This is a genomic window from Streptomyces uncialis (assembly GCF_001905345.1).
GTDB classification, from domain to species: domain Bacteria; phylum Actinomycetota; class Actinomycetes; order Streptomycetales; family Streptomycetaceae; genus Streptomyces; species Streptomyces uncialis.
In genome coordinates, this window is sequence record NZ_LFBV01000001.1 from 57672 (window position 1) to 173014 (window position 115343).

The window sequence follows — 115343 nt, forward strand, 5'->3', positions numbered from 1 at the left end:
ACCGCCGTCGCCGCGTCCCTCGCCTTCCTGTTCACCCTGTCGGGCACCGCCGCCGCGGCGACCGGGCAGTTCGCGTACAAGTACCACGGGCTGGACGGGCAGTTGCGGACGGCCGTGCTCCAGGACCCGCCGAGCGGGGAGTGTGTGACGCTGCCCGAGGTCGCCGACCCGGACGCCTCCTCGCCCGCCGTCGCCCCGTGGAACGACACGGACGCCTGGGCGACCGTCTACAGCGAGGCCGACTGCACAGGACGCGAGTGGAACCTCCGTCCCCACGGCCGCCCGGCCACGGAGCGGCTGGAGCTGCGTTCGGTGCTGCTCTGGCAGTTCTGACCCGGCACCCCGGACGGGGGCGGCGGCCCGGCAGCGGGCCGCCGCCCCCGTCCGCGTGAGCGCCCGCGCCAGGTTGACGGGGTCCGGGCGATCTCCGCGTGTCGGGGCGGGGGCCGACTCGTTGGTGCAAGTGCGGTGGCCGGGTCCGTCCGGCCGGTCGTGACCAGTACGGCACCGGGACAGGGTCCCGGACGAAGGAGGCGGCGTGATGGGCGTGGAGACACGAGGTACGCGCGGTGGCGCGGGACGTGTGGGTGTGCGGACGGCGGTGCTGGGAGCGGTGGCCGGGGTGGCACTGGTTCCGGCGGGCGCCGCTCACGCGAGCATCATCGGGATCGGCAACGCGGTCTTCGGCAACGCTTGTGTCACCCAGGGCGATTCCCGTGCCGTGGGCGTCACCGCGGCCGGGAGCGGGCTGGGGGGCGGCAACCAGACCGGTCTGCCGCTGGACCTCCGGCGCAACCAGTGCGGCAACAGCGGCGTCGTCTGCTTCGTCGACCTCCGACCGAGTGTGTGAACGGTCCGGTGAGCGGCCGGTGACCGGCGCGACGGCGGTCAGCGGGGAAGCGGAGACCGCGGCGCTGGGCGAGCGGGCGGTGGAGGCACTGCTGTCCCTCAGCGGGCGGACGCTTCCGCTGCTGCGCCAGTGGGTCGGCTCGGAGCCGGACCACGGGGTGGCGCGGGCGCTGCTGGCGCTGGTGACCGGTGACCGGTGGGACGAAGCGGTGCTCAAGGAGCAGCTGGTGATCGCCCACCGGGACGCGCGGGCCGCCGGTGAGCGGGAGGCGAGCCTGGTGTACGGGGTGTTCCTCCACACCCACCGGCAGTACCGGCTGACGGCCGATCATCTGGTGGGACATTTCGGCCGCTGGCCCGCCGACGAGCTCGCCGGTCTCATGCTGGGCGCGTTCTCCTCGTGCGGGGACGACGCCTACCGTGCGCACGGCGATGCCCTTGTGGAGGAGCACGCGGCGCTGGCCGGTCCGGAGAGCTGGTCGTGGACGGGCCGGCTGGCGGCGGCCCGGGCGGAGCAGGGCCGGGTACGGGAGGCGCACGGACTGGCCGGGCGGGCCCTGGCCCTCCACCCCCGCTCGGGCGTGGCAGCGCACGCCCTCGCGCACGCCGAGCACGAGCTGGGGGCGGGTCCCGACGGCGCCGGTTTCCTGGACGAGTGGCTGCGTGCCGACCCGCACGCGGCGCAGTCACGGCATCTCAACTGGCATGCCGCACTCCAGTCCCTCGCCTGCGGCGACTTCCCGGACGCGCGCCGGCGCGCGGACACGGCACTGGCCCGCACGGACGTCGGTATGAGAGCCGCGACGAACTGGCGCCTGCTCCTGGCCGGACAGGCACCGGCGGGCCGGAGCGACCTGGACCATGTGCGGGAGCTGCTCGCCGCGCCGGGCGGGACGGCCGAGGTCTTCCATACCTTCAATCTCGCCCTGGCCCTGGCCGTGGAGGCCGCCACCGACGATCTGCACGTCCTGGCCCGCCGGGCCGCCGCCGACGAGCGCGCCGACTACCGCGAGGTCCTCGCCCCCGTCGTACGGGCGCTGGCGGAGATCACCGCCGGGCGCCCCCGGGCGGCGGTGGAGCTGCTGAGCGGTCTGGGTGAGGGGGTGAAGCGTATCGGCGGGGTGCGGGTCGAGCGCGAGATCGTCCAGGACACCCTCGCCCGCGCCCTCGTCGACACGGGGGACCACACGCGCGCCGCCGAGCTGCTGCACCACCGAACCACCACCCGCCCCCATCACACCTACGAGGACCTTCTTCTCGCCGCGCGCGCTCCGGCCGCCACGGTCGGTGTCTGATCCCTCACCGGGGCGGGAGGTACGGGGATGTCCGGAATCAGCTCACCCGAACGGTGTGCGCGGGGCGTCATCCGGACGGCTGTGCCCGGTGGCCCTGCGTGTCGCCGCGCGTTCTAGTGAGGCCGACGGCCCCGTGCCCGGGGCGCGCACGCCGCCGAGGACGCGGCCGGACCCCGGAGCCCGTATGAATGCCAGGTCACCGCGCCACCGGCCGACCCGCCGGTCCCGGGCCCGCGCCGCCGTGGCCGTGCTCGCCGTGCTGTGCCTGCCGCTGGCCGCGTGCTCGGGCGGCGGGGGCGGCGGAAGTACCCCGTCGTCCGCGACGCCCTCGGCCACCGGGCCGTCCGGCTCCACGCGGGCCACCCTGGTGATCCGGGACTTCGCGTTCGTCCCCGCCGATCTTCCCGTGGCCCCGGGCGGGCGCGTCACCGTGACCAACGAGGACTCGGTGACCCATACGGTCACCGCCGCCGGGGGCGACGCCTTCGACACCGGTGACATCGCGCCGGGCGCCACCGCCACGTTCACCGCGCCCGGCGAACGCGGCGGCTATCCGTACACCTGCACGATCCATCCGTCCATGCTGGGCACGCTCGTCGTCGGCTGACCGCCGCCGGTCACCGGCCGCGTCCCTCCGCTCCGGCGGCGGGCGGCGGGCCGTGGTGGAACACTCGGTGGGGAAGGACGACCGGGGGCCCCGTGGCCCGTGCCCGGGGCCCGGCACCCAGTACCCGGGACCGGGACGGAGCGGCGGTCCGCGACCGGCCGGGGTCCCAGGAGGAGGGCATCATGCTCACCATCCCCTACGTCCACGGCGCTCCGAACTGGCTCGACCTCGGCACCCCCGACCTCGACGGCGCCCTCGGTTTCTACGGGGCGCTGTTCGGCTGGACGTTCCGCTCGGCGGGTCCGGAGGCCGGCGGGTACGGCATGTTCCAGCTCGACGGCGGGACCGTCGCGGGCGGGATGACCGTCACGGCGGACCAGGGGGCACCGAGCTGGACGGTCTACTTCCGCAGCGACGACGCCGACGCGACGGCCGCGGCGGCCTCGGAGCACGGCGGCTCGGCCGAGTTCGCCCCGATGGACGTCATGGAGCAGGGCCGGATGGCGCTCCTCCGTGACGCCGAGGGTGTCCGCTTCGGCATCTGGCAGCCCGGTACCAACAAGGGCCTCGACCTGGTCGACGTGCCGGGCTCGCTGTGCTGGACGGAGCTGTACACCCCGGACGTGGCCTCGGCCAAGGCGTTCTACGGCGGGGTCTTCGGCTGGCACACCTCCGACATCCCCTTCGGCGGCGGCACGTACACGACCGTGGGCCCCGCCGGGGCCGACGAGAGCGGCACCTTCGGCGGTCTCCTGCCCGTCGACGCGGACCCGGCGGAGACCGCGGCGGGTCCCTACTGGACGCCGTACATCGAGGTCACCGACACCGACGCGGTCGCGGCGCGGGTCCAGGAGCTCGGCGGTGAGGTACGGATGCCGCCCACCGATCTGCCCGACGTCGGCCGGATCGCCAAGGTCGCGGACCCCTACGGAGCGAGGTTCGCGGTGATCCGCAGCGCGGCCCGCCAGGACTGAACCCGCGCCGGCACCGCACCCCGTCGCGCCCCGGCCGGGCCGGTCAGGCGGCGGCCTCCCGGCGCAGGTCCAGCCGCTCCTTCTCGGAGAGCCCGCCCCACACACCGAAGCGTTCGTCGTTGGCGAGCGCGTACCTCAGGCACGCCTCGCGCATGTCGCACATCCGGCAGATGCGCTTGGCCTCGCGTACGGAGCTGCCGGGCTCCGGGAAGAAGAATTCGGAGCCGGTCTGCGCGCACAGCGCCCGCTCCTGCCAGTCGGAAGCCTGCTCCAGGTCACTGTCGATCTGCATGCCACCGATCGTGCACGGTGGCGAAAAACAAACGATCAACGCGCTGTTCATCCGGGGGTCCGGCGGGGTCGACAGCGGGAACGACGGTGGGGGGCACCGGCCCGCGGCCCGTGCCCCCCACCGTCGTACGGTCAGCCCTTGCGGGCGGCCATCCGCGCCTTGCGGGCGGCCAGCCGCTCGTCGAACTTGCTCGCCTCCGCGTCGAGACCGCCCATGTAGAGCCCGAGCTCCTCCTGGGCCTTCAGACCGTCGGGGCCCAGCCCGTCGATCTCCATGACCTTCAGGAAGCGGAGCACCGGCTGGAGCACGTCGTCATGGTGGATGCGCATGTTGTAGACCTCGCCGATCGCCATCTGCGCAGCGGCCCGCTCGAAGCCGGGGATGCCGTGACCGGGCATCCGGAAGTCGACGACCACGTCGCGCACGGCCTGCATCGTCAGATCGGGCGCCAGCTCGAACGCGGCCTTCAGCAGGTTCCGGTAGAAGACCATGTGCAGGTTCTCGTCGGTCGCGATCCGCGCCAGCATCCGGTCGCACACCGGGTCACCGGACTGGTGGCCGGTGTTGCGGTGGGAGATCCGGGTCGCCAGCTCCTGGAAGGCCACGTACGCGACGGAGTGCAGCATCGAGTGGCGGTTGTCCGACTCGAAGCCCTCCGACATGTGCGACATGCGGAACGCCTCCAGCTTGTCGGGGTCCACCGCCCGCGACGCCAGCAGATAGTCCCGCATCACGATGCCGTGGCGGCCCTCCTCGGCGGTCCAGCGGTGCACCCAGGTGCCCCACGCGCCGTCGCGGCCGAACAGGGAAGCTATTTCGTGGTGGTAGCTGGGGAGGTTGTCCTCGGTGAGGAGGTTGACGACGAGCGCGATCCGGCCGATCTCGGTGACCTTGGACTGCTCCTTGCCCCAGGCCTCGCCGTCCTCGAAGATGCCGGGGAAGTTACGGCCGTCCGACCACGGCACGTACTCGTGCGGCATCCAGTCCTTGGCGACCTTCAGATGACGGTTCAGCTCCTGCTCGACCACTTCCTCCAGCGCATGGAGGAGCCGGGCATCCGTCCAGGTGGACGAGGTGCCGAGGTGGGGAGAGGTGAGCGTCACTGGGGCTCCTGGGGAGGGGAGTACGTGCTGGGGACGACAACCTACGGCAACGTAGGCTACGAACCCGTAGGTTACGAACCCGTAGGTTAAACCCGCCGTAAAGGCACCTCGCAGCCGGGGTGGTGGAAAACATCCGAATCCGGCCATTCACCAGCGGGTCCATGCGGGTCAGCTGTACAGCTCCCGCAACCGCACTGAGAGGCATGTCACACAGCCTTCCAGCTTCTCGAACTCGCTGATGTCCACCAGGACGGGCTCGAAGCCCAGCCCGGCGAGCAGCCCGGCGGACCGGGGCGCGCTCGCCGCCATCAGCAGCCGGGCCCCGCCGAGCAGCACCACATGCGCCCCGGACTCCTCCGGCACCGGCAGAAAACCCGGGAACAGGCTCGGCGTGTCGACCAGCGGTCCGTACCCGATCACCGTGCCGTCCGGCAGCGCGGTCACCGCCGACTTCAGATGCAGCACCCGGTCCACCGGCACCGCGACGACCCGGGCCCCCAGCGGCTCGAACGCCGCCCGCAACTGCTGGACCCCCGCCGCGTTGGTCCGCCCGCCCCGCCCGGCGTACAGGGTCTCCCCGATCTTCAGCACATCGCCGCCGTCCAGCGTGCCCGGCTCCCACACCCAGTTCACCGAGGCACCCAGCCGCCCCACGGCCTCCTCCACCCCGGCGGTCTCCGCCCGCCGGGACTCGGCGCCGGGCCGCGCGATCAGGGCGACATTGCGGAACACCACGACGGTGTCCTCCACGAACACCGCGTCCGGACAGTCGTCGGCGGGCGCCACCTCCAGCGTCTCCCACCCATGGGCCTCCAGCGCCGCCGCGTACTCCTCCCACTGCCGGACCGCGAGATCCACGTCGACGGGTTCCCGCGTGCCATGGGTCACGATCCCCTCGGCGAGCCGGGGACCGGGACGGCGGATCAGGGCCTTCTTGCTGGGCACAGGCGGCTCTCCGTCTCGACGGGCACGGGCGCGGAGGGGGCCGGTACGGCCCCCTCGCGTACGGCGGCCATCATGCAACCGGCCACCTGACGGGAAACAGCCCCCGGGCACAACCGACGGCCGATTCGCGTGGTACCCCTGCCCGCGGACGCGCCCCGCACACCCGGCCCGCGCCCCCGCCGCGCCCCTTCCCCCTCCGGTCCCCCTTCCCGGTCCCCCTTCCTGGACGGGCACCGTTCGCCGGGACGCGGACTAGCCGAGCCCCGCCACGTCGCGCGGTGTCACCTCCCGCAGTTCGCCGTCCAGCTCCAGCCAGCGGGTGATGCCCAGCGACTCCAGGAACGGCAGATCGTGACTCGCCACGATCAGCGCCCCCTCGTACGACTCCAGCGCGCTGGTGAGCTGCCGGACGCTGGCCATGTCCAGATTGTTCGTCGGCTCGTCCAGCATCAGCAGCTGCGGCGCGGGCTCCGCCAGCATCAGCGAGGCCAGTGCCGCCCGGAACCGTTCGCCGCCCGACAGGGTCGACACCCGCTGGTCGGCACGGGCACCCCGGAACAGGAAGCGGGCCAGCCGGTTCCTGATCAGCGCGTTGGTGGCCTGCGGGGCGAACCGCCCGACGTTCTCGGCGACCGTCGCCTCCTCGTCCAGCAGATCCACCCGCTGCGGCAGGTACCGCAGCGGCACATGCGCCACCGCCTCACCCGCCTCGGGCGACAGCTCACCGGCGATCGTCCGCAGCAACGTCGACTTCCCGGCCCCGTTCCTGCCGACCAGCGCGATCCGCTCCGGGCCGCGCACCCACAGCTCACCGTCCACCCGGGAGCCGTACCGGAGTTCCAGCTCCCGCAGGGTCAGCACGGTGCGACCCGGCGGCACCGACGTGTACGGCAGATCGACATGGATCTCGTCGTCCGACCGTACGGCTCCGGCGGCCTCGTCGAGACGCTCCTTCGCCCCGGCGAGCCTGTCCTCGTGCATGACGCGGTGCTTGCCGGCCGACACCTGGGCGGTGCGCTTGCGGTCGTTCATCACGATCTTCGGCTCACGCTTGGTGTCGTACATCTTCTGCCCGTACCGCTTGCGCCGGGCCAGCTTGACCTGGGCGTCGGCCAGTTCGCGCTGCTGGCGGCGCAGATCGGTCCGGGCGACACGGACCATCCGCTCCGCCGCCTCCTGTTCCACTGCCAGCGCCTCCTCGTACGCGGTGAAGTTGCCGCCGTACCAGGTGATCGCGCCGCCGCGCAGATCGGCGACCTGATCGACCAGGTCCAGCAGTTCACGGTCGTGGCTGACCACGACCAGCACCCCCGTCCAGGCCCGCACGGCCGCGTACAGCCGCCGCCGGGCGTCCAGGTCGAGATTGTTCGTCGGCTCGTCCAGCAGCAGCACGGCGGGCCGTTCCAGCAGCAGCGCGGCCAGCCGCAGCAGCACCGACTCACCACCGGACACCTCGCCGATGGTCCGGTCGAGACCGATGTGCCCCAGCCCCAGACCGGCGAGCGTGGCGAGCGCCCGCTCCTCCACGTCCCAGTCGTCACCGACGGCCGCGAAGTGCTCCTCGGCGGCGTCACCCCCCTCGATGGCGAGCAGCGCGGCTCTGGTCGCGGCGATCCCCAGCACCTCGTCCACCCGCAGCGCGGTGTCGAGCGTGACGTCCTGGGGCAGATACCCGATGTCACCCGCGGTGAGCACGGAGCCCTCGACGGGCGTGAGTTCACCGGCGATCAGTCGGAGCAGGGTGGACTTCCCCGAGCCGTTCAGCCCGATCAGGCCGGTCCGTCCCGGACCGAAGGCGGTGTGCAGGTCGTCGAAGACCGGCGTGCCGTCGGGCCAGGCGAAGGACAGCGAGGTCAGGGTGAGGGAAGCGCTGCGGGAAGGATTCGGAGTAGACATGCGGCCTCCTGGTCGCTCGTCATGGTCAGGGCGACGAGTGGAGACACCGGGAAGCGGGGACCGGACGGCCGGAGGCGGGGCGCGCCGTGACGGGGGCGTTCAGCGGGGAACGCGGGAGGCCGCCGCCGGAAAGGCGGACCGGACTGCCCCGTACGGGCGGACGGCTCGTGCACCGAGGTCGCACACTTCGCACACAGCGGATCGGACCGGACTGTGTGACGCGGTGTCCCGGGACCTCAGTAGAGCAACGTCCTTCTCCCATCAACGGTGGCAATGCCTCTACACCGTAGAAATCGGCCCGGGGGAAGTCAAGCGTTTATCGTGGCGCTGGGCGGCCCCTCCCTCTCCACGCCGCCCTGGAGGAACTCCGTGCCGTTCGGCCCGCTCTCATTGCCTGCCCGGCTCTATCTGCTGTCGTGGGACACCACCCGGCTCAAGATCACCGGTGCCAGTCAGCTGCACTACCTGGTCAGAGCGGGAGCCCTCACGGAGCTGGCGCAGCGCGGGCTGCTGGTCGACGACGAGGGGGTCGTCCGGCCGGTCGACCCGGACGCCCGCGCCGGGGACACCGTCCTCGACGGGCTGCTGGAACTGATCGGCGAGTCGGCGCCCCGCAAGTGGAAGTCCTGGGTCGGCTCGCGCGCCCGCGTCACCCTCGACGCCGTCCGTGAACAGCTTGTCGCCGAAGGTCATCTGGGGGTCGACCGCAAACGCGTCCTCGGGGTCTTCCCCTCGGTCGACCACACCCTGGAACGGCCCGCCGTCGTGGACGCCCTGCGGGACGATGCCCGCTGTGTGCTCGTCGGCACGGCACCCGTCGAGGACGTTCCCGCCCGTGACGCCGCACTGGTCGCCCTCGCCGTCGCGGGCGAGGTCCGCACCCTCGCCTCCGCCAAGGAGTACCGCGCCCACAAGGCCCGCGCCGAGGCCCTCACGGCCCGCAGCGGCGCGGCGGCCCCGGCGCTGCGCAAGGTGATCCAGGAGCTGCGCACGGCGCTCATCGTCACGACGACGACGGTGGTCGCGGGCGGTGCCGCGACCAGCGGCTGAGCCGGTCGACGCGCCCGCGACCCCCCGCGTGCTTGAGTGGTCGCCATGACGTACGAGACGAAGCCGCCCGTGGACGCCGTGGACGCCGTCGACCCGGTGGCGCAGGCCCGCGCCTTGCGCGCCCTGCATGTGCCGGGCCGCCCGCTGGTGCTGCCCAACGCCTGGGACCCCGCGAGCGCCCGGCTCGTCGTGGCCGCCGGCGCCCTGGCGGTCGCCACCACCAGCGCGGGGATCGCCTGGGAACTGGGTCTCCCCGACGGTGAGCGGCTCGACCGGGACCGCGCGCTCGACGCGGTGGCACGGATCGCGGCGGCCGTCGACGTACCGGTCACCGCCGACATCGAGGCGGGCTACGCCGACGAGACCCCGGACATCGCCGCCACGGTCCAGATCGTGCTCGCCGCCGGTGCGGTCGGCGTCAACATCGAGGACGCCCTGTACGGGGACCCGGAGCGGGACGCGGCCACCCCGCTGCGTCCGGCGGGCGACCAGGCCGCCCGGCTGCGCGTCGCCCGTGGCGCGGCCGACGCGCAGGGCGTGCCGCTGTTCGTCAACGCCCGGGTGGACACGTACTGGAAGTCGGTCGGCGACCCGGCCACCCGGCTCGCCCGCACCCTGGAGCGGGCCGCCGCGTACCTCGCGGCGGGCGCGGACGGGATCTTCGTCCCCGGGGTCCGCGACCCCGACGAGATCCGGGCCCTGGCCGACGGTGTGGACGGCCCCCTCAACATCCTGGCCGGACCGGGCCTGCCGACCGTCCCGGAACTGGCCGCACTCGGCGTGGCCCGTGTCACCCTGGGCTCCGGACTGGCCCGCGCGGCCCACTCGTTCGTCCGGTCAGCAGCCCGAGAGGCCCTCACCACCGGCACCTACGAAGCCCTCACCGGGGCCATGCCCTACAAAGAGGCCAACACCCTCTTCCCCCACCCCTGACCAGCCCCACAGAAGAGCCCCCAGCCGGTCAGCGCCCCCAAAGGGGCGCGGGGCACCCGAGAAGGGAGCGGTACCGGGCAGCGCCCCCAAAGGGGCGCGGGGAACTGCGCAAAAACGAGAACCGACCCGCACCCGAGAACCGAGCGGTACCAGGCAGCGCCCCGCCAGGGGGCGCGGGGAACTGCGCAAAAGACGAGGACAACCCGCACCCGAAAGGCGAGCGGTACCGGGCAGCGCCCCGCCAGGGGGCGCGGGGAACTGCGCAAAAGACGAGGACAACCCGCACCCGAGGAGCAAGCCCCAGCAAGGCAGCGCCCCCGAAGGGGCGCGGGGAACTGCGCAAAAGCGAGAACGACCCGCACCCGGCGGACAACAGCAGGAGGCAGCACCGGGAGGCGCAAGCGAAGGCGCCCCGCGGGGAACTGCGCAGAAACGAGGACCGACCCGCACCCGGCGGACAACAGCAGGAGGCAGCACCCGGAGGCGCAAGCGAAGGCGTCAGGCCAGCCGCACGGCCACCGCCCCGTCACTCCGAGGATCGGTCCCCGCGTCGAACCCGCCGTCCTCCCGCCGCCGCACCACCTGCCCGTGTCCCACCTGCTCGTCCAACTCGGCCAGGACCTCCGCCCGGTACCCCGCCCCGACCAGCGCGGAAAGCGCCTCCGCGGGCACCGATCCCTCCACCGAGGCCACCCCGGCGGGCTCGTCCACCCCGAGCCCGCCGATCACCCACCGGGGCCGGCCCAGCGCCCGCACCGGATCGTCCCCCGCCGTGAGCCGCAGCGCGAGATGCGTATGGATCTGCGGCTGCGCCTTGCCGCCCATCGTGCCGTGGGCGCCGCTGATCACCCCGTCCCGCCGGGTCAGTACCGGCATCAGGGTGTGCGCCGGACGCCGCCCCCCGGCGAGCCGGTTGGGGGCGCCGGGCGCCAGGTCGAAGAACGACCCCCGGTTGTGCAGCACGATTCCGCTCCCCGGGTCGAGGATGCCGGACCCGAAGCTGTGGAAGAGGCTCTGGATCAGCGACACCGCGTACCCCTCGGCGTCGGCCGCGACCACCGCGACGGTGTCCCCGCTGGGCCGCGCGGCCTGGGCCCGCCGGGCGGCACCGGGCACGGACGCGGTCCGCTCACCGCCCAGCGCCCGCTCGCCGCCGAGAACCCGTTCGGCGACCGTGTCGAGATGGGCCGCCCCGAGCAACTCTGCGACGGGGACGTCCACCTGGCGGGGGTCCGCGAGATGGCTGTCCCGGTCCTGGGTGACCGCGTCGAAGATCCGCGCCAACAACGACGCCTCCGAGCCGAGCAGTTCGGCGTCGCGCGGCATACGTTCCACCAGGGCGAGGGCCTGGAGCAGGTGCAGGCCCTGCGAGTTGGGCGGGGCGGTGAGGTATTCCTCGCCCCGGAACACCGTGGCCAGCGGCTCCGTGACCTCGGTGGTGTGCCGGGCCAGATCGTCCCTGGTGAGCGGTGACCCCAGGGATCGCAGCAGTTCCACCAGACCCGCGCTCAACTCCCCGTCGTACAGTGCCTTCGGGCCCCGCTCGGCGAGCAGAGCCAGGGAACGGGCGAGGGCCGGCTGACGGAGCACCGCACCGGTGGCGAGCGGGACGCCGTCCGGGAAGAACACCTCGCGCATCCCCGGGTCCCCGAGCAGCAGCGGCGCCTCCTGGCGCAGTGCGGTGGCGACCCCGGGCGCGGTCGGCACACCGTCCCGGGCGTAGGTGACGGCCGCGTCGAACAGCCGCTCCCACGGGAGCCGTCCGGCGAGCTCGTGCAGGGTCGCCCAGCCCGCGACGACGCCCGGGACGGTCACGGTCCGCGCGCCGGTGACCGGCATCAGGGGGCCGCTGAAGGCCCCGGGGTCGGCTCCGGCCGCGGCGGCTCCGCTGCCGTTGACGGTGAGGGTCCGTCCGTCGGGCAGCGCGACCAGGGCGATCAGGTCGCCGCCGACCGCGCACTGGTGCGGATAGACGACCGTGAGCGCGATGGCAGCGGCGAGCGCGGCGTCGACGGCGTTGCCGCCCGCCGCCCGGACGGCGTCCCCGGCCCCGGTGGCCAGGGCGTGCGGGGCGGCCAAGGCGAAGGGCGCGGCGGCGGAGGCGGGCTGGGCGGGCGGTACGGCGTTCATGACGGCGGCCTTCCTTGCTGCGGCGGCACCGGCACGGGACGGCGTTCGCGCGGGGGAGAAGAGGGTGGGCTGAGGTGCGGCGAGGTCAGGGTCGCGGTTCCGCGGTGTCGTGGGTGCCCCGCCCCAGACTGTCGATGATCATGCCCTGGACCTCGCTGAGGTGGTCGGCCATCGCCTCGGCCGCCGCCTCGCTGTCGTGGCTGATCAGCGCGGCGAGGATACGGCGGTGCCCGCGCAGTGAGGCGACCAGGCGTTCCGTGGACTGGTACTGCGGGTCACGGGAGGGTCCGACCCACTCGTTGGTGGCTTCGAGGAGCCGGGTCAGCATCGGGTTGTGGGTGGCCCGGGCGACGGCGACGTGAAAGGCGCCGTCGAGTTCGATGAGGGCGGCCAGATTGTCGCGTCCGCGCTCCAGCTCGGCCTGCGACAGCAGTCCGGCGAGGTGCTGGAGATCGCTCTCGGTGGCACGCAGCGCGGCCCGCGCGGCGACGGGCGGTTCGACGGCGGAGCGCAGATCCATGACCTCGTGCACCAGCCGTGCCGCCTCGTCCATGTCCCCGAGCTGACGGGCGTGCAGATCGGGCCGGGTGGTGCCGGTGACGATCGTGCCCCGGCCCGGCTTGCGGTCGACGAGTCCGCGCAGCTCCAGTTCGCGCAGTGCCTCGCGGACGGAGGCCCGGGAGATCCGCAGCTGCTCGGCGAGTTCGCGCTCGGCGGGGATACGGGTGCCGGCGGGCAGCCGACCCTCCTCGATGAGCCCTTGGAGGCGTCCGGCGAGCCGGTCGGGTCCGAGGGCTGCCTCGGGGGCGATCAGGGTCCAGTCGACGGTCACCGATGGGCCTTTCGGGCGGGGCGGCGGTCCGGGTGGGCCCGGCCGCCGGGCGGTGGACGGGTGCCGTGCGGCACGGCCGCGCGCGCCGGCCGGGCGGTGCGCGCGACCGCCGTCCCGGGTGGGTCAGCCGTCGATCTCGACGGTGAGCCAGTTCTCGAAGCAGCTCCGGCGGGCGAGGCTCATCACCCCGATGGTGGCGCGTCCGCCGAGCCCCGCTTCGGGGCCGAACACGTCCCGGAAGAGGTCCGTCGCGCCCGAGGACACCTTGTGCACGTCCTCGAACTCCGGGGTGCTGACGACGAAGCACAGCGAGCGTACTAGGGAGTGCACCCGGTTGAGCGAGCCGAGGGCGAGCCGGATGCCGCCGAGGCAGTTCAGGGCGGTCAGCCGGGCGGCCTCGTAACCCTGCTCGACGGTCACATCGGCGCCGAGGCGGCCCGGGTTGCGGACGTTGCCGTCCGCGTCGTCGGCGGTGTGGCCGCCCAGGAAGAGCAGGTTTCCGGTGATGTGGTGGGGCTTCATCGACCCGTAGTCCGTGCCGTAGTACGGCCGGGCGGCGAAGTCGGGGATGACGAGACCCAGTTCACGGACGCGGGTCTCGGGATCGGTGTGCGCCATGGAGTGCGTGCCTTCGGGTGCGGGTGGCCCTGCCGGTGGGCCGAGATAGTCAGATGGTCCGACCAAGTGGGCTTATTGTTTGGGCACCTTTTCCCGTATGTCAACCCCTTCGGCCGCCAGCGCGCCGGGGGTACGGGCCCCGAAACCCGAGGAACGGCATGATGCGAAACCAGCCGAGCGGTCCCCCCGACGACCTCCCCGGCCCCCAGGACCACGCCGACACCGCCGGTCCCAGGAACCCCGAAAACCCCACGGGCCCCACGGGATCTGCCGGGGTCGACAGCCGCGACGATTCCTCGGGGTCCGGCCCCGAGGGCTCCGGACCGGACGCAGCGCCGGACGCAGCGCCGGACGCGGGACCGGCCGCAGCGCCGGACGCGGGACCGGCCGCAGCGCCGGACGCAGGGCCGGACGCAGCGCAGGGAACGGCGCCGGACACCGTCCCGGACACCGCGTCCGTACTGCCCGCCACCGCCGGACGGCAGCGGCTCGCCGACGCGCTCGCGCTGCTGCTCACCGTGGCGGCGGGGGCCACCGACGCCCTGGCCTACCTCGGTCTCGGCGGAGTCTTCACCGCGAACATGACCGGCAATCTCGTCCTGCTCGGGATCGCGGGTTCGCACGGCGCCGATCTGCATGTGGCCCGCGCGGCGGCGGCCACCCTCGCCTTCGCCGCCGGGCTGGTGCTGGCGTTCCGGGTGACCCGCGACCTTCCGGCGGGCGCCCTGTGGCCCCGGCGGATCACCCTGACCCTGACGGTCGGTCTGCTCTGCCAGGTGGCGTTCCTCGCGGGCTGGGCCGCCGTGGACGCCGAGCCGTCCGAGGAGTGGGACGTGGCGCTCGTCGCCCTGTCGGCGCTCGCCATGGGGGTGCAGACCGCGTGCGCGCGGCGGGTCGCGCTCGCCGGGATCACCACCACCTTCGTCACGGGCACCCTCACATCGATCGCCGAGTCCGCCGCGCACGGGTCCGCCCGGCACGTCCCGCGCCGGCTGGCGGTGCTGCTCGCCCTGGTGGTCGGCGCACTCGCCGGAGCGCTCCTGCTGCGGTACGCGCCGATCACCGCCGCCGTGCTGCCCGCCGCCCTGGTCGCGCTGACCCTCGTACTGGGCACACGGCTGCATCAGGTGCGACGAAATCCGTAGTAACTTGACCGATTGACCCATGTTTTTCGTTGCGTGAGCTCACTTCTTCGGTCGAACCGTTGACAAGGCGGGGTGGCGGCGCACACCTTGACCGGACGAGGTCATCCCGCCGGAAGCCTCGGGGCCGACCAAGCAGCCCCCGCGTCGTCACCCGTCCGCAGCCCGCACCACCGGGCCCGCCCCGCGCTTCCCGTTCCGCGCGGTGTCCGCCCCGGTGCGGGGACGCGTCGTACGGCGCCCCCCCGCCCCGCTCTCCCCCCAGGCGGCCGTTCCCTAGGACTTCCCGTGACCGCTCCACGCCCGGATGTCTCCGCCCCCGTACCACTGGACGTCTCCTTCACCGATGACCCCCGCGTCGTCAAGGAGGCCGCCAACGAGGACTACTCCACGCATATCGTCCCGCTGACCTGGCGCAGCGGCCGGCTCTCGCTGACCATGGCCTGGTACGCGCTCGTCAGTGGCATGTTCTACCTGGTCACCGCCGCGACCCTGGCCGTGACCGTGGGGACCGTCGACACCCTGATCGGCATCCTGCTCGCGGTCGCCGTGTTCGGCACGGTCAACTACGTCTTCTCGCGATACGCGGCCCGCACCGGGCTGACCGTGGCCCTGCTCTCGCAGCGCGTCTTCGGGTACATCGGTTCGGTGCTCGCGCCGCTCGTGCTCGCCGCGACCGCGATCTACTACGCCGTCTTCGAGGGCTCGGTGATCGCGCACGCCCTGCACGCGTACACCGGGGCGCTGAGCATCGAGTTCTGGTACGCGGTCTCGATCCTCACCAATGTGCCCATGGCCGTCGGCGGGGTACGCCGCTGGCTCGACAAGTTCAACGGGGCGCTGCTGCCGCTGTACTGGACCGGCCTCATCATCGCCGTGATCCTCGCCGCGCGGGAGTACAAGCCGTCCGGCTGGTTCACCCACACCCCGGACCTCGTCCCGGACCTCGGTGCCCCGGGCTGGCTGTACGCCTTCTTCGTCTACATGGGCGTCTTCGTCTTCATGATGTACACCGTCGACTTCGGCCGGTTCGGCAAGCCGAAGGACGCGGGCTTCCACAGTGTCGTCACCTTCGGCCCGGTGTTCTACTTCTTCGTGTACTTCGTCAACGGCCTGATCGGGATCTTCCTGGTCCTCGCGGCGGGCGCCGCCGGGATGCCGACCGAGACGGCCATCGGTGACACCATCGTCGCGCTGATGGGTGTGTGGGGACTCGGGGTCGTCTGGCTGACCCAGTCCCGTATCAACACCGCCAACTACTACGTGGCGTCCACCAATGTGGAGGCTGTGGTCGCCCGGCTCTTCCACATCCGGGTGCCACGGGTGGCGGCTCTCGCGGTGGCGAGCGTCGTGACGTACCTGATCATGCTCACCGACGTACTGAGCTATGTGCTCACCGCGCTGGCCTGGCAGGGCGCGTTCGTCGTCGCCTGGGTCGGCATCATGCTGACGCATCTGGCGCTGCACCGTGACGGCGACCGGGACGGGCTGCCGGAGTTCCGGCCGGGGCGGGTCGCCACGTTCGCGCCGGGCGCGGTGGTGTGGATGATCTCGTCCCTGACGGGCATCCTCGTCCTGGAGTTCACGGGGACCTTCGGCACGACCTGGTCGTCTCCGGTGACCCTGGTCCTGAGCGTCGGCCTCTACTGGCTCGCCACCCGCACCACCCGCTCCCCGGTGCTCCGCCGGGCCCACGACCCGCGCGACGAGGTCGACGACATCTGGCAGGCCCGGGTCCGCTGCCACCGCTGCGACCACTCGTACATCGCGGCGGAGATGGACCGTGATCCGTCCGCGGAGGGCGCTCCGGCGATCTGCGCGGACTGCGCGGGCCGCAGCAGAACCTTCCGCAGAGCCGCACTGGCGGAGGCGGCCACCCTCTCCGGCGGCCCGGTCTCCGGCCCCCGACTCCGCGAGCCGACCCCCCAACGCTGACCGAACGAGACCCGGGCCGCGCTCAACCAGAGCCCGGCCCGTTCTCGTCACCAGCGACCCGCACGGGAACAACTACGCCCAGAACCGAGTACCCAGGGGCGCGAGGAACCGCGCACCCCCGAGCGACCTGAGCAGGAACAAGTACGCCCAGCACAGGGAACCTCAGGGGCGCGAGCAACCGCGCACCCACGAGCGACCCGCACGGGAACAAGTACGCCCAGAACCGAGTACCCAGGGGCGCGGGGAACTGCGCACCCCCGAGCGACCTCAGCAGGAACAAGTAGGCCCAGCACAGGGAACCTCAGGGGCGCGAGGAACCGCGCAAAACCACCGAACGACCCGCACGGGAACAAGTACGCCCAGAACCGAGTACCCAGGGGCGCGAGGAACTGCGCACCCCCGAGCGACCGCACAGGAACAAGTACGCCCAGCACAGGGAACCTCAGGGGCGCGAGGAACCGCGCAAAACCACCGAACGACCCGCACGGGAACAATCGCGCCCAGCACAGGGGACCCTGGGGGCGCCCGACAAGGCCCACACAGGAACAGTGGGCCAAGGAGGAGCACCCCCAGCCCCGCCCGCCCCCGGGCTCATGCGTCGCGCATCAGATCCGCGAGGTCCTGGTCCAGATCGAGGTACAGCGACTCGCGCCCCGTGGGCACCGCCGCGTCGGTCCGCTCCAGGAACCGGCGCAGCTCACCACTGCGGACATGCACGATCGCGGTGCCCTCGGGCGCGTGGAACTCCATCACCGTACGGTCGAACCCGTACGGCCGGACCCGTACATCGCCCTGGCCGACGGCCTCCTCCATCCCGGCGGCGAGCAGCTCCCGCGCGAACGTCCAGCACACATCGACGCCTTCCAGCGTCGAGGGCGCGGGGAAGGTCATACGGACCGCGAAGGGGTCGTCCTGCTCGTACCGCAGAACGGCCGGGATGGTGGCCATGCGCGGCGCGGCGGCGACCAAGCGCGCCTCCACGGCTTGCTCGATGACGATGGACAACGCCTGCTCCCTCGTGACGGCGACGGCTGTCGGCCCAGTGGCACGGTCGGCCCCACTGAATCCCCGGACATCAGAAGAGACGCCGGAGCGCCCCGATCCGTGACCCGAACGGTGAGTGACCTCTGTCACGGCTGCCCGCTCGTGGGACTCCGGACACCTGCGGACCCCTTCTCCCGCCGCCCGGGGGGAGGTTCGGCCCGGCGCGGGCCCTCTGGACGGCCTCCGCCCCAGGCACTAGCTTCGCCCGCCATGAGGCGCTTGGGGAACAAGAGGCGTACGGTCCCGACGACCCGGAAGCACGACACCGGTACCGACACCGTCCACAGCCACAGCGACGGCCACGGCCACGGCCACGGCCACGTCATCTCCACCGGCCCCGGCACAGACCCGGCGGGCCGCCGCCCCAGCGCCGCCCGCCGCACCGCCCGGCTGCTCGCGGTGGCCCTCACCGCTCTGGCGTCGGCCGTCCCCGCGCACGCCTCGGAAGCCCCCGCTCCCCGGACCCCGGCCCCGGTCCCCACCGTGTCCGAGTCCGAGGCCGCCGACACCCTGGGCACCGGTCAGCCGCGTCCGCCCGGCTGGCGCTCCCAGGACAGCGGTGTCACCGTCCGGCTGCGGGGGCTCGCGGCCGTGGACCGGCGCACCGCGTGGGCGGCGGGCTCCCGGGGCACCGTGCTGCGCACCACCGACGGCGGTGCGCACTGGCGGACGGTGTCCCCGCCCGGGACGGCCGACCTGGAGTTCCGTGACATCGAGGCGTTCGACGCCCGTCGGGCGGTGGTCCTCGCGATCGGTGAGGGCGAGGCGTCCCGGATGCTGCGCACCGATGACGGCGGCGCCACCTGGACGGAGGTCTTCCGCAACACCGACCCCCGAGCCTTCTACGACTGCGTGGCGTTCTTCGACGACCGCCGCGGACTGGCGATGAGCGACCCGGTCGACGGCAAGTACCGCATCGTGTCCACCCGGGACGGCGGACGCTCCTGGCGGGTGCTGCCCGACGCGGGCATGCCGCCCGCCCTGCCCGGGGAGGCGGGGTTCGCGGCCAGTGGCCAGTGCCTGGTCACCTCCGGCTCCCGGGACGTGTGGCTGGCGACGGGCGGCGGCGCACGCGCGCGGGTGCTGCGTTCCACGGACCGTGGCCACACCTGGCGGGCCACGGAACTGTCCCTCCCGGCGGGCGATCCCGCGCGCGGGGTGTTCGCGCTCGCCTTCCGAGACAGCGACAGCGACAGCAGCGACAGGGAGCGCGACCGCGACCGTGACCGCGGCAGGGACCGTGACCGCGACCGCGCCCAAGGCATCGCCGTCGGCGGCGACTACCGCACCGGTCAGCCCTCCCCGGACGCCGCGGCGACGACCCGGGACGGCGGACGTTCCTGGCGTTCGGCGGACCGTCCCCCGCCCGCGTACCGCTCGGGCGCCGTCTGGCTGCCCGCCCCGTGGGCGCACCGCGTCGGCTCCCGGCACGCCGCGCTCGCGGTCGGCCCGACCGGCACCGACCTCACCACGGACGGCGGCCGGACCTGGCGGCCGATGGGCACCGGCTCCTACGACACCGTCGACTGCGCCCCGGACGGCGGCTGCTGGGCCTCCGGCGAGAAGGGCCGGGTGGCCCGGCTCACCCGCTGACCGGTCGTGGCCCGGCGCACGTCAGGGCCGCTGGGGCTCCCGATAGGCGGCCAGCTCGGGCACGGTCTTCGTCATCGCGAACTCCGTGATCCGGTACGCGCAGAACCCGGCCGTCACATACGGGTCGGCCGCGACGACCGTCTCGATCCGCGCGCGGTCGTCACCGACCGCCAGGATCACCCCGCCGTCCCGGGGATTCTTCCGCCCGGACGCGAGGAACACGCCTGCCGCGTACTGCTCGTCCAGCCAGCGGATATGGGCGTCCAGCGCCACGTCCACAGCGTCGACGGGCACGGTATAGGTCAACTCCAGCACGAACACACCCCGACCCTACCCATCCCCGCGGTCCCGAACGGCCGAGGGGTTCCCGGCGCGGGGGACCCGGCAGGAGGTATGGCAGGACTTGCGGACCCACACGGCGCCGGTGCCGTGTGGGTCCGGGACGGCACGGCGAATCCGGGTGACGCGAGCCGCGCGGAGGCGCCCCGCACTACCCTCGGCGTCACCATGAAGCCCGCACCGCACCCCGTACCGGACCCCACCCCCGTACCGGCCCCGCCGCCGCCCGACGACTGGCCCGTCACCGAGGACCGGGCGCGCGCCGTCCAGGACGAACTGCGCGCCCGCGTCGTCCTGGACGAACCCGGACCGCCTCCCGGCACCGGACACGCCACCGGCGTGGACGTGGCGTACGACGACAGCCGCGACCTCGTCGTCGCCGCGGCGGTCGTCCTCGACCGCGTCACCCTGGAGGTGGTCGAAGAGGCCACCGCCGTCGGCACGGTGTCCTTCCCGTACGTTCCCGGACTCCTCGCGTTCCGTGAGATCCCGACCGTGCTCGCCGCCCTGGAGGCACTGAGCGTCGACCCGGGGATCGTCGTCTGTGACGGTTACGGGCTCGCCCATCCCCGCCGCTTCGGGCTCGCCAGCCATCTCGGTGTCCTCACCGGGCTCCCCACGATCGGTGTCGCGAAGAACCCGTTCACGTTCACGTACGAGGAACCGCCTCCCACGCGCGGGGCGTGGTCCCCGCTGCTCGCGGACTCGGAACAGGTCGGCGCCGCGCTGCGCACCCGGCCCGGGGTCAAACCCGTGTACGTGTCGGTCGGCCACCGGGTCACCCTGCCCAACGCGGTGGCCCACACCCTGGCCCTGACGCCCCGGTACCGCCTCCCGGAGACCACCCGGCACGCGGACTCCCTGTGCCGCAGGGCCCTGTCCGAGCTCACGGCCGGACGCCCCTGACCGGCCCCTCACCCGTCCAAGAGGCGCCGCGGCACACCGACCGGCGCGGAACCGGGCCCGGCCGTGCCTGCGGGAACCGGGCCCGGCCGGGCCTGTGGCGCGTGCGTGGCGCCCCCCCCGGTGACCGGGCCGGGCTACCGGGTGTCGGCCACCCGGAAGGTGATCCCGGCCGCGCGCAGCCGTTTCGTCAGCGCGTCGCCCATCGCCACGGCCGTGGTCACCTGACCCGAGGTGTCGGGCAAGTCGTCCAGGGCGAGGCTCATCGCGGCCTCGGCGAGCATCTTCGAGGTCTCGCCGTAGCCCGGGTCCCCGCCCGAGACCTCGGTGAAGACCCGTCTGCCGCCGCCCTCCCCGACGAACCGCACCGAGAACCAGCTGCGCGCCCGGCGGGCCGCGTCCGGCCCCTCACCGGGGCGCACCAGCCTCGACAGCTGCCGTCGCACGGACGGCACCTGCGCCACGGTGAACAGGGCCGTCAGCGCGGCCACCCCGCCCACCGCCACGGGCAGATGACGGACCGCCGCGTACTCGCGGTAACGGAAGTCGGGACCGTACCGCTCCAGCGCCCGTGCCGACCGCTGCACCACCTGTGCGTCGATCGTGGGCAGGGGCAGCGCCCAGGCGCCGACCTCCTTGGCGAACCGGGGTCCGCCGATCGCCGAGTAGGCCCGCCTTCCCACGCTCCGCGGCTCATGCCGTCTGCGGTCCCGCGCGGCCGCCGCCATCCGCCGCCCGCGCGCCGACTGGCCGACGATCGACGCGAACGTGCCCCCGGAGAACATCCCGCGCGCGCTGACGTACCCGTCGACACGCAACGGGACGTCCGGCGGCAGCTGTCCGACGGTGAAGAGCACGCCCAGATCGTGCGGGACCGAGTCGAACCCGGCCGAGTGCACCAGACGCGCCCCCGTCTCCCGCGCGCGTGCGTCGTGCCGCACATACGTGAGGTCCACGAACTCGGGCTCCCCGGTGAGGTCCAGATAGTCGGTGCCCTCGTCGGCGCACGCGGCCACCAGTTCCTGCCCCAGTGTGAGATACGGCCCGACCGTGGTCGCCACCACGCGCGCGTGGCGGGCGAGTTCGCGCAGGGAGCCGGGATCGTCGGCGGACGCCTCGATCACCCCCGCCCCGGCGGCGGCCGGGAAGACGGCCGCCAGTTCCCCGTGCAACCGCCGCAGTCTGTCCGCGTCCCGGCCCGCGATGGCCCACCGCAGGCCCTCGGGCGCGTGCGCGGCGAGGTACTCCGCGGTCAGCGCGCCCACGAACCCGGTGGCGCCGAAGAGGACGATGTCGTAGGACCGGTCCGTGCGATCTGCCTTGCCCAGCCTGCTCATGGCAACCTCTCAGCCGTGACGCCCGCGCCGTTGTCGGTGGCTGAGGCTAGCGTGTGCGGGCCCGCGGGTGACCAGGGCGACCGCGGTGAGCACCTCGCGCAGGGCCGGGCCGGTGGTCCGCCCTGGGGTGCGCCCACGCGTCCGGACGGCCGGGCCGAGCGGGTGCACCGCAGGGCGGACGGCTCGTGTCACAGGCGGCGGGGCCCGCCGCCGGACCATCATGGAAGTGCTTCGCCGGGCACGTTTCCAAGCGCTTGCTCGTTCTTCTCTTGTGCGGCCCGCGACCCGTTCCTAGCATCACTTCTGTTCGCACCGGTCGTGTCGGAGCCAGTCACGCGGACCTGGTCATGCAAGCCATGCAGACCTGTCGCGCAGACCTGGTCACGCAGATCCAGTCATGTCGTAGATCCGGTCGGGTCATGGACAAGGGAGCTCGATGAGCGGGACACAGGAACCGCCCCGTACGCCCGCGCAGGGCGGCCCCCTCGCGGGGGTGCGGGTCGTGGAGCTGGCGGGTATCGGTCCGGGGCCGTTCGCCGGCATGCTGCTGGCCGATCTCGGCGCGGATGTCGTCCGGGTCGACCGCCCCGGCGGCCCGGGCCACTCCGTCGCCCCCGAGCACGATCCGACCAACCGCGGCAAGCGTTCCGTCCTGGTGGACCTCAAGGCCCCGGGCGGCCCGGAGCGGGTTCTCGGTCTGGCGGGCCGGGCGGACCTCCTCATCGAGGGCTACCGCCCCGGTGTCGCCGAGCGTCTCGGGGTCGGGCCCAAGGAGTGCCACGCGCGCAACCCCCGGCTGGTCTACGGGCGGATGACCGGCTGGGGCCAGAGCGGCCCGCTCGCCCCGCGCGCGGGCCACGACATCAGCTACATCGCCGTCACGGGCGCGCTCGGCATGATCGGCCGCCCCGACCAGCCGCCCACACCTCCGGCCAACCTCCTGGGGGACTACGCGGGCGGCTCGCTCTACCTGGTCGTCGGACTCCTCGCGGCCCTGCACCACGCGCGGACGACCGGCACCGGCCAGGTCGTGGACGCCGCGATCGTCGACGGCACCGCGCATCTCACCACCCTGATCCACGGCCTGGCCGCCGCCGGACACTGGCAGGACCGCCGGGGCGTCAACCTCCTCGACGGCGGCTCCCCCTTCTACGGCTGCTATCCGACCTCCGACGGCGGCCATATGGCCGTGGGCGCCCTGGAACAGCGCTTCTACGATGAGTTCCTGGCGCTCCTCGGCCTCACCGCGACCGCGCCCCCGCGCGAGGACCCGGCCCGCTGGGACGAGCTGCGGGCGGCCGTCGCGGCCCGCTTCGCGACCGGCACGCGCGCGTGGTGGACGCGGGTGTTCGCGGACTCCGACGCGTGCGTGGCGCCCGTGCTGTCGCTGCGTGAGGCTCCCGGGCATCCGCATCTCGCCGCCCGGGGCACCTTCACCGTCCACGAAGGGGTCACCCAGCCCGCGCCCGCGCCCCGCTTCTCGGCCACTCCCGGCGCCATCCGCCGGAGCCCCGCACGCCCCGGTGCCGACACCGCCGAGGTGGCCCGCGACTGGGACCTGCCCGACCTCACGACACCGCAGGACCCCCCGGGCCGCGCGACACCGCAGGACCCCCCGGGCCGCGCGACACCGCAGGACCCCCCGGGCCGCGCGACACCGCAGAACGCCCAGGGCTTCACGACACCCCAGGACGCCCCGGACCTCGCGGCACCTCCGGAGGATCTCGCCGCGGTACCCCCACGGGACCTCGCCGGGGACGGCCGGTGATGCCCGCGCACCCCGTGATCCGCCCGCTGATCCGCCCCGCCCCGCGCCTCGCGCGGCCCCCCGCCCGTTCGGCCGACCCTCACCGAAAGGTTCACGCGTGACCACCGAAGCATTCGTGTACGACGCGATCCGCACCCCGCGCGGTCGCGGCAAGGCGGACGGCGCCCTGCACGGCACCAAGCCCATCGACCTCGTGGTCGGCCTGATCCACGAGCTGCGCGCCCGTTTCCCCGGCCTCGACCCGGCCGCGATCGACGACATCGTGCTCGGTGTCGTCGGCCCGGTCGGTGACCAGGGCTCGGACATCGCGCGGATCTCCGCGATCGCCGCCGGACTGCCCGACACCGTCGCGGGCGTCCAGGAGAACCGCTTCTGTGCCTCCGGGCTGGAGGCGGTCAACCTCGCCGCGATGAAGGTCCGCTCGGGCTGGGAGGACCTGGTCCTCGCGGGCGGCGTCGAGTCGATGTCCCGGGTGCCGATGGCGTCGGACGGCGGCGCCTGGTTCGCGGACCCGATGACCAATCACGCCACCGGCTTCGTGCCCCAGGGCATCGGCGCCGACCTCATCGCCACGATCGAGGGATTCTCGCGCCGCGACGTGGACGAGTACGCGGCCCTCTCGCAGGAACGCGCGGCGGCGGCCCGCAAGGACGGGCGCTTCGACCGTTCCGTCGTCCCGGTGACCGACCGCGCGGGCCTCGTCGTCCTGGACCACGACGAGCATCCCCGGCCCGGTACGACCGCCGACTCCCTCGCCCGGCTGAAGCCGTCCTTCGCGGACATCGGGGACCTCGGCGGCTTCGACGCGGTGGCCCTCCAGAAGTACCACTGGGTCGAGCGGATCGACCATGTCCACCACGCGGGCAACTCCTCCGGCATCGTGGACGGCGCGGCCCTCGTCGCCGTCGGCTCCCGCGCGGTGGGGGAGCGGTACGGGCTGCGCCCGCGCGCGCGGATCGTGTCCGCCGCGGTCTCCGGCTCCGAGCCCACCATCATGCTCACCGGCCCCGCCCCCGCCACCCGCAAGGCCCTCGCCAAGGCCGGGCTGACCATGGACGACATCGACCTGGTCGAGATCAACGAGGCGTTCGCCGCCGTCGTGCTGCGGTTCGCCCGGGACATGGACCTGTCCCTCGACAAGGTCAACGTCAACGGCGGCGCCATCGCGCTCGGCCACCCGCTGGGCGCCACCGGCGCGATGATCCTCGGCACCCTCGTCGACGAACTGGAGCGCCAGGACAAGCGCTACGGCCTCGCCACCCTGTGCGTGGGCGGCGGCATGGGCATCGCGACCGTCGTCGAACGCGTCTGACGGCCCACCCGCCCCCCCCGTAGCGTCCCCGACCCCAGCCGCCGCCCCAACGGAGCAGTCACACCATGAGCGAGCCCACCGCCCCCGCGTCCACCGCCCCCGCGTCCACCGACTCCGCGTCCGCCGCCCCCGTATCGCCCGATCCGCACGAGCCGCGCACCGCGGTGGCCGCGGACACCATCCGCTGGGAACAGGACGACACCGGTGTCGTGACCCTCGTCCTGGACGACCCCCGCCACTCCGCCAACACCATGAACGCGGAGTTCCAGGCATCCCTGGCCGTCGTCGCCGACCGTCTGGAATCCCTCCGCGACACCGTGCGCGGCGTGATCGTCACCTCCGCCAAGAAGACCTTCTTCGCGGGCGGTGACCTCCGGGAGCTGATCCAGGCGGGCCCCGAGGACGCGCGGCGGATCTTCGACAGCTCCATGGCGGTCAAGCGCGATCTGCGCCGCGTCGAGACCCTGGGCGTGCCCGTGGTCGCCGCGGTCAACGGCGCCGCGCTGGGCGGCGGCTACGAGATCGCGCTCGCCTGCCACCACCGGATCGCCCTCGACGCCCCCGGTACGGTGGTCGGCCTGCCGGAGGTCACCCTGGGCCTGCTCCCCGGAGCCGGTGGGGTGACCCGTACGGTACGGCTCCTGGGCATCGCGGACGCCCTGCTGAAGGTCCTCCTCCAGGGCGCCCGGTACACCCCGCGCCGGGCGCTGGAAGCCGCGCTCGTCCATGAGACCGCCGACAGCCACGAGGAACTGCTGGCCAAGGCGCGCGCGTTCATCGACGCGCACCCCGAGTCCCGCCAGCCCTGGGACACCCCCGGGTACCGCATCCCGGGCGGGACCCCGGCCGACCCCCGCTTCGCCGCGAACCTGCCCGCCTTCCCCGCCACGCTCAGCAAGCAGACGGCCGGCGCCCCCTACCCGGCGCCCCGCGCCATCCTCGCGGCGGCCGTCGAGGGCGCGCAGGTCGACTTCGCGACCGCTCAGACCGTCGAGGCCCGCTACTTCACCTCCCTGGTCACCGGCCGCACCGCGAAGAACATGATCCAGGCGTTCTTCTTCGACCTCCAGGCGGTCAACTCCGGTACCGGCAGGCCCGGGGACATCCCCGCGCGCGAGGTACGCAAGGTCCTCGTCCTCGGCGCGGGCATGATGGGCGCGGGCATCGCCTACGCGTGTGCCCGCGCGGGCATCGACGTCGTCCTGAAGGACGTCACCGCCGAAGCCGCCGCCCGGGGCAAGGGCTACTCCGAGCGGCTGTGCGACAAGGCGGTGGACCGGGGGCGCACCACCCGCGAGAAGGCCGACGCCGTGCTCGCCCGGATCACCCCGACCGCCGACCCGGCCGACGCGGCGGGCTGCGACGCCGTCATCGAGGCGGTGTTCGAGGACACCGCCCTCAAGCAGAAGGTGTTCCAGGAGGTCCAGGACCTCGTCGCACCCGACGCCCTGCTCTGCTCCAACACCTCCACCCTCCCCATCACCGCCCTCGCCGAAGGCGTGGCACGCCCCGCCGACTTCATCGGGCTGCACTTCTTCTCGCCCGTCGACAAGATGCCCCTGGTCGAGATCATCAAGGGCGGACGGACCGGTGAGGAGACCCTGGCCCGCGCCTTCGACCTGGTACGGCAGATCAGCAAGACCCCGATCGTCGTCAACGACTCCCGTGGCTTCTTCACCTCCCGGGTCATCGGGAAGTTCATCAACGAGGGCGTCGCCATGGTCGCCGAGGGCGTCGAGCCCGCGTCGGTGGAACAGGCGGCGGCCCAGGCCGGATACCCGGCGAAGGTCCTCGCCCTGATGGACGAGCTCACGCTGACCCTGCCCCGGAGGATCCGTGACGAGTCCCGGAGGGCCGTCGAAGCGAACGGCGGCACCTGGCTCCCGCATCCCGCGGAGGCGGTCATCGACCGTATGGTCGAGGAGTTCGGCCGGACCGGCCGCGGCGGGGGAGCGGGCTTCTACGACTACACCGACGGCAAGCGGGACGGTCTGTGGCCCGGGCTGCGCGAGCACTTCACCCGGCCCGGTACGGAGGTGCCGTTCCTGGACCTCCAGGAGCGCATGCTCTTCGCCGAGTCCCTCGACACGGTCCGTCTGCTCGACGAGGGCGTCCTCACGTCCGTGGCCGAAGCCAACATCGGCTCCCTGCTCGGCATCGGCTTCCCCGGCTGGACCGGCGGCGCCCTCCAGTACATCAACGGCTACGAAGGCGGACTGCCCGGTTTCGTGGCCCGCGCGCGGGAGCTGGCCGAGCGCTACGGGGAGCGGTTCACCCCGCCCGCGTCCCTGGTGGAACGGGCCGGGCGGGGGGAGCCGTACCGGGACCGGTGAGCCGCCGCCCGTCCCGACCGGGTCACCCTCTCGGCCGAGTCACCGTCCGGGACCTCCCCCGTGGCCCTCAGGTGTTCGAACGTTCGATGTCAACTCGGCCTCGGACGCGCGTTGTTGCGCACGGATGAGCGGGTAGGACCGCTGCATGGATCTTCTGCCGACGCACCTGGGCCCCTTCCACCCGAGAGGCCCGATGCTCGACCTCGCACTGCTTCTCCTCCCGTTGGGCCTCGTCGCCATGGTGCGGCTGGTACCGAAGGCGTACCGCGTCGCGGCGGAGGGCGGGGACGGGGACGGCAGCGGTGACCATGGCGGCGGCGAGTACGGCGACGGTGGCCGCAGCATGGCGAGCATGGCCCGGCGCGCCGAGGAGATCCGGGCGCGCGCCGCTCGCGAGCGGGCGCAGACTGCGGCGCTCCTCGACGGCACCCGCGAGGACGACACCTTGGCGGACGGCACCTCCGCGGACGAAGCCTCCGAAGCCTCCGCAGGCGGCACCTTCGTGGGCGACGTTCGTCCCGCGCGGGCCGGAGCGGCCCGCGCTGCCGGGTCCGGGGGCGGCGGCGGGCCCGTCCCCGGGGGCGATGACCGTCGGCAGGCCCGTGCGTCCGACGGTCCGCGCGAGGAACGTGTGCCGACCTTCGGCGCCACCCGTCCCGGGACGGTCCCCGGCGGGACGGAGGCCCCGGCCGCGCCCGCCCAGTCCCGGGACGAGGCCGAACGGGCCGCCGCCGAGGCCGAACTGCGTGTCACCGTCGCGGAACTCGCCTCCGACCTGGCCGAACGCCTGGTCCGGCAGCGTGCACGTGTCATCGGCAAGAAGCACGGCTGACCACCCCCGCGGCCACCCCGACCCCCACCGCAGCCGTCCCACCCTCAGGGTCCCGGCCGGAGCCCCGGCCGCCGGGGAAGCCCGACCGGCTACCGACCGCTGACCGCCGACCTACCGACCGCTGACCGCCGACTACCGGCCGCCCGCCCGTCATCACGCCCCCGCAACCCGCCCCCGCATCCACCGCCTACGCACCGTGCGGGCAGCGCCACCGGGGCCGTCGTCAACGCGGCGCCGTGGAGATCACCCTCTCGGCCGAAGGGCGCGGGGGCCGGTAACCGCCTGACCAGCACAGGCGCCCGCGAGGTCACAGCAGCCCCTCCCGTCACTCTCATGCGCATACTGGACATATGTCATCCCGTGTCCAGTCTTTTCGTCCCGCCGCCACCGGAGCCGTCACCCACGGTGACGGACCGGTGCGCGGCCCCGACCCCGAGCCCCCTCCGCCCGGAGGGCTCCTGTGGAACGACATCGGTGACATCCGCACCCTGATCACCCTCGCCCCGGCCTTCATCCTCCAGGTCGCCCACCCCGCCGTGGGGGCCGGTGTCGACGACCATTCCGCGTTCCGGACGGACCCGTGGGGCCGCGGCGTCCGGTCCATGCGTTCCGTCCTGCTCTGGGTGTACGGCGGTGAGCAAGCCGTCGAGGAGGGCCGCCGGCTGCGCGCCCTGCACCGGTCGATCACCGGCGCCGACGCCCACGGCCGTCCCTACCACGCGCTGCACGCCCGCACCTACGCCTGGGTGCACGCCACCGGATTCCCCATCAGCCGTTATGCCCACCCCTATCTGTGGGGGCGCCCGTTCACCCCCGCCGAGGAACGGCGGCTGTACGCCGAGTGGCGCCAGGTCGGACAGATCCTCGGTATCCCCGAACGGGAACTCCCGCTCACCGTCGAGGAGTTCTGGCCGTACTACCACCGGGTACTCGCGGAGCTGGAGATGACACGGGTGGCCCGGGAACTGCTGGACCCGGACGCGCCGTTGCCCGTGTTCGACCTCGGCCCCCGGCTGCTGCGGGTACCGGTGCGCGCGCTGTGGCCGGTGCTGCGCCCGCTGTTCCTGCGGCTGCGCCGCTTCCTGTCGATCGGCCTCCTGCCGCCCGAGGCGCGTGCCGTGCTCGGACTGCCCTGGACCCCCCGCCAGGAGCGCGGGCTGAGCCTCCTGTGCAAGGTGGTGAGCACCGTGGTCCCCCGGCTCCCGTCCCGGCTGCGCTACTTCCCCTCCGCGCACGCGGCGCGCGTCCGCCACGGACTGGGCCGACCGCGGGGGAACGGCTAGCCGCCCCCACCCGCCCTGCCGCCCCCACAGGTCCCCTCACAAGGCCCCCAGGCACGCCCACCCGTCGTCCCGCTGGACCGCCGCCGGTCGAGCGGGACGACGGCGGCGTGAACCGCACTCTTTTGCGTGGGAGTTGACAGGAGTACCTTCCCGCGCATGCCGATACATGAGCGTCACCCACGCCTCAGTCATCAGCAACCCCACACCGGACCCCGTACCCCCACCCCACCGCACCTGACCCGAGGACGGCTCCGCGGCGTCCTCGCCACCCTCACGCTCACCGCGCTCGCCCTCACCGTGACCGCCACCCCGCCCCTCACGGGCACCGCCACGGCCGCCCCACCAAGCGCCCCGGCACCCGCGTCCGCCGCCCACCGGGAAACAGCCCCGGCCGTCCCGCGCGGCACCGTCCCGGACGTCCCCACCACGGACGGAGCGGCCTCCGACAGATTGCTCACGGACGGAGCGACCACGGACAGAGCGGCACCCGACAGATCGGTCACGGACAGACCGCCCAGCGACGGAGCCGCGTCCACCGCCCCGCCCAGCCGCCCGGTCCACTCCTACGAGAACGCGATCCGTGAGTCCGTCTGGGTCGACACCCGTCTCGACCTCGACGACGACGGACGCTCCGACCGGGTCGCCGTCGACATCGTGCGCCCCTCCGAACCGGCCCGCCAGGGCCGGGACGTCCCCGTCATCATGGACGCCAGCCCCTACTACGCCTGCTGCGGACGCGGCAACGAAGGCCAGCGCAAGGCGTACGACGCGGACGGCGACCCCGTCACCTTCCCGCTGTACTACGACAACTACTTCGTCCCCCGGGGCTACGCCTTCGCCGCGGTCGACCTCACCGGGACCAGCCGCTCCGACGGCTGCGTCGATGTCGGCGGACGCTCCGACATCACCTCCGCCAAGGCCGTGGTGGACTGGCTGAACGGCCGAGCCCGCGCCTACACCACCCGCGAAGGCGGCGTCCGCACCCACGCCGACTGGACCAACGGCCGCACCGGCATGATCGGCANNTCGGCAAGAGCTGGGACGGCACCATCGCCAACGGTGTCGCGGCCACCGGCGTCGAGGGCCTGGAGACGATCGTCCCGATCGCCGCGATCTCGTCCTGGTACGACTACTACTTCTCCCAGGGCGCCCCGCTCTACGACTCCGGCCCCGAATGGCTGTCCGACTACGTGGAGACCCCCCAGGCCCGCGCCCGCTGCGCCGCCGTGCAACGGCAACTCGTCGACGAGGCACCCCGCAACGGCGACTGGACCGGGCTGTGGGACGACCGCGACTACGTCCGTGACGCGGAACGGGTCCGGGCCAGTGTCTTCGTCGTCCACGGCCAGCAGGACCTCAACGTCCGCTCCCAGCACTTCGGCCAGTGGTGGGACGCCCTCGCGCGAGCGGGCGTCGACCGCAAGATATGGCTCAGCCAGACCGGGCACGTTGACCCCTTCGACTTCCGCCGCGCCGACTGGGTGGACACCCTGCACCGCTGGTTCGACCATGAACTCCTCGGCCTCGACAACGGCATCGACCGTGAACCCATGGCCGACATCGAACGCGCCCCCGACCGCTGGGCCACCAGCGGCCACTGGCCGCCCCGCCCCACGGAGCACGTGACCCTGCGCCCCACCGAGGGCGACGGCCAGGGCGCCGGCGGCCTCGGGCCGCGTCCCGGACGCGGCACCGCCACCTTCACCGACGACCCCGCACGCGGCGAGAGCGACTGGGCCGCCGCCATCGACACCGCGACCCCGGAGAAGGCGGGCTTCACCACCCGCCCGCTCAGCCGCGAGCTGCGGCTGTCCGGCTCCGCCTCGGTACGGGTCACCGTCACCCCGACCACGCCCACCGCGCATCTGACGGCCGTCCTGGTCGATCTCGGCCCGGCCACCATCCGCGACTACGGCGACCGCGGCGAGGGCATCACCACCCTCCCGCACCGCACCTGCTGGGGCGCGGCCACCCCGGCCGACAGCCCCTGCTACCGCGAGACCGCCGCCACCACGGCCGAGGTGTCGGCGACCGTCGTCAGCCGGGGCTGGGCCGACCTCGGCACCCACGCCTCCGCCCGCGAAGGACGGCCGCTGACCCCGGGCACCGCGTACCCCCTGACCGTCCGGCTCGCCGCGACCGACCATGTCGTGCCCGCCGGGCACCGGCTCGCCCTGATCGTCGCGGGCACCGACAAGGACCTCATCGACCCGCCCGCCGACCGGCCCACCCTCACCCTCGACCTCACCCGGACGAGCGCCCGCGTACCGGTCGTCGGCGGCGCCTCCGCGTTCGTCCGCGCCACCACGGGTACGCCCGCCGTGACGGTCCCGCACATCACGGACCCCGACCAGGTGGGCCCCCCGTCCCACGCCCGCCGCGTCCCGCTCCCCGGAGGCGAACAACGATGACCCCACCGCACCCCACCACTTCCTCCCTGCCGGGCTCCGCGAGTCCCGCGCCCCGCGCCGGACACCGGACGCGCGTCGCCCTGCTCATCGCCGCCGCCACCGCCCTCGCGGTGCCGCTGCTCGGCGCGCCCGCCCAGGCCCACGAAGACCCCGCACCGCCCCGGACCGGCTTCGAACGGTCCGACGGCGCCCGCTGGACCGGCCAGGACGAAGAAGAAACGTTCCTGGCGGCGGTCGACGAGCGGTCCGACCGGATCACCCGGTCCCGGATCGGGACCACCGCCGAAGGGCGTCCGCTGCGGCTCGTCCGGGTCGGCGCACCCCGTCCCGCACCCACCACCGTGCTGCTGGTGTGCAGCCAGCACGGCGACGAGCCCGCGGGCCGCGAAGCCTGTCTGAGCACCGTCCGGGACCTGGCCCTCGACGACGACCGGCGCACCCGCGCGTTCCTCTCCCGCACCAACCTCCTCGTCGTCCCCACCGCCAACCCCGACGGCCGGGCCGCCGACACCCGGGGCAACTCCCAAGGCGTCGACATCAACCGCGACCACCTCGCGCTGCGCACCGCCGAGGCCCGCGCCCTCGCCGCCGTGATCCGCGACCACCGGCCCGACATCGTCTACGACCTGCACGAGTACGGGGCCACCCCCCGCACCTACGATAAGGACCTGTTCGACCTCTGGCCCCGCAACCTCAACACCGACCGGGCGGTCCACCGCGAGGCACGGACCCTGTCCGGGGCGTACGTCCGCCCGGCCGCCCACCGCTCCGGCCACTCCACCGGTACGTACGGCATCTGGACCGACCCCGTCACCGGCGAGCCGATACGGCAGGTCGCGGGCGACGGCCAGGAACGCATCCTGCGCAACGCCTCCGGCATCAAGCACTCCGTCGGACTCCTCATCGAGAGCCGGGTCGACCCGCTGACCGAAGCCGAACAGACCGACGAGGCCGTCAACAACCGCCGCCGGGTCGGCTCCCAGCTCGCCGCGCTCGGCGGGCTGTACCGCTTCACCGGCGAACGGCGGGCCCGGATCGAGGCCGCGACCGGGACGGCCCGCGTGGCGGGTCACCTCGACCGGGGTCCGGTCTATCTGGGCGGAGCGGACAACGACCCCGCCGAACCGGCCGAGACCCTCGCCGATCCGCCGTGCGGCTACCGCCTCAGCACCGGCCAGTACGCCGAGTTCGGTGACGAACTGGCGCTGCACGGGGTCCGGGTGCGCGTCAACGGTGACGGCGTCCTCGTACCGCTGCGGCAGTCGCAGCGCGCCCTCGTCCCGCTGCTCCTGGACGCCAGGGCGACCTACCGGCTGACAGCCGCCGAACCGGTGAGCGACTGCGCCACCCCCTGACCCACCCGCACGGGTGCGCCGCCCCGCCCCGGGCGGCGCACCCCTCACGCCCACACCGCCGCCCCCATCCCTCGCGGCGGCGCACCCCTGACCGCCCACCCCGGCCCACGCCCGTCGACCGCCCCGCTCCACAGCCCACTCCGGCCCCCGCACCCGGGCCGTCTCACTCCACAGTCCGCACCGTCCGCCGCAACCCGGCCGCCGCACCCACAATCCGCATGGACCGCCGCTCCGACCGGCCGCCGCGTCCCGGAGCCCCTCCGCCTCGGTCCCTCCGCCTTGGTCCCCGCGCTCCCACCCGTCCAGCGCCGGGCCCCGGTGTACGCCCTAGACCATGCGTTCGCCCGTCCCGCCCCGCCCGTCGGACCACGGGCGGACGCGGTCCGGACGGCTTGCGCGCCCGCCGGGCCGCCCGAGCGGGCGGCCCGACCCGGCGGGGCACCCGGGCATCCCGCAACACACGAGGTGATCCGCCCGGCCGCCTCCGTCGTCCCCACCGCGATGGCCGGCTCCCGCGGCCCCCCGGCGCGCCGTCACCACCGGTCCGGCGGCGCCCGGTCGCGTCTCACCGACAGGGCGTCCGGGCCGCCGGGCTCCGGCCGGACCGCGCGGGAGCGGTGACGGTGTGCTCACCAAGCGTGTCCGCTGGGGATACTCAGGACATGTCTGCCGCGTACGCGACCTTCGGACTGGCACCCGCCACGCGGGCGGGTGGGGTGCTCGCCAACGGCGAGTTCCAGGCGCACCGGGACTTCGTGGACTTCATCGTCGACGGCCGTCCCCTCCTCTTCCGGCTCGCCGATCTGGACGCCGTCTCCCCGCTCGCCTCCGACGTGCCTCCCGCGATCTTCACCGCCCAGGTGCGCTGTCTGCTCCTGGAAGCACCGGCCCCGCTGCCCGCCGGGCGTTATGTGATCTACGGCTGTCCCGAGTGCCGGGCCATCGAGTGCGGAGCCGTCACGGCCGTCATCGAGAGGGACCCCGCCTCGCCCGACGACTACGTCTGGCGCGACTTCGCCTGGCAGACCTCCGCCCATGCCGACCTCGCCTTCAACGGCTACCACGGCACCGGGCCGTTCCGGTTCCGGGGAGCCGAGTACCGGGACGCGCTGGCCCGGATCGCCGACGCGGCGGGCGTCGCGCGGCGCCGTGTGCTGCTGGTCGGTGACCGGGTGGCCGTCCTCGCCCGGCTCGCCGCCGCCCTGCGCACCATCGGTATCGGCGCCGAGATCACCCGCGACGCGGCCGAGGTGTCCGCCGACGAACTGCGCACCTACGGCGCCGTCGCCTTCGGCCAGGGCATCGACACCACCGAACGCGCCCTGGTACGTGCCGCGTTCGAACGGGCAGCCGCGCCGGTGGCCTACGTGGACGGGCTCGCGCCGATCGTGCCGCTGCTCCTCGCGCAGATCGAGCACGCCCTCGACACCGCGCCCGCCGAACGCCGCCGCCTCACCCAACTGGTCACCACCGGTGGGGACGCGGGCGTCGACATCACGTCCACCTGCCGGGTCCGGCTGCTCTCGTACCGGCTCGACCGGCTCCGCCGCACCCGCACCCATGAACTCTTCGACGGGGTCCTCGGCCCCGGCCACCACCGAATCCCGCTTGACGGCCGGACATCACGCGGAAGATCCTTCCTCGTGGCACGTACGACGGACAGCGTGCTCGTCGCGTCCTCCGCGCGATGACCCCGGCAGCGGCCCGGGGCGTACCAGGGCCCGCCCGACGACGAAGAGTGACGCGTGACGCGATGAGCCAGGCCACGATGGAGCGGTGACCTCACCGGGACACCCCTGACGATGCCCGCCCGGACCGCCCGGACCGCCCGACCGCCCGACCGCCCGGATCACCGGGACCGCCCCACCCCGGGGCGCCCCGACCCCCGAGCACTTCCGCGACCCGGCCACTACTTCGGTATCCGGTTCCGGCCACGGCTCCGGCAACCGGCCCCGGCCACGGCTCCGATAGCCGGTTCCGGTCATGGCCCCGGTTCCGGCCAGGACCCCGGTCCGGCCGCCACCCCGGTCCGGCCGCCACCCCGGCGTGGTTCGCGCCGCTCCGGGGCGTACCGTGTCCGGGGCGCGTGGACCGAGCCACCGGGGCGGTCCACCGGTGCACCGCCCCGGAGCAGCGCCCCGGCCGGGCGCCGCACCACGGGTCACGGTCCGCCGGAACCCGCCGGCGCTCCCGGCCCAGGCACCGGCTCCCCGCGAGTACGTGCCACGGTTCCCGTACCGGCCACCGCGCCCGGTCCGGGCGGGGCCGCCGCCCCGGCCGCCCGGACCTCTCCACCGCCCCCAACGATCGGACCTCCATGACCGCCACGCTCGTCGCCAAGGACCTCGCCGCCGGACACGGCGGACGCTCCCTGTTCGCCGGACTCGAACTCGTCGTCGCCCCGGGTGAGGTGATCGGGCTCGTGGGCGCCAACGGCGCGGGCAAATCGACGCTGCTCCGCCTGCTCGCGGGCCTCGACACCCCCGAACAGGGCGAACTGCGGCTGTCCCCGCCGCACGCCACCGTCGGCCACCTCCCGCAGGAACCCGAGCGGCGCCCCGGTGAGTCGGTCCGCGCGTTCCTGGCCCGCCGCACCGGGGTCGCCGAGGCGCAGCGCGCCCTGGACGAGGCGACCCAGGCGCTGGTCGACGGGGCGCCCGGCGCCGACGACGCCTACTCCGTGGGGCTGGAGCGCTGGCTCGCCCTCGGCGGCGCCGACCTCGACGAACGCGCCGAGGAGGTCGCCGCGTCCCTCGGTCTCGGCGTCGGCCTCGACCAGCTGATGACCACCCTCTCCGGCGGCCAGGCCGCCCGCGCCGGCCTCGCGTCGCTGCTGCTGTCCCGCTACGACGTGTTCCTGCTGGACGAGCCCACCAACGACCTCGACCTCGCCGGACTGGAACAGCTCGAAGGCTTCGTCCGGGGGCTGCGCGCGGGCACCGTCCTCGTCAGCCACGACCGCGAGTTCCTGACCCGCACGGTCACCAAGGTCCTCGAACTCGACATCACCCAGCAGCAGGTCAGCATCTTCGGCGGTGGCTACGCCGCCTACCTGGAGGAGCGCGAGACGGCCCGCCGCCACGCCCGCGCCGAGTACGACGAGTACGCCGACAAGAAGTCCGCGCTGGAGTCCCGTGCCCGCGTCCAGCGGGGCTGGATGGACAAGGGCGTCAAGAACGCCCTGCGCAACTCCCCGGACAACGACAAGCTCCTGCGCCGCGCCCGCGCCGAGTCCAGCGAGAAGCAGGCCGCCAAGGCCCGGCAGACCGAACGCCTCATCGAGCGGCTGGACGAGGTCGAGGAGCCGCGCAAGGAATGGGAGCTGCGGATGGAGATCGCCGCCGCGCCCCGCTCCGGCACGATCGTCGCCACCCTGCGCGACGCGGAGGTACGGCGCGGGGACTTCCGTTTCGGGCCCGTCAACCTCCAGATCGACTGGGCGGACCGGGTCGCCGTCACCGGGGCCAACGGCTCGGGCAAGTCCACCCTGCTCGCGGCGCTCCTCGGCCGTCTCCCGCTGGACGCCGGGCACAGCGCGCTCGGCCCCGGGGTCGTCGTCGGCGAGGTCGACCAGGCCAGGGGACTCTTCCACGGCCCCGAGACGCTGCTCGACGCGTTCCGCGCGGCGGTCCCGGACACCGAACCGGCGGAGGTACGCACCCTGCTCGCCAAGTTCGGCCTGAAGTCCGACCATGTGCTGCGCCCGGCGGCGACCCTGTCACCGGGGGAGCGGACCCGGGCGGCCCTCGCCCTGCTCCAGGGCCGGGGCGTCAATCTGCTCGTCCTGGACGAGCCGACCAACCATCTGGATCTGCCCGCCATCGAACAGCTGGAATCCGCCCTCGACAACTACCAGGGCACCCTCCTGCTGGTCACCCATGACCGGCGGATGCTGGAGGCGGTCACCACGACCCGCCGTCTCGCCCTGGCCGACGGCACCCTCACCGAACACTGACCGCACCCGGGCCACCGCACCCGGGCCACCGCACCCGGGCCACCGCACCCGGGCCACCGCACCCGGGACACCGCCCCGGACGGGTCCGACCACCGGGCGACCGCTGAGGCGGCCCGCCCGGTGCGCACGGCGACGAGGCGCCCCCCGGCCCGGACCTCACCGGGGACGGTCCCTCGGCGGTGGAACGGCCCCGGCACGGACCTCACCGCACGCCCGCCCGCCCGACCGCCCGGCGGAAACGGCCGCAGCCGCCCCCGCCGGGCCCGGTCGTCCCCGCCGGACCGCGCCCCCTCACCTCACAGGGCGCTCACCTCACCGGGCGGACGGCCCCTTCCCCAGCCCCGCGCGGCGAAGCGCGTCGGCCATGGCGCTGTTGGCGGGCGGCGGCGCCTGCCGAGCGGACCCGCCACGCCCCTGTCCCTGCCCTTGACGCTGCCCTTGCGCCTGCCCCTGCCGCTGACCCTGGCTCGGTCCTTGTCCCTGCCGGGGCTGCGGCGCCCGCTTGCCGCCCCCGGCCCCGCGCGGCTCCCGGCCCCGGGGCTCACGCCCGGAGCCGTCCCCGGCATCCGCGGCGGGCTCGTCGTCCAGACGCAGCGTCAGCGAGATCCGCTTGCGCGGGATGTCGATCTCCATGACCTTCACCTTGACGACATCACCCGGCTTCACCACGTCGCGCGGGTCCTTCACGAACGTCTTCGACATCGCCGACACATGGACGAGCCCGTCCTGGTGCACCCCGATGTCCACGAACGCCCCGAACGCGGCCACATTCGTGACGACGCCCTCCAGGACCATCCCGGACTCCAGGTCGGACAGTTTCTCGACGCCCTCCTTGAAGGTGGCCGTCCGGAACGCGGGCCTCGGGTCCCGGCCCGGCTTCTCCAGCTCGCGCAGGATGTCCGTCACCGTGGGCAGACCGAACGTGTCGTCGACGAAGTCCACCGGCCGCAGGGACCGCAGGGTGCCGCCGTTGCCGATCAGCGCGGCCACCTCACCGCCGGACACCTTCGCCATCCGCCGGACCACCGGATACGACTCCGGGTGCACGCTGGAGGCGTCCAGCGGATCGTCACCGCCCTGGATGCGCAGGAAGCCCGCGCACTGCTCGTACGCCTTCGGGCCGAGCCGCGCCACGTCCTTCAGCGCCTTGCGCGACCGGAACGGGCCGTTCGCGTCGCGGTGGGCGACGATGTTGTCGGCGAGCCCGGAGCCGATACCCGACACCCGGGACAGCAGCGGCGCCGAGGCCGTGTTGACGTCCACGCCCACGCCGTTCACACAGTCCTCGACGACCGCGTCCAGCGAACGCGACAGCTTCACCTCGGACAGGTCGTGCTGGTACTGGCCTACCCCGATGGACTTCGGGTCGATCTTCACCAGCTCCGCCAGCGGGTCCTGGAGGCGCCGCGCGATGGACACCGCGCCACGCAGCGACACATCCATCCCCGGCAGTTCCTGCGAGGCGAACGCCGACGCCGAGTACACCGACGCGCCCGCCTCGGACACCATCACCTTCGTCAGCCCCAGCTCGGGATGGCGGGTGAGGAGGTCACCGGCGAGCTTGTCGGTCTCCCGGGACGCGGTGCCGTTGCCGATCGCGACCAGGTCGACCGCGTGCTCCTTCGCGAGGCGCGCCAGCTTGGCCAGCGACTCGTCCCAACGGTTCTGCGGGACATGCGGATGGATCACGTCCGTCGCGACGACCTTGCCCGTGGCGTCGACCACCGCGACCTTCACCCCGGTACGGAACCCGGGGTCGAGACCGAGGGTCGCACGGGTGCCCGCCGGGGCGGCCAGCAGCAGATCCCGCAGATTCGCCGCGAAGACCCGTACCGCCTCGTCCTCGGCGGCCGTCCGCAGCCGCAGCCGCAGATCGATCCCGAGATGGACGAGCACACGGGTGCGCCACGCCCACCGGACCGTGTCCGCCAGCCACTTGTCGCCCGGCCTGCCCCGGTCGCTCACCCCGAACCGCTGCGCGATGCTGCTCTCGTACGAGGTGGGGACCGGTGGCGCCGCCGGGTCCCGGGGCTCCTCCGGCTCCAGGACGAGATCGAGGATCTCCTCCTTCTCACCGCGCAGCATGGCGAGGACCCGATGCGAGGGAAGGGCGGTGAACGGCTCCGTGAAGTCGAAGTAGTCGGCGAACTTGGCGCCCGCCTCCTCCTTGCCCGTACGCACCTTCGCCGTGACGCGGCCCCGCGTCCACATCCGCTCGCGCAGCTCACCGATCAGGTCCGCGTCCTCCGAGAACCGCTCGGTCAGGATCGCGCGGGCCCCGTCGAGAGCGGCCTGCGGATCGGCGATACCCTTGTCGGCGTCCACGAACGCGGCGGCCGCGGCCAGCGGTTCGACCCCGGGGTCGGTGAGCAGGCCCTCCGCGAGCGGGGCGAGGCCCGCCTCGCGGGCGATCTGCGCCTTGGTCCGCCGCTTGGGCTTGTACGGGAGGTAGATGTCCTCCAGCCGCGCCTTGGTGTCGGCGGCCCGGATCGCCGCCGCCAGCCCGTCGCTCAGCTTGCCCTGCTCGCGCACCGATTCCAGGATCGCCGCGCGCCGGTCCTCCAGCTCGCGCAGATACCGCAGCCGCTCCTCGATCGTGCGCAACTGCGCGTCGTCGAGCGTCTCCGTCGCCTCCTTGCGGTACCGGGCGATGAAGGGCACGGTCGAACCGCCGTCGAGCAGTTCCACCGCGGCCCGCACCTGCCGCTCCCGCACGCCGAGCTCCTCGGCGATCCTGCCTTCGATGGACCCTACGAGGGGTGTCGTCACGATCCCGTACCGCCTTATCCCATGAGGTTGCGCGGCAATTGTGGCAGGTCATACCAACCACACCCCCGCCCCCCGGCCGCGTCTGCCTCGCGCGACGGGGCCGCCACCGGGGTCCCGGTCCGTCCACGGGCCGCACCGGGACCGGACCGGCCGACATCCGGCGGCCGTCGACAGGACGCCCGCCGGCGTCCTCAGTCCTTGCCGAAGGCCTCCGCGGGGAACGCGCCCGCCTCCAGCGCCGCCCCCGCGAACACCGTGGCGATCTCGGTGAGACGGGCCACCCCGGTCGCGCCCAGGTGCTCGTACGGGCTCAGGTCGAGCCGGTCGGTGCGTACCTCCAGCTCCCGTCGGGTCTCCCGGCCCGCGTCGGTCAGCTCGCCGTCGGCGGTCAGCAGGCCGCGGTCGCGCAGGCGCAGGGCCGCCGCGTCCCAGTCGGCGCGGGTCCAGCCCCGGGACGCCAGGACCCACGTCGGGGTCATGCCCCAGCCGGTCGCGGTATGGCTGACCAGGGCCTCCACCGGATCGAGACCCAGCTCCAGCAGCACCGCGAGATGACCGTCGCCGCGGTGCTCGCGCAGCAGCGTCGCCGCGTGCCAGAACGCGAGATGCGGCGCGTCCGGCACCGGCAGGTCGGCGTGGGCGGAGTACATCGGCCGCGCGGGCCGCGTACAGCCCTCGGCGGCCCGCAGCGCGAGTTCCGCCGCCTCCGCCATCTCCGGTGAGGCCAGCGCCTCCTCGCCGAGCTGCCGGCGCAGCACCGCGTCCACGGCACGCAGCCGTGCGGCGAGCACCTCCGGCGGCGCGGCCGTCCGCCACACCTCGGGGACGTGCCGGGCCACCATCGCGTGGCTGAAGTTGTAGAACGCCGCGCTCACGACGCCGGGACCGACCGGGCCCAGGGCCGCCGCGCGGACCGCGAGATACGCGGCGCCCGGGTCCTTGATCCCGAGGGCGGCCAGTTCGGCCGCCAGCTCCGGGGAGAAGTAGTGCGTCGAGTGCAGCGGGTTCAGGACATGGTGGCACCGGCGTCCGGCGCGCTCGGGCAGAGTGCTCATGCCCCGTACGTTACCGACTGGTTGGTACGTGGTGGAAGGGGCGCCGGGCCGGGCCGGATCATGACGGGGCGTGATGGCAGGAAAGGTGGGGAACCCGTCATTGCGGCCAGCCGTCCGCCGCCGAAGAATCGACGTCATGACGCAGCGAACCGTACTCGTCGTCCTCTTCGAGGGCGTGCAGAGCCTCGATGTCACCGGCCCCCTGGAGGTGTTCCACGGGGCGGCGCACGCCGTCGGTGACCCGGCGGCGGGCTACGACGTACGCACCGCCTCCCTCGACGGCGGCCCGGTACGGACGTCCAGCGGACTGCGTCTCGTCCCGGACACGGACCTCGCCTCGGCCCCCGTACCGCACACCCTGGTCGTCCCCGGCGGGGACGGCAACCATCACGAGGACGATCCGCTGACCCGCTGGCTGGCCGCGCACGGGCCACGCGCCGAGCGGCTGGTGTCCGTCTGCACCGGCGCCATGCTGCTGGCCCGCGCCGGACTCCTCGACGGCCGCCGGGTGACCACCCACTGGGCGTTCTGCGACCGGCTCGCCCGGGAGCACCCGGCCGTCACCGTCGACCCGGACCCCATCTTCGTCCGGGACGGGAACGTGGCCACGTCCGCCGGGGTCACCTCGGGCATCGATCTCGCGCTCGCGCTGGTCGAGGAGGACCACGGACGGGAGGCGGCGCTGACCATCGCCCGGTACCTCGTCGTCTTCCTGCGCCGCCCCGGCAACCAGGCCCAGTTCAGCGCACAGCTCGCCGCGCAGACGGCCAGCCGGTCCCCGCTGCGCGAGGTGCAGCGCTGGGTGTCCGAGCATCCGGGCGGCGATCTGTCGGTCGAGGCGCTGGCCGAGCGCGCCCGGCTGTCGCCCCGTCACTTCGCCCGCGCCTTCCGGGCGGAGACCGGTACGACCCCGGGACGGTACGTGGACCGGGTCCGCGTCGAGCACGCGCGGCGGCTGCTGGAGGAGACCCCCGACGGGATCGAGGAGATCTCCCGCAGCTGCGGCTACGGCACCCCGGAGGCCATGCGCCGCGCTTTCGTCCGCACCCTGGGCACCCCGCCGGCCGACTACCGCCGCCGTTTCCGCCCCACCCCCTGAACCACCCGGCCGTCGCACCGCTGCCGCCCGCCGCATCCATGCCACCGCGACCGCGTCACCACAAGCGCACCATCACCATCACCGCCACGACCATCCCGTCCCGTCACGCGAACGACCCGAGAGGTCCCACCATGCAGATCGCCGTAGTCCTCTTCGAGGGCTTCACCTCCCTCGACGCCATCGGCCCCTACGAGACGCTCCAGCACATCCCCGGCGCGGAGACCGTCTTCGTGGCGGCCCGTACCGGACCCGTCCGTAACGACAGCGGCAGTCTGGCGCTCGTCGCCGACCGGACCTTCGAGGAGGTGCCCCGTCCCGACATCTTCGTCGTGCCCGGCGGCCCGGACATGACACCGCAGACCACCGACCCGGTCCTGCTCGACTGGGTGCGGGCCGCCGACCGCGAGAGCACCTGGACCACCTCCGTGTGCACCGGTTCGCTGGTCCTGGCCGCCGCCGGACTCCTCACCGGCCGCCGTGCCACCTCGCACTGGCTCGCCCTGGAGCAGCTGCGCGAGGCGGGGGCCGAGCCGACCGGGGACCGTGTCGTCATGGACGGCAAGTACGTCACCGCCGCCGGGGTGTCCTCCGGGATCGACATGGGCCTCACCCTGGTCGGCCGGATCGCGGGCGACCGCCGCGCCCAGTCGGTCCAGCTGCTGCTGGAGTACGACCCCCAGCCGCCGTACGACGCGGGCTCCCCGGAGAAGGCTCCCGCCGACCTGGTCGCCGAGTGGCGGAGCGTCTCGGCGTAGGACCGTACGGGGGGGGCTCAGCCGACGGGCGGGGTCCACTCGAAGCGGGGCTCGCGGTGCTCCAGGAAGGCGGCGACACCCTCGGTGGTCTCGCCGCTGCCCCGGGCCTGCGCGGCCCAGTGCTCGATCCGGTCCGCCCGGCCGGCCGCGAACTCCTTGGCCGCGGCCTGGGTGAGCTGGGAGCGGGCCGTCAGGACCCGGGTGAACTCCGCCACCCGCTGGTCCAGCTCGGCCGCGGGCAGCACCTCGTCCACCAGCCCGGTCGCCAGGGCCCGCCGCGCGTCGATCAGCTCCCCCGAGAACAGCAGGTACTTGGCCGTGGCGGGCCCCACCAGCGACACCAGCCGCCGGGTCGACGAGTGCGCGTACACGATCCCGAGCTTCGCGGGGGTGATCCCGAACAGCGCGTCCTCGTCGGCGAACCGCAGATCGCACGCGGCGGCGAGCTGGCAGCCGCCGCCGACGCAGTGGCCGCGTACGACGGCCAGTGTCGGCTTGGGGAAGGCCGCGAGGGCGTCCTCCGCGGCCACCGCCAGCCCCTGGGCCGCCTCGGCGGTGCCCGGGGGGCCGCTCAGCGACGAGATGTCCGCGCCCGCGCAGAACGTCCCGCCGGCGCCGGTCAGCACCAGCGCCCGCACCGCGGGGTCGCCGGCGAGCGCGTCGAGGATGGGCGGCATCGCCCGCCACATCTCCTCCGTCATGGCGTTCCGCTTCGCGGGCTGGCAGATCACGATCGTGGCGACCCCGTCGGTCACGCCGTACGGCAGCTGAGGCTCCATGTGCCGGATGCTATCCGCACCGGCCGAACGTACGATCATCACTGGGGGTACCGCGGCCCTTGGGAGGCGCCCATGAGTACGCCCCGTGGCGAGGTCAGGAAGCTCCGGCGCGGTTTCACGGGCCTGGTGGTCCTCGGAACCCTGCTGGTCGTCGCCGGAGTGGTCGGCCTGGTCTATGTCGGTGTGGCCACGCTGACGACCATGCTCCTGTTCGGCTGGCTGCTCCTCATCGCCGGTGTCATCGGTCTGGTGCACGCCGTCCAGTCCCGGCAGCAGGACTACTTCTGGCCCGCGGTGCTCATCGCGGCCCTGTATCTGGCGGCCGGGGTCGTCATCCTGCGCAGACCGGACGTGGCCGCCGCCACGCTCACCATGTTCGCGGCGCTGCTGTTCCTGGCGGGCGGACTGTTCCGGCTGGTGGGCGCGCTGGTCGCACGGGGCGCGCAGTCCGGGTGGACGCTGGTCCAGGGCGCCCTCGGGGTGCTGCTGGGCGTGCTGGTCCTCGCGGGCTGGCCGAGCAGCAGTGTCTACGTCATCGGCTGCTTCTTCTCGCTGGCCGTGCTGTTCGACGGCCTGGGGCTGATCGCCACGGGTCTGGGCGGGCGGCACATCGTGGGGCTGGTCTCCGACACCCTGGCCGAACCGGACGGGACCGACGGCCCGGACGCACCCGGATCCCTGGACAAGGGGCGGGAAACGGACGATCCGCCCCCCAAACACGTACAACCTGAATAGGGCTTCAACCTGGCAAATCGGGTCATCGGCGGTCGCCCCGCCGACGCGCTCACACGGGATCGGTCAGAAGCCGTCGATACTCGCTGACTTCTGGTCAGTCGTCCGGTACGGACCAGGGCGTTCCCAACACTCGACGTGTGGAGACAATCGAGCGCGAAGGCGGCGACCGGACGATGGACAGTGGCGGGTGGGACTCGGGACCACCCCCGGGCACCGATCTCGGAGCACCGCCGGAGGCCGGCCCGGCCCCCCTGCCGTACGAGGGTGTGTGGCGATTCACGGCGCCCGCGGCGGATGCCTCCGTACCCCAGGCGCGGCACGCGGTCCGGGACCTGCTGGTACGCCAGCGGGTGCCCGTGTCCGACGATCTGGTGCAGGGGCTTCTGCTGATCGTCTCGGAGCTGGCGACCAACGCGGTCAAGCACGCGGCGGTGCTGTCGCCGCTGCTGACCGTGGAGGTCGCCGTCGGCGCCGAGTGGATCCGGGTGTCCGTGGAGGACAACCATCCGTACCGGCCGACGGTCCTGGAGACGGACCACGGGCAGACCGGGGGCCGGGGACTGCTGCTGGTCCGGGAGGTCACCCGCGAGGCGGGCGGCGTGTGCGACGTGGAGCAGACCGCGAACGGGGGCAAGGTCGTCTGGTCGGCCCTGCCCCTGAGACCCCCGAGGGTGCCCCGGCCCCAGGGCCCCCGCCGCTGACCCGTCCACACGCCGACCTGTCAGAAAAACGTGCGCGGGAGCGTGCCCGGCCGGACCCCCAGGGGCCGGGCGGCTCCCGTACCGGCCCCCCGAACCGGCGCGGTTCCCGCTGTACGCGCGGTTACCAGCCCGCGCCGGGGCCGGTCAGCTCCCTGATCGCGGGGCGCGCCGCGTCCAGCACGGTCAGGAACCAGGCGGAGAAGGGGTCCTTCTCGTGCCGGGACATCAGCTCCGCGTGGGTGACGAACGCGGTCTCCTCGACCTCCGTGCCGTCCGGGCGCAACGGGGACTGGACCATGCCGACGAACAGATGGTTGAACTCCTGCTCGACCAGACCGGACGCCGGGTCCGGGTGGTTGTACCGCACGGTCCCCGCCTCGGCGAGCAGCGAGGGCGAGACGCCCAGCTCCTCGAAGGTGCGCCGGGCCGCGGCGGCGAAGGGGGCCTCGCCGGGGTACGGGTGTCCGCAGCAGGTGTTCGACCACACACCGGGGGAGTGGTACTTGCCGAGCGCGCGGCGCTGGATCAGCAGACGGCCGTGCTCGTCGAACAGGAACACCGAGAACGCCCGGTGCAGTCTGCCCGGGGCCTGGTGGGCGGAGAGTTTCTCGGCCGTGCCGATCGTGGTGCCGTCCTCGTCCACCAGCTCCAGCATGATGGTTTCGGCGGCTGTGTTCGGCGCGGAGTGCTCCGCGGTCGCAGGTGTGATCGGCATGCCCATCCTTCGCTTCGGTCCTCGCACGTCAAGTCTGCCGTACATCACCGACACTTCCGGCATCGACGGCGGCCGCGCGTGCCGTTCGCCTGGTCGGCGGGGACACGCGGTAACTGTTCGGACGCCGGAAGCAACCGGATACCTGAGCGTTTCCCGGTCGGCCGGGCGAAAATTCCCCGCCTCGGGTTCGCGCATCCGTACGAGTCGCCTTCGCTTGCGCTTTTGAGGTCTTTCCCGGCTGGGCACACTTGTCCCTGTGCGGGGCGTCTTCGCTTGGGCCCCCGAGGTCTGTCCGGGTGGGCGCACTCGTCCCTGCGCCGTCGCTCGTGGGGTGCGCAGTTCCCCGCGCCCCTGGATGCTGCCCCCTAGCGGTCGCTCTTCGGGTGCGGGTCGCCCTCGTCTTTGCGCAGTTCCCCGCGCCCCTTCGGGGGCGCCCACCTGGGGTTGATTTTCACCCTCCTCCTCGCGGAGTCGCGCTGCTGCGGGAGGGGGTGGGCGGGAATCTCTGCCCGCAGACTCCGATGCTCTTCAGTAGGACCAGGGGGATGTCCGACCGAGCGCGTTGGAGCGAGGACGGAGAATCCCGACCGGCACCGACCCGAAGAGCAGACAGGATGCGCCCCAAAGGGGCGCGGGGAACTGCGCAAAGACGAGAACCGGCCCGCACCCGAAGGGCGACCGCAAGAGGCAGCATCCAGGGCGCGAGCAAAGGCGACCTGCGGGGAACTGCGCACCCCCGTCCGACCCGCACGAGGACAAGTGCGCCCACCCGGGAAGACCTCAAAAGCGCAAGCGAAGGCGACTAGTGGCAGACCTTCCCCTCATGCGCCGCGTGCCCCCCGGGCTCCAGCTGGAACGTGCAGTGCTCCACGTCGAAGTGGTCCCCCAGGCACTCCTGGAGATCGTGCAGCATCCGCTCGTTGCCCGCCCGGTCCAGCACCTCCCCGCTGACCACCACGTGCGCCGACAGCACCGGCATCCCGGAGGTGATCGTCCACGCGTGGAGGTCGTGGACCTCCTCGACCCCGTCCAGCGCCAGGATGTGCGCCCGCACCTCGTTCATCTCGACCCCCTTGGGCGCCGCCTCCAGCAGCACGTTCAGCGTCTCGCGCAGCAGCTTCACCGTCCTGGGCACGATCATCAGCCCGATGACGAGCGAGGCGACCGGGTCGGCGTACAGCCAGCCGGTGCCCAGGATGACCAGTGCCGAGATGACGACCGCGAGCGAGCCGAGCGCGTCGGAGAGGACCTCAAGGAAGGCGCCCCGGACATTGAGGCTGTCCTTCTGGCCGCGCATGAGCAGCCCCAGCGAGACGATGTTGGCGACCAGGCCGATCAGGCCGAAGACGACCGTCAGACCGCCCTCGATCTCGGTCGGGGTGATGAACCGCTGGATCGCCTCGTACAGCACATAGCCGCCGACACCGAGCAGCAGCAGACAGTTCGCGAGGGCCGCGAGGATCTCGGCGCGGGCCAGTCCGAAGGTCCGGTTCACGCTCGGTGGGCGGTTCGCGAAGTGAATGGCGAGCAAAGCCATACTGAGCCCGACCGCGTCGGTGGCCATATGGGCCGCGTCCGCGACGAGCGCCAGCGACCCGGTGACAAGGCCGCCGATGATCTCCATCACCAGCACACCGAGCGTGATGGCCAGCGCGATCCGCAACCGTCCGCGATAGGCGGACGCCGCCGTACCCGTGACGGGTGCGCCGTGCGAATGCCCGTGATCGTGCCCTGCCCCCATGAAAACCATCCTTCGCCGCAGTGGTGGATGCCCTCTACGGACCTCAGTGAACTACGGGTGGGGGGTATCCGGCAACACGGCAGTGAACACCGTTGTCATGTGCTCTGACCTGCGGAAACGAACCGCAGGTCAGAGCGCTGACAAGATCGGCTAGTACTGTTCGGCGGGCTGCGGGGACCGGTGCGCGAGCCAGCCCCGCCAGGCCGACCCGACCATCTCGCGGGCGTCCCGGCGGGCCGTCCAGCCGAGCTCCTCGGCGGCCCGCCGGGCGCACGCCACCGCCCTCGGCGCGTCCCCCGCGCGCCGGGGCTCCACGAGCGGCGCGCGGTCGTCCCCGGACACCTCCGCGATCAGCGTCAGCAGTTCGCGTACCGAAACGCCCTCTCCTCGTCCGATGTTCAGCGTGAGATCCCCCGCGGGCTTGCCGGACAGCCGCCGCACCGCCGCGAGGTGCGCGTCGGCGAGATCGGCGACATGCACGTAGTCGCGGACGCAGGTCCCGTCCGGCGTCGGATGGTCGTCGCCGAAGATCCGCGGTGCCTCGCCGCGGGTGAGCCGGTCGAACACCATCGGGATCACGTTGAACACCCCCGTGTCCGCCAGCTCCGGTGCCGCGCACCCCGCGACGTTGAAGTAGCGCAGACACGTCGTCGACATCCCGTGCGCCCGCCCCGCAGCCCGGACCAGCCACTCACCGGCGAGCTTGGTCTCGCCGTACGGGTTCACCGGGGCGCACGGGGTGTCCTCGGTGATCAGTTCGACGTCCGGGGTGCCGTACACCGCCGCCGACGAGGAGAACACGAACCGCTCGACCCCGGCCCCGGTCACCGCCTCCAGCAGCGTGCCGAGACCGCCCAGATTGTCCGCGTAGTAGCGCGACGGCCGGGCCATCGACTCCGCGACCTGCTTACGGGCCGCGAGATGCACCACGCCCGTCACCTGGTGTTCGGCCAGCGACCGGGCCAGCAGCTCCCCGTCCAGCGCCGAGCCCCGCACCACCGGCACCCCGGGGTCAAGCCGCCGCGCGGCTCCCGAAGACAGGTCGTCGAGGACGACCACCCGCTCCCCGGCCCCGGTCAGCGCCCGCATCACATGCGCCCCGATGTATCCGGCCCCACCTGTGATCATCCATGTCATGCCAAGGCAGCCTATGCCGGGCAAACCCGGCGGCCGGGCCCGGGGTGCGCGGGGACCGGCACACCCGGCGGTTTGTGATGCGGCCTCCGATCAACAATGATGATCGCGGCGGTGCGGGGGCGGCAGACCGCGCTGATCGGAGCGTGAACGGGCGATGAACACCCGTCGGTATCCATCCGATAGCCTCTGCCGACACGCCGCCCGGCCGTCCCCGGCCCCCGGGGCGCGCCCCATCCACGTACATGCCCGGCGCCGGCGCGTCGGGGCACCCAGGGAGTGAATTCCTCTGTCGACCGCCATCCTCACCGGCCGGCCGGTCCCGGGGTCGTCGCTCGACGGCGATCTGCGCGGCCTCGGCTTCGACGTGCGGGTCGCGGAGGACCCGGCCGACGTCCCCGCCCTGCTCGGCGCTGTCCCGTCCGGGCAGCGCGTGGCGGTCGTGGACAGCCGGTTCGTGGGCCATGTCCACGCGCTGCGGCTCGCTCTCACCGACCCCCGCTTCGACGCCGCCGCGATCCCCGGCGCCGTCACCGCGCGGCCCGCCGCCCGCGCCGCCCTGGAACAGGCCCTGCGTGAGAGCACGGTTCCCGTCGCGGCCGAACCGGCGGGTGGAGCCGCGCACGGCACCGCCGCCGTCACCGTCGACAGCCCCGCCGACCGCGCGGCCGCCCTCGCCGAGGCCGCCGGGACCGCCGTGCACCGACCGGAACTCGGCACCCTCGTCGCCGTCGTCCCCGTCGACCCCCAGACCCGTAACGAGGCCCGCCAGGCCGTCGCCGCCGTCGACGACGAGGCCGTCCGGCTGCGGACCTCGGTCAAGTCCCGCGACGGGTTCTTCACCACCTACGCCATCAGCCCCTACTCGCGCCACCTGGCCCGCTGGTGCGCCCGCCGGGGCTTCACGCCCAACCAGGTCACCACCGCGTCGCTGATCACCGCGCTGATCGCCGCGGGCTGCGCCGCGACCGGCACCCGTGCCGGTTTCGTCGCCGCCGGGGCCCTGCTGCTGTTCTCGTTCGTCCTCGACTGCGCCGACGGACAGCTCGCCCGCTACTCCCTCCAGTACTCCACGCTCGGCGCCTGGCTCGACGCCACCTTCGACCGCGCCAAGGAGTACGCCTACTACGCGGGCCTCGCCCTCGGCGCGGCCCGCGGCGGCGACGACGTCTGGGCGCTGGCGCTGGGCGCGATGGTCCTCCAGACCTGCCGCCATATCATCGACTTCGCCTTCATCGAGGCCAACCACGACGCCACCGCGAGCATCAGCCCCACCGCCGCCCTCTCCGACCGGCTCGACTCGGTCGGCTGGACGGTCTGGGTGCGCCGCATAATCGTGCTGCCGATCGGTGAACGCTGGGCGCTGATCGCCGTGCTCACGGCCGTGACCACCCCCCGGATCACCCTGGTCGTCCTGCTCGTGGGCTGCGCGTTCGCCGCCTGCTACACCACCGCCGGACGCGTCCTGCGCTCCCTGACCCGCAAGGCCGGACGCACCGACGGGGCCGCCCAGGCCCTGCTCGACCTCACCGACCGGGGCTACCCGGCCGAGGTGCTCGCGACCGCGTTCCAGGGTGTCGCCCGCCGGATGCCGGTCTTCGCGCCCCCGGCCTTCGCGCTGCTCGGCGGCGCGGCCGTGGTCGGCACCGCGGTGTTCACCGGCTTCGGTGGCTGGCTGACCGTCGCCGCCGCCTGCCTCTACACCGTGCTCTCCGCTCTCGCCGTCGCCCGGCCCCTCAAGGGCGCCCTCGACTGGCTGGTGCCGCCCTTCTTCCGCGCCGCCGAATACGGCACCGTGCTCGCCCTGGCCGCCCAGGCCGGGACGGACGGAGCGCTGCCCGCTGCCTTCGGGCTGGTGGCGGCGGTCGCCTACCATCACTACGACACGGTGTACCGCATACGCGGTGGCACCGGCGCGTCGCCGAGCTGGCTGGTCCGCGCGATCGGGGGGCAGGAGGGCAGGGTCCTGCTGATCACCCTCGCCGCGGCCCTGCTCGGCACCCAAGGTTTCACCGCGCTGCTCACGGCCCTGGCCGTGGCCGTGGCACTCGTGGTGCTCGCAGAGAGCATCCGCTTCTGGGTCTCCTCCGGAGCACCCGCCGTACACGATGAAGGAGAACCCGCATGATTGGCCTCGTGCTGGCTGCCGGCGCCGGACGGCGTCTTCGCCCCTACACCGACACCCTGCCCAAGGCACTGGTGCCGGTCGGTCCTGAGGGGGACGAGGAGAGCCTCACCGTTCTCGACCTCACCCTCGGCAACTTCGCCGAGATCGGCCTGACCGAGGTCGCGGTCATCGTCGGGTACCGCAAGGAAGCCGTCTACGACCGCAAGGCCGCCCTGGAGGCCAAGTACGGCCTCAAGATCACCCTGATCGACAACGACAAGGCCGAGGAGTGGAACAACGCCTACTCCCTGTGGTGCGGCCGTGACGCCATCAAGCACACCGTGATCCTCGCCAACGGCGACACCGTGCACCCCGTCTCCGTCGAGAAGACGCTGCTCGCGGCCCGTGGCGACGGCAAGAAGATCATCCTCGCCCTCGACACGGTGAAGCAGCTCGCCGACGAGGAGATGAAGGTCGTCGTGGACCCCGACAAGGGCGTCCAGCGCATCACCAAGCTGATGGACCCCGCCGACGCGACCGGCGAGTACATCGGTGTCACCCTCATCGAGGGCGAGGCCGCCGACGAGCTGGCCGACGCCCTGAAGACCACCTTCGAGCGGGACCCCGACCTCTACTACGAGGACGGCTACCAGGAGCTCGTCAACCGTGGCTTCAAGGTCGACGTCGCCCCCATCGGCGACATCAAGTGGGTCGAGATCGACAACCACGACGACCTCGCCAAGGGGCGTGAGATCGCGTGCCAGTACTGACACGCCTGATCCCCTCCCCGGTCGTCGTGGACATCCGCGCGGGTGCCCTCGACGACCTGGTGGGGGTCCTCGCCGACCAGCGGATCTCCTCGTCGGGCAAGCTCGCCGTCGCGATCAGCGGCGGCTCGGGTGCCCGGCTGCGTGAGCGGCTGGAGCCGGCGCTGCCCGGCGCCGAGTGGTTCCCGGTCGGCGGCGGCACCCTGGACGACGCGATCAAGCTCGCGGACGCCATCAAGAAGGGGCGCTACGACGCGGTCGTCGGTCTCGGCGGCGGCAAGATCATCGACTGCGCCAAGTTCGCCGCGGCGCGCGTCGGCCTGCCGCTGGTCGCCGTCGCGACGAACCTCGCCCACGACGGACTGTGCTCCCCGGTCGCCACCCTCGACAACGACGCGGGCCGCGGCTCCTACGGGGTGCCCAACCCGATCGCCGTCGTCATCGACCTCGACGTCGTCCGTGAGGCACCCCCCCGCTTCGTCCGCTCCGGCATCGGTGACGCCGTCTCCAACATCTCCTGCGTCGCCGACTGGGAGCTGGCCCACCGGCAGACCGGCGAGTCCATCGACGGTCTCGCCGCCGCCATGGCCCGCCAGGCGGGCGAGGCCGTACTGCGTCACCCCGGCTCGGTCGGCGACGACGCCTTCCTCCAGGTGCTCGCCGAAGGACTCGTCCTCACCGGGATCTCCATGTCGGTCGCGGGCGACTCCCGCCCCGCCTCCGGTGCCTGCCACGAGATCAACCACGCCTTCGACCTCCTCTTCCCCAAGCGGGCCGCCAGCCACGGCGAGCAGGTCGGACTCGGCGCCGCGTTCGCCATGCACCTGCGGGGCGCCCACGACGAGTCCCGGTACATGGCCGAGGTCCTGCGCCGCCACGAACTGCCCGTGCTGCCGGAGGAGATCGGCTTCAGCGTCGACGAGTTCGTGCAGGTCGTCGCGTTCGCCCCGCAGACCAGGCCAGGCCGCTTCACCATCCTCGAACACCTCGACCTGAACACCGACCAGATCAAGGACGCATACGCCGACTATGCCAAGGCCATCGGTAGCTGAACTCCGCCCGGTCGTGCACCCCGAAGGGGTCAAGGACCGGCGCAGCGGTGAGCACTGGGCGGGACGCCTGTACATGCGGGAGATCTCGCTGCGCTGCGACCCCTACCTGGTGAACACCAGGATCACGCCCAACCAGCTCACGTACCTGATGGTCGTGGCGGGCATCCTCGCGGGCGCCGCGCTCCTCGTACCGGGCCTGACCGGGGCCCTGGTCGCCGCGGTCCTCATCCAGCTCTACCTGCTGCTCGACTGTGTCGACGGCGAGGTCGCCCGCTGGCGCAAGCAGACCTCCATCACAGGCGTCTACCTGGACCGGGTCGGCCACTACCTCTGCGAGGCCGCGCTGCTCGTCGGCTTCGGTGTCCGCGGCGCCGACGCCTTCGGTGACGGCCGCCCCGAGTGGCTGTGGGCCTTCCTCGGCACCCTGGCCGCCCTCGGCGCGATCCTCATCAAGGCCGAGACCGACCTGGTCGACGTGGCGCGCTCCCGCAGCGGGCTGCCGGCCGTCAAGGACGAGGCGGCCACGCCCCGCTCCTCCGGTCTGGCCCTGGCCCGCCGCGCCGCCGCCGCGCTGAAGTTCCACCGGCTGGTCGGCGGGGTCGAGGCGAGCCTGTTCATCCTGTTCGTCGCCGTGCTCGACATGATCGGCGGCGATCTGTTCTGGACCCGGCTCGGTATCGCCGTCCTCGCGGGGATCGCGATCCTCCAGACCCTGCTGCACCTGGTGTCCATCCTGGCGTCCAGCAGGCTGAAGTGAGGCCGTCGGTGAGCAACCCCCTCAAGGTCGGCGCGGTCGTCATCACCATGGGCAACCGCCCCGAGGAACTGCGCGCCCTGCTCGACTCGGTCGCGAAGCAGGACGGCGAACCGGTCGAGGTCGTCGTCGTCGGGAACGGCTCGCCCGTACCCGAGGTCCCGGCCGGGGTGCGCACGGTGGAACTGCCCGAGAACCTGGGCATCCCCGGGGGCCGCAACGTCGGGATCGAGGCGTTCGGCCCGTCCGGCACCGATGTCGACGTCCTGCTGTTCCTGGACGACGACGGCTCGCTGCCCCTCACCGACACCGCCGAGCTGTGCCGTGCGGCGTTCGCCGGGGACCCGGAGCTGGGGATCATCAGCTTCCGGATCGCGGACCCGGAGACCGGGGTCACCCAGCGCCGCCACGTACCGCGGCTGCGTGCCTCCGACCCGATGCGGTCCTCCCGGGTGACCACGTTCCTGGGCGGCGCCAACGCCGTGCGGACGAAGGTCATCGCCCAGGTCGGCCCGCTGCCGGCGGAGTTCTTCTACGCCCATGAGGAGACCGATCTCGCCTGGCGCGCGCTCGACGCGGGCTGGCAGATCGACTACCGCTCCGACATGGTCCTGCACCACCCCACCACGGCGCCGTCCCGGCACGCGGTCTACCACCGCATGGTGGCCCGTAACCGGGTCTGGCTGGCCCGCCGCAATCTGCCCCTGCCCCTGGTGCCCGTGTACCTGGGTGTGTGGCTGCTGCTCACCCTGGCCCGGCGCCCCTCCGGACCCGCGCTCAAGGCGTGGTTCGGCGGGTTCCGGGAAGGATGGAGCGGTCCCTGCGGGCCCCGTCGCCCCATGAAGTGGCGTACGGTATGGCGGCTGACCCGACTGGGCCGCCCGCCCGTGATCTGACAAGCTCTGGTCTGAGAACATTCCGGCCTGGCTCTCACCCCGGAGGGCAACCGGCACCTGCTTGTGTCCGGCCAGGCAGCGCATCTCTTGAGGACGAAAGTTTCCTACTTGTGAGTGAGACAACGCATGACGGCGGTGTCGCGGTGAGTGCGCCCCCGTCGCCCGATGACGGACTCTCCCCGGCCGCCCTGGCCGCCAAGCACGGACTGACCGTGAGCGGCGCCCGGCCGGGAGTCCTCGACTACGTTCGTGAGCTGTGGGGCAGGCGCCACTTCATCCTGGCGTTCTCGCAGGCGAAACTCACGGCCCAGTACAGCCAGGCGAAGCTCGGCCAGCTCTGGCAGGTGGTCACCCCGCTGCTCAACGCGCTGGTCTACTTCCTGATCTTCGGGATAATCCTGAACGCCGACCGCGGTATGGAGAAGGAGGTGTACATCCCGTTCCTGGTGACCGGGGTGTTCGTCTTCACCTTCACCCAGAGCTCGGTGATGGCGGGGGTCCGGGCGATCTCCGGGAACCTGGGCCTGGTCCGGGCCCTGCACTTCCCCCGGGCCTCGCTGCCGATCTCCTTCGCGCTCCAGCAGCTCCAGCAGCTGCTGTTCTCGATGCTCGTGGTGTTCGCCGTCGCGATCGCGTGCGGCAGCTACCCGGGCCCGTCGTGGCTGCTGATCGTGCCCGCCCTGGTGCTCCAGTTCTTCTTCAACACCGGCCTCGCGCTGATCATGGCGCGGCTCGGCAGCAAGACCCCCGACCTCGCGCAGCTCATGCCGTTCGTGATGCGGACCTGGATGTACGCCTCGGGCGTCATGTTCTCCATCCCGATCATGTTGGAGGGCAGGCCCTCCTGGATCGCGGACGTCCTCCAGTGGAACCCGGCCGCGGTGTACATGGACCTGATGCGGTTCGCGATCATCGACGGCTACGGCAACGACCAGCTGCCCGATCATGTGTGGGCGCTGGCCCTGGGCTGGTCCGTCCTCGTGGCGGTCGGCGGATTCGTGTACTTCTGGAAGGCGGAGGAGAGGTACGGCCGTGGCTGAGCAGAGTACGGGCGACATGCGCCCCACCGTCATCTCGGACGAGCTCCATATCGTCTACCGGGTCAATGGCGCCAAGACCGGCAAGGGCAGCGCGACCACCGCGCTCAGCCGCATCCTGCGGCGCGGCGAGGAGCGCGGGGTGCGCAAGGTGCACGCCGTGCGCGGTGTGTCCTTCGTCGCCTACCGGGGCCAGGCCATCGGACTGATCGGCTCCAACGGTTCCGGCAAGTCGACCCTGCTGCGGGCCATCGCGGGACTCCTGCCCGCCGAGCGCGGCAAGGTCTACACCGACGGCCAGCCGTCGCTGCTCGGGGTGAACGCGGCCCTGATGAACGACCTCACGGGAGAGCGGAACGTCATATTGGGCGGTCTCGCTATGGGCATGACACGTGAGCAGATCAAGGAGCGCTACCAGCAGATCGTGGACTTCTCCGGCATCAACGAGAAGGGCGATTTCATCACCCTTCCGATGCGGACCTACTCGTCGGGAATGGCGGCCCGGCTGCGTTTCTCCATCGCGGCGGCCAAGGACCATGACGTCCTGATGATCGACGAGGCACTGGCCACCGGCGACCGCAGCTTCCAGCGGCGGTCCGAGGCCCGTATCCGCGAGCTGCGCAAGGAAGCCGGTACGGTCTTCCTGGTGAGCCACAACAACAAGTCCATCCGGGACACCTGTGACCGGGTGCTCTGGCTGGAGCACGGCGAACTCCGGATGGACGGTGCCACGGACGACGTGCTCAAGGAGTACGAGAAGTTCACCGGAAAGTAAAAGCTTTCCGTCCCGTAATCACCGTGGAAAACCTGGCACGACGAGTGAACCCCGCCGGAACCACCGCGCGGGGTTCCTTCGTGTCGGTGACCGGCCACCGGCATTGCGGTCCGGAATGCCGGCCGCCTTGCCGAAATCCCCGTACGCCAGGCAATCCACCCCCGGGTTGCGCACCGCCGGGCGGGCCGGGAACCCCGGGCCAACGGTTCGACGGCGTACAACGTAAGCTGTGACGGTCCTGATTCACGGCAAGTGCGGAGATAGCGGACTACCGCCTGTCGCACTCGGTGAATGACCCGGGCGGTGTGTCCGAAAGAGGATGCATTCGGTCGGTAGTGTAGAACGGAGATGTGACGGCAATGGCTACGGAAAGTCTCCAGCTCCGCGACGCTTCCGCAGTCCTCGCACCGGGCGGCGCCCGGTGACGGAAGCCCGGAACACACCCACGCGGAGCACCCCCCGCCCCGCGGGCGCGCCCGCCACCGGGACCACCCCGGGCGGCACCCCCGCCCACGGCACCCCCGCGGCCCTCGCCACCCTCGACAAGGCCGCGCACGAGAACTTCCCGGTGGCCCCCTTCTTCCTGCCCCGCGCCTGGCGCGACGACCTCATGGCCCTCTACGGCTTCGCCCGGCTCGTCGACGACATCGGCGACGGCGACCTCGCGCCCGGCGGCGCCGACGCCCGCCACCTCGGCGTCACCGGCGACGCCGCCGACGACCGGCTCCTCCTCCTCGACGCCTTCGAGGACGACCTCCGCCGCGCCTTCACCACCGGCGACCCGGGCCACCCGCTGCTCCGGCGGCTCGTCCCCACCCTCCGCCGCCACCGTCTCGACCCCGAACCGTTCCTCGCGCTGATCGCCGCCAACCGCCAGGACCAGCTCGTCACCCGCTACGCGACCTACGACGAGCTGCTGGCGTACTGCGAGTTCTCCGCGAACCCCGTCGGCCGTCTCGTCCTCGCCGTGACGGGCACCTCGACCCCCGAACGCGTCCGCCGCTCCGACGCCGTCTGCACGGCGCTCCAGATCGTGGAGCACCTCCAGGACATCAGCGAGGACCTCGCCCGCGACCGGATCTATCTGCCCGCCGAGGACATGCGCCGCTTCCATGTCCAGGAGAGCGACCTCGCGGCCCGCACCACCGGCGCCTCGGTGCGCGCGCTCGTCGCCTTCGAGACACAGCGCGCCCGGCACCTGCTCGACGAGGGCCTTCCGCTGGTGGGCAGCGTCCACGGCAGACTGCGGCTGCTCCTCGCGGGCTTCGTGGGCGGAGGGAGAGCGGCCGTCCACGCCATCACGGCCGTCTCCTACGACGTACTTCCCGGACCACCTGAGCCCACCAAGGTCCGGTTGCTGCGCGAGGTGGGCGCGACACTGCGAGGAGAGGGGTGAGCCGGGCCGTGGAGCCAGACCCATATGTGTCCGCACCGGTACTCGCCGCGTACAGCTACTGCGAGACCGTCACCGGGCAGCAGGCCCGCAACTTCGCCTACGGCATCAGACTGCTGCCGACGGCGAAGCGGCGAGCCATGTCCGCGCTGTACGCCTTCTCGCGGCGCGTGGACGACATCGGCGACGGCGAACTGCCCCCGGAGGTCAAGCGGACCCGGCTGGAGGAGACCCGTGAACTGCTGACCCGGGTACGGGACGGAGCCGTCGACGAGGACGACACCGACCCCGTCGCGGTCGCGCTGCGGCACACCGCCACGGTCTTCCCCGTACCGCTGGGCGGGCTCGACGAACTCATCGACGGCGTCCTCATGGACGTCCACGGCGAGAAGTACGAGACCTGGGACGACCTCAAGCGGTACTGCCGCTGTGTCGCCGGAGCCATCGGACGGCTCTCCCTCGGCGTCTTCGGCACCGAACCCGGCGCCCGCGGCACCGAACGCGCCCCCGAGTACGCGGACACCCTCGGCCTCGCGCTGCAACTCACCAACATCCTCCGCGACGTCCGCGAGGACGCCACCGGCGGCCGGGTCTACCTGCCCGCCGACGACCTCGCCAAGTTCGGCTGCTCCGCCGGGTTCGACGGACCGCAGCCGCCCCCCGGCTCCGACTTCGCCGGTCTCGTCCACTACGAGGTCCGCCGGGCCCGCGCCCTGTTCGCCGAGGGCTACCGGCTGCTGCCGATGCTCGACCGGCGCAGCGGCGCCTGCGTCGCCGCCATGGCCGGGATCTACCGCCGTCTCCTCGACCGCATCGAACGCGAGCCGGAGGCCGTGCTGCGCGGCCGGGTCTCGCTGCCCGGACACGAGAAGGCGTACGTCGCCGTGCGCGGACTGTCCGGGCTCGACGCCCGGCACATCGCCCGGCAGAGCGTCCGGAGGCGGCCCTGATGAGGACACCGGCCCCCGGCGGGTCCGCCGAACCCTGCCCACCGGCCCGGTCAACCCCCGGGGCCCGCACCGGGTCTCTGACCATGACAGCGCCCGCCACCGGTCCGCGCGGGCGCACGCCCCGCGGGTCCGCCCGGCCGGTGCCGCACGACCCAGCACCCGAGGGAGCCGCGTGAGCGACACCGACCTGCGGCCCACCGGGCCGGACAGTCACGCCGAGGGCCGCCCGGCACGGGCGGCCGTGGTCGTCGGCGGTGGCCTCGCCGGGGTCACCGCCGCACTGCGCCTCGCCGACGCCGGGACGGCCGTCACCCTGCTGGAGGGACGGCCCCGGCTCGGCGGCCTCGCCTTCTCCTTCCAGCGCGGCGACCTCACCGTCGACAACGGCCAGCACGTCTATCTGCGCTGCTGCACCGCCTACCGCTGGTTCCTCGACCGGATCGGCGGCACCGACCTGGCGCCGCTCCAGGACCGGCTCAGCGTCCCCGTCGTGGACGCCGCGCACCGGGTGCGCACCCGCTCCGGCGAAGGGCCCCGGCTCGGCACCCTGAGCCGTGACGCCCTGCCCGTCCCGCTGCACCTCGCGCGCGGACTCGCCCGCTACCCGCATCTGTCGCTCGCCGAACGGGCCTCCGTCGGCCGCGCCGCCCTCGCCCTCAAGGCCCTCGACCCCGCCGACCCGGCCCTCGACCAGGAGGACTTCGGGAGCTGGCTCGCCCGGCACGGCCAGTCCCCGCGCGCCGTCGAGGCACTGTGGGACCTGGTCGGGGTGGCCACCCTCAACGCCGTCGCCGCGGACACCTCGCTCGCCCTCGCCGCGAAGGTGTTCAGGACCGGACTGCTGGAGGAGCCCGGCGCCGCCGACATCGGCTGGGCCCGGGTCCCGCTCGGGGAACTCCACGACACCCTCGCCCGCAAGGCCCTCGACGCCGCCGGGGTACGCACCGAGGTCCGCGCCAGGGTCGCCTCCGTCTCCCGCACCGGCACCGGCCGGCTCGCCGTCGACCTGCCCGGCGAGCGGATCGAGGCCGACACCGTCGTCCTCGCCGTCGCCCAGCGCGAGGCGTACGACCTGCTGCCGCCGGGCGCGCTCGACCACCCGGAGCGGCTGCTGCGACTCGGCACCGCGCCGATCCTCAACATCCATGTCCACTACGACCGCACGGTGCTGCGGCGGCCCTTCTTCGCCGCGCTGGGCTCCCCGGTGCAGTGGGTCTTCGACCGCACCGAGGCGTCCGGGGTGACCGAGGGCCAGTACCTGGCGCTCTCCCAGTCGGCCGCCCAGGAGTACATCGACGAGCCCGTGGCGGTACTGCGGGAGCGTTTCCTGCCCGAGCTGGAGCGGCTGCTGCCCGCCGCGCGGGGCGCCCGGGTGCACGACTTCTTCGTCACCAGGGAACGGACCGCGACCTTCGCGCCCGCGCCGGGCACCGCCGCCCTGCGGCCCGGCCCCCGTACCCAGGTGCCCGGTCTCCACCTCGCCGGGGCGTGGACCGCCACGGGCTGGCCCGCGACCATGGAGGGAGCCGTACGCAGTGGTGTCAGCGCCGCCGACGCGGCGCTCGGGGTCATCGGCCGGCCGCGTGATCATCTCTTCCGGGAGACGGCATGAGACTCGATCACCGCGGGGCGGGCCCCCGCACCCCCTGCACCACCGCGACAAGAGGAGAGACTGTGCCCACTGTGCCCCCGGCCGAAACGTCCGCCGAGGCCGTGGACGTCACCGCGCTGCTGGAGCGCGGCAGGACACTGTCGACGCCCGTGCTGCGGGCCGCCGTGGACCGCCTCGCCCCGCCCATGGACACCGTCGCCGCCTACCACTTCGGCTGGATCGACGCGCTCGGCAACCCCGCCGACGGCGACGGCGGCAAGGCCGTCCGTCCCGCGCTCGCCCTGCTCTCCGCGGAGGCCGCCGGAGCCCCGCCCGAGACCGGGGTGCCCGGCGCGGTCGCCGTGGAGCTGGTGCACAACTTCTCCCTGCTGCACGACGACCTGATGGACGGCGACGAACAGCGCCGGCACCGCGACACCGTGTGGAAGGTCCACGGCCCCGCCCAGGCCATCCTGGTGGGCGACGCCCTGTTCGCCCTCGCCGGGGAGGTGCTGCTGGAACTCGGCACCGTCGAGGCGGGACGCGCCACCCGCCGGCTCACCCGGGCCAGCCGCGCCCTCATCGACGGCCAGGCCCAGGACATCTCCTACGAGCACCGCGAGCGGGTCACCGTCGAGGAGTGCCTGGAGATGGAGGGCAACAAGACCGGCGCCCTGCTCGCCTGCGCCTCCTCCATCGGCGCCGTCCTCGGCGGCGCCGACGACCGCACCGCCGACTCCCTGGAACGCTTCGGCCACCACCTCGGGCTCGCCTTCCAGGCGATCGACGACGTCCTCGGCATCTGGGGCGACCCGGAGGCCACCGGCAAGCAGACCTGGAGCGATCTGCGCCAGCGCAAGAAGTCCCTGCCCGTCGTCGCCGCCCTGGCCGCGGGCGGAAGCGCGTCCGAGGAACTCGGCGAACTGCTCGCCGCCGACGCCAAGAGCAACGACTTCGACAGCTTCTCCGAGACGGAGTTCGCCGTCCGCGCCGCCCTCATCGAGGCGGCCGGCGGCCGGGAGTGGACCAACCAGGAGGCCCGCCGCCAGCACACCGTCGCCATCGAGGCCCTGAACTCCGTGGACATGCCCGAGCGGGTACGGGCGCAGCTCACCGCGCTCGCCGACTTCGTCGTCGTACGAAAGAGATGATGATCAACACTTCCATATGACTCGCAGTCGCCGGCCGGTGTCCATCCAGCGCACCGGCCGACGGCGGACCCAGCAGAAGAACCACACTGCACGAAGGGGAAGCCATGACAGCGACGACCGACGGAAGCACCGGAGCGGTACCGCCCCGCGCGCCCTCGGCCCTTTCCGATCCCACCGAACCGATCCCGCAGGCGGCCGGAACCCTCGACGCCGCCCTGCGCGCCACCCGGCGCGCCACCGACTTCCTGCTCTCCCGCCAGGACCCCCAGGGCTGGTGGAAGGGCGACCTCGAAACGAACGTCACGATGGACGCCGAGGACCTCCTCCTGCGGCAGTTCCTCGGCATCCGGGACGACGCCACCACCCAGGCGTCGGCCCTGTTCATCCGGGGGAAGCAGCGGGACGACGGCACCTGGGCCACCTTCCACGGCGGCCCCGGAGACCTCTCCGCCACCATCGAGGCGTATGTCGCGCTGCGGCTCGCCGGGGACAGCCCGGACGCCCCGCACATGGCACGCGCCTCCGCCTGGATCAGGGACCGGGGAGGCATCGCCGCCGCCCGGGTCTTCACCCGGATCTGGCTGGCCCTGTTCGGCTGGTGGAAGTGGTCCGACCTCCCCGAGGTCCCGCCCGAACTCGTCTACATGCCCTCCTGGTTCCCGCTCAACATCTACGATTTCGGATGCTGGGCCCGCCAGACCATCGTGGCGCTCACCATCGTCTCCGCGAAGCGGCCCGTACGCCCGGCGCCCTTCCCGCTCGACGAACTGCACACGGACCCCGCCGACCCCTGCCCCGCGCGGCCCCTCGCCCCGCTCACCAGCTGGGACGGGGCGTTCCAGCGGCTGGACAAGGCGCTGCACCTGTACCGCAAGGTGGCGCCCAGGGCCGTCCGGTCGGCGGCCGTGCGGTCCGCGGCCCACTGGATCGTCGAACGTCAGGAGAACGACGGCTGCTGGGGCGGCATCCAGCCGCCCGCCGTGTACTCGATCATCGCCCTGCACCTGCTCGGCTTCGACCTCGACCATCCCGTGCTGCGCGCCGGTCTGGAGTCCCTGGACCGGTTCGCGGTATGGCGCGAGGACGGCTCCCGGATGGTCGAGGCATGCCAGTCGCCCGTCTGGGACACCTGTCTGGCGACCATCGCGCTCGCCGACGCCGGGGTCCCCGCCGACCACCCCCAACTGGTCAAGGCCGCCGACTGGATGCTCGCGGAACAGATCGACCGGCCCGGTGACTGGTCGGTCCGCCGCCCCGATCTCGCCCCGGGCGGCTGGGCGTTCGAGTTCCATAACGACAACTACCCCGACATCGACGACACCGCCGAGGTCGTCCTCGCGCTGCGCCGGGTCCGCCACCCTGATCCCGCGCGCATGGACGCCGCCGTCGCGCGTGGTGTCACGTGGAACCTGGGGATGCAGTCCAAGGACGGCGGCTGGGGCGCCTTCGACGTGGACAACACCAGCACCTTCCCCAACCGGCTGCCGTTCTGCGACTTCGGCAAGGTCGTCGACCCGCCCTCGGCCGATGTCACCGCCCACGTCGTGGAGATGCTGGCCTTCGAGGGGCTCGCGCACGACCCGCGTACCCGCCGGGGCATCGCCTGGCTCCTCGCGGAACAGGAGTCCTGCGGCGCGTGGTTCGGCCGCTGGGGCGTCAACTACATCTACGGCACCGGGTCGGTCGTCCCCGCGCTCACCGCCGCCGGGCTGCCCGGTACCCACCCCGCGATCCGCCGGTCCGTCGCCTGGCTGGAGTCCGTGCAGAACACCGACGGCGGCTGGGGCGAGGACCTGCGCTCCTACCACGACGGTCCGGGCTGGGGCGGACGCGGTGTCTCCACCGCCTCCCAGACGGCCTGGGCGCTGCTCGCGCTGATCGCGGCGGGGGAGCGGGACGGCGGTGCCGCCGGGCGGGGCGTCGACTGGCTCGCCCGGACCCAGCGGGACGACGGCTCCTGGGACGAACCCCACTTCACCGGGACCGGCTTCCCGTGGGACTTCTCCATCAACTACCACCTCTACCGCCAGGTCTTCCCCCTCACGGCCCTGGGCCGCTACGTGTACGGGGAACCCTCCCCGGACCGCGTCGGCGCACCGGCCGCCAAGGGCACCGGCCAGGTACCCGCCACCCCCGGCGGCCTCACCTGCCAGGACCCCACCGGCCTCGGCGCCCATGTCCCGGCCGCCGGTACGGGCTCCCCGGCCGTCCTGAGATCCCTGACGGGCGCCCGGGACATCGGCCGGGTGACCGTACGGGAGGTGTCGACCGTCTGGGGCGCCGGACCCGGTGTGGTGCGCGCGGCCCGCGCGCTCGCCGCCGCCGCGGCCGGACGGATCGCCGAGCGGGCCGGCAAGGGGAGCTGATGGCCGCCACCCCGGCCGGCCCTCCCGATCCGCTCCGCCGGGCGGCCCGCCCTGAGCGGGCCGCCACCCCGCCGGACCGCCCCGCCCCGGTGACCCCGGGCACCGGGCCGGCCCCGCTGCTGATCGCCTGCGCCCTCGGCGTCGAACGGCTCGCCCTGCTGCTCGGCAGCCGCTCCGCGACCGGGCCCGTGACGGTGCTGCGCACGGGCATGGGCCCACGTGCCGCCGAACGGGCGGTGAGCCGCGCCCTGACCCGTCCGGCCCTGCGGGACGCCGCCGTCCTCGCGACCGGGTTCTGCGCGGGACTCGCACCCGGTATGCGCCCCGGGGACCTGGTGGTCGCCACCGAGACCCGGGACGGAGCGGACACCGTCCCCTGCGCCGGTACCGGACCGCTGACCGCTTCCCTGACCCGGCTGCTGCCCGGCCGGACCGTCCACACCGGCCCGCTCCTGGGCACCGACCATGTGGTCCGCGGCCCCGAGCGCGCCGCCCTGCTGGCCACCGGCGCGATCGCGGCCGACATGGAATCGGCGGTCACCCTGCGTGCCGCCGCCGTCGCGGAACTGCCCGTACCCGGCCCGGCGGACCCCGGCGGACGGACCCGTCCGGTTGCGGCCGTACGGGTGGTCGTGGACGCTCCGACACATGAACTGGTCCGAATCGGCACACTCCGCGGTGGAATATCGGCTTTCCATGTTCTTCGTGCCGTGATCCCCGCATTCTGTGAATGGCACCGCAAGGTGATGCTCCCCTGGAGGTGAGCTGAATGGCCATGCCGCTCCGTCAGTCCATCAAGGTCGCGACGTACCTTTTCGAACAGAAGCTCCGCAGGCGGGACAAGTTCCCGTTGATCGTGGAGCTGGAACCGCTCTTCGCGTGCAATCTCGCGTGCGAGGGCTGCGGCAAGATCCAGCACCCGGCAGGCGTCCTCAAGCAGCGGATGCCGGTGGCACAGGCCGTCGGCGCGGTCCTGGAATCCGGTGCCCCGATGGTCTCCATCGCGGGTGGCGAACCGCTGATGCATCCGCAGATCCACGAGATCGTGCGGCAGTTGGTGGCCCGCAGAAAGTACGTCTTCCTGTGCACCAACGCGATGCTGATGCGGAAGAAGATGGAGAAGTTCACCCCCTCGCCCTATTTCGCGTTCGCCGTGCACATCGACGGTCTGCGCGAACGGCACGACGAATCGGTCGCCAAGGAAGGTGTGTTCGACGAGGCGGTCGCCGCCATCAAGGAGGCCAAGGAACGCGGCTTCCGGGTCACCACCAACTCCACCTTCTTCAACACGGACACCCCGCAGACCATCGTCGAGGTCCTCGACTACCTCAACGACGAGCTCCAGGTGGACGAGATGATGATCTCGCCCGCGTACGCCTACGAGAAGGCGCCCGACCAGGAACACTTCCTCGGCGTCGAACAGACCCGGGAACTCTTCCGCAAGGCGTTCGCCGGCGGCAACCGGCGCCGCTGGCGGCTCAACCACTCGCCCCTGTTCCTCGACTTCCTGGAGGGCAAGGTCGACTTCCCCTGCACGGCCTGGGCGATCCCCAACTACTCCCTCTTCGGCTGGCAGAAGCCCTGCTACCTGATGAGCGACGGCTACGTCCCCACCTACCGCGACCTCATCGAGAAGACCGACTGGGACGCGTACGGCCGGGGCAAGGACCCGCGCTGCGCCAACTGCATGGCGCACTGCGGCTACGAGCCCACCGCCGTCCTCGCCACCATGGGCTCCCTCAAGGAGTCGCTGCGCGCGGCCCGCGAGACCGTCTCCGGCAACCGGGGATGACACCCGCCGGCTGACGGCCGGCACCCACCGAACGGGGCCGGGGCCGCACCCCGGCCCCGGCCCGCCAGGGGCGTCCAGGCCGGGCCCGGTCCGCCACGCCGCCGGACCCGGCCCCAGGGCACCCACCGCACCACGAGCACCAGGAACGCCCCGATGACCGAGGAGTTCGACCTGGCGGCGCTGCTCGCCAGCCGCGGAGCCGAGCGGTACGAGCTGCACAGCCGCTACCTCAACCACCAGCTGCCGCGCATGCTGCACACCATCGGCTTCGACAAGACGTACGAACGGGCCGAGGGCGCGCACTTCTGGGACGCCGAGGGCAACGACCATCTCGACATGCTCGCCGGATTCGGGGTCATGGGCCTCGGCCGCCACCACCCCGTGGTCCGCAAGGCGCTGCACGACGTGCTCGACGCCTCACTCGCGGACCTCACCCGCTTCGACTGCCAGCCCCTGCCGGGCCTGCTCGCCGAGAGACTGCTCGCCCACAGCCCGCATCTGGACCGCGTCTTCTTCGGCAACAGCGGCACCGAAGCCGTCGAGACCGCCCTCAAATTCGCCCGCTACGCCACCGGGCGCCCCCGGGTCCTCTACTGCGCCCACGCCTTCCACGGACTCACCACCGGCTCCCTCTCCGTCAACGGCGAGGCCGGATTCCGCGACGGCTTCGCCCCGCTGTTGCCCGACACCGCCGTCCCCCTCGGCGACCTGGACGCACTGGCGGGGGAACTGCGCCGGGGCGACGTGGCCGCGCTCATCGTGGAGCCGATCCAGGGCAAGGGCGTGCACGAGAGCCCGCCCGGCTATCTGCGGGCCGCCCAGGAACTGCTGCGGGCGCACAAGGCGCTGCTCATCGCGGACGAGGTCCAGACCGGCCTCGGCCGGACCGGCGACTTCTACGCCTACCAGCACGAGGACGGCGTGGAACCGGACCTGGTCTGTGTCGCCAAGGCCCTGTCCGGCGGCTATGTCCCGGTCGGCGCGACCCTCGGCAAGGACTGGATCTTCCGGAAGGTCTACTCGTCCATGGACCGCGTCCTCGTCCACTCCGCGAGCTTCGGCTCCAACGCCCAGGCCATGGCGGCGGGCCTCGCGGTGCTGTCGGTCATCGAGTCCCGGCAGCTCGTGGCGCACGCGCGCGTCACCGGCGACCTGCTGCGCACCCGGCTCACGGCCCTCGTGGACCGCTACGAGATGCTGCGCGAGGTACGCGGCCGGGGGCTCATGATCGGCATCGAGTTCGGGCGGCCCCGCTCGCTGCGGCTGCGCGGCGGCTGGACCATGCTCCAGGCGGCCCGCAAGGGACTCTTCGCACAGATGGTCGTCGGCCCGCTGCTCCGGACGCACCGGGTGCTCACCCAGGTCTCGGGGGACCGGATGGAGGTCATCAAGCTGATCCCGCCGCTGGTGGTGGACGAGGCGGACGTCGACCGGTTCGTCACCGCGTTCACCGCCGTGATGGACGACGCACACAGCGGGGGTGGGCTGATGTGGGACTTCGGGAGGACACTGGTGAGACAGGCCGTCGCCGAACGCTGATCGTTTTGCCTCCCAGGCAAGTAGTTTGCCTGGGAGGCATTTTTCTGGCTCAATCAAGGGTATGAGCCCCTCCGAACCGGCCCCGCGGCCAGACCCCACGGCAGCCACCGGCACCCCGGTCGCCGACGAGCTGCCCGCCGTGGCCCCGCAGCTGCGGGAGCGGCGCCGCGGCGCCGGGCTGACCCTGGAGGCCGCCGCGGCCACGGCCGGGCTCTCACCGGCACATCTGTCCCGGCTGGAGACCGGCCGCCGGCAGCCCTCACTGCCGATGCTGCTCTCACTGGCCCGCATCTACGGCACGACCGTGTCCGAGCTGCTGGGCGAGACGGTCGCCGACCGCGAGTCCATCGTCCACGGCGCCGCCATGGACCCCACGCTCGCCGGCGGCTGGACGTACTGGCAGGCCGGTGCGCCCGGCCGCGGCATGCAGGCGCTGCGGGTACGGGTGCCCTACGGCACCCAGGGCGACATCGTGCGGGTCCATCCCGGCGAGGAGTGGCTGTACGTCCTCTCCGGGCGGCTGCGGTTGCGGCTCGGCGACAGTACGCATGTGCTCGCGCCCGGCGACAGCGCGCATTTCGACTCGCTGACCCCCCACCGGATCGGCGCCGCCGACGAGGACGGGACCGACCTCCTCTTCGTGCACACCCTGTTGCAGAGTCCGTCCACCGCGCTGTGTCTGGGCCCGGCCGACGGCCACACCCTGGGAGACCTCCGATGACCGAGCCCCTTCAGCCCACGGAACCGCGTCCGCCGTCCCGGCAGAACATCGAGGACAAGATGCCGCGGAGCATCTGGATCCGGTTGATCATCTATGTGGCGGTGGGACACGCCGTCGCCGGGTTCATCTGGCTGCTGTTCGAGGCCGGAGCGAAGTGACCTGACCGGTCGGGCGGCAGCGGGCGTCCCCCCTCGCCCCGGTTCACCTACGGCCCCCCGGTGAGCCCCGCCCCCGGGTTTCCTGTGCTGGGCCTACTTGTCCTTGTGCGGGTCGCTCGTGGGGTGCGCAGTTCCCCGCGCCCCTGGATGCTGCCCCCTTGCGGTCGCTCTTCGGGTGCGGGTCGGCCCTCGTCTTTCGCGCAGTTCCCCGCGCCCCTTGGGCCGGCCCGGGTGGGCGCACCCCGTTCGTGCGGGTCGCTCGGTGGGTGCGCAGTTCCTCGCGCCCCTGGATGCTGCCCCTTCGGGCTTGTTCGTCGGGTGCGGGGCCGTCCTCGTCTTCGCGCAGTTCCCCGCGCCCCTTTGGGGCGCCTCAGCCGCCTGATGTTGCTTTTCGCCCTCCTCCTCGTGCAGTCGCGCTGCTGCGGGAGGGGGTGGGCGGGAATCTCTGCTCGCAGACTCCGATGCTCTTCAGTCGAGTCACTGGACGTGTTACCGAGCGTGTCGGATCGAGGACGGAGAATCCCGACCGGCACCGACCCGAAGAACCGACCGGATGCGCCCCAAAGGGGCGCGGGGAACTGCGCGAAAACGGCGAGCGACGGCACAGGAACGGAGTGCGTTCAGCCGGACAGACCTGGGAAGCGCAAGCGAAAGCGACCCTTACGCCAAGAAGCGGTCGCGAAGGCGGTCACGGTCCGGGGCGGTGAGGCCGAGGCCGTCGGACAGGTAGGCCTCGGTGCTGCCCCAGCGCCGGTCGATCGAGTCGAACCCCGCCGCCAGATACTCGACCCGCGCGTCGAAAAGCGGGCTCAACAGCTCCATGACCTCCGGCGCGTATCCGTCCACCGCGGCCTCGCTGCGCCGCACCCGGTACCGCCGGTGCGCCGCGTTCGACTTGAGGTAGTCCGCCTCGATGGCGTCCCGCTCGACACCGAGCGCCAGCAGCGTCACCGCTATGGACAGCCCCGCGCGGTCCTTGCCCGCGGCACAGTGCATGAGCGCGGGCACGCTCCCGTCCGCGAGCGACCGCAGTACCCGCCCGTGCTCGGCGGTCCGCTCCTCGATGATCGTCCGATACGCCTCGACCATGCGGTTCGCCGCGCGGCCCTCCGCGAGGTGCTCGCGGAGCTGGGCGAGATCCCCCTGCCGGACCATCTGCCAGAACTCCGTACCGTCGGCCGGATCGCTCAGCGGTACGTTCACATTGCGGACGCCCGGCAGTGCCACGTCGAGACCGTCGAGCCCCCGGTCCGCGGAGTCGCGGAAGTCGAAGATGGTGTGCAGCCCCAGCGAGGCGAGGTAGTCGCTGTCCTCCGCGGTCGCCTGGGCGAGATGCCCGCTGCGGTACAGCACCCCGTGGCGGACGCGCCTGCCGTCCGTGGTCGGCAGGCCACCCACGTCACGGAAGTTGCGGACTCCGGTCAGTTCGGGCTCGGTCGACGGGATCTGCTGCGTCACGCGGGGGCTCCTCCCGGTCCGCCGCCGACACCTCCGCCGACGAGCGCGATTGCGACGATACGACATCCAGTCATCGGATGATCAGACCCCAAGTGGTGATAAAGGGTTGATGATGCTCTATGTCTGTTTAGTGGCATTAAGTTGAACTGGCCCCGGAATAAAGTGCCCTGGTCCGGATACCCGTGACCGGGATCATAATTGTCACGTTGGGTGTCGGACGAGGACTCCCGGGCGCCCTTTCACCGTCCGGGAATTGAGCCTCCCGCTGGCCTCCGCGGTCGACGCAGGGTGACCGGGAATCCGGCCTTGGATCAAGGAATGGCCGGTCGCCCCGGGGGTCTTGGTTGTCCACGGCGAGCCCGCTCGCCTAGCGTCACGCTCAATCCGGGCGGACGCCTAGTCCTGCCGCCGTCCGGGGTCCGCAACGTCACCCGACACCGGCAGGAGCGGGGAACCCACAGGTAGTACGCCGTGTCCGGGCAACCGGACCGGCTCGGGGTGAAGCCGCGTGAAAGCGCGGCCGGGCATCTCCAGCCCGAACCCGACAGCTCACCTCGCAGGCGCCGGAGAGGAAAACGTCATGCCCGCGAAGGGTAAGCACCGCCGTCCCAAGTCCACCCGTATAGCCAGGTCGATCGCCGTCGCAGGAACCGGTGGCGCGGCCCTGGCCCTGCCGCTGATCGGCGCCACCGGCGCCGAGGCGGCCACCCCGCACTCCGCCCCGGCCGTGACCGGCGCCCAGAACGCCGTACAGGCCCCCGCCGAGCGGACCGCCGTCAAGACCTCCGAGGTCAGGACGTACGCCGTCAAGGTCGGTGACCATCTCTCGAAGATCGCCGACGAGCAGGCCGTCCAGGGCGGCTGGCAGCGGCTCTACGACGACAACCGCGGCACCGTCGGCTCGGACCCGGGCCTGATCCATCCCGGTCTGAAGCTCACCATCGGCGCCAAGGCCGCTGCCGCGCCCGAGGCCCCCGCGCCGAAGCCGGCCGCCCCGAAGGCGCAGGCCCCGAAGGCGGAGGCCCCGAAGGCGGAGGCGCCCAAGGCCGCCGCGCCCAAGGCGCAGCCGAAGGCCGCGGAGCCCGAGGCCGCCGCCCCGAAGCCGGCCGCCCCGAAGGCCGCCGCCCCGCAGGCCGCCCCCGCCGAGGCCGCCGCCCCGGAGCAGGCCGACTCGGGCTGGACCCGGCCCGTCGACTCCGGTGTCGGCACGGGGTACCGCGCCTCCGGCAGCATGTGGTCCAGCGGCTACCACACCGGTGTCGACTTCAGCGTGCCCGCCGGTACGCCCCTGAAGTCCGTCGGCCCCGGCACCGTGGTGTCGGCCGGATGGGCCGGTTCGTACGGCAACCAGGTCGTCATCCAGCACACCGACGGCAAGTACTCGCAGTACGCGCATCTCTCGCAGCTCACCGTCTCGGCCGGGCAGTCGGTCACGGGCGGCCACCAGATCGGTCTCGCCGGTTCCACCGGCAACAGCACCGGGCCGCACCTGCACTTCGAGATCCGTACCTCGCCCGACTACGGCTCCGACATCGACCCGATGTCCTACCTGCGGTCGAAGGGCGTCGGCATCTGACGACTCCCGCGGCCACCGGCCGCATCCCTGAACGGGGCCGTATCGGCGGATACGGCCCCGTTCACGTGCCACCGCACGGTGAGCGGCGCGCTGTCGTCGGGGGCGCCCGCTATTCCTGCCCGGCGCAAAACAGCGGCATGGCCTTTCTCACGTCCCGTCAACCCCCCTCAGCGCATTATTACGGTGGCGTAGGTCACGGCCCGCCGTGAAAGATGGGCCGACGTGAGCGCACAGTCGACCTTCCCCCCACCGCACCCCCTCCGGTCCTACGCGGCCATCGGCGACAGCTTCACGGAAGGGGTCGGTGACCCCGGCCCCGGCGGAGCGTTCGTGGGATGGGCCGACCGGCTGGCGGTCCTCCTCGCCGACCGGCTCCCGGAGGACGGCTTCCGGTACGCCAACCTCGCCGTACGCGGCAGACTCCTCGACCAGATCGTCGCGGAGCAGATCCCCCGCGCCCGGCGGCTCGCCCCCGACCTCGTGACGTTCTGCGCCGGGGGCAACGACATCATCCGGCCCGGCACCGACCCCGACGAGGTCGCCGAACGCTTCGAGCGCGCCGTCGCGGACCTCACCGGAACCGTGGCGACCGTGATGGTGACCACCGGCTTCGACACCCGTGACATCCCCGTACTGAGGCGGTTCCGCGGCAAGATCGCCACCTACAACGGTCATGTCCGGGCCATCGCCGACCGTTACGGATGCCCCGTCCTCGACCTGTGGTCGCTGCGGACCGTGCAGGACCGCCGCGCCTGGGACGGCGACCGGCTGCATCTCTCGGCCGAGGGCCACACCCGGGTCGCCCTGCGGGCCGGTCAGGTGCTCGGCGTCGAGGTCCCCGCCGACCCCGACCAGCCGTGGCCCCCGCTGCCGCCCCGGGGCACCCTCGAAGTGCGCCGCGACGACATCCACTGGGCGCGCGAGTACCTCGTCCCCTGGATCGGGCGGCGGCTGCGCGGTGAGTCCTCCGGCGACCATGTGGAGGCCAAGCGCCCCGACCTGCTGCCCCTGTGACCCGGCCGCCCGGCCCGGCTCAGCCGCCCGGCCCGGCCGGAATCCGCTCCAGGACCCCGCCCGCGAAGACGTCGTACAGCGGCAGCGTCTCCAGATGCACGTACCCGATATGGCAGTCGCACAGCGTCAGCGGGCAGGGCCGGGGCGCCAGCGCGGCACGGTAGGAGCCGTCGTACAGATTGCCCAGCTCCGCCGGGACGAAGTGGCAGCGGCGGACCGTGCCGTCACCGTCCACCGACACCACCGACTCACCGGTACGGCACGGCAGCCCCGCGCTGCGATGCGGATGACGGCTGTACGGGAACAGCGGGTCCAGCGCCGTCCACCGGTCGGCCTCCTCGTCGGAGTACGTGTGCCCCTCCGCGGCGTTCACCCACAGATACACCTCCTCCGGCAGCTCCGCCCGCAGCCGCCGCGCGTCCTCCAGATGCTCCGCCAGCCCCACGATCCCCACACTGAACCGCACCCCCCGCGCGCTCAGCTCCCGGCACTTGCCGAGGAACCGCTCGTACGGCGTCTGGCCCGGGTGGTACGTGCACCACAGGGCGACCCTGTCCAGGTCGGCCTCGGCGAGCCAGTCCGTACGGCAGCTCAGATTCGTCTGGATCGCCACCCGCTCGACATGCGGCAGCCGCGACAGCTCCACCAGCGCCCGCCGGTACCACGACCGCACCAGCCCCTCGCCCCACGGGGTGAACAGCACCGACAGCCGCCCTTGCTCGTACGCGCCCACCCACTCGGTGAACCGGGCCAGCGCCGCCCGGTCCGCACGGAGCTGCTCCCCGCTGTCACGCCGCTTGGCGAACGGACAGTACGGGCAGTCGTAGTCGCACGACGCCAGCGGCCCCCGGTACAGCACGGTCAGATCCATGGCGTTCACCGTGCCTCGTACGCGGACATCGCCGCCCGCACCGCGGGGGAGAACAGCTCGGGACCCAGGGCGTCGGAGTACGCCAGACCCTCCGGCGACAGCCGCAGCACCCCCGCCGGGGCGCCGCCGTCCAGCCAGCCGCGCGCGGCGAAGCCCGCCAGCTCCGCCCCGAAGTGGTCCTCCGGGTCCCCGCCGAACCGCCCCCGGTAGTCGGCCCGCTCCAGCCCGTCGGCCTGGAGCAGCGACTGGAGCAGATGTCTGCGCCGCGCCTCGTCCCCGTCGCCGCCGTCGGTCATGTACCGCCCGTGGACGGCACGGCCGAAGTCCTCCGTCGCCGTGTACGTGTCGATGATCGACCTGACCTCACGCGCGTCGACCGCGTAGTCGAAGGAGTAGTGCAGCGCCGAGGTGTACGAACGCGCGCCGCAGCCCAGACCGATCATCCCGTCCGTCTGGCAGGCGTAGTCGTCGGGGCCCTGCGCGGGGGCGTCCGCGCGCCGGAACATCCGCATCGAACGCTGCTCGTAGCCGTGCGCGAGCAGATGGTCCCGGCCCGCCCGGTACAGCCCCAGCCGGTGCTCGTCCCACGCGCGCTCACCGACGGCCGCCCGCCGCCCCAGCCCGGTCAGCGGCCGGACGTACAGCGGGTACAGGTACAGCTCCTCCGGCCGCCAGCGCAGCGCCGCGTCCAGGGAGAGCCGCCAGGATTCCTCGGTCTGCCCGTCGATCCCGTAGATCAGGTCGATGTTCAGCACGGGTATGCCCGCCGCGCGTATCCGGGCCAGGGCCGCCTCCACATCGGCGCGCCGCTGGGGCCGGACCGCCGCCCGCGCCTCGGCGTCCACGAAGCTCTGCACCCCGAGGCTCAGCCGGGTCGCGCCCCGCTCGGCCAGGACGGCGAGCCGGTCGGCGGTCGCCGTCGACGGGGACGCCTCCACCGACAGCGGGACCGCCCGCAGATCGGCGCCCATCCGCCGCTCCGCGATGTCGCACAGCCGGGTCAGCTCGTCGGCCGTGAGGAATGTGGGGGTGCCGCCGCCGAACGCCGCCGTCGCGAACCGCACCGGACCGTCCCCGGCCAGCGCCTCCCGCACCGCCCCCGCCTGCCGTTCCAGCGCGTCCAGATAGCGCGTCGACAGCTCGTCGGGCGCGCCGATCCGGGTGAACAGATTGCAGAAGCCGCACCGCACGTCGCAGAACGGGATGTGCAGATACAGCGACAGGGCGTCCTTGGGCTCACCGCGCCACAGCTCCGCGAGCCGGGGCCCCGGCTCGGGCAGCGGACGGTACGCCGTCTTGTGCGGGTACGCGTAGACGTAGTTCTGGTACGGGCGCGGGGTGTCCGGCCCGGTGGCCACGGGTGTCGCGGCGGGATATGTGGTGCTCATGAGGCTGCCTCGGTCGGGTCCAGGAAGAAGTGGGCGTACGGCACGGTCCACACCACGTCGTGGCCGAGGCGGTGACCGGTGAATCCGTCGTCGCCGTAGGCCGTGCCATGGTCCGAGCAGACGATCGCGAAGCATCGGCGGCGGCTGCTCATCGCCGCGAACAGCCGCCCGATGTGCCGGTCGACGTACTCCAGCGCGGCGGCGTGGGTCCGGCGGCTGTCGCCCGCCGCGCGGGTCGCGCCGGGCAGATGGAACCAGTTGGGCTGATGCAGCGCCGACACGTTCAGGAACAGGAACAGCCGCCGCTCGGGCGGCAGCCCCGCGACGACGCGCTCCGCGCACGCGACCTGCGCCTCGAACGACGACGGTGAGGCGACCCCGAACCCCGGCTCCCAGTGGCTCTCCTGGAACATGCCGGGCAGCACGTCCCCCAAGGCGCCCTGCTTGTTGAAGAACCCGACCCCGCCCACGCACACCGTGCGGTAGCCGTCCCGCGCGAGACCCGACACGAGGTCGGGGGTGTCGTACACATAGGTGCGCCGCTCGGTGGTCTCGCTGCCCGCGAACCGGGCCGCGAACAGCCGGGGATGCGGGCCGGGCGTCGCCGGGGTCGGCAGGAATCCCGCGAACATCGCCTGGTGCGAGGCATAGGTGAAGCTGCCCGGCGCGTGCCGCTTCTCCCAGCCGCCGCCCGGCAGGTGACGGGCGAGATTCGGCAGCCGCCCCGCCTGCGCCAGCTCCACCGCCACGTCGTACCGGAGGGTGTCGAGGGTGACGAGCAGCAGATCGTCACGGCCGACGACCGCGTTCATGTCGGGGATGCCCGGAGCACCGGTCGTTCCCGGGTCCAGGGCGCTCGCCGCCCCGCCCGTCTCATGCCGCTGCACGGTCGGCCTCCGCTCCCGTGGACCAGCCGCGCCGGACCGCGGCGACCTGGGCGGCATAGGTGTCCAGGCCCTCCGCCGGACCGCCCGGCAGCCCGGTCAGCCCCGGCAGCAGATCACCGAACGCGTTCACCTCGGCGACCGCGAACCGGCGCCAGCCCACCAGCGGCAGCAGATCGACACCCACGCACAGGGTGTCCGGGAAGCACGCCGCGGCCCGCTCGCAGACCTCCAGCGCCCCGGCCCAGTCCCCGCCCGCCCGCGTCACCGCGTCCCGCACCCGCGCGAGATCGCCGCGGGCACCGCCGAGATGCAGATTCGTCATCGGGGAACGGCTGGTGCGCGCCACCGCGTGGGTGGCCCGTCCGCCGACCACCACGACCCGCAGATCCGTCACCCGCCCGTCCAGCGACGCCTTCGGCAGCCAGCGCTCGATGTGCAGCCCGTCCGGCGCGAGCGCGTCCACCAGCGCGGCGATCTCCCGCTCGGTCGTGTACCGCCGCACCCGCAGCGAGTTGAAGAGCCCGCCGGGGGTCCGCTCGACGGAGGTGGTGGCACGTAGCCGCCCCGCTCCGGCGGACTCCACCGCGAGGACCCCGGACGCCGACGAACCGTGCGCGAGCTTCACGAACACCCGGGGCGTCCCCTGCTCACGCATCAGCTCCCGTACGTCGTCCCAGCCCCGGACCGGCACCCCGCCGCCCGAGGTCGGCGACGGCGGTACGGGCACCCCGGCGCGGCTCAGCGCCGCGTGGCACAGGCGCTTGTCGAACAGCGCCGCCAGGTCCCCGGGGCCGTCCATCAGCAGGCAGTCCGCGCCGCGCGCGGAGTCCGCCACCTCGCGGACGGCCGCCGTGAACCGCGTGTACCAGCGCGCCGTGCCCTCCACGCGCGCGGGATCGTCGGTGCCCCGCAGCAGCCGCTCGACCTCCGGGTCCTCACCCGGGGAGTCGACACGGACGCTCTCACCGGGACGGAACCCGGCACCGCCGCGCAGGACGTCCACCCAGGGCAGCACCCGCGCGTCGGGCAGCCCGGCGGCGCGTACCGCGTCCAGGAAGAATCCGGTGCGGCGGTTGGCGGGGTTCCCGACGACCGCGAAACGAGGAGGTTCGGCGCGCATGGCTACTCCGACACCGCCACGTACCGCCAGACCTCGTCGTCTTCGTCGTCCTCCTCGACGTCGTCACCGTCCAGGTCCAGCTCCACCCCGGCCGGTTCCAGCGCCTTGCGCAGCCGGTCGCGCATCTCCTCGCTGAGGTAGTTGTGGTTGAGGTCCAGCACCTTCAGATGGGTGAGCGGCTGCCCCGACAGCAGGGCGGCCGCCCCCTCGTTGCCGAGGGTGCCCATGGACATGTCCAGCACCTTCAGCCGGGCGACGACCGGAGCCATCGCCGTGGCCGCCGCGATCTCGTCCTGGATCTGGCTGTTGCGCAGGGACAGCGCCCACAGCGCGGGCAGCCGCGTGCCCGCGAGGATCGGCGCCAGATGGGAGAGCTCCGCGTCGCCCCCGTACTCCGCGGTGCCGAGCCACAGATCGAGGCACTCCAGCGAGGGGAAGTCGCTCTCGGCGACCCCGCGCACCACCTCACGCGGCAGCCCGCCGGACTCGATGACCAGTTTGCGCAGCGACTCGTGCCGGACGGGCGCGAAGTCCAGGCTGGTGCCGCCGCGCACGATGAACTCGGTGAGCCTCGGGAACGCTTCGAGCAGCGGTGCCACGGACCCCTGGATGATCCAGGAGATCTCGCACTCCTCGGACGATATGTCCCCCAGGAACAGCGAGCGCAGCTCCGGCATCTCCTCCCGCACCGAGCACAGGGTCTCGATCACATCCTGCGGGCCGTTCTCGTACGGATCGCTCCAACTGCCCACGACCAGCGCCCTGACCCGGCCGATGTCGACGGCGCCGCGGAACCGCGCGAACGCCTCCGGCCAGGACTCCTCGCTGTCGTACGAGTCGACGACGATCCGCCAGGCGACGGACACGGGGTCGGGCAGCGCCGCCGGGATCTCCGCGCCGTGTCGCGGGAAGTCGAACGGGGGAAGGCCGAAGTGCTGTTCGTGGTGGTTCGTGATCATTCCGCTGCTCCTGGATACGGGGCCGGTCACCGGAGCCCGGCACAGAGCGGGTCCGATGTGCCTGAAGTTGTACCAAGCCCCACTGACAACCGGGTCGGCCGGGGGTGAACGGAAGCATCGCCGGGACCGGTTGTCAGACCCTGCCCCTACTGTCGAAAGCGTGGTCGTCGCACCAGGTGACGACCCGGAAGGGGAGAGCCATGTACCGGCAGGGGGATGTCCTCATCGTGCCCGTCGCGAAGGGCGCGGTGCCGTCGCACGCCGCCACGGCACCGGAGGAGCCGCGTGACGCCCGGGGCCGGCTGATCCTGGCGCTCGGCGAGGTCACCGGCCACGCCCACGCGGTCGTCGGCCCCGGCAGGCTGGTCCGCGAGGAGGGCCTGTTCGGTCCCTTCCTGCTGCATCTGCCGGACGGCGGCCGGGTGGTGCACGAGGAGCACTCCGCGATCCCGCTGCCCAAGGGCTGGTACCGGGTGATCAGGCAGCGGGAGTACGTACCGGGTTCGGTACGCGTCGTCGCGGACTGACCGCCGGGCCGGGGCGTGGGGGAGCGGCGGCTTCCCGCACCGGCAGGTTCCGGCAGACGGCCGGACTCCCGCCGACGGGCGCACACCCGGGCACGGCCGGTACGCGAACCACGGCCGCCGGTACGCGGAGCGTGAGCGGCACCCAGGCACAACCCGGCACGCGGGCGCGGCCGGTACACCACGCACAGCCGCCGGTACACGAAGCACGGCCGCCGGTACGCGGAGAGCGACCGGTGCACGGCAACGGCCGTACACACGGCACATGGACACAGCGGGGCCAGGGGGCACCGGGAGATGGGGAGCGGGACATGACGGTGGACATGGGGGAGCGGGGCACGGCGGCGCGGCCGGTCGGCACCGGGGACGGTCCGGCCGGGGACGATGTGCTGGCGAGGGTCGCCCACTGGCGGTCCGTGGGGGTGTCGACGGAGCCCGCCGACCGGCCCGCCGCGGAGTCCGGGGTACGGCTCGCCTACCGGCGGGCGGGCCTCGCGGAGCCGGAGCGGATCGTGTGGGCGGGCTCGCCCCGGGAGGCCGTACGGCTGCTGTCGGCCGGCGCGGACGCGCTGGGCGGGGAGCCGGGCGCCTGTGTCCGGGACGCCGTCAGGAACGCGCCCTGGGCGGCGGAGCGCCTTCGGCTGCACGACCGGCTCGGACCGGTCGGCTGGTCCGGTCACTGGGGGACGACCGGCGCGGGGCTCTGGGAATCGGCGCAGGCTCTCACCCAGCGGCTGCGGGAAGGACTCGTGGAGGACGCGGTGGCGGCGGCCGCACCCGCCGCCGCGCCGACCGGTGCAGGCACGGACCCGGGCACGGACACGGCCACAGGTGGCCAGGGCACCGGCGGCGACCCGGCGGAGGAGGCCCGGCGGCGCGGGCGCGAGGAGAGCGAGGTCCGCCTTCTCCTGCTGGACGCCGTCCTGGGCCAGCAGGACGCCGCCTGGCTCTGCGCCTTCGACCACCCCGACGACGGTCCCCTGGACGGGATCGCGGCGGTCGCCCGCTCTGCGGGCTGGTGGTGGCCGTACGAGAACGTCGCCGTCGTCTGTGAACGTCCCAGCGCCCTGCACCGGGACGAGGCGGGCCGCCTCGACCGCGCGGACGGACCCGCGCTCGCTTACCCCGACGGCTTCGCCCTGTACTCCTGGCGCGGTATGCCGGTCCCCGGCGAGTTCCTGGAGGAACTGGCCGGGCTCACCCCCGACCGCATCCGGCTGGAGGAGAACGCCGAACTCCGGCGGGTGATGCTGGAGCACTACGGGTACGACCGGTATCTCGCGGAGTCGGGCGCCGTCCCCCTGCACCGGGACGAGACGGGCGTCCTCTGGTCGATACCGATGCCCGGCGACGAGAACGTGGTCATGGTCGAGGTCGTCAACTCCACCCCGGAGCCGGACGGCACCAGCCGCACCTACTGGCTGCGGGTCCCCCCGGCCACGGCCACGGCCCGCGAGGGCGTCGCCTGGACCTTCGGCCTCAGCGCCGAGACCTACACCCCGCTGCGCCAGACCTGACCGACCGGCCCGGGTCCCGCCCTGCCGGACGGGCTCACCGCCCCGGCCAGGTGGGCTCACCGCCCCGGCCCGGAGCCCCGTCAGGGCCGGGGCGGGGTACCGGCCGGTGGGCGGGCGGAGGGCTGCGCCACGGCCGCGGCGAACGCCTCCGGGGAGAAGCCGAGTTCACGGGCCAGCGCGGTGTCGACCCACGCCTGGAGCCGGGCCCGGGAGACGCTACCCGTGTAGACCGTGGCCTGGACGGCCAGCCCGTCCAGCAGCGCGGTCAGCCTCAGGGCCGTCGCGGCGGGGTCCGGGCAGCTGAACTCCCCGGCGTCCACACCCTCCGCGATCACCTCGGCGATCGCGGACTTCCACCGCTGGTCGAGATCCCGGGTCACCGACCGCAGCGCGGGCTCCCGCAGGGAGACGGCCCACCCCTCGATCCACAGCCGCCACCCCTTCGCCTGACCGGTGGGGGCGTACCAGCGGACGGCCGCGCGCAACCGGCGCAGCGCGGTCGTGCGGCGGCCCAGTACCGCCCGCAGCCGGGCCAGATCGGCCTCCGCCGCGTGGGCGAACGCCGCGGCGACCAGCTTCTCCTTGGAGGCGAAGTGGTACAGCACCAGCGCGTTGCTCACCCCGAGCGCCGCGGCGACATCGGCGATCCGCACGGAGGCCGCGCCGCGTACCTCGATCTGCTGGATCGCGGCACGCAACAACTCCTCGCGCCGCTCACTGACGTTCAATCGCACCCTGGCCATCCCGTCACCCTAAGGGCTGCCCCGTGCTGCCCGGTCGGCGCACGACGACAGCCGGGACACTCCGCCGCGCCGCCGGAAGGCCCGGACCCACCCGGTACGCCCCCGGCGGGGCGTCAGCGGTAGGTGCCGAAGCGTTCCGTGATCTCCGGGACGAGATCCGCGACCAGCGCGTGGGCGGCGGCACGGGGCGCGGTGCCGTCCGCCTCCGCACGGGCCAGCACCCGGGCGATCAGATCCCGCATGGAGCCGCGGATGTGCGCGAACGCCTCGTCGGGGTCCGCCCCGATGTCGCCGAAGAGCGTCCACCACCACCAGGCGTTCGTCGCGGAGTTGACGACGACATCGGGCATCACGGCGATCCCGCGCGTCGTCAGCAGGGACTCCGCCGCCGGGAGGACCGGCATGTTGGCGGCCTCCACGATCCACCGTGCCGTCACCCGGTGCTGATTGGTGCAGTCGATGACGTACGAGAGCGCGGCGGGGACGAGGACATCGGTGTCCACGGCGAGCCACGCGTCGCCCGGCATCTCCCGGTCGCCCTCGCGCAGCACCGCGCGGTCGACGGTCCCGAAGCTGTCGCGGGACCCGAGCAGCGCCTCAACGTCGAGACCGGCCGGATTGACGATGGTGCCCCGCACATCCGCCACCGCGACGACCGTGAGGCCCGCCTGGGACAGGAACCGGGCCGTCGCCCCGCCCATGGTCCCGAGCCCCTGGAGGGCGACCCGGGTGCCCTCGTACGGCATCCGCGCGTCGTCCAGCGCGGACAGGACCGCCTCGGCCACCCCGCAGCCCCCGGCCAGCTCGTCCAGGCCGATGCCGTCCACCTCGCAGGCGAACGCGTCGGTGAGCCGCGCGCGGGCCGCCTCCTCGTCGTCCAGCAGCGGGTACACGGCCTGCACCGTCGAGGTGAGCCCCGCCTCGGCCGCGGCCCGCTCGACGGTGTCCTGGGTCAGGCCCAGGTCCTCGCCGGTCGCCCAGCAGCTCTCAAGGTAGGGGCGCATCGCGCGCAGGTACCGCACGAGCACGCCGTACGCGTCCGGATGCCGGGGGTCGCAGTCGATCCCGCCCTTGGCGCCGCCCAGCGGGACGTACCGCGCCTTGGGGTCGTAGTGCAGGGCCTCCTTCATCGTCATCCCGCGCGCCAGCCCGGCGACCTCCTCCAGCGTGCAGCCCTCCCGCATCCGCACCCCGCCGCTCGCCACGCCGCGCACCAGCCGGTCCACGACGAGGTGGCCGCGGCTGCCGGTGACATGGTCGGTCCAGGTCAGGGATATCAGGGGCGCGGTCGGGAGCTTGTCCGGGGCGAGGGCGTTGAGCATGCGTACTCCTGGGGCGACGGCGATCAGAGGCCCGAAGGAGGGATGGGGCGAGCCGACCGGCCTGCAACTGAATCGCCGGTCAGTATCGGGACCGCGTCAGGGATGTGTCAACGCGGCTGCTCGCGGCTCCCGTCACGCCTTGTGACCGCCTCCGGGGCGGCCGTCGCGGCGTCTGCGCACGGCCGACGCCGTGTGCCGCCGGACGGCGCTGGCATCGTACGGCGCGGCGCCGCCCCGGCGGGACCGGGCAGGCCGGACGGCCGCCGTACCGCCTGCCCGGACCGCCCGGTCGCGGTGCCCGGGACCCGCCCGCCCCGGCACACCGGCCCCCGCCGCCCCCAGGGCCCCACCGGACCCCGGTGCCGGTCGGCCCCGGGCCCGCGGCGGACGCGGCCGGCCGAAGCCGCGGACCCCGGCCCGGCGCGACGCCCGGACCGGGCCGGGGTCCGCCCGGAAGGCTCCCTCAGCCCCGTCCGCCCGCGCTCCCCGGGCCACCGGCCTCCGGGGTACCGGCCGCCTGGGCCGCCGCGGGCCGCCCGACCGCCGCGGGGACCTCGCACGAGTCCTTGAACCCCTGGCTGGTCAGCCCCAGTGCCGCGTTCATGCGCGAGCGCAGGTTCTCCACCGCGACCATGGCGGTGAGCTCGACGAAGGCGGCCTCGCCCAGCCGGGTCACCAGCCGTTCCACCAGCCCGTCCTCGACGGTCGGCGGGGTCGCGGTCATCGCCTCGGCGTACTCCAGGACGTCCCGCTCCAGCGGTGTGTACAGACCGCTGTCGCGCCAGGACGGCACGTCACGCAGCTTCTGCGGCGCGATGCCCTTGCGGGTGCTCTCCCAGTAGCCGAAGTCCACGCACCACGAGCAGCCGATCGCCACCGCCGACCCCATCTCGGCGAGTGCCTTCAGCCCCGGGTCGAGCTTGTCCCACTTGGCGACGGACTGCTCGAAGCGCAGATCGGAACGGAGTACCCGTGGATGGTGACCGAGCACCTTCGCGGGGTCCAGAACCTTCCCGTACGTCCGTTTCGAGTACCACTCGACGGCGCGGTTGAGGAGGGTACGGGGCGGATTCATCGAGATGCGGGCCATGCGGATCACCTTCCGGGCGTACGCGGTGCGGTCTGTGTCATCAGTACGACGGACGGGGTTCGACGGATGTGACATGCCGGACCGGGCGGCCCCAGAGCCGGGCCGCGAGGGGCCTCAGGGGCCCCTGCTACCGGCCTGGACCAGCGATGTCACCGGTGCCGCTCATAATGGGAGTGCCGAACCGTCCGCACCTGGAGGCACCCGTGACCTCACCCCGATCCCTGCGCTCCGGGTTCCGTGCCCTGCGGCCCGCCGCCTTCGGCGCGGACCCGACAGGGGAGCGGCTGGCCCGTATCCAGCGGTCGCCGCACTTCGCGGACGGCTCCTTCCGGAACCCGACGGGCGTGCGCCCCCCGCTGGCCGGATCCAAGGCCAGGTTCGCGCGGATGTACTTCGACAAGAAGCAGCGGCTGAGCCGGGCACCGGCGGGCCCTGTCCCCGTCCACCCCACGACCCGCGCCGATCTGGCCGAGCGCCCCGCGACCGGCCTGCGGATCACCTGGATGGGCCATTCCAGCGTCCTCGCCGAGATCGACGGGCACCGGGTGCTGTTCGACCCGGTGTGGGGCGAGCGGTGTTCCCCGTTCGCCTTCGCGGGGCCCAGGCGGCTGCATCCCGTCCCCCTCCCGCTGGCCGCCCTCGGGCCGGTCGACGTCGTCGTGATCTCCCACGACCACTACGACCATCTGGACATGCCGACGATCAGACGGTTCGCCGGGACGGACACGGTGTTCGCGGTCCCGCTCGGGGTCGGCGCGCATCTGGAGCGGTGGGGGGTGTCGTCGGACCGGCTGCGTGAGCTGGACTGGCAGGAGTCCACCCGGATCGGCGGTCTGACGCTCACGGCGACCCCGGCCCGGCACTTCTGCGGACGCGGTCTGCGCAACCAGCAGAACACCCTCTGGGCCTCCTGGGCCGTCGCGGGCGACACGCACCGCGTCTTCCACAGCGGTGACACGGGCTACTTCCCCGGCTTCCTGGACATCGGCGCCGAGCACGGTCCGTTCGACGCCACGATGATCCAGATCGGCGCGTACAGCGACTTCTGGCCCAAGAACCACACGGACTGTACCCCCCTTCCCGGTGGATGGCCAGACATCCATATGACCCCTGCTCAAGGCGTGCAAGCACACCTTGACCTGCAAGGATCAAAACCGCACGGAGTAATGCTGCCGATCCACTGGGGGACGTTCAACCTGGCCCCCCATCCCTGGGCGGAGCCAGCGGAGTGGACGCGGGACGAAGCGGGAGAGGTTGGCCAAACGGTCGCATCGCCTCGGCCGGGCGAGCCCTTCGAGCCTGCCGGGCGTCTCCCCTCCGACCCCTGGTGGCGAGAGCTTTCCACCCCGATTGCTAGACCATGGCGTCGTCCGAAGGCCCTCCTGGAGCTACCGATCGAGGAGCACCCTGTCAGTCCTGACCTTGCGGAGCGGTGAGGCAGCGTGAGCGACGACCTCAAGCGACTGACAGACATGTTCTCTGCCCTTAGCGAGACTGACCGCGAGCGAGCGCTTCGAGCGATGGACGGTCGCCCTCGTCCTGCGAGGCAGGCGGAGGCGGAGGAATTCGTACCCCTCCCTCGCCCGCAGGGGCCGTCACGCTTGCGTGTCCACACGCGGATTGTGGTGGCCCCCTAGCAACCGATGCGCTGCGGAGTCCCGGCCACAGCGCATCGGCAGGGCATTTCATTCATTCATCGGGGGGTCAGAGGCCCTTGCGGTGCATCAGCCACGATTGGGCAGCCACGTAGACGCGCGTCGCCCAAGGGTCCGGATCGCCGTCCGTGATCTCTTCCCACAGGTTCGCATTGGCCTCGGCGAACGCTGTGACGGCTGATGCGGAGGCGGTGCCGAAAAAGGGGACTGCTGCGGCCTCGCGCTCGGCGCTGAGCGCAGTGTGGTGCCCTGCTGCGATGAGCCAGATCACCCAGTAGGCCGCGTCGAGCCAGGCCGCGCCTCGCGTCGCCCATGCCCAGTCCACGAGCCAGGCCCGCGCACCCACGACGAGTACGTTCTCGTCGTTGAGATCGGTGTGGCACAGATGGTCACCCTGAAACTGCTCAAGATCGGAGGGAGAGGCGGCGTAGCGGGTGAGTCGCTGTTCGGCGTGACGCAGGACCAGGCCCTCGGGGGGCCGCAGGCTGGTGAGGCGGGTGAGGAGTGCTGCCACGTGAGGGAGGTCGGGGGAGCCGGGACGATAGTCGGCGTGGTGGCCGTCGAGCGCTTCGAAGACGTTCAGATCCCAGCCGTCCGCGACGGTGCGCCAGTGAAGCCGCGGTGCAGCGGCTCCGGCGACGATTGGGTTCACCTCGGCTTCGCGGGCCTGGGTCCACACCCGGGGGTGTGTAGTGCGCATTCCCTTAACGTAGAACGTGCCCTGCGGGGTAACCATCCGCGCGGCGACATCGGAGTTGAGCCCGCCCTTAGCATTCTCGATCTTGGAAATCGGTCCGAGTTGCTGGGTGAGCGCCGCACGTCGGTCGGCGGGAAGGTCTTCGAGGGGGATGCGATCCGTAGCCACAGAGGCACCCTGCCACAGAAGGGGGCGCTGGGGCCCTCCGGATGGGAGGAGCCCCAGCGCATTGGTTCTACTGGTAGGGGTTGTCCTCGCCGCAACCCGGGACCGCTTCGGTCGCTGCGGCCTCCAGATCATCCAGGACGACCGCCTCAGTCAGCTCTACGGCTTCAACTGGTGGACGGCTGATCTCAACGGGTACCACACTCATGCCGGTGCTTCCTTTCGTCGGTGCTGGCAGTAACTTTCGAGTGGTGCCTTCGCGGCCTGGAAGGCTTTGGCCATGGGGCGGCAGACTCGGCAGGTTCCCGAGAGCTTGCAGCCCTGGCACCCTCCGGTGCGAAGCATTTGGGCATCTGAGATGCCGGGGAGCGCACGGAGGCCGAACACGCCTTCGCGCATAAGGTCGATGGGGTTCTCGCGCCCGACCTTGCACATGGTCGCTCTGCCCCACGGGTCGGCATGGAAGAAGGTGTGCCCGGCCGGGCAGCCGGTGAAGACCTCCGCTCGGTCACTCTCCCCCAGGGCCTGGGTCGCAAGAGGATCGGGCTGGCCGTCGTACGTCGGCGAAATGCTCTTGTACTCCTTGTACGACCGCGCATACTGCCGCGCGATGCCGCGCATGGCGTCGATCTCGTGGATGTTCGCCTTTGTGACGACAAGGGCGATCTCGACATTGATCCCTGCGGCGCGCGCTGCCTCCAGCCCCTTGACCACGAGGTCGAACGCCTTCGGGGTGCGGGTGACGGCTTCTGCCGTCTCCTTGCTCGCCCCGTAGAGCGACACGACAACCTTCTGTGGCGGGTGGGTGCGCAGAAGGCCGATCACCTCTGGAGAGTGAAGCCGTGATCCGTTGGTGAGCACTTCGAGGAGCATCCCCAGCCGGAAGGCGTACTCCCAGGCCCGGTGAAAATCGCGGTCGGCGGTGGGCTCCCCGCCCGTGAACTGGAACCAGAGAGCGCCGGAGTCGCGGACGATGTCTAAGAGCCGCTTCTTGCCTTCCCAGTCCAGCCCCTCGAACTTCCGCTGGGCGAGGTAGCAGTGCTCGCAGTTGAAGTTGCAACCCTGGTTGATCTCCCAGGTTGCTCGACTGAACCCCAACGAGGGCGACGGCCTTACGAGCACGGTGTCCGCGGCGGACTGCCCGTGAAGATCGAGACCCCACACCGCACGGGCCTTCTCGATCAGCCAGGCCGGCAGTTCGCCCTCGGTCGTGACGGCTACCTCAAGCTCGCGGAACCACGCGGGCGGGAGCTGGAGACCGCCCACTGATCCGGGTCGGGCCATAACGAATCTCGGGCCTTGCGCACTGGCTAAGAGCTGATGCACTGCTCATTCCTCTCGTCAGTGGACTGTCGGCTTGGGCGCCGCGTGTCTGGCGTTCCACGCCAGGTAGACACCGTCAGAACGGATAACGTTGATGCAACCGCCGCCTTGGGACACGACCGAGCAAGGTGAAACGGCGGGGGTGAGGCGTCGCATCACCTCTGTTTGCCATCCGTGGGGCAGCGCGTGAAACCGGCCGACGTAGGTAACAGCGTGCGTTGTCTGTCGGCGGTCGCCGCAGAGCGGCTTCGGAGGCTGTTGGCCTGCGAAGGATTTAGCCTCGGCGTCGGTGAGGGCTTCAGCCAGGGAGGGGTGCGGAGGAGGCGGCTCGCTTTCCCACCGGTATCGCTCGGGCGGTTCCAGCAGCCGGAACGTCTCTGCCTGCCAGTCCGGGGACAAGGCCCTGAACCGGTGAGCGAAGGTCTCGGCTTCCGCCGCGCGAGATGATCGGCTGGGGCTGCTCTCGGGCCAACGTGCGGTCCGGCGCTTCGGATCGCACAGCGTGGCGAAGTACGCAGCCTCCGCGCACAATTCGGCCAGTATGGCGCTGTACCTCTCGGAGGTCACAAAATCGGCATTCACGGAGGAGACTTGGCGACCTCGCCCCAGCGACCAGTGCAACGCTGCTTGATCGCGCAGGTGAAGGGTTTCCCAGATTCCGCGGCTACGTAGTTCATCCCAGACGAGCAGGACGGCGTCACGTGCGAACTCCGCTACCTCAGCCCAAGGGGCGTTCTGCCATTGTCCGAGCGCATCCAGACGGGTGCGCAGGAGACTGAGTCGGAACCCGATGGGGGCTTCGGGAGCGACCTCTTCAAGGTGCTGCCCTCCCCGCTGGGGGAAGCTGCCAACGTCGTCCAGCATTGATTCACTCATTCGGGCTGGCCTCCGAGTTCCGGAGCGTGACCGTGCCGGGACCCTCAAACAGTAGTGTCATGTCGCGTTCCATGTCTTACGGAGATGGGCCTCGCATACCTGAGTTCCGAGAGAACGGCTCGATCAGGTAGACGGGCCATGACCCGTTCCGGCCCCGACGGGGGCAGAGCCGGAACGGGAGCTTCAAGGCGGTGCCGGTGGCTACGCGCCGCTGATGTTCTTCTTGTCGTCGGAGAGCTTCGCGGCCGACTCCTCGGCCCTCACCCCCGCGGCCTCGCGGGTAGCGGCGGGCAGAATCTCGGCCTGGCTGACCTCAACCTGGGCACCCAATGTGGCTACCAGGTCGAGAAGTTCGTCGTCGGTGCTCAATGCATCTCTTTCACTTAGCTGAATCGTTCGAAGTTCAAGAGCGCGCCAGAGGATGTCGCTGTGCGTGATCAAGGACTTCCGTGTCGGACAACGGGCAGGGGCACGGAGTCAGCGGAGTGTTGTGCACCTGTAACCGGTGCTCCACCACGGCCACCAGCAGCCGGCATCGTGGGGACGGACAACGTAGGGCGGTGATGATTCCCCGGCCGTCCCGTGCTACGAAGTTCAGGTAGTCCATGAGCGTGATGTCCAGACGTTCTGACTCACGTGCCGAGGAGACCGGTCGTGTCGGGATCACCGGGGACCTCATCGCGCATGACCGTGTGGACGCGCCCCCCTGTGTGTCGCCGTCCGGCGTAGTCGGCTCGATCCCGGGTTGGAGACTTTCGGGCAATGTCTCATCTCTCTTTCCACGAGGGTCCCGATCCGGTTGGACCGGGGTGCCCACCTGTCCGTCACAACAGGAAGGGCATCCGTCAGCGGCTGGCTGCCGGCCGTAGTGAGTACCGGAGCCTCGGGAAGTCCCCGACCGACGACGGAAACCTGATCAGTCACCGGATTCCTGCTCCCGCTGGGCGGCCCACGAGTCTCTGATGCGCTGGAGGCTGCGTTCTGCGGACTCCGCGATCTCCTGCTCTGACAACTCCTCGGCGCGATAGAGCAACCGAAGGTTGTCGAGCCGTCGATGCAGTTCCCGATGACTGACGTGTCGAGCCCAGAAGTCCTCGATGCGCCACACCACGCGCATGAATCGTTCGCCAAGTGTGGGAGGGGGAGGTCCACACCAGATTCGGCAGATGTTGCGTTGCACGTTCGATACCGAGCGCCCGTGAACGCGGCACCTCCGCGTCCGCTCCTTCACCGGGTCGCCTCGCCGGAAGGAACGGCCGCTCCGCGGTCTTTGTCCACTGCTCCCGGCCCCTGCCAACCCTCACGTCTCATCAGCGCGAGGAGATCCCGAGCTGTCTTTGCGGCCTCGCGAACCTCCGCTCGGTTCTGGCCGCTCTCTCGGCCGGCCACCCCCCGAGCCCGGTCGACCATGGCGCGCACGACCACCCGGCCGCTGTCCAGAACTGCATCGGCCTCATCGACCAGCGCCGTCAGGTATCCCCGGAGCGTGATCACCGCAGCATCCAGTTCACCTTCCTCCACCTGGTCCAAGTGGTTGCTGAGTAGGTACTCGATGCTCTGCTCAATCGCGGCGACGGTCACGCGGACATGTGTGGTCTCAATGCCCAGGTCGGCCCGCATTGCTTCCAGGAGCCGACGTAACATCCCCGTCTCCGGAGCGACCCCGGGCTCTACAGCGAACCCGGGCTCGGCCAGTCGGTGCTTCCACCCGACACCGGCTGGCCGAGGTTCCATTTGAGGGGCGCTCCCGGGGCCAGGAGCCGGGCCTACGAGAGAGAATGGGCGACCTGCGAGCCGCGCCATCAGGAACCGCCCCAGCCATCGGTCTCCAACTCGGCCCAAACGACCTTCCCTCGGCGGCGAGGGTTGTACCCCCAACGCTTGCTCAGGACCCCGACCATGAGGAGTCCACGACCATTCTCTGAACGGGCGTCGGGGTTGCGAAGCTCCGGGACGAAGCGCGACCGGTCGCTCACTTCGACACGAACAACGCCCTTGCCAGCGCGACGGATGTCAAGGCGGAGCGACAGGCAGTTGGTGTGGTCGAGGACGTTCGTGACGAGTTCAGTGACGATCTGCTGTGTGTCGACCCGCAGTTCGTCAAGTCCCCAGGCTCCGAGGGCAGCGGCGACGAGCGAGCGGGCTTGGCGAGCGGCTGGCGGTCGGCACGCGATGCTCTCGCTGAAACCAGGTTTGCCGGGTCGGGGCGCCTGCGGAACTGCTAGGGGCGGTTCAGGCAATGGGGGAATACTGCTCTGGCTCGTTCTCATGTCGGCCTCGGCGGAGTGTCGGGGAGGGAACAGCCCCCTCCGGGAGAGAGGGGGGAGCACACCGGGCAGGGGTCTCCCGGCATCCGGCAGTTACCACGCGTGACTAGTGCTCCAGAGATGATGCGTAGTCACAGGTGCCGTATATGCAGAATGCACGCGCGGACGGGTGGGTGCAAGCTTGGGGTAGCAAACCCCAAGATTGGAATGAATGCTCGAAGCGAGCGCGTACCCGGATGGGGCGTCGCCGTACCCGCGAACCGGATCTCCGTACCCAACTAGGCTGTAAGCGCACCCGCGTGAACGGTCAGGAGACCCGGGAGGAGGTGCGCCCCACCCAGCTAACCCCAGACTGAGAAACGGCCGAGAGAGAAGAGTTTGAGATGCCGACGAAATCCGTTGTCCCTACTGTCCGTAGGCGTCGACTCGGTAGCCAGGTGCGGCAACTTCGCGCGGCTGCCGGCCTGAGCGCAGAGGCCGCGGCGAGGGCCATGGGGTGGGACCCGGGCAAGATGTCGCGCATCGAGAACGCCAAAGGCGTGCTCCAGCCCAAAGACGTGCCTGGCCTGCTGGCTCACTACGGGGTGACCGACGCAGCGACGGTTGGCGCTCTGGTGGACCTGGCGCGGGATGCAGGGAAGACCGGCTGGTGGCAAACCTACTCCGGCGTCGTAGCCCCGTCCTACGCGGACCTGATCGCACTGGAGGGTGACGCGGAGAGTATCCGGGAGTGGTCACCGCTTCTGGTGCCCGGCCTGCTTCAGACCGCCGCGTACGCACAGGAGACCATTGCAGCCCACGCGCTCACGCGCACGCCTGAAGAGGTTCACGCGCTTGCAGAAGTACGACTTGCTCGCCAGTCCGTTCTTACGGCCCGACCGAAGGGCTCCCCTTTGCGATACACGGCGGTGATCAGCGAGCTGGTCCTACATCAGCGCTTTGCGTCCCGCCCGGAGACCATGCGAGACCAGGTTCGCCGGTTGATTGAGCAGACCGACGTACCCGGAGTCACGATCCAGATCATGCCTCTGGCCGCTACCCCACACCCAGGTGGTGCTGGTGGCTTCAGCCTCTTTGGGTTCGCCCACCCCATGCCCGACGTGGTCCAGATCGAGAACCTAAAGGGCACCAACTACGCCGAGGGAAGCGGCGACATGCACCTCTTTGACGACGCCTTCGGGCGGATCGTCGGTGCGGCGCTGTCGACAGACGATTCTCTGGCTACGCTAAAAGATATGGAGAAGAGGAACCGTAAATGAAGAATGCAAGGCTGACGCTCCTCGCAACTGACCTTCCCGGAGCGGCATGGCGCAAGTCCAGCGCCAGTGCTGGCGAAGGGAATTGCGTCGAGGTTGCGGACTGCGCAGCAATCCAAGGTGGATGTGTCGCGGTTCGGGATTCAAAGGACCCCGAGGGGCCCGTTCTGGTCTTTCGGAATGCCACCTTCTCCGCGTTCGTGGCCGATATTGATGGAATCCGTCGCTAGCGGTCGGAGACTACTGTCACAGCGGTACCGTCTTCGCTGAGGTCACTATCAGAGAAGGCGACTGACGCTGCCATTTCGTTCTGGCAGCCTCTAGAGGCTGGCTCCTGCTGCGGCAGGAGCCAGCTCTCCCTGCGGTCTCGACATCGCAGGGTTGGGGCCTCTTCCCGTATGATGTTGGCTTATGGCAAAGAAGATCGTCACCACAATCACCGATGACCTCGACGGCAAGGAGGCCGACGAGACCGTAGCCTTTGCGCTGGATGGCAAGACCTACGAGATCGATCTTTCGAACAAGAACGCGAAAAAGCTGCGGGCGGCGCTGGCACCCTTCGCTGAGGCCGGCCGAAAGGTGGGCCGAGGAGGAAAGCCGAAGGCCGCATCTGCTGGACGGAACAACGACACCGCTCAGATTCGGGAGTGGGCGAAGGTGAATGGCTACGAGGTGAACGATCGGGGCCGCGTCTCCGCCACCGTTCGGGAAGCCTACGAGAAGGCCAACACCTGATCTCCTCACCTGCCAGCACGGCCGGCCCCCTCGCTTTCGGGTGAGGGGGCCTTCTGCTGTGTAGGTATAGAGCCGCCCATAAATAATGTAGGTGCAAGATGGCCCAGCATCCTACGGGCTGACCGGGAAAAGTGGCGCGGCTCACCTTAATGATTCATTCATCGAGCGGGCTGAGGAGGGAACTCCCCGCCAACGAGCCCTAGGAGCGCTGAGCGTCCTCCTGGCGGCCTCGCAGAGCGACCGCAGCCCCTTTTGAGCCCCAGGCCCAGTAGGCCGGCAGGGAGTTGCTGGGCGACTCGAAACCTTCATTACCCGTACGCGATCCGAGGAAGGCACCCCCGGTGGTCCCTCGTGGGTTAATGAATGGGATTACCCCCGGGTGTGTGCATGTGTGTACGTGTGTGGAGTGAATGAATGCGCGCGGGTGTGCGTGGCGGACGTGCTTGGCCACGGATTCATTCATTCGTGCGGGTGCCTGACTGAGTCTGGCGAGGGTGCAACGGCCCGAACGGCGGGAATGGTCATCAGGGGAGTGCGTGTCAGTCGTCGGGGGACGGATTGACTGGCCCGTTCAACGAGTGGCCTGTTGCGACACAGAGCGCCACCTGTAGGCCAGGGAAGTACGCGAGTGCTCTTTCCCTATAGGTGCGTCTGACGCTCCGAGGAAACAGGGCCGTGCGTGCCCATGGGTACCCGTTTGGGGTGGATGAGCAGGTTAAATATGGTTACGACGTGGCAACTTTAGGATCACGGCAGGGTGACAAACGGCCCGTTCTGGTAACGGTGGAATAACGGATTTTAGAGCTTTCCGTGAGCGTGTCGCTGCTGAGAGTTAGTTGCTACGTCGTAATGTCCGATAAGGCGGCATTGTGGATGCCGATAAGCCTATTTCCCTATGTAGGGACAGCCTGGATTGGCGCAGTGCGGGAGTTGCCCCAGAAGTTGCTACGTCGTAACGTTCTCAACGTCAACACGGACCGCACCGAACGAAGCAGTCACCGAATCCCACCCGCCAAGCGGGGATGCGGAACGGGGCAAGCGACAGGTGATCAGGTCGAGGTGGCAGGGAGTGTGAATGCCTCCCCAAAGGTGAAACGCAAGTGAGCGGCCAAAGGGTCCCCGTCGGGGCGAGTAGGCCAACGTACCGAGTGGTTGGGTGCGCTAACAGGACAGAGCGCGGAGAAACGACCGGGAAGGAATTCCGGGACCTAGTGCAAGTAGTGACGTCTCCCCTAGTAGCGCGTGTGGTGCGTACGGCCAGAGAACCGAAAGGTGGCTCACCTGTATGAAGATCACGCGGGAACAGGGGGATTTAGGATGGGCCGTACGGGCTACGTACGGGCGATAGCGAAAGTGCCGCAATGGTCTCGGAGGGGTGCCCTCTAAGGATCTCCGTGCTGTGTCTGTCAACATAGGGACACGCACCCCCCAAGCGAATAAGGGGTGAGTTGCCACAGTGCTTAGCGGACCTGAGAGTCTGCCATCATCGGCTGAGAGCGCGAAAGCGTCGGCTGTGTCCTGATAACCGGAGATGATCACCCGGCATGAATAGATCACGCTTACCTATCGCTTGTGTGAGGCACGGCCTACACTTCGCGTCCGCACCGGTACCGGCCTAATCGTGACTGATACTCACAGGCCCAACAACGGTCGCTTAAGCGGGTACCTGCCCGTGTCTGGCACTGGCCCGATAGGAATATCTCCCCTTCCGCCGAACTGGTCGCGGTGGTCTCGGCCGGCCTGGGGGGACCTCTCATGATTCACCGAGGCCCCCTCATGTCCTAAAAGTTGCTACGTCGGAAAATGTTGGAACATCTGATGAAAGGGGGCAGCAATGCCCGGAACACGCACACGTCGAATCGCTCGAATCCGTGAGGCTCTGCCGTTCGTGGAAGAACTTGCAGAGTTCACAGAGAATGCCCACGAGGGCGCATCGTTCAACTTTGATAGAGATTCTTTCTCGCGCCTCTGGTACGCCACACCCTTCATGTACACCCGTGACGCCGATCCGCTAGAAGAGTCGAACTGGACGGTTATCAGTAACGACCTTCTGAAGACTCATCCGGAGGGGGTGGAAACTCACTCCTTCGGGCACTGGGGATTTGGCTGGTACGAGCGGCTGTATGTCCGTGCGGATGACGCGCTCGCAATCCGCTCCGTTCAGTCCTGGGCGGATTCTCTCGCGTCCTATGGCGTGGCAAATGATGAGCATCTTTCCGAGGTGGAGTGGAACCAGAATCACCCCTCTGAGAAGGAGTGCTATTCCTCTGACCCTGACTGTAGATGCGACTTCATGACTCACTCATGCGGAGATGAGTTCCGGGCTGCGGTGGATACCGGAAATCTCCATATCGTAGATGAGGAGTGGTACTGCGACTTCTGCTCGGAATGGAACCCGATCACCAACACTCAGCATCGATACATGAACACGGTTGCCGCGCGAGCGGAAATTCAAGCGGAATGCGCGGCCCTTGAAGCGGCCGGACAGCTCGCCTTTGCCATCTAACTGGCCCCGTTCAGTGGTGCGCGGACCGGTCCGCGTTCTGCTGTGCGTGGCCACCCGACCCGGGTGCCAGCAATCAGAAAGACGGAACAGATGCCCCAGTTCAGCCGCTCAATCTCAATTACAAAGACCATGCGGACGCAATGTCCCTGTGGGGAGGGCGTGAAGGTTCAGTTTGTGGGTGACAACTCAGTAGCGGCCATCCTCGGGCTCACAGATGCACCAACCGAGTCTGCGGCCCGTACCTCGCTTGCGGTATGGGAGGCCCACCACGAATGCGCCCCCAGCGTTGAAGAACTCATAGAGCTTCTGGGGTTGAGCTGAACCTCCGAAAGCGCGCCCGCTGTTAGGTCCGGCTTTGCGATTGGGGGGTGGGGGTACCCACCCCCCTTTCTCATCTCCGGAACTATCCAACTGAGACGAAAGAGAACGCGATGCCTCGTATCTATGTGGCCAGTCTGACCGATTACAACGCTGGGGAACTGCACGGCAAATGGATCGACGCAGCCCAGGATGCAGACGAGATCATGACCGAAGTGGAACAGATGCTTGCCGACTCGCCCACGGCCAAGGAGGAGGGGGGAGTCGCCGAAGAGTGGGCAATTCACGACTCGGATGATTTTGGGGGAGTCGACATCGGGGAATGGGACTCATTCGAAAGGGTCTCGGAGATCGCGCACGCCATAAGTGAATGGCCCTCTCTCATTGTCGCGCATTACATCAGCGAGGGATATGACCCTGAAGAGATGTCCGACAAGATCCGCGATCTTTACTGCGGAGAGTTCAAGGGGCGAGATGTCGATGCGGTCGCAGACATGATATGGGACGACCTTGACGCAAGAGAGGATCTTCCCTTGGATATTCAGGCCCACATCACCGCTATATCGCACAGTATGGCTCGGGACGACATGGCAGGAGGCGAGTACATCACCATAGATGCCGGTGACGGAACTTCCTACGTCCTAAGTTCGGACCGCTGAGGAGAAATCGTGAGAACTTCCATCCACCCTAACTCAATGAAAGTCATTGCGCGCAGGGACGGCCTTTCCAGAAGTCGCCGACAGTACAGATTTGCCAGCGCGGTAGCGGGTGAAAGAGCTATCCAGCGATGGGCAGATCAGGGCTACAACCTCTTTTGGATAGAGGAAGGGGCGAATGGCCTGTCCCAGGCGTTCGAAATTGTCGGCGGACAGCGCGCCTACCTGACTAAGGAGAACCTGTGATCGACATTTATAGTCGAGTTCTGTGCAACGAATGCAAAATGGACCTCGGTGCGACCCCGGGAGATTTTGCCGACCCGAACCAGACCTATTGCGGTCACTGTGCGAACGAACGCCACCAATGCCCAGAAGGAAAGGCAGTGCGCATTCTGCGCGAGGTGGCTGGGCGTATCCAGCAGTGCGAGGCGGAGTGGCTTTCGGTACTTCAGGAGGAGGTTCCCACGTATGACGTCGAATTGAATAGGGCGGCAGATGGGAGTGAAACCGATCGGATGGATGAGGTGCAGGCCGACCAAGCCGAGGAAGCGCGCGGCCTGCTGCGCGAGGTACTAGCGATGCTTCAGCCTCACGTCTGACCCGCTTTGCTTTGGGTCGCTTCGACTCCCTGAGAGGCGACCCATTGCATGGCTTGTCAATTCGTGACAGCCCTGACGGAAAGGGAATTCGTTGAACCTCGGATTCGTCCCACCTGCCCGAATGTGCGGTGAGTGCTTTACTTCGCTCAACTACCGGCAGGATCTCGACGTCGGGATTTGGGACTACGTCCACCCCAACCGTGTCGAACCCTGGGATCACTCACCCGTACCGGTTCCGGTGGACGGTCGGGTAATTCCGCGCTGCGACTTCTGCTCACAGCCAGGGGGCCATGCCACTTTCCGGACTCGGAAGGTTGTCGTACTCCAACAAGGCAATGAGACGAACGACATGGGGGACGACTGGTCCACCTGTGAACGCTGCGCAACACACATCCGGAGAAAGACCCTGCATCTTCTCTTGGACCGGGCGGTTGCCGTATGGCCTGAAACCCTGTCCCGCGCGGAACGGCGCGCGCTCCGCCTCGGGTTGAAAGCCCTTCACAGCAAGTTCTTCGCGGCCGACCCGCGAGAGATCACCACAGAGGGAGATGCGTGATGTGGGAATACGACGTGATCACCTGTACCGGCCGGAGTGCGACCTCCGCCGACCATGACGGAAACTGCACCTGGAATACCGAACCGATCCCTTTCGGTGCCGACTGGAAAGCGGCCTATCGTTCCGCAGGAGCGCGGGTTCACGCCCATGTCCTGATCAGGAATGCAAACACGGGCAAGAGTGCGATCACTTTCAAGAGCATCGCCGGGGGCGGATTGTGTGAGACGTGCGCCCAGGAACGGGGCCCCGCGTACGACATGGTGGGGATCGGTCTGCGGTACGTCGGGCCCGCCTGCCTTGAAAGCTTCTACCAGGACGCGTGTGGTCGGGCAAAGGCGATGGGGCAGTACCGCCCGGACCCGTACCGGCCTGCCATAGCGAAGGCAGACGCAGAGCGATGAGAGCTGAGGACAATGTTGCTCTGGTCGAAACCTTGCGGATCGCTGTCCCGCTCCACATGCACGAGTTGAGGTCGCTCGGCCCGGACGCGCTTACACGGATAGCCACTCAGGCCGCTACCTCCATCGGCTCCACAGGGGACGTGCTCCAGTTCGGTTCACCGAAGAAGGGCGAGGTGGCGAAATCATTCAATCAACTAGCACGCGGGCTTGCCGCAGGCGCACTTGCCACCTGGGGCGGAGTTTCCTTCGCCGGACTCCACTGGTGCACCTCCCCAGCCTGCACCGGCCCTGATGACGAACACCCCGCTCCGAATGCTGTGCAAGACCCGAAGGGAAACAGGAAATGAGCAAGACCTACACGCGTGCGGATATTTCCAAGGCAGTGAATGGAGGGGCCGATCTCGTTCATGACGAACTCGGCCTCGGCGAGCGGGACTATGACCTCCTCGGCCTGATCGTGAACGCGGCCATGGCCGTACTGGACCAGCCCGGTACCAGTCTCGATGACGTCATCAGGGACAGCTACAAAGAGGAGCCCGAAGAGGTCCGGGGATGGTGGGACTGGTAAGCCTCTCCGACGTTCGATAGCTCGCACTTCAGTGGCCACCGTCCGGTGAGCCGCCTTTTTCATGCCCATCTTTAGCGAAGGCCGGACCCACAGGGTCCGGCCTTCGCCATGGGTGCTCATACGAAAGGAACCGTGCAATGGCAAGGACCGAAATCCGGATCGTGGACGCGACGTGTGACGCGTGCGCGGAGGCAGAACAGACGGCGCAGGCGGTCGATGTGCTCCGCATAGGTCATGAGGTCTACGACCTGTGCAAGCCGCATCTCGACAAGTTCGCGGGGTACTTCGCGGATCTCTTCAAGAAGGCTCACCAGCGGCAGGAGCAGACCCAGGACACCCGGCCGGCCTGCGTCGTCACCGGCAACATCCCCGGGTACTCAGCAGCCGAGGCGCGGGCCGCCGTCGAGGGACTGGGGTACCGGATCACCGGCCATGTGGACGAACACACGGTGCGAATTGTCTGCGGAGAGCGCCCCGCCCCGCACAAGGTCCGCCTCGCCGAGGAGAACGACACCCCCTGCCTGGACGCCACCCGTCCGAAGGCGTTCGCCCGGAGCATCGCTGCCGGTCGGCTGGACGGGGACGATCCGCTCCCCCAGGTCCGCCACAAGCTCACGGCCGCTGACGTGGCCAACTCCTCCCACTGAAAGGAACACTCCTCATGTCGAACTTCGACCGCATGAACTACGGCCCCATCGGCGAGGCCGTGACCGCTGCGATGCCCAGCAGCGAGGCCGACCCGATCGGTGTCTACGCAGCCACCCTGTCGCTGTTCTCCTCAGCGATCAGCGGCCGGGTGACGATGGAGAACGGGCGGCCGGTGGTGATCTGGACGGTCCTTGCTGGTCGCTCCGCGATCGGCCGCAAGGGCTACGCACTCAACACAGCCCTCAAGTTCTGCAACACATCCCTCGGCAGCTTCACCAGAGAGCGGCTGGTGTCCAACATCAGCTCCGGGCCGTCCCTGGTCAATCACCTGTGGACGCGAGAGATGGAGAGCATGGGGAAGGAAGGAGGGCCGGACGGCCGGGCAATGATCATCGAAGAGGAGTGGGCCTCGATCCTCAAGCGCTCGAAGCGATGCCCCACCTTCTCTCAGCAGCTCCGGACCGCATGGGACGGGAAGCCCCTGCGGAATGTCACCAAGAGCAAGAACGGGGACGGAGTGCAGGAGGTCTACCGTCCCTTGCTGGGCCTGCACGCTCACATCACTCCTGGGGAGTGGGCGAAGTACGTGACCAGTGACGAAGCCTTGGGAGGTACCTTCAACCGCATTCTGCCGGTGCTGGTCGAGGGCTCCAAGCGGCTGCCGTTCGACCACGTCCACAAGGTGACCGAGTCGAAGGCCCTGCGCGACGCCTACCGATGGGCCCGCGCTGCGGACCGCCAGATCGAGTTCACGGCACAGGCGGGCCGCCGCTTCGATCAGCTCCGAGAGGTGATCGAGGAGCGGATGGTGAAGCTGCCGGAGGACATCTCGTGCTTCATGGAACGGTCCGCCGAACAGGTCGCCCGGGTCGCTGCGGTCCTCACCGCTGCGGAGCGCAAGACGAAGATCACCCGGAAGGCGCTCGACGCGGCGTGGGCCTTTGTTGAGCACTCGATGGAGAGCGTGGAAAAGCTGGTCCGCGATGCGGCGGCCCCGCAGCGCACGGTGAAGCCGTTGACCGATGTGGTTCGGGAGCTGCTGGTTGCCCATGGAGGGAGGGCCACCGCGACCGAGCTGCACCGCAAGGTGCAGACCCGCACGAACGCGGCTGGACTCCGGGCCATCGTCGAGGAGATGCCGGACGTGCAGGTCGAGTCGGTGAAGACGAAGCCGGGCCCTGGAGCACCGAGCCTGGTCTTCAGTCTCGTGCAGGTCGGGCACCAGAAGCAGGACCAGGACCAGGACCAGGAGAAGGAGCCGGAGAAGGAGCGGCCGGTGCTGAGGGTGGTCGATCCGCGGAACCGGAAGCCGCAGACGCGGAAGAGGACGGCCCCCAAGCGCTCCACCCCCACCCCCGCGCCCCAGCCCGAACCTGCGGTCCCGTCAAACCCGCTCGCCTCGCTGCTGGCCCTCTGATCCATGAAGCACCACGTACGGAAGCGGCCCGAGGGCCGCTTCCAGTGCGAGACCTGCCGTGCCGCCTTCCACACCAGGGAGGCGGCCGGCCTGGCCTCGTTCCCCTGCCCCGGAGAGGCACTGGCCCACGGATGGCCGGGCACCCGCGAACACCTCGTCTACCCCCGAGACCTGGACCGGTCATGTGCTGTGTGGGGTTGCCCGGACCCGGACCCCGCGCACGACTGGCACGGCCCCGACCCGTGGTGTGACGAGCCGTGTCACCTGTGCGGTCACGACTGCGACTGCGACGTGTGCAACGGCACCGTCGAGGCCCCCGCGCTGCGGGTGCTCACTGACATCCCCGAGCACGAGCTAGACCAGACCAACAGGAAGAAGAAGGAACGCATGACAGCCGAACTGATCACACGACTTGCCCAGTTCGCCACGGGCGACATGGTGACAGCGACTGGAGTGGACACCCGGGGCCACGCGGTGACGCGTACCGGTTACCTCCTGGCCCTCCCCAAGACCGTCACCGCACAGCGGGACGGGGTCAGGACGAAGGGGTGGCGTCTGTTCGTGGGGGCGAAAATGACGAACCCTTCCGAGCGCTCCACCTGGGTCACCCTCTTCCCGGACGCGGGGACCGTAGAGAAGACGGGATTCCCGCAGATCGGGGAGTGGCGCAACTCGGAGCTGCGAGACATCCCCGGCCTCGGCGCGAACAACGACGGGCGCATCATTCACTTCGGAGGACGGGGCGGGAAGCGCAGCAAGGAACCGGCCGAGCCGGTGACCCGCGCAGGAATCACCTACACAGGGGAGGGCCGGTACGACATCTGGGACGAGGACACGCGCGAAGTGCTCATGACCTGCGCCCTTCAGTCCCGCATCTGGTGGGCCCTGGCCCCAAGCCTGCCGAAGGCGAATGCGGAGCCTGTCGTGGAGCAGGCCAGCGAGGCCAAGCAGGACGATAGCGACGAAGCGGCGGGGGAGTCCCGCCCTCCGTCCCGCCCGTGGAAGCAGACACGTATGAGCGATCAAGTGTTCTGGGGAGGTGTACCGCGCCGCTTCTACTTCGGCGGGCTGGCCAAGGAGCCCCTGAACGGCGCTGGCCCCCTGGTCTACGTCGACGGACACAAGTCTCGGCGAGGCCGCAACGAGCTGGTGAGCGTCGAGACGGAAGAAGTCATCGCTGAGGTTCACAGCATGGCGAAGATATGGTCCGCCCCCGCACCGCAGCCGGACTCCGAGGTACAGAACGAGACCAGCGACGCGCACTTGCCCACGGAACCGGAGTTCCCCGCTGCCATCAGGGGGCAGGGACCAGAGCTGGTGGAGGACACCGTCCTGGAGGCACCGGACGATCCCGGGGAGGAAGAGGACGAGGAGGACGCTGCGGCGCGCTCACGCCGGGGAGTGCTCCATGAAGGGTGGCTCGGTGAGCAGGACGAGTTGGGCTGGGCGGTGTGGGACATGGCACGGACGAGGATCATCGGGTGGCTTTCCGCAGACCGACTCTCGTTCCTTCCTGAGCGGCAGCGCTGATGTCTCCGAACGCCATGCCACGGACGCGCCCCTGCCGGGCGGTACAGGGGCGCTTCGACGCCCTGGCCCGCAAGTGGTCGGACGGGGTGTGGAAGGACAAGGTCACTGACTGATCGAGCAGCAACGAGAAAATGGCCCCAGGCCCCCGCGAACGGGGGCCTGGGGCCATTCTTCATTTGTGACATGACATGGGCACGTCTGTCTAGGATCGTTCCTGGAACTCCGCCTCCATGGCGGTCAGCGTGGCCTGTTGCTCGGAAACACGGTCCCAGGGAGATGGTTCGAGAAGCGCGGCTGCGGTCTTTCCGTCCTCGGCGCGCTGTGCCAGCTCGCCCACACCGAGCAGCGCGGCACCCGTTGCGGCCAGAGCCTCCCACGGCACACCGGGGAACCGGGTCAGCAGGATCGGGGCCAGCGCGGCGAGCACGGCGAGGAGCCGGACTCCATGGTTCTGCACGAATTGATTCATTATGAAACCCCTTGGTTGGTCGTACGGTTGGCGAGACGGGCGTCACTTCATGAGACGAGCCCAGGTCTGCGGGCCGGGGTAGCCGTCGGCCCCCGTTCCGGACCAGCCCTGCGCCACCTGGAAGGCGCGCACCGCAGAATGGTCCGCACCGGTCCACTTCGGGCCGGGACCGAACTCGTAGAAGCGTCCGTAGCCCTTGCGCACCAGGGCCTCGCCGAGCTGAGTGACGTGCTGGTTACTGGAGCCGGGCCGGAAGTGCTGCGCGCCGGGGAAGGGCGGGGGCTTGGGCTTCGAGGGAGGCTTCACCTGGGTCGGCCGCGCGGGGACGGTGACCTTGTCCCCCGGGTGGATCACATGCGGGTTCTTGATCTGAGGGTTGAGACCGAGGACGGCCGTCAGAGACGCGCCGACCGCTGCGGCGATCGTGCCGAGCGTCTGGCCGGCCTTCACCACAACGGTCTTCGTCTTCGAGCCGGGAGACGTCGGGCCCGGACTGCCGGCCGCAGGCGCGGAAGCAGTCGGCGCGTACGTGAAACCCGCCTTGCCCTTGCGCCCGGGGTCCGCGGTGACGATCCCCTCGCGGTACTTCGGGAGGCCGTACCCGTAGGTGTACGGGTCCTTCCTCTTCCGCTTCTTGAGGTAGACCCCGTTACCCTCCGGGCTGCCCGAGGTGTTGGTGTTGCCTTCCACGGTGTAGATCCACGTCGCGTCGTACTTGTAGACGAGACCGGTGTGAGTTCCACCGTTCTTGCCGAAGAAGACCTGAGCGCCCACAGCGGGGAAGACGGAGAAGCGGCCCTGGTTCCGGAACCAGGTCACCCCCGTGAGACAGGAAGCAGTGCGCGGGAACAGGTGCTCCACGCCTGCCCTGAGCGCGACCCACGAGCAGAACGTTGCGCACCACGCCATCCCCTGAGACCAGCCCAGTCCGGGAACGGCCGGGCTGAACTTCTGGATGTTGTTCCAGCGGCCGTTGACGTGCTCTTCCTTGTAGCCGTTCTCAGCCTTGGCGATGCTGATGACCTTGGCGGCCTGGGAATTCATTCATTACCTCCGGGCATGAAAAAAGCCCGGACGCTGCCGGGCGGTGCTGGGTACGGGGTCGGGTCAGTCGCGGAGTGCTGTCAACCGTTCGGGGTCGACTGTGGACAGGAGGTCGATGAGCCTCTGGTTCTTGGCTTCGAGCTGGGCCAGGCGCTCCTTGACCTCGTCCATGTCGGCCTGGAGCCGATCCGCGCGGGAGCGCTGCGCCTCGGCCTCTTCCCGCCAGACCCGGGAGGTCTGCGTCTGCCATGCCGCCTTGACCAGGACCAGGGCGGCCACGACGGACGCCGCGGTCCCGGCATAGCTGAAGATGTCGGTGGGTGTCATATCTCCCCGATCCAGTAGCCGAGGAATACAGACGCGAGCTGCTGTTCCGCCGTGTTCGTGAGGTAGCCCGTCTTGCCCGCCGAGATGTAGACCCGGGTTGAGATCCTGTCGGTCGGCCGGAGTTCCAGCAGTGCCGTCACGCGGGTGCTGTCCATGTACCCGGTCGACTCCTGTGTGCCCACACCGACTTGGGCGATCTCGTCGTTGACGTGCAGGGTCAGGTACAGGTGGGAGGGGGAGCCGGACTGCTTGCCGCACATCTGGACATGGACCAGGTACCGGCCTTCGTGCATCGGCTGGACGTGTGTGATCTCGCCTGACGAGTTCGTGACGGGTGTGAATCCGTTGCCGGAGAGTTCGTTCCACGGCACCAGGGTGGTGGACCCGGAGACGTTGACTGCCTTGGTGCGGATGCACTGGAACAGGGGTGGGTTTTCGAGCCACCTGTGGATGTCCCGGACCTGTGAGTTGAGCTTGACCGCAGTGATGTGGTCCCGTGACTTCCATGTCCAGTGTGGAGGAAGCATGGTTCACCTCCGTGTCAGGACCATGGGGTCCACGGGTAGTTTCCGATTCGGTGCATTGAGAAGCGACAGCCCGTCGACCCGGACGTGGAGTAGCCGAACTCCATGACCCGTCCGGAATCGGTGAAGCAGCGGGCCGTGACGTGATCGCCCGCCTCAAGGTGGAGCAGTCGCTTGGTGTGGGCGGTCTGCTGGTAGGCGGTGCGCGCGGTGAAGATGCCCCGGCCTACCAGCTTTCCGTTGACCGTGAGGAAGATGATCAGGTGCGAATCGGGCGCTCCACCCTGCACCATCGAGGTCACCTGCAACTCCACGTCGTAGACGCCGGCCTCCGTGACGGTGGCTCCTCGCCTGACCGATCCCGTGGTGAGCAGCTTCATCCGGTTGGCCGAGGCGCTGGAGAACCGCAGTTCATGAGTGGCGCCGTTGCCGGTGATGGTGTACGCCGGAGAGCCCCACAGGACCGCGTGCGCGGGCTCGGACAGGCCGATGTTCACGTCTCTGATACGGGAGTTCAACGTGGCCGGGGTGATCTTCTCGTCCTTCACCCAGGTCTCTGGATTGACCATCAGAACCTCCCTGTCCAGTTGAGGCTGAGCACGCAGGTGTCCTGCTGCCAGGTGCCTGATGCGAAGTCCGCGGTCCGGGAGGCCGACACGTAGACCTCGGTCGAGACGATGTCGCCGGCGTTCAGGAGGAGAAGTCCGGATGCGAAGGCCGTGTCCTGGTAGCTCGCGTCCTCGGCGGTGCAGATCCCCCGGAGCTGTGCGGAGCCGTTGACGCAGATGTCGATCATGAAGTGCGAGACGTTGACGTTCGGCTGTGCGCCGACGGCGCAGTTGACGTAGTACAGGCCCTTTTGCTGGATGGTCAGGCTGGCTATGTTCGAGCCGCTGCCGTTCGCGGTGATCCCACGGGTGCTCGCGCTGTTCCACGGGAACTTCGCGATCGTTCCCCCGGTGATCGAGAGCGTGGAGTTTCTGCGGCACACCGCGTAAGGGGGGCTGGTAAGGAATCTATTGACGTCGCGGATTTGATTGTTTAGTTTCGCGCCGGTGACGATTTCCCGGGCGCTCCACGACTGGATGGAGGGCAGCGTCATAGGTCACCCCAGGTACGTTGTGCGGTCGAGCTGTGAGTTGGTGGCATCGCCGAGAATCCATGTCGGCTTGCCGTCGTACCGGCCGGGGACCGTGACCATGACCATCGCCGCGCTGTCCACCGTGGCGTCCAGCGCGAGGGCGCCGGGCGACCCGGTGCCGCCTGGGGTGTCCGCGGTGATGAGGCTGATCTGATCGGCTCCGAACGTGCCGAGGTGTTCGGCTCGACGGACCACTCCTTCGGGCCACGCGAACCCAGTGAGGGTCGGGGAAACGGTCAGGGCGACGTAGAGCGAGGTGAACTCCTGCGAGGGCATGAGCGGCACCTTGTTCACGTCCTGGTGCTCGGAGATGCCGGAGATCGGCATGGTGATGCTGTGCACGTCGGCGGACCGGTAGACCAGATTCATCAGCACGGTGTTCGGGGAGCCGAAGACATCCCACGCGACGTTGGAGCCCCGGTTGGGTTCCCAGGGCCAGGCCACGATGGAGAGTCGCATTCCAGAGGAGAGGACGAACTGAGCGGGTGTGACGCCCACGGGGGCGACAAGCACCGGGTCAGGGGTGTCGCCAGCCTGCTGGGCACAGATCGAGACGACGTAGTCGTTGGTCCTCGCCCAGGAGGGGATCGGCAACTGTGCCCGTGTCTTGTGGCTGAAGGAGCCCTTCGTGCTGCCGACGTGGATGGGGAAGGTGTACGTGGGCAGTGGGCCGTTCATCCACTCCAAGCCATCCCAGTAGAGGGGAGGGTTCGGCAGCCAGTCGGCCCCGGTGAAGACCTTCGCTGTGCGGTCAACCCAGGTGCTCCCGTTCCACACCAGGGTTCTGTTGGGGGTCTGTTCGGTCCCTACTGCGGCGGCCAGGGCCTCCACGTAGGCGTAGAAGGCGGGGGTGCGGTTCTTGGGGTCGTCGCGGACCGGCCGGGACCAATCGTTGCCCGGGAAGAAGCTCTGGCGCAGCGCGGTCGTCATTTCGAGCTGCACGCCTGCCCCGGTCAAGTTCCGGTTGGCGATGTTGCGCGGGTGGTCGCCGTTGACCTCGCCGCTGGTATCCCACACGACCTTGAAGCCGCGAGCCTCAAGAGCTTTGCCGATGGCAGTCTTGAGAGCGCTGTCGTTGCCCCCGAGATGGGTTTCCGGTGTGGCGCCGGCGAGGCCGTGGTACGAAACCGTGCGGAGCATGGCCGACTGGAGGGTGACGGCCCGCGGCTCGTCAAAGTTCACGGAAGTAATGTGCAGGTCAGCGTTGTTGGAGGACTTCAAGCCCTCCATGCAGTAAATGTTCTGCCCAAGCCTGGCGGACACCGCCTTGGCGACCTCGCCCGATCCGATCTCGATGCCGCCTGCGTGGATCGCGATGTGCGAAGTCCTGGAGTGGGTCTCCTGGCAGATCACCCGGTAGTCGCTCGGTGATTCGCCGACCACCAGCCAGGCCCAGTTGGGGTACGTGTCAGCCATACTGCACCCACACGTCCCCCGGCTTCGGAGAGGCAGGCGCGTTCGGGCCGGAGAACACGCGGGCCGAGCCGATGTTCAATGCGTTGACAGCACCCTTGGCGTTCACCGTGCCGTCCCCCTTGACCTGGAACAGGTGCAGCTCGCTGCTCGGGCTGGCCGGGCCGTTGACGACGTTGATGACGTTGGTATCGGCCGGGAAGTCTGGTGCGCCGACGCACAGCGGGGCGTACTTGCCCACCGTGTCCACGTAGAGGCTGCCGTTGTTGCGGAGCCTGGTCTTCTCGACACCGTCCACGGTCTTGAGCTGGAGCACGTGCCCCGATGTATCGGCCTGGGAGGAGACCACGGAGGTGATCCACGCCTGGCCGGCCGCCATCGTCAGCTCTCCACCTGCACGGGGGAAATAGTTCACGAGCTGTTCGTCCGTGTAGGCCCGGTCCTGGTGAGGGTCTGCGGCAGTGGTGTGGCTCTTGAGCCTGTCGCCCACCGTGACGGAGACCAGGCCAACCCTGCCCACCCCGAAGTCGACCCAGAGCCGTTCCGCATGGTTCGACGGCCCGTAGAAGGCCGGGATGAATCCGCGGTTGTCGGCGACGAGCTGAATGACTGGGACACCGTCGGCATCGGTCAGGTCCACGACCTGGACGGCCTCCTCGGAGGGACCGTCCCACACCGTACCGACTGCTCCGGGCACCCGCTTGCCATCGATGTCCTCGGCGACATCGGCAGCGGTCCCGCCAAAGAGATTGCGTGCCATAGGGGCTCCTATTCGCTGAACGTGTTGGCCTCGTAGGTGCCGGAAACATGGATCGCGCTTCCTGCCGGGAAGACCTTGTGGTTGTCCAGACCTTCCTTCGTGGTGGTCCGGTTCGGCGAATAGAGGCCGACATGCCCGGAGTTCTTTCCCGGGGAGATATAGGCGGTCAGGTCCATCATGTTCGGATAATCCATCTGGTATCCGGGGTTCCTGAGCATCCCCGACAGGACTTGTCCTGTGACTCCGTTCGCCGTCACTGGAAGGGTGACACCCAGGGAAGTCGCGTTGCTGGTGGAATAATTCTTCTTCGTCTTGTTCTCGATGAGAACCGAGAAGAAAACCATGTTCGGGGAGATGTACCGCCAGCGCCCGCTGTAGCTGATCCCGCTGGACGGGAGACCTGAAACATTAATGAGCTTGGGGGAGTAGTCACGGGACTTGCCAAGGTGCTGGGTGACGACGTACCCGTCACGGCCAACGTAGGCTTCGTACTGCGTATCGCCGCCGTTGTTGTCCATGTCGTACAGGAACGTGCCGACCGGGGTGAATTCTGCTGCGGGTCGAACATTCCACGGCAGGGCGATGGGCGGCGGCAGCTTGAACCCTCCGCGCCAGGACGGGGATATCGCTCCGTCCTTCGGGGGCACGTCGACCTCGTACAGGACCATTTCCCAGACCTGGCCCGGGTTGCGCTGCGGCCTGGGTGCGATGGGGGAAGCGCTGGGCTGGCCCTTGACGGCCGCGAGGTTGACGGACCCCTTCACTACATCGGTCCGCAGGACGATCGTGTCCTTGCGTGCCCGGTCTGTGGGATTGGACTCGATGGCCACCGTCTCGGCCGCAGTGAGCTGGTAGTAGAACCCGCCGACCCAGGCCCGGCCTGCCTGGATCTCCACGGTACGTCCGTTGAGCACCCTGGCCGCGAAGGGGAGCGCGCCGGGCCCGTAGGACTCGGAGGCCAGCGTCAGATCGACCCGGTCCCCGCCCCACATGCCGGCCATCGCCTGCCACTGGACCTGGGACACCAGCTCCGTTCCGCCCGACCCGTTCGAGGAATTGAACGGGTAACTGATCTCTGCCATTTAGAGCCTCGCTTCGAGCTTGCGCAACTTCTCGCGCATTTCCCACACCGACTTGTAAAGATTCAATGGTTCACCGGTGCCCTGCTCTCCGATCTTCGGAGTGATGGAGGTCTTCCCTCCGTCCTCGATGGCCACGTTCACTTCGCGGATGATCTCCACGTACTCGTGGCCGTCGACTGCTACGGTGACGATGTCGCCGACGAAGTAGTCAACTCCGAACCTGCACTGTTCAGTGTCGATCGGGTAAATCTGGAAATTGCCGTTCTTCTCGCCCTCTTTCAGGGCGGCGTCCGCAGCCTGCTTCACCATGTCCATGTAGTGCTCGACAATGGTCGGCTTGGCATCCCTGATGGCACGCTTCAATGCGGCCTCGGAGTTAAGACGGGCCTTGTTGGCCTCGACAAGGCGCAGCTTCGCAGCGTTCTTCTCGGCCTCGGTCTTGGCATCAGCCAGTGCCTTTTCCGCGGCTGCCAACTCTTTCTCGGCTTCGGCGAGATCCTTCTTGCGCGCGGCTACTTCGGTGGTCCACTCGGCTCCGTCGGGGCGGGTGCCGATGTCCTCGTAACCGTCCGAGGTGGTTTTGACAACGAGTTCCGGTGCGCCTGCTGGATTCGTCCTGAGAGGGATGTCGCGGCGGTCAACGAGCCGTTCGATCTGTACACCCCACTCGGCCTCCACGACGGAGTCCGCCTTCTGGTGGATGTACCGCTCCTTGCCCTCTCCCTGGCAGGCGACGATGACCCGGGTGACCTTCGGTGCGGAGAGGGTGTAGATGAACTCCCGCAGGTTCCCCAGCTCGGTGGCGAAGCGGATGTCCTTTGACCTGTCCCGGGGGGTGTAGGTGGTCAGGTCGATCGACTTCGTGTCCGGGTTGTAGAGGAAGCGGTATCCGACCTTCTTGGTCTTGCACCACTCCTCTAGCTTCGAGCCCAGCACGTCATAGCGAAGGGAGTCGGACACGGCCGCACCGGACGCGGGCCGGGGGCCGACGACGACACCAGGAACTCGGCGGTCGGGCAGGGCGGAGGGGCCGAGAGCGTGATCCAGTTCCCACCAGATTGACTGCTGGGCCGGTGCCGAGACCGAGCGGGTGTCGCGGCCCTTGTACTGCTGGGGGACAGGAAGAGTGGGCTCGGGGAAGGCAAGTCGGTGGTAGGCCATCTGGTTGTCGCAGGACCCGCCGACGTAGATGGAGCCCTGATGCGTGTGCTGCTGGGTCGTCCAGTACTTCTGGAAGGACTCGATGCCTCCGGAGAAGACCGGTTCGTTCACGCCGTCCTGCCAAATGACGATGCCGCCGCCCTGCTGCAACATCTTGGCTTGGTCGGTGCCGTCCTTGACGAGGAGCTGCCATGTGCCGGCCTGGCAGTGCCGGACGACGAAGTCCAGCTTGATCCACGTGTCCAGCTCACCGATGCGGTTCAGGTTCCGGTCGCGGACCTCCACTCGATATCCCATGTGCACCTCATGTCAGTACGTTTCGTAACGGGGTCGCAGAGTGAGCCGCAGGGATGCGGAACCAGCGCTCGCAACCAGCTCGACACCGGCAGTCGACGAGCCTGACGGCACGGGCCAGAGGGCCGGACTGGAGTCGAGGAGGGGGTAATAGTTCTTTCCTCGGTCGTCCTTGAGGGTTTTGTGGCCGGGGCGGGTGTCGACGGTGAGGACCCGTCCGTCAGGGACGATGTCCGAGGAGTCCGGTCGGGCCTTGATGCCGAACGAGGCCCCGTCCTGGGCGGTGAACTTGAACGCCTTCACCGGCCCGCGGATCTCCCAGACCGGCCATGCCTTTACGTCGCCGGGGTTCACGATGGGGATCGAACTGCGGGGGATACCGCCCTGGGACAGGCTGAGCGGGAAGAGTCCCCCGTCCTGCCGCAGGAACGGGGTGCCACCTCCGAAGGTCCACTGGGCCACCTGAAGGTCGTCCGAGTAGAAGAACGGATCGAAGGCCGAGAGCTGAATGCCGTACCTGATCCACCGGAACCCCGACCGATCCTGACCCTCGTCCCCTTCGAGGCCGCCCCGGTAGTAGCAGTACAGGTAGCGGGCCGGAGTGGAAGCCTCCATCACCTTGAGGACGCAGTACCCGTTCTCGGGATTGAGCGCGGAGACCAGTCGGCGCTTGAGCTGCCGCAGCGTGCTGCGGTCGATCCCGTACAGGAAGACCGGAATCATTACTTCACGCGCAGCCGTACGGGAGTCCCGAAAGATCGAGCCGTCCAGATTCGGGCTCTCGTCCGAGAACAGCTCGACCGGTGGAGCGTCCAGACCGGTCGCACCGGCCTGCATGAACACGGCCGGCCACTCCCTGTTCGCGAACCCGGTCAGGGGGATCTCCTCCCCCTGACCGTTGCTCCCTCTGATGGAGACGTAGGTGAAGCCCCAGTCCATCGGATGGGGCGGTATCGGCCTCGAAGGAGGTGTGCCCCCCTGTACCTGATCTCGTGTTGCCGGGATCGGCATGGGCGCACTCCCTTTCGGCTACCAGCCGTGCATCGCCTCCGCGTACTGCATGGCCCGAAGCACCGCCGAGGTGGTGTCCTCGGCCTTGGCCTCATGGATGTGGATCTCGTACTTGGACTGACCGGAAAGGAGGTCGCGTGTCTGCCGGTCGTCGTAGACCCGCTCACCGCCCTGGAAATTCACCAGCTCCGGACCGTGCTCGCCGACGAGGCGAAGTCCGGGGGAGGCAGAACCCGTCCCCATCCAGTAGCCCTGGGTGCCGGAGAGGGCCTGCGGCCACCGGGAGCCGTACCGGCTCACGGCGTAGTTGAGCCCCGCATAGATGCTGGCCAGCGGGTCAGTGATGCCCCGGCTTCTGAACGGCCCCGCATACGCGGCGAAGGTCGGGGGGATCGTCTGCATGAGGCCCTGGGACGGCACACCGTTCTTCGCGTTGATGTCCCAGTTATTGATGGCCTTCGGGTTGCCTCCGGACTCCACCCTGATCCGGTGAAGGATCAGATCGGTGTAGCTCTGCGACAGCCCGAGCATGGCCAGGACTTGCTTCACCAGCGGCGTCCAGCGCTTGACCGGATCTCCACCGGGGTCGATATCCCCTCCGCCGATGGCCTGGTCCATGTCCGGCTTCGAGGCCGACAGCTTGTCGCCGTCCGAGAAGTCGAACAGCCCCTTCGTGTTCGGCAGCGACTCCTTCGCCGTGGCGTACACGTTCGTCAGGACGCGGGACGCGTAGCCCATGGGACTGTTGCTGATGTCCCGGACCGTGCCGACCATCCCCATCATGTTCTGGTAAGAGCCTGACGAGACCTCCCACAGAAGGTCGAGCACATCGTTCACCGAGCCGACCGGATCGGAGGCGAGATCCCAGGCCCCGCCCACGAGCGAGGTCAGGGAGTCCCACAGCCCCGAGCCCAGATTCCCGAGGGCTGACGTCAGGGTGTCGACGGAGAACACGTTGCCGAGGTACTTGTTGCCTCGTTCGACAACGTTTCCCTCACCGCGCCACACGTCGTCCCAGAAGTGGTCAGCCATGATGGGACTCAGAGAGCCGGCCAGGATGCCCGCCGCCTGCCCGAGGACGGTCGGCGCCTTCTTGAGAAGGTCGAACACGTCCCCCGTCATCCAGTCGTACATGCCCTGGAACTTCGTCGCGACCCCGCTACCCGCGAACTGGCCGGCCCGGTCGCCCACGTTCAGCATTCCCGCCTTCGCGGCACCGCCGATCGCATCGGACGTGGCGTCGTAGCGCATCGTCTGCATCGCCACCTGGCCCTGCGGAGCGATGTTCTGCAACGCCATGAGGTCGGTGATCTCGTTCAGCCCGAGACGTTCCACGATCCCGCCACGGGCGAACTTCCGGCTGAGCTGGCCCTTGACCGCCATGCCGTTCCACGTGTTGATGGTGTCGGCCCCGAGGGCCGCGGTGACCTCCGGGCGGAGGACGGCTTCACCGGGGGACAGGATGGCCGGGATGGAGTCCACCCACGGCTGATATCCGGGAAGCACCCCCGGGCCCATGACACCACCACGGGCCTTCTTCTTCGGCTTCGAGGAACCGTTTCCGCCCCCTCCGCTGCCAGGACCGGTCTGCTTGGAGATGTCGTTGAGCTTGCCGTTGAGCTTGTCGGCCTCGTCCCGGGCGTTCTTCAGGGACTTCCCGAACTTGTCCGTCTTGTCGGTGATCGACTTGAGGGACCGGTCGTTCAGGTTCGTGATTCTGTTGCTGATCGAACCCGGCGACTTCGCCGTGCCGATGATGCCGTAGACGTCCTCGGCCGCGCCGTAGAGACTCGACCGGCCACCACGGAATTGTCCACGCACCTTGTCGAGGGTTTTCCCGTCCAGCGCGGTCACTCGACGCGACGCGTTGTCGACGGCGACCCTGGCCTGGTCCACCGCGCCCTTGAGGCTGCTGACCTCGCCCTGAAGCTGGTCCGTCTTCTTCCGGTTCAGCGCCGTCACGGCGCTTCCGGTGTCGTTGATCGAGCCCTTGAGGTCCTGAACCGTTCCTTCGGTGGTGTCGACCTGGACCCGCAGGGTGACCAGCCTCTTGCCGTTGAGCTGGGTCACCTCGTGCTGTGCGCCCTGCACGGCCTCCTTGAGCCCCTGGACCCGCTGATCCGTCTCACGGAACTCGGCCCGCACCCCGGAGAGCGAGGCGTTGTTCAGCGGAGTGGTCCCCTGCGTGACGATCTGCCGTACGGCGTTCTGCGCCTCGCCTGCGGCTGCGGAGACCGACTGGCCTCCCAGCCCACCCCCACTCAGGGAGTTGACGATCTGGCGGACCGAGGTCTGATCGACCTCACGGAGTGATTGCCGCAGCTCGTCAGAGCGGCGGTCGGCCTGCTCAAGCTGCCGCTGGAGTTCGTGGATCTGGCGGGTGATCTGGTCTGTGTTGGAGTTCCGGCCGGTGACTTGGTCGAGCGCCCGGCGACCCAGGGAGCGACTGTCCCCGTCCCGCAGCTCGGTGCGGCGGCGGCGGTAGGCGTCCCCGCGGGACTCCCCCTCCTCACGGCCGGCCAGGGCCTGGCGTCCGGTGTTGACCGCGCCGCGCGCTCCTGCGGCAACTGGCCTGGCCAGCGAGAGGCCGGAGCCGGCCATCTTGCCGAGCTTGCCGGTGAGCTTGGTGAGCAGTCCGAAGGCTATGAGGAAGGGGACAGCCAGCGCCGCAATCTTGGCGAACTGGAGCACCGCGTCCTTGATCGCCGGGTGCTCGTCAAGCCAGCCGACCAGATCCTTGACCCAGCTCGTGAACGTCCCGATGACGTCGAAGAACTCGGTGAGTACATCCTGCGCGTGAGGAGCGGCATCCTTTGCCAGATCCTTGGCGTCGTTGAGGAGACCGCCCTCGTACCGGGTCTGCTCCTGGCCGTGCTTGTCGGTGTAGGAGACCTTCTTGCCCATGATGGCCTCGCCGAGGCCGGTGTACTGGACCTCGCCGGTCTCCGGGTCCATCGACGCGAACATGTCGCCGAGGCTGAGCTTCCCCGCCTCCCACATGTTCTGCATCCGGCCAGTGATGGTGGACGCGCCGATCTGCTTCGCGTACCCCTTGACCCCGCTGGACTCCCAGTTTTCGAGAAGGAAGTCCACAAGTTCCTGACCCTGGACGCCCCCGGTCTCCTTCGCGTTCGCCATCTTCTTGAGCATCTGGTCTGCGGCGGACGAGCCCTTCTTGTCCTCGAATCCCAGGCCAAGAGCGATCTCCTGTACCGGCAGACCGGTACCGGCGACGAACTGCTTCAGGTTCTTTGTTGGAAGCCGGTCGAGGTCGAGGATCATGTCCATCGCGTACATGGCGCGGTTGATCATCGCCGGGTCGAGGTTGCCCGCTGCGGCGGCCGTGTCGCCGATCATCTGGACGATGTTCCCGGCCTTGTTCGCCGAGCGCTTTCCCGCCTCGGCGCGCTTCTTCGGGTCCTTCGACTTGTAGTCGTCGTCGTGGCTGACGATGCCGCGGATGTACTTGGTCATGTACATCTGCATGTCTTCGACCGAGTAGGGGGTGTCGGCTCCGTACTGGCGGATGCGGGTCAGGGCCTCGTAGGAGTCGAGTGCGGTGACACCGCCACCCTTCATCAGGCCCATCTGTCCGAGCATCAGTGAGTCGGCGGACTGCACACCGATCGCGGTGAGGGCACCGGCCACCAGGCCGAGCGGTGCGACCAGCTTGGTCATGACCAGATTCCCGGCCTCGGTCGCGTTCGTACCCACCCGCTCGATGGCAGTCGAGTGCTGGCGCCACTGCTTCTGGATGTTTCCGAGGGAGAGGGAGGAGCGGGACTCCAGTGCGGCCAGGTCCCGCTGGTGATTGCGGATCTGGTCCCGAAGCGCTGTACGCGTCTGCCCGATCGATTGGAGCTGGTCACGCAAGTCGTTCTGGCGTGCCGTGCGCAACGCACGGGCTGTGTCCTCGGTCTGCTGCCGGATCTGCCGCTGGGTCTCCCGGTGCTGAGCGAGGGCCTGGCGCTGGTTCTCCCGCTCGGCCTGGGCGATCTCCCGGTCGGAGTCGGCCTGGAGCCTCAGCCACGCACGGTTCTGGCGCTCCCGTTCCTGATGGAGTTCCCGGTCCATCCGGGCCGAGTCCTCAGCAGTGCGCTGCCGCTCCTGATGGATCTCCCGGTCCATGCGCGCGGAGTCCTCAAGATCCCGCTGACGGGCGCGCTCCGCTGCGGCTGCCTGCGCCGCCGCTGCCGTGGCAGCCGCAGCCTGGTCCCGCTCGGCCTGGATCGCGACCCGCCGCCGCTCCTCGATCGCCTTGATGCGGTTCCGTTCCGCGATCTGCTGGGTACGCGATGCGTGTTCGCCGGCCTGCGTCTCAGCGCGCATGGTCGCCCGCAGCGCCGAACGGGTCTCGGAGGAAGTCTCCTCCGTCAGGAGCTTCCGCTTCCTCGCCAGCTCCAGTTCCTCATGGAACCGCTTCGCGGCTTCCCGGCCGAACTGACGGGTGAGGTCCCGTTCGATTCGGTTCAGGGTCTCGGCCGTGTCCTTGGCCTCGTCCTCGACGGCGACTCTGGCCTTCTTCGCCGCAGTGGCGGCGGTCTTGGGCAGATCGGCCATCCCCTTGGCCGCCTCGTCGCTGAACGACTTTCCTGCCTCGGCACCCGCACTGGCGAGCGCCGCCTTCAAGATGCGCCGGAACTCAGCCAGGTCTTCACGAGTGACCTTGGGGGTGATCTCCACATAGCCGCTACCGACCTTGATAGCAGCGCGATCCGTACCAGCCATGTGGCCTCCTACAAGCTACCCAACTGAGAAAAGAAGCCGGACAGCTCCTCACCCGAGGCGAATTCGTACTCAGCCCTCCCGACCGGCTCCGGGTCACCGGGCCGGGGTATCGGGACGGGCGGCTCAATCTCAGCGGCCTCGGAAGAATGGGCTTTGAGGAAGAGAAAGTTAGACAGCTCCAATGCGTCGGAGACGCGGGCCATCAGGAAGTCGGTCGGTGACCATGAGGCCGACTCGTCCATAGCGGCGACGAGTGTGGACCTTCCGGGTTTCCGTACGAGGGACTGGACCAGGACGTGAACCCTCCGCAGCGAAAGCCGTCCACGCCACAGGTCGAGCAGATCGACCCCGAAGAATTCGAGAAGATCCGCTTCCAGTTCGTCACCGAACTGCCTGATGACGTGGACGGTCCCGATCAGTTTCCCGAGTCACCGAACCCCTGGGCTTCACCGACCTTCGTGGCCAGCTCCTGAAAGTCGCGAATCGTCGCACCGGTCGCCTTGTAGGCGGCCCACTGCTCCTTTCCGAGGATGAGGCGAATCGCCTCGAACTCGTCCTCGCATTCAAGAAGGCCCACCGGAAGGTCCAGAGGAAGAGGGACCTCGAAGGTGATGCCGCGATGGTCGAAGGTGGACGGCTTCGACGCGTCCGCTACCGACGCCTCCGCCTTCTTCGCGGCAGCAGTCTTGCGCGGGGTCTTCGCAGCAGTCATGGGGAAACTCCAAGAAATAAAGAAAGGCCCCGATGGCGGGGCCTGAGAAGTGCGGGGAGCCGGGTCTGTCGCCCACCGGCCAGGGGCTGATTAATTCCTCCGGGGCCGCTTACGGAGTGGTGGGCGGCGGAGGCGTCACGTTGGGCGAGCTGGCGTCAAGGACGTCGTCGTCGGTCAGCACGTAGCCGAGGCCGCCGTTCGAGTCGAGGGCATCGACGGTCAGCTCGAACTTGCCGGCCTCGGTCCGGGAGAGCTGGATGGCGCCGCGCTCGGAGACCATCGCCCGGGGGATGACGCACCGGTAGTGCATGTCCTTCTGGGACCAATCCACGACCATGGAAATCTCGGACAGCTCTGGAGTGGACGACAGGTCCAGGCGGTAGGTGCCGGTGTCTGCGCCCTCGGCGTCCTTGACCGGAACCCACTTCGCGCCGAAG

The 115343-nt window shown here is 70.6% G+C and carries 104 protein-coding genes, 1 pseudogene and 1 riboswitch (2 of these 106 cut by a window edge); of the genes and pseudogenes, 59 read left to right on the forward strand and 46 right to left on the reverse strand.

The genetic code is table 11. The features are described from left to right. The 5 genes from AB852_RS00200 to AB852_RS00220 form a co-directional block, all read left to right on the forward strand. Positions 1 to 333: the 3' portion of a hypothetical protein gene (locus tag AB852_RS00200; RefSeq protein WP_073782353.1), read on the forward strand. 24 nt of this gene lie to the left of the window's left edge; only the last 333 of its 357 coding nucleotides appear in the window; the start codon falls outside the window, past its left edge; it ends in the stop codon at positions 331 to 333. Positions 334 to 541: 208 nt separating this feature from the next. Next, entirely contained in the window at positions 542 to 850 is a 309-nt protein-coding gene (locus AB852_RS00205; protein WP_073782355.1) for a hypothetical protein, read from the forward strand. 19 nt (positions 851 to 869) lie between these two features. Further along, positions 870 to 2144, forward strand: a complete 1275-nt coding sequence (locus tag AB852_RS00210; protein ID WP_073782357.1) for a tetratricopeptide repeat protein — start codon at positions 870 to 872, stop codon at positions 2142 to 2144. A 184-nt stretch (positions 2145 to 2328) separates the two neighbouring features. Further along, positions 2329 to 2751: a cupredoxin domain-containing protein gene (locus AB852_RS00215; RefSeq protein WP_073782359.1), complete on the forward strand. Its 423-nt coding sequence runs from the start codon at positions 2329 to 2331 to the stop codon at positions 2749 to 2751. 182 nt (positions 2752 to 2933) lie between these two features. Beyond that, the gene (locus tag AB852_RS00220) at positions 2934 to 3725 is read left to right on the forward strand and encodes a VOC family protein (protein WP_073785144.1); all 792 of its coding nucleotides are present in this window, start codon (positions 2934 to 2936) and stop codon (positions 3723 to 3725) included. A 43-nt stretch (positions 3726 to 3768) separates the two neighbouring features. On the opposite strand, the gene AB852_RS00225 is transcribed toward AB852_RS00220, so the two are convergent. The 4 genes from AB852_RS00225 to AB852_RS00240 form a co-directional block, all read right to left on the reverse strand. Continuing rightward, complete coding sequence (locus AB852_RS00225) at positions 3769 to 4017, reverse strand: WhiB family transcriptional regulator (RefSeq protein WP_073782361.1); 249 nt, start codon at positions 4015 to 4017, stop codon at positions 3769 to 3771. Positions 4018 to 4148: 131 nt separating this feature from the next. Then, on the reverse strand, positions 4149 to 5120 hold the full coding sequence (locus AB852_RS00230) for an acyl-ACP desaturase (RefSeq protein WP_073782363.1): 972 nt from the start codon (positions 5118 to 5120) through the stop codon (positions 4149 to 4151). A 168-nt stretch (positions 5121 to 5288) separates the two neighbouring features. Next, positions 5289 to 6065 (reverse strand): dimethylargininase, encoded by a 777-nt coding sequence (gene ddaH / locus AB852_RS00235; RefSeq protein ID WP_073782365.1) that lies wholly within the window; start codon positions 6063 to 6065, stop codon positions 5289 to 5291. Between the two features lie 252 nt (positions 6066 to 6317). After that, the gene (locus AB852_RS00240; RefSeq protein WP_073782367.1) at positions 6318 to 7961 is read right to left on the reverse strand and encodes an ABC-F family ATP-binding cassette domain-containing protein; all 1644 of its coding nucleotides are present in this window, start codon (positions 7959 to 7961) and stop codon (positions 6318 to 6320) included. A gap of 369 nt (positions 7962 to 8330) precedes the next feature. Between AB852_RS00240 and AB852_RS00245 the strand changes: the two genes are divergently transcribed. Together AB852_RS00245 and AB852_RS00250 are read left to right on the forward strand one after the other, a co-directional pair. Further along, on the forward strand, positions 8331 to 9011 hold the full coding sequence (locus AB852_RS00245; protein ID WP_073782369.1) for a GOLPH3/VPS74 family protein: 681 nt from the start codon (positions 8331 to 8333) through the stop codon (positions 9009 to 9011). A gap of 45 nt (positions 9012 to 9056) precedes the next feature. After that, entirely contained in the window at positions 9057 to 9944 is an 888-nt protein-coding gene (locus AB852_RS00250) for an isocitrate lyase/PEP mutase family protein (RefSeq protein WP_073782371.1), read from the forward strand. A gap of 498 nt (positions 9945 to 10442) precedes the next feature. On the opposite strand, the gene AB852_RS00255 is transcribed toward AB852_RS00250, so the two are convergent. The 3 genes from AB852_RS00255 to AB852_RS00265 form a co-directional block, all read right to left on the reverse strand. Further along, on the reverse strand, positions 10443 to 12074 hold the full coding sequence (locus AB852_RS00255; protein WP_073782373.1) for a gamma-glutamyltransferase family protein: 1632 nt from the start codon (positions 12072 to 12074) through the stop codon (positions 10443 to 10445). Positions 12075 to 12159: 85 nt separating this feature from the next. Then, positions 12160 to 12906 (reverse strand): FadR/GntR family transcriptional regulator, encoded by a 747-nt coding sequence (locus AB852_RS00260; protein WP_079184190.1) that lies wholly within the window; start codon positions 12904 to 12906, stop codon positions 12160 to 12162. A gap of 123 nt (positions 12907 to 13029) precedes the next feature. After that, complete coding sequence (locus AB852_RS00265) at positions 13030 to 13524, reverse strand: RidA family protein (protein ID WP_073782375.1); 495 nt, start codon at positions 13522 to 13524, stop codon at positions 13030 to 13032. 158 nt (positions 13525 to 13682) lie between these two features. Between AB852_RS00265 and AB852_RS37480 the strand changes: the two genes are divergently transcribed. After that, on the forward strand, positions 13683 to 14669 hold the full coding sequence (locus AB852_RS37480; protein WP_107499093.1) for a YoaK family protein: 987 nt from the start codon (positions 13683 to 13685) through the stop codon (positions 14667 to 14669). 285 nt (positions 14670 to 14954) lie between these two features. Beyond that, on the forward strand, positions 14955 to 16601 hold the full coding sequence (locus AB852_RS00275; RefSeq protein WP_073782377.1) for a purine-cytosine permease family protein: 1647 nt from the start codon (positions 14955 to 14957) through the stop codon (positions 16599 to 16601). A gap of 591 nt (positions 16602 to 17192) precedes the next feature. Here AB852_RS00275 and ssgD read toward each other — a convergent pair. Beyond that, on the reverse strand, positions 17193 to 17606 hold the full coding sequence (ssgD, locus tag AB852_RS00280; protein WP_073782379.1) for a spore wall synthesis regulator SsgD: 414 nt from the start codon (positions 17604 to 17606) through the stop codon (positions 17193 to 17195). A 249-nt stretch (positions 17607 to 17855) separates the two neighbouring features. Between ssgD and AB852_RS00285 the strand changes: the two genes are divergently transcribed. Continuing rightward, a complete protein-coding gene (locus AB852_RS00285; protein ID WP_245876543.1) occupies positions 17856 to 19238 on the forward strand; it encodes a YCF48-related protein in 1383 nt (460 codons plus the stop codon). A 21-nt stretch (positions 19239 to 19259) separates the two neighbouring features. On the opposite strand, the gene AB852_RS00290 is transcribed toward AB852_RS00285, so the two are convergent. Beyond that, a complete protein-coding gene (locus AB852_RS00290) occupies positions 19260 to 19559 on the reverse strand; it encodes a YciI family protein (RefSeq protein WP_073782381.1) in 300 nt (99 codons plus the stop codon). 186 nt (positions 19560 to 19745) lie between these two features. Between AB852_RS00290 and AB852_RS00295 the strand changes: the two genes are divergently transcribed. Then, the gene (locus AB852_RS00295; protein WP_073785164.1) at positions 19746 to 20483 is read left to right on the forward strand and encodes an endonuclease V; all 738 of its coding nucleotides are present in this window, start codon (positions 19746 to 19748) and stop codon (positions 20481 to 20483) included. 134 nt (positions 20484 to 20617) lie between these two features. Here AB852_RS00295 and AB852_RS00300 read toward each other — a convergent pair whose 3' ends face one another. Then, entirely contained in the window at positions 20618 to 21817 is a 1200-nt protein-coding gene (locus AB852_RS00300; protein ID WP_073782383.1) for a saccharopine dehydrogenase family protein, read from the reverse strand. Positions 21818 to 22253: 436 nt separating this feature from the next. Here AB852_RS00300 and AB852_RS00305 point away from each other — a divergent pair, with 436 nt between their 5' ends. The 10 genes and pseudogenes from AB852_RS00305 to AB852_RS00345 all read left to right on the forward strand — a co-directional run bounded on the left by AB852_RS00305 (position 22254) and on the right by AB852_RS00345 (position 37066). Continuing rightward, positions 22254 to 23585 (forward strand): CaiB/BaiF CoA transferase family protein, encoded by a 1332-nt coding sequence (locus AB852_RS00305; protein ID WP_079184192.1) that lies wholly within the window; start codon positions 22254 to 22256, stop codon positions 23583 to 23585. Between the two features lie 97 nt (positions 23586 to 23682). Further along, complete coding sequence (locus AB852_RS00310; protein WP_073782385.1) at positions 23683 to 24897, forward strand: acetyl-CoA C-acetyltransferase; 1215 nt, start codon at positions 23683 to 23685, stop codon at positions 24895 to 24897. 65 nt (positions 24898 to 24962) lie between these two features. Next, positions 24963 to 27230 carry a 3-hydroxyacyl-CoA dehydrogenase NAD-binding domain-containing protein gene (locus tag AB852_RS00315; RefSeq protein ID WP_079184193.1) on the forward strand — a complete coding sequence of 756 codons (2268 nt, stop codon included), beginning with the start codon at positions 24963 to 24965 and terminating at the stop codon, positions 27228 to 27230. A 145-nt stretch (positions 27231 to 27375) separates the two neighbouring features. Then, positions 27376 to 28062 carry a hypothetical protein gene (locus AB852_RS00320; protein WP_073782387.1) on the forward strand — a complete coding sequence of 229 codons (687 nt, stop codon included), beginning with the start codon at positions 27376 to 27378 and terminating at the stop codon, positions 28060 to 28062. Positions 28063 to 28412: 350 nt separating this feature from the next. Next, positions 28413 to 29345, forward strand: coding sequence for an oxygenase MpaB family protein (locus tag AB852_RS00325; RefSeq protein WP_079184194.1), 933 nt, complete (start codon positions 28413 to 28415; stop codon positions 29343 to 29345). A 450-nt stretch (positions 29346 to 29795) separates the two neighbouring features. Then, on the forward strand, positions 29796 to 30369 hold a 574-nt coding region (locus AB852_RS40330), incomplete at its 3' end, for a CocE/NonD family hydrolase (RefSeq protein WP_281257700.1). A gap of 2 nt (positions 30370 to 30371) precedes the next feature. Then, positions 30372 to 31756: pseudogene (locus AB852_RS40335) on the forward strand (CocE/NonD family hydrolase C-terminal non-catalytic domain-containing protein); the annotation flags it as partial. Next, positions 31753 to 33111: a M14 family metallopeptidase gene (locus AB852_RS00335; RefSeq protein ID WP_079184195.1), complete on the forward strand. Its 1359-nt coding sequence runs from the start codon at positions 31753 to 31755 to the stop codon at positions 33109 to 33111. The pseudogene AB852_RS40335 and the gene AB852_RS00335, both read left to right, overlap by 4 nt. 662 nt (positions 33112 to 33773) lie before the next feature. Then, a complete protein-coding gene (locus tag AB852_RS00340; RefSeq protein WP_073782391.1) occupies positions 33774 to 34802 on the forward strand; it encodes an oxidoreductase in 1029 nt (342 codons plus the stop codon). Positions 34803 to 35428: 626 nt separating this feature from the next. Continuing rightward, complete coding sequence (locus AB852_RS00345; protein WP_073782392.1) at positions 35429 to 37066, forward strand: ABC-F family ATP-binding cassette domain-containing protein; 1638 nt, start codon at positions 35429 to 35431, stop codon at positions 37064 to 37066. A 312-nt stretch (positions 37067 to 37378) separates the two neighbouring features. Here the strand turns inward: AB852_RS00345 and AB852_RS00350 are convergent, their stop codons facing one another. After that, on the reverse strand, positions 37379 to 39835 hold the full coding sequence (locus tag AB852_RS00350) for a Tex family protein (protein WP_073782394.1): 2457 nt from the start codon (positions 39833 to 39835) through the stop codon (positions 37379 to 37381). Between the two features lie 191 nt (positions 39836 to 40026). Continuing rightward, on the reverse strand, positions 40027 to 40890 hold the full coding sequence (locus tag AB852_RS00355) for an SCO6745 family protein (protein ID WP_073782396.1): 864 nt from the start codon (positions 40888 to 40890) through the stop codon (positions 40027 to 40029). A gap of 136 nt (positions 40891 to 41026) precedes the next feature. Here AB852_RS00355 and AB852_RS00360 point away from each other — a divergent pair, with 136 nt between their 5' ends. Both AB852_RS00360 and AB852_RS00365 read left to right on the forward strand, forming a co-directional pair. Beyond that, the gene (locus AB852_RS00360) at positions 41027 to 41989 is read left to right on the forward strand and encodes a GlxA family transcriptional regulator (protein ID WP_073782398.1); all 963 of its coding nucleotides are present in this window, start codon (positions 41027 to 41029) and stop codon (positions 41987 to 41989) included. Positions 41990 to 42120: 131 nt separating this feature from the next. Beyond that, complete coding sequence (locus tag AB852_RS00365) at positions 42121 to 42744, forward strand: DJ-1/PfpI family protein (protein ID WP_073782400.1); 624 nt, start codon at positions 42121 to 42123, stop codon at positions 42742 to 42744. Between the two features lie 17 nt (positions 42745 to 42761). Here the strand turns inward: AB852_RS00365 and AB852_RS00370 are convergent, their stop codons facing one another. Further along, a complete protein-coding gene (locus tag AB852_RS00370) occupies positions 42762 to 43523 on the reverse strand; it encodes an enoyl-CoA hydratase/isomerase family protein (RefSeq protein WP_073782401.1) in 762 nt (253 codons plus the stop codon). A 72-nt stretch (positions 43524 to 43595) separates the two neighbouring features. On the opposite strand from AB852_RS00370, the gene AB852_RS00375 reads away from it, so the two are divergent. After that, positions 43596 to 44258: an HdeD family acid-resistance protein gene (locus tag AB852_RS00375; RefSeq protein WP_073782403.1), complete on the forward strand. Its 663-nt coding sequence runs from the start codon at positions 43596 to 43598 to the stop codon at positions 44256 to 44258. Positions 44259 to 44431: 173 nt separating this feature from the next. Continuing rightward, the gene (locus AB852_RS00380) at positions 44432 to 44959 is read left to right on the forward strand and encodes an ATP-binding protein (RefSeq protein WP_079184369.1); all 528 of its coding nucleotides are present in this window, start codon (positions 44432 to 44434) and stop codon (positions 44957 to 44959) included. A 121-nt stretch (positions 44960 to 45080) separates the two neighbouring features. On the opposite strand, the gene idi is transcribed toward AB852_RS00380, so the two are convergent. From idi to galE, 3 genes are all read right to left on the reverse strand, one after another. After that, entirely contained in the window at positions 45081 to 45674 is a 594-nt protein-coding gene (idi, locus tag AB852_RS00385; protein ID WP_073785181.1) for an isopentenyl-diphosphate Delta-isomerase, read from the reverse strand. Positions 45675 to 46476: 802 nt separating this feature from the next. Continuing rightward, positions 46477 to 47415, reverse strand: a complete 939-nt coding sequence (locus AB852_RS00390; protein WP_073782407.1) for a cation diffusion facilitator family transporter — start codon at positions 47413 to 47415, stop codon at positions 46477 to 46479. A gap of 150 nt (positions 47416 to 47565) precedes the next feature. Further along, a complete protein-coding gene (gene galE / locus AB852_RS00395; protein WP_073782409.1) occupies positions 47566 to 48552 on the reverse strand; it encodes a UDP-glucose 4-epimerase GalE in 987 nt (328 codons plus the stop codon). A 286-nt stretch (positions 48553 to 48838) separates the two neighbouring features. Between galE and AB852_RS00400 the strand changes: the two genes are divergently transcribed. The 17 genes from AB852_RS00400 (at position 48839) to AB852_RS39450 (ending at position 67598) form a co-directional block, all read left to right on the forward strand. Then, positions 48839 to 50677 carry a DUF5941 domain-containing protein gene (locus tag AB852_RS00400; protein WP_073782411.1) on the forward strand — a complete coding sequence of 613 codons (1839 nt, stop codon included), beginning with the start codon at positions 48839 to 48841 and terminating at the stop codon, positions 50675 to 50677. Further along, entirely contained in the window at positions 50674 to 51426 is a 753-nt protein-coding gene (locus tag AB852_RS00405) for a phosphocholine cytidylyltransferase family protein (protein ID WP_073782413.1), read from the forward strand. The genes AB852_RS00400 and AB852_RS00405 overlap by 4 nt, the downstream gene beginning before the upstream one ends. Beyond that, positions 51414 to 52475, forward strand: a complete 1062-nt coding sequence (locus tag AB852_RS00410) for an iron-containing alcohol dehydrogenase family protein (RefSeq protein ID WP_073782415.1) — start codon at positions 51414 to 51416, stop codon at positions 52473 to 52475. The genes AB852_RS00405 and AB852_RS00410 overlap by 13 nt, the downstream gene beginning before the upstream one ends. Further along, positions 52453 to 53232, forward strand: coding sequence for a CDP-alcohol phosphatidyltransferase family protein (locus AB852_RS00415; RefSeq protein ID WP_073782417.1), 780 nt, complete (start codon positions 52453 to 52455; stop codon positions 53230 to 53232). Before AB852_RS00410 ends, AB852_RS00415 begins: the two co-directional genes overlap by 23 nt. Before the next feature lie 8 nt (positions 53233 to 53240). Beyond that, a complete protein-coding gene (locus AB852_RS00420) occupies positions 53241 to 54125 on the forward strand; it encodes a glycosyltransferase family 2 protein (RefSeq protein ID WP_073782419.1) in 885 nt (294 codons plus the stop codon). A 110-nt stretch (positions 54126 to 54235) separates the two neighbouring features. Then, positions 54236 to 55165 (forward strand): ABC transporter permease, encoded by a 930-nt coding sequence (locus AB852_RS00425; protein WP_073782421.1) that lies wholly within the window; start codon positions 54236 to 54238, stop codon positions 55163 to 55165. Between the two features lie 16 nt (positions 55166 to 55181). Further along, positions 55182 to 55937 carry an ABC transporter ATP-binding protein gene (locus AB852_RS00430; RefSeq protein ID WP_107499094.1) on the forward strand — a complete coding sequence of 252 codons (756 nt, stop codon included), beginning with the start codon at positions 55182 to 55184 and terminating at the stop codon, positions 55935 to 55937. A gap of 421 nt (positions 55938 to 56358) precedes the next feature. Then, positions 56359 to 57333: a squalene synthase HpnC gene (gene hpnC, locus AB852_RS00435; RefSeq protein ID WP_079184196.1), complete on the forward strand. Its 975-nt coding sequence runs from the start codon at positions 56359 to 56361 to the stop codon at positions 57331 to 57333. Continuing rightward, entirely contained in the window at positions 57330 to 58280 is a 951-nt protein-coding gene (gene hpnD, locus AB852_RS00440; RefSeq protein WP_073782425.1) for a presqualene diphosphate synthase HpnD, read from the forward strand. Before hpnC ends, hpnD begins: the two co-directional genes overlap by 4 nt. Before the next feature lie 172 nt (positions 58281 to 58452). Continuing rightward, on the forward strand, positions 58453 to 59892 hold the full coding sequence (gene hpnE / locus AB852_RS00445; RefSeq protein WP_073782427.1) for a hydroxysqualene dehydroxylase HpnE: 1440 nt from the start codon (positions 58453 to 58455) through the stop codon (positions 59890 to 59892). Then, positions 59889 to 61022, forward strand: coding sequence for a polyprenyl synthetase family protein (locus AB852_RS00450; RefSeq protein ID WP_073782429.1), 1134 nt, complete (start codon positions 59889 to 59891; stop codon positions 61020 to 61022). Before hpnE ends, AB852_RS00450 begins: the two co-directional genes overlap by 4 nt. Before the next feature lie 104 nt (positions 61023 to 61126). Beyond that, positions 61127 to 63388 (forward strand): squalene--hopene cyclase, encoded by a 2262-nt coding sequence (gene shc, locus AB852_RS00455; protein WP_245876544.1) that lies wholly within the window; start codon positions 61127 to 61129, stop codon positions 63386 to 63388. Between the two features lie 89 nt (positions 63389 to 63477). Further along, positions 63478 to 64152, forward strand: coding sequence for a phosphorylase family protein (locus tag AB852_RS00460; protein WP_073785185.1), 675 nt, complete (start codon positions 63478 to 63480; stop codon positions 64150 to 64152). A 5-nt stretch (positions 64153 to 64157) separates the two neighbouring features. Continuing rightward, positions 64158 to 65180: an adenosyl-hopene transferase HpnH gene (gene hpnH, locus AB852_RS00465; protein ID WP_073782431.1), complete on the forward strand. Its 1023-nt coding sequence runs from the start codon at positions 64158 to 64160 to the stop codon at positions 65178 to 65180. Positions 65181 to 65333: 153 nt separating this feature from the next. Then, on the forward strand, positions 65334 to 66719 hold the full coding sequence (locus AB852_RS00470) for an aspartate aminotransferase family protein (RefSeq protein ID WP_073782433.1): 1386 nt from the start codon (positions 65334 to 65336) through the stop codon (positions 66717 to 66719). Between the two features lie 61 nt (positions 66720 to 66780). Beyond that, a complete protein-coding gene (locus AB852_RS00475; protein WP_073782435.1) occupies positions 66781 to 67440 on the forward strand; it encodes a helix-turn-helix domain-containing protein in 660 nt (219 codons plus the stop codon). Next, complete coding sequence (locus AB852_RS39450; RefSeq protein WP_178390913.1) at positions 67437 to 67598, forward strand: DUF6126 family protein; 162 nt, start codon at positions 67437 to 67439, stop codon at positions 67596 to 67598. Before AB852_RS00475 ends, AB852_RS39450 begins: the two co-directional genes overlap by 4 nt. A 660-nt stretch (positions 67599 to 68258) precedes the next feature. Here AB852_RS39450 and AB852_RS00480 read toward each other — a convergent pair. Next, the gene (locus tag AB852_RS00480) at positions 68259 to 69056 is read right to left on the reverse strand and encodes a tyrosine-protein phosphatase (protein WP_073782437.1); all 798 of its coding nucleotides are present in this window, start codon (positions 69054 to 69056) and stop codon (positions 68259 to 68261) included. 457 nt (positions 69057 to 69513) lie between these two features. After that, a riboswitch (cyclic di-AMP (ydaO/yuaA leader) is annotated at positions 69514 to 69634 on the forward strand. Between the two features lie 2 nt (positions 69635 to 69636). Here AB852_RS00480 and AB852_RS00485 point away from each other — a divergent pair. Then, positions 69637 to 70632, forward strand: a complete 996-nt coding sequence (locus AB852_RS00485) for a M23 family metallopeptidase (RefSeq protein WP_073782439.1) — start codon at positions 69637 to 69639, stop codon at positions 70630 to 70632. A gap of 222 nt (positions 70633 to 70854) precedes the next feature. Continuing rightward, the gene (locus tag AB852_RS00490; RefSeq protein ID WP_073782441.1) at positions 70855 to 71646 is read left to right on the forward strand and encodes an SGNH/GDSL hydrolase family protein; all 792 of its coding nucleotides are present in this window, start codon (positions 70855 to 70857) and stop codon (positions 71644 to 71646) included. 19 nt (positions 71647 to 71665) lie between these two features. Here the strand turns inward: AB852_RS00490 and AB852_RS00495 are convergent, their stop codons facing one another. The 5 genes from AB852_RS00495 to AB852_RS00515 form a co-directional block, all read right to left on the reverse strand. After that, a complete protein-coding gene (locus tag AB852_RS00495) occupies positions 71666 to 72517 on the reverse strand; it encodes an STM4011 family radical SAM protein (RefSeq protein WP_073782443.1) in 852 nt (283 codons plus the stop codon). A gap of 5 nt (positions 72518 to 72522) precedes the next feature. Next, positions 72523 to 73905: an STM4012 family radical SAM protein gene (locus AB852_RS00500; protein ID WP_073782445.1), complete on the reverse strand. Its 1383-nt coding sequence runs from the start codon at positions 73903 to 73905 to the stop codon at positions 72523 to 72525. After that, positions 73902 to 74717 carry an STM4013/SEN3800 family hydrolase gene (locus tag AB852_RS00505; RefSeq protein WP_073785187.1) on the reverse strand — a complete coding sequence of 272 codons (816 nt, stop codon included), beginning with the start codon at positions 74715 to 74717 and terminating at the stop codon, positions 73902 to 73904. Before AB852_RS00505 ends, AB852_RS00500 begins: the two co-directional genes overlap by 4 nt. Positions 74718 to 74778: 61 nt before the next feature. Beyond that, positions 74779 to 75912 carry an STM4014 family protein gene (locus tag AB852_RS00510; RefSeq protein WP_073782447.1) on the reverse strand — a complete coding sequence of 378 codons (1134 nt, stop codon included), beginning with the start codon at positions 75910 to 75912 and terminating at the stop codon, positions 74779 to 74781. Positions 75913 to 75914: 2 nt separating this feature from the next. Next, on the reverse strand, positions 75915 to 76871 hold the full coding sequence (locus AB852_RS00515; RefSeq protein ID WP_073782449.1) for an STM4015 family protein: 957 nt from the start codon (positions 76869 to 76871) through the stop codon (positions 75915 to 75917). Positions 76872 to 77071: 200 nt separating this feature from the next. Here AB852_RS00515 and AB852_RS00520 point away from each other — a divergent pair, with 200 nt between their 5' ends. Then, positions 77072 to 77398 carry a hypothetical protein gene (locus tag AB852_RS00520; RefSeq protein ID WP_073782451.1) on the forward strand — a complete coding sequence of 109 codons (327 nt, stop codon included), beginning with the start codon at positions 77072 to 77074 and terminating at the stop codon, positions 77396 to 77398. A gap of 308 nt (positions 77399 to 77706) precedes the next feature. Next, entirely contained in the window at positions 77707 to 78912 is a 1206-nt protein-coding gene (locus tag AB852_RS00525) for a DUF6745 domain-containing protein (RefSeq protein WP_245876545.1), read from the forward strand. 80 nt (positions 78913 to 78992) lie between these two features. Here the strand turns inward: AB852_RS00525 and AB852_RS00530 are convergent, their stop codons facing one another. From AB852_RS00530 to AB852_RS00540, 3 genes are all read right to left on the reverse strand, one after another. Beyond that, the gene (locus AB852_RS00530) at positions 78993 to 79655 is read right to left on the reverse strand and encodes a TetR/AcrR family transcriptional regulator (RefSeq protein ID WP_178390914.1); all 663 of its coding nucleotides are present in this window, start codon (positions 79653 to 79655) and stop codon (positions 78993 to 78995) included. Between the two features lie 113 nt (positions 79656 to 79768). Continuing rightward, positions 79769 to 80977, reverse strand: coding sequence for a Glu/Leu/Phe/Val dehydrogenase dimerization domain-containing protein (locus AB852_RS00535; RefSeq protein WP_073782453.1), 1209 nt, complete (start codon positions 80975 to 80977; stop codon positions 79769 to 79771). Positions 80978 to 81440: 463 nt separating this feature from the next. Next, positions 81441 to 82067, reverse strand: a complete 627-nt coding sequence (locus tag AB852_RS00540; protein WP_079184197.1) for a carboxymuconolactone decarboxylase family protein — start codon at positions 82065 to 82067, stop codon at positions 81441 to 81443. A gap of 203 nt (positions 82068 to 82270) precedes the next feature. Here AB852_RS00540 and AB852_RS00545 point away from each other — a divergent pair, with 203 nt between their 5' ends. After that, complete coding sequence (locus AB852_RS00545) at positions 82271 to 83503, forward strand: MBL fold metallo-hydrolase (protein WP_073782455.1); 1233 nt, start codon at positions 82271 to 82273, stop codon at positions 83501 to 83503. A 268-nt stretch (positions 83504 to 83771) separates the two neighbouring features. On the opposite strand, the gene AB852_RS00550 is transcribed toward AB852_RS00545, so the two are convergent. From AB852_RS00550 to AB852_RS41570, 7 genes are all read right to left on the reverse strand, one after another. Continuing rightward, complete coding sequence (locus AB852_RS00550) at positions 83772 to 84587, reverse strand: aminoglycoside phosphotransferase (protein WP_073782457.1); 816 nt, start codon at positions 84585 to 84587, stop codon at positions 83772 to 83774. A gap of 201 nt (positions 84588 to 84788) precedes the next feature. Next, on the reverse strand, positions 84789 to 85850 hold the full coding sequence (locus AB852_RS00555; RefSeq protein WP_245876546.1) for a radical SAM protein: 1062 nt from the start codon (positions 85848 to 85850) through the stop codon (positions 84789 to 84791). Between the two features lie 75 nt (positions 85851 to 85925). Continuing rightward, positions 85926 to 86771 (reverse strand): hypothetical protein, encoded by an 846-nt coding sequence (locus AB852_RS39125; protein ID WP_143201144.1) that lies wholly within the window; start codon positions 86769 to 86771, stop codon positions 85926 to 85928. 213 nt (positions 86772 to 86984) lie between these two features. Further along, positions 86985 to 87152, reverse strand: a complete 168-nt coding sequence (locus AB852_RS39455) for a hypothetical protein (RefSeq protein WP_178390915.1) — start codon at positions 87150 to 87152, stop codon at positions 86985 to 86987. A gap of 547 nt (positions 87153 to 87699) precedes the next feature. Next, complete coding sequence (locus tag AB852_RS00560; protein ID WP_143201145.1) at positions 87700 to 87894, reverse strand: hypothetical protein; 195 nt, start codon at positions 87892 to 87894, stop codon at positions 87700 to 87702. A 116-nt stretch (positions 87895 to 88010) separates the two neighbouring features. Beyond that, positions 88011 to 88364 (reverse strand): DUF6415 family natural product biosynthesis protein, encoded by a 354-nt coding sequence (locus AB852_RS00565; RefSeq protein ID WP_143201146.1) that lies wholly within the window; start codon positions 88362 to 88364, stop codon positions 88011 to 88013. A gap of 221 nt (positions 88365 to 88585) precedes the next feature. After that, positions 88586 to 89053 carry an ATP-binding protein gene (locus AB852_RS41570; protein WP_073785193.1) on the reverse strand — a complete coding sequence of 156 codons (468 nt, stop codon included), beginning with the start codon at positions 89051 to 89053 and terminating at the stop codon, positions 88586 to 88588. A 380-nt stretch (positions 89054 to 89433) separates the two neighbouring features. On the opposite strand from AB852_RS41570, the gene AB852_RS00575 reads away from it, so the two are divergent. The 12 genes from AB852_RS00575 to AB852_RS00615 all read left to right on the forward strand — a co-directional run bounded on the left by AB852_RS00575 (position 89434) and on the right by AB852_RS00615 (position 100240). Next, a complete protein-coding gene (locus tag AB852_RS00575) occupies positions 89434 to 90309 on the forward strand; it encodes a DUF5753 domain-containing protein (RefSeq protein ID WP_073782465.1) in 876 nt (291 codons plus the stop codon). Then, the gene (locus AB852_RS00580) at positions 90306 to 90536 is read left to right on the forward strand and encodes a DUF397 domain-containing protein (RefSeq protein WP_073782467.1); all 231 of its coding nucleotides are present in this window, start codon (positions 90306 to 90308) and stop codon (positions 90534 to 90536) included. Before AB852_RS00575 ends, AB852_RS00580 begins: the two co-directional genes overlap by 4 nt. Before the next feature lie 181 nt (positions 90537 to 90717). Beyond that, a complete protein-coding gene (locus AB852_RS00585) occupies positions 90718 to 91041 on the forward strand; it encodes a histone-like nucleoid-structuring protein Lsr2 (RefSeq protein WP_073782469.1) in 324 nt (107 codons plus the stop codon). A 1888-nt stretch (positions 91042 to 92929) separates the two neighbouring features. After that, the gene (locus AB852_RS39130) at positions 92930 to 93547 is read left to right on the forward strand and encodes a hypothetical protein (RefSeq protein WP_143201147.1); all 618 of its coding nucleotides are present in this window, start codon (positions 92930 to 92932) and stop codon (positions 93545 to 93547) included. A 431-nt stretch (positions 93548 to 93978) separates the two neighbouring features. After that, positions 93979 to 94524: an antirestriction protein ArdA gene (locus tag AB852_RS00590; RefSeq protein WP_073782471.1), complete on the forward strand. Its 546-nt coding sequence runs from the start codon at positions 93979 to 93981 to the stop codon at positions 94522 to 94524. 9 nt (positions 94525 to 94533) lie between these two features. Continuing rightward, positions 94534 to 94767: a hypothetical protein gene (locus AB852_RS39135; RefSeq protein ID WP_143201148.1), complete on the forward strand. Its 234-nt coding sequence runs from the start codon at positions 94534 to 94536 to the stop codon at positions 94765 to 94767. Next, the gene (locus tag AB852_RS39140) at positions 94764 to 95120 is read left to right on the forward strand and encodes a hypothetical protein (protein ID WP_143201149.1); all 357 of its coding nucleotides are present in this window, start codon (positions 94764 to 94766) and stop codon (positions 95118 to 95120) included. Before AB852_RS39135 ends, AB852_RS39140 begins: the two co-directional genes overlap by 4 nt. Positions 95121 to 95675: 555 nt before the next feature. Beyond that, positions 95676 to 96077, forward strand: a complete 402-nt coding sequence (locus tag AB852_RS39460; protein ID WP_178390916.1) for a hypothetical protein — start codon at positions 95676 to 95678, stop codon at positions 96075 to 96077. Positions 96078 to 96420: 343 nt separating this feature from the next. Next, positions 96421 to 96645: a hypothetical protein gene (locus AB852_RS00600; RefSeq protein ID WP_073782475.1), complete on the forward strand. Its 225-nt coding sequence runs from the start codon at positions 96421 to 96423 to the stop codon at positions 96643 to 96645. A gap of 137 nt (positions 96646 to 96782) precedes the next feature. After that, complete coding sequence (locus AB852_RS00605) at positions 96783 to 97292, forward strand: BRCT domain-containing protein (RefSeq protein ID WP_073782477.1); 510 nt, start codon at positions 96783 to 96785, stop codon at positions 97290 to 97292. Between the two features lie 14 nt (positions 97293 to 97306). After that, on the forward strand, positions 97307 to 98710 hold the full coding sequence (locus tag AB852_RS00610) for a DUF3987 domain-containing protein (RefSeq protein WP_073782480.1): 1404 nt from the start codon (positions 97307 to 97309) through the stop codon (positions 98708 to 98710). Between the two features lie 291 nt (positions 98711 to 99001). Continuing rightward, positions 99002 to 100240: a hypothetical protein gene (locus tag AB852_RS00615; protein WP_143201150.1), complete on the forward strand. Its 1239-nt coding sequence runs from the start codon at positions 99002 to 99004 to the stop codon at positions 100238 to 100240. Positions 100241 to 100442: 202 nt separating this feature from the next. Here AB852_RS00615 and AB852_RS00620 read toward each other — a convergent pair whose 3' ends face one another. The 14 genes from AB852_RS00620 to AB852_RS00690 all read right to left on the reverse strand — a co-directional run. Then, positions 100443 to 100709 (reverse strand): hypothetical protein, encoded by a 267-nt coding sequence (locus AB852_RS00620; RefSeq protein WP_143201151.1) that lies wholly within the window; start codon positions 100707 to 100709, stop codon positions 100443 to 100445. Positions 100710 to 100751: 42 nt separating this feature from the next. Then, complete coding sequence (locus AB852_RS41455) at positions 100752 to 101753, reverse strand: peptidoglycan-binding protein (RefSeq protein WP_073782486.1); 1002 nt, start codon at positions 101751 to 101753, stop codon at positions 100752 to 100754. A 63-nt stretch (positions 101754 to 101816) separates the two neighbouring features. Next, positions 101817 to 102080 (reverse strand): hypothetical protein, encoded by a 264-nt coding sequence (locus AB852_RS00630; protein ID WP_245876547.1) that lies wholly within the window; start codon positions 102078 to 102080, stop codon positions 101817 to 101819. Beyond that, a complete protein-coding gene (locus AB852_RS00635; RefSeq protein WP_073782488.1) occupies positions 102077 to 102607 on the reverse strand; it encodes a hypothetical protein in 531 nt (176 codons plus the stop codon). Before AB852_RS00635 ends, AB852_RS00630 begins: the two co-directional genes overlap by 4 nt. A 14-nt stretch (positions 102608 to 102621) precedes the next feature. Then, entirely contained in the window at positions 102622 to 103173 is a 552-nt protein-coding gene (locus AB852_RS00640; protein WP_073782490.1) for a hypothetical protein, read from the reverse strand. Continuing rightward, complete coding sequence (locus AB852_RS39145; protein WP_143201152.1) at positions 103173 to 103706, reverse strand: TNF domain-containing protein; 534 nt, start codon at positions 103704 to 103706, stop codon at positions 103173 to 103175. Before AB852_RS39145 ends, AB852_RS00640 begins: the two co-directional genes overlap by 1 nt. 3 nt (positions 103707 to 103709) lie before the next feature. Further along, positions 103710 to 105161: a poly-gamma-glutamate hydrolase family protein gene (locus AB852_RS00650; RefSeq protein WP_073782494.1), complete on the reverse strand. Its 1452-nt coding sequence runs from the start codon at positions 105159 to 105161 to the stop codon at positions 103710 to 103712. Further along, positions 105154 to 105918 (reverse strand): hypothetical protein, encoded by a 765-nt coding sequence (locus tag AB852_RS00655; RefSeq protein ID WP_073782496.1) that lies wholly within the window; start codon positions 105916 to 105918, stop codon positions 105154 to 105156. Before AB852_RS00655 ends, AB852_RS00650 begins: the two co-directional genes overlap by 8 nt. Before the next feature lie 8 nt (positions 105919 to 105926). Next, on the reverse strand, positions 105927 to 107000 hold the full coding sequence (locus AB852_RS00660; protein ID WP_073782498.1) for a hypothetical protein: 1074 nt from the start codon (positions 106998 to 107000) through the stop codon (positions 105927 to 105929). Next, entirely contained in the window at positions 107001 to 108458 is a 1458-nt protein-coding gene (locus tag AB852_RS00665; RefSeq protein WP_079184199.1) for a siphovirus ReqiPepy6 Gp37-like family protein, read from the reverse strand. A 12-nt stretch (positions 108459 to 108470) separates the two neighbouring features. Then, a complete protein-coding gene (locus AB852_RS00670; protein WP_245876548.1) occupies positions 108471 to 109394 on the reverse strand; it encodes a phage tail domain-containing protein in 924 nt (307 codons plus the stop codon). Between the two features lie 90 nt (positions 109395 to 109484). Then, on the reverse strand, positions 109485 to 114194 hold the full coding sequence (locus tag AB852_RS40350; RefSeq protein ID WP_143201153.1) for a transglycosylase SLT domain-containing protein: 4710 nt from the start codon (positions 114192 to 114194) through the stop codon (positions 109485 to 109487). Positions 114195 to 114609: 415 nt separating this feature from the next. Continuing rightward, positions 114610 to 114906 (reverse strand): hypothetical protein, encoded by a 297-nt coding sequence (locus AB852_RS00685; RefSeq protein WP_073782508.1) that lies wholly within the window; start codon positions 114904 to 114906, stop codon positions 114610 to 114612. A 109-nt stretch (positions 114907 to 115015) separates the two neighbouring features. Next, positions 115016 to 115343, reverse strand: partial view of a phage tail tube protein gene (locus AB852_RS00690; RefSeq protein WP_245876549.1) — the 3' portion only. Its footprint extends 305 nt past the window's final position; only the last 328 of its 633 coding nucleotides appear in the window; its start codon lies beyond the right edge, outside the window; its stop codon occupies positions 115016 to 115018.

Coding starts and splice junctions, on each gene's coding strand:
- AB852_RS00205 (WP_073782355.1), top strand. CDS start 542: ATGGGCGTGGAGACACGAGGTACGCGCGGTGGCGCGGGACGTGTGGGT.
- AB852_RS00215 (WP_073782359.1), top strand. CDS start 2,329: ATGAATGCCAGGTCACCGCGCCACCGGCCGACCCGCCGGTCCCGGGCC.
- AB852_RS00220 (WP_073785144.1), top strand. CDS start 2,934: ATGCTCACCATCCCCTACGTCCACGGCGCTCCGAACTGGCTCGACCTC.
- AB852_RS00225 (WP_073782361.1), bottom strand. CDS start 4,017: ATGCAGATCGACAGTGACCTGGAGCAGGCTTCCGACTGGCAGGAGCGG.
- AB852_RS00240 (WP_073782367.1), bottom strand. CDS start 7,961: ATGTCTACTCCGAATCCTTCCCGCAGCGCTTCCCTCACCCTGACCTCG.
- AB852_RS00250 (WP_073782371.1), top strand. CDS start 9,057: ATGACGTACGAGACGAAGCCGCCCGTGGACGCCGTGGACGCCGTCGAC.
- AB852_RS00255 (WP_073782373.1), bottom strand. CDS start 12,074: ATGAACGCCGTACCGCCCGCCCAGCCCGCCTCCGCCGCCGCGCCCTTC.
- AB852_RS00265 (WP_073782375.1), bottom strand. CDS start 13,524: ATGGCGCACACCGATCCCGAGACCCGCGTCCGTGAACTGGGTCTCGTC.
- AB852_RS37480 (WP_107499093.1), top strand. CDS start 13,683: ATGATGCGAAACCAGCCGAGCGGTCCCCCCGACGACCTCCCCGGCCCC.
- AB852_RS00285 (WP_245876543.1), top strand. CDS start 17,856: ATGAGGCGCTTGGGGAACAAGAGGCGTACGGTCCCGACGACCCGGAAG.
- AB852_RS00295 (WP_073785164.1), top strand. CDS start 19,746: ATGAAGCCCGCACCGCACCCCGTACCGGACCCCACCCCCGTACCGGCC.
- AB852_RS00300 (WP_073782383.1), bottom strand. CDS start 21,817: ATGAGCAGGCTGGGCAAGGCAGATCGCACGGACCGGTCCTACGACATC.
- AB852_RS00305 (WP_079184192.1), top strand. CDS start 22,254: ATGAGCGGGACACAGGAACCGCCCCGTACGCCCGCGCAGGGCGGCCCC.
- AB852_RS00315 (WP_079184193.1), top strand. CDS start 24,963: ATGAGCGAGCCCACCGCCCCCGCGTCCACCGCCCCCGCGTCCACCGAC.
- AB852_RS00320 (WP_073782387.1), top strand. CDS start 27,376: ATGGATCTTCTGCCGACGCACCTGGGCCCCTTCCACCCGAGAGGCCCG.
- AB852_RS00325 (WP_079184194.1), top strand. CDS start 28,413: ATGTCATCCCGTGTCCAGTCTTTTCGTCCCGCCGCCACCGGAGCCGTC.
- AB852_RS00335 (WP_079184195.1), top strand. CDS start 31,753: ATGACCCCACCGCACCCCACCACTTCCTCCCTGCCGGGCTCCGCGAGT.
- AB852_RS00340 (WP_073782391.1), top strand. CDS start 33,774: ATGTCTGCCGCGTACGCGACCTTCGGACTGGCACCCGCCACGCGGGCG.
- AB852_RS00345 (WP_073782392.1), top strand. CDS start 35,429: ATGACCGCCACGCTCGTCGCCAAGGACCTCGCCGCCGGACACGGCGGA.
- AB852_RS00355 (WP_073782396.1), bottom strand. CDS start 40,890: ATGAGCACTCTGCCCGAGCGCGCCGGACGCCGGTGCCACCATGTCCTG.
- AB852_RS00360 (WP_073782398.1), top strand. CDS start 41,027: ATGACGCAGCGAACCGTACTCGTCGTCCTCTTCGAGGGCGTGCAGAGC.
- AB852_RS00365 (WP_073782400.1), top strand. CDS start 42,121: ATGCAGATCGCCGTAGTCCTCTTCGAGGGCTTCACCTCCCTCGACGCC.
- AB852_RS00370 (WP_073782401.1), bottom strand. CDS start 43,523: ATGGAGCCTCAGCTGCCGTACGGCGTGACCGACGGGGTCGCCACGATC.
- AB852_RS00375 (WP_073782403.1), top strand. CDS start 43,596: ATGAGTACGCCCCGTGGCGAGGTCAGGAAGCTCCGGCGCGGTTTCACG.
- AB852_RS00380 (WP_079184369.1), top strand. CDS start 44,432: ATGGACAGTGGCGGGTGGGACTCGGGACCACCCCCGGGCACCGATCTC.
- idi (WP_073785181.1), bottom strand. CDS start 45,674: ATGCCGATCACACCTGCGACCGCGGAGCACTCCGCGCCGAACACAGCC.
- AB852_RS00390 (WP_073782407.1), bottom strand. CDS start 47,415: ATGGGGGCAGGGCACGATCACGGGCATTCGCACGGCGCACCCGTCACG.
- galE (WP_073782409.1), bottom strand. CDS start 48,552: ATGACATGGATGATCACAGGTGGGGCCGGATACATCGGGGCGCATGTG.
- AB852_RS00405 (WP_073782413.1), top strand. CDS start 50,674: ATGATTGGCCTCGTGCTGGCTGCCGGCGCCGGACGGCGTCTTCGCCCC.
- AB852_RS00415 (WP_073782417.1), top strand. CDS start 52,453: ATGCCAAGGCCATCGGTAGCTGAACTCCGCCCGGTCGTGCACCCCGAA.
- AB852_RS00430 (WP_107499094.1), top strand. CDS start 55,182: ATGCGCCCCACCGTCATCTCGGACGAGCTCCATATCGTCTACCGGGTC.
- AB852_RS00450 (WP_073782429.1), top strand. CDS start 59,889: ATGAGACTCGATCACCGCGGGGCGGGCCCCCGCACCCCCTGCACCACC.
- shc (WP_245876544.1), top strand. CDS start 61,127: ATGACAGCGACGACCGACGGAAGCACCGGAGCGGTACCGCCCCGCGCG.
- hpnH (WP_073782431.1), top strand. CDS start 64,158: ATGGCCATGCCGCTCCGTCAGTCCATCAAGGTCGCGACGTACCTTTTC.
- AB852_RS00470 (WP_073782433.1), top strand. CDS start 65,334: ATGACCGAGGAGTTCGACCTGGCGGCGCTGCTCGCCAGCCGCGGAGCC.
- AB852_RS00475 (WP_073782435.1), top strand. CDS start 66,781: ATGAGCCCCTCCGAACCGGCCCCGCGGCCAGACCCCACGGCAGCCACC.
- AB852_RS39450 (WP_178390913.1), top strand. CDS start 67,437: ATGACCGAGCCCCTTCAGCCCACGGAACCGCGTCCGCCGTCCCGGCAG.
- AB852_RS00485 (WP_073782439.1), top strand. CDS start 69,637: ATGCCCGCGAAGGGTAAGCACCGCCGTCCCAAGTCCACCCGTATAGCC.
- AB852_RS00495 (WP_073782443.1), bottom strand. CDS start 72,517: ATGGATCTGACCGTGCTGTACCGGGGGCCGCTGGCGTCGTGCGACTAC.
- AB852_RS00500 (WP_073782445.1), bottom strand. CDS start 73,905: ATGAGCACCACATATCCCGCCGCGACACCCGTGGCCACCGGGCCGGAC.
- AB852_RS00505 (WP_073785187.1), bottom strand. CDS start 74,717: ATGAACGCGGTCGTCGGCCGTGACGATCTGCTGCTCGTCACCCTCGAC.
- AB852_RS00510 (WP_073782447.1), bottom strand. CDS start 75,912: ATGCGCGCCGAACCTCCTCGTTTCGCGGTCGTCGGGAACCCCGCCAAC.
- AB852_RS00515 (WP_073782449.1), bottom strand. CDS start 76,871: ATGATCACGAACCACCACGAACAGCACTTCGGCCTTCCCCCGTTCGAC.
- AB852_RS00520 (WP_073782451.1), top strand. CDS start 77,072: ATGTACCGGCAGGGGGATGTCCTCATCGTGCCCGTCGCGAAGGGCGCG.
- AB852_RS00525 (WP_245876545.1), top strand. CDS start 77,707: ATGACGGTGGACATGGGGGAGCGGGGCACGGCGGCGCGGCCGGTCGGC.
- AB852_RS00530 (WP_178390914.1), bottom strand. CDS start 79,655: ATGGCCAGGGTGCGATTGAACGTCAGTGAGCGGCGCGAGGAGTTGTTG.
- AB852_RS00535 (WP_073782453.1), bottom strand. CDS start 80,977: ATGCTCAACGCCCTCGCCCCGGACAAGCTCCCGACCGCGCCCCTGATA.
- AB852_RS00540 (WP_079184197.1), bottom strand. CDS start 82,067: ATGGCCCGCATCTCGATGAATCCGCCCCGTACCCTCCTCAACCGCGCC.
- AB852_RS39125 (WP_143201144.1), bottom strand. CDS start 86,771: ATGCTGGACGACGTTGGCAGCTTCCCCCAGCGGGGAGGGCAGCACCTT.
- AB852_RS41570 (WP_073785193.1), bottom strand. CDS start 89,053: ATGAGAACGAGCCAGAGCAGTATTCCCCCATTGCCTGAACCGCCCCTA.
- AB852_RS00575 (WP_073782465.1), top strand. CDS start 89,434: ATGCCGACGAAATCCGTTGTCCCTACTGTCCGTAGGCGTCGACTCGGT.
- AB852_RS00580 (WP_073782467.1), top strand. CDS start 90,306: ATGAAGAATGCAAGGCTGACGCTCCTCGCAACTGACCTTCCCGGAGCG.
- AB852_RS00585 (WP_073782469.1), top strand. CDS start 90,718: ATGGCAAAGAAGATCGTCACCACAATCACCGATGACCTCGACGGCAAG.
- AB852_RS00590 (WP_073782471.1), top strand. CDS start 93,979: ATGCCTCGTATCTATGTGGCCAGTCTGACCGATTACAACGCTGGGGAA.
- AB852_RS39460 (WP_178390916.1), top strand. CDS start 95,676: ATGTGGGAATACGACGTGATCACCTGTACCGGCCGGAGTGCGACCTCC.
- AB852_RS00600 (WP_073782475.1), top strand. CDS start 96,421: ATGAGCAAGACCTACACGCGTGCGGATATTTCCAAGGCAGTGAATGGA.
- AB852_RS00605 (WP_073782477.1), top strand. CDS start 96,783: ATGGCAAGGACCGAAATCCGGATCGTGGACGCGACGTGTGACGCGTGC.
- AB852_RS00610 (WP_073782480.1), top strand. CDS start 97,307: ATGTCGAACTTCGACCGCATGAACTACGGCCCCATCGGCGAGGCCGTG.
- AB852_RS00620 (WP_143201151.1), bottom strand. CDS start 100,709: ATGAATCAATTCGTGCAGAACCATGGAGTCCGGCTCCTCGCCGTGCTC.
- AB852_RS41455 (WP_073782486.1), bottom strand. CDS start 101,753: ATGAATTCCCAGGCCGCCAAGGTCATCAGCATCGCCAAGGCTGAGAAC.
- AB852_RS00630 (WP_245876547.1), bottom strand. CDS start 102,080: ATGACACCCACCGACATCTTCAGCTATGCCGGGACCGCGGCGTCCGTC.
- AB852_RS00635 (WP_073782488.1), bottom strand. CDS start 102,607: ATGCTTCCTCCACACTGGACATGGAAGTCACGGGACCACATCACTGCG.
- AB852_RS00640 (WP_073782490.1), bottom strand. CDS start 103,173: ATGGTCAATCCAGAGACCTGGGTGAAGGACGAGAAGATCACCCCGGCC.
- AB852_RS39145 (WP_143201152.1), bottom strand. CDS start 103,706: ATGACGCTGCCCTCCATCCAGTCGTGGAGCGCCCGGGAAATCGTCACC.
- AB852_RS00650 (WP_073782494.1), bottom strand. CDS start 105,161: ATGGCTGACACGTACCCCAACTGGGCCTGGCTGGTGGTCGGCGAATCA.
- AB852_RS00655 (WP_073782496.1), bottom strand. CDS start 105,918: ATGGCACGCAATCTCTTTGGCGGGACCGCTGCCGATGTCGCCGAGGAC.
- AB852_RS00660 (WP_073782498.1), bottom strand. CDS start 107,000: ATGGCAGAGATCAGTTACCCGTTCAATTCCTCGAACGGGTCGGGCGGA.
- AB852_RS00665 (WP_079184199.1), bottom strand. CDS start 108,458: ATGGGATATCGAGTGGAGGTCCGCGACCGGAACCTGAACCGCATCGGT.
- AB852_RS00670 (WP_245876548.1), bottom strand. CDS start 109,394: ATGGACTGGGGCTTCACCTACGTCTCCATCAGAGGGAGCAACGGTCAG.
- AB852_RS40350 (WP_143201153.1), bottom strand. CDS start 114,194: ATGGCTGGTACGGATCGCGCTGCTATCAAGGTCGGTAGCGGCTATGTG.
- AB852_RS00685 (WP_073782508.1), bottom strand. CDS start 114,906: ATGACTGCTGCGAAGACCCCGCGCAAGACTGCTGCCGCGAAGAAGGCG.